The sequence below is a fragment of the Mycolicibacterium flavescens genome (assembly GCF_001722335.1).
Lineage (GTDB): Bacteria > Actinomycetota > Actinomycetes > Mycobacteriales > Mycobacteriaceae > Mycobacterium > Mycobacterium flavescens.
Genome location: NZ_MIHA01000006.1, coordinates 169,740 through 280,014 on the forward strand (window position 1 = coordinate 169,740; position 110,275 = coordinate 280,014).

The 110,275-nt window shown below is 68.4% G+C and carries 124 protein-coding genes and 4 pseudogenes (2 of these 128 only partly in view); 68 read left to right on the plus strand and 60 right to left on the minus strand.

Translation table 11 applies throughout. The features are described from left to right. Together BHQ18_RS10325 and BHQ18_RS10330 are read left to right on the plus strand one after the other, a co-directional pair. Positions 1-131: the end of a xanthine dehydrogenase family protein molybdopterin-binding subunit gene (locus BHQ18_RS10325; protein ID WP_069413499.1), read on the plus strand. It extends 2,023 nt beyond the left edge of the window; 131 of the gene's 2,154 nt are visible here — the last part of the coding sequence; its start codon lies beyond the left edge, outside the window; it ends in the stop codon at positions 129-131. Positions 132-176: 45 nt separating this feature from the next. Beyond that, positions 177-920: an SIMPL domain-containing protein gene (locus BHQ18_RS10330; protein WP_084293995.1), complete on the plus strand. Its 744-nt coding sequence runs from the start codon at positions 177-179 to the stop codon at positions 918-920. Positions 921-2,142: 1,222 nt separating this feature from the next. On the opposite strand, the gene BHQ18_RS10335 is transcribed toward BHQ18_RS10330, so the two are convergent. From BHQ18_RS10335 to BHQ18_RS10340, 3 genes are all read right to left on the minus strand, one after another. Then, positions 2,143-2,538, minus strand: coding sequence for a type II toxin-antitoxin system VapC family toxin (locus BHQ18_RS10335; protein ID WP_069413501.1), 396 nt, complete (start codon positions 2,536-2,538; stop codon positions 2,143-2,145). A gap of 26 nt (positions 2,539-2,564) precedes the next feature. Further along, positions 2,565-2,804 carry a type II toxin-antitoxin system Phd/YefM family antitoxin gene (locus BHQ18_RS29075; protein ID WP_084293996.1) on the minus strand — a complete coding sequence of 80 codons (240 nt, stop codon included), beginning with the start codon at positions 2,802-2,804 and terminating at the stop codon, positions 2,565-2,567. A 288-nt stretch (positions 2,805-3,092) separates the two neighbouring features. Further along, a complete protein-coding gene (locus BHQ18_RS10340; RefSeq protein WP_069413502.1) occupies positions 3,093-3,341 on the minus strand; it encodes a DUF3297 family protein in 249 nt (82 codons plus the stop codon). A 179-nt stretch (positions 3,342-3,520) separates the two neighbouring features. On the opposite strand from BHQ18_RS10340, the gene BHQ18_RS10345 reads away from it, so the two are divergent. Next, on the plus strand, positions 3,521-4,072 hold the full coding sequence (locus BHQ18_RS10345; RefSeq protein ID WP_069413503.1) for a YaeQ family protein: 552 nt from the start codon (positions 3,521-3,523) through the stop codon (positions 4,070-4,072). A 27-nt stretch (positions 4,073-4,099) separates the two neighbouring features. On the opposite strand, the gene BHQ18_RS10350 is transcribed toward BHQ18_RS10345, so the two are convergent. From BHQ18_RS10350 to BHQ18_RS10370, 6 genes are all read right to left on the minus strand, one after another. Then, positions 4,100-4,702 (minus strand): LGFP repeat-containing protein, encoded by a 603-nt coding sequence (locus BHQ18_RS10350; RefSeq protein ID WP_069413504.1) that lies wholly within the window; start codon positions 4,700-4,702, stop codon positions 4,100-4,102. Positions 4,703-4,832: 130 nt separating this feature from the next. Continuing rightward, the gene (locus BHQ18_RS29525; RefSeq protein ID WP_109789248.1) at positions 4,833-4,988 is read right to left on the minus strand and encodes a hypothetical protein; all 156 of its coding nucleotides are present in this window, start codon (positions 4,986-4,988) and stop codon (positions 4,833-4,835) included. Positions 4,989-5,026: 38 nt separating this feature from the next. Next, a complete protein-coding gene (locus tag BHQ18_RS10355) occupies positions 5,027-5,305 on the minus strand; it encodes a cytochrome C oxidase subunit IV family protein (protein ID WP_069413505.1) in 279 nt (92 codons plus the stop codon). Positions 5,306-5,309: 4 nt separating this feature from the next. Further along, complete coding sequence (locus tag BHQ18_RS10360) at positions 5,310-5,912, minus strand: cytochrome c oxidase subunit 3 (RefSeq protein WP_069413506.1); 603 nt, start codon at positions 5,910-5,912, stop codon at positions 5,310-5,312. After that, entirely contained in the window at positions 5,909-6,700 is a 792-nt protein-coding gene (locus BHQ18_RS10365; protein WP_069413507.1) for a hypothetical protein, read from the minus strand. The genes BHQ18_RS10360 and BHQ18_RS10365 overlap by 4 nt, the downstream gene beginning before the upstream one ends. Then, on the minus strand, positions 6,697-7,434 hold the full coding sequence (locus BHQ18_RS10370; protein ID WP_069413508.1) for a hypothetical protein: 738 nt from the start codon (positions 7,432-7,434) through the stop codon (positions 6,697-6,699). Before BHQ18_RS10370 ends, BHQ18_RS10365 begins: the two co-directional genes overlap by 4 nt. Positions 7,435-7,614: 180 nt before the next feature. Between BHQ18_RS10370 and BHQ18_RS10375 the strand changes: the two genes are divergently transcribed. The 4 genes and pseudogenes from BHQ18_RS10375 to BHQ18_RS30920 all read left to right on the plus strand — a co-directional run bounded on the left by BHQ18_RS10375 (position 7,615) and on the right by BHQ18_RS30920 (position 12,620). Further along, complete coding sequence (locus BHQ18_RS10375; protein WP_069413509.1) at positions 7,615-8,235, plus strand: TetR/AcrR family transcriptional regulator; 621 nt, start codon at positions 7,615-7,617, stop codon at positions 8,233-8,235. A gap of 79 nt (positions 8,236-8,314) precedes the next feature. Then, on the plus strand, positions 8,315-10,003 hold the full coding sequence (locus BHQ18_RS10380) for a GMC family oxidoreductase (RefSeq protein ID WP_084293997.1): 1,689 nt from the start codon (positions 8,315-8,317) through the stop codon (positions 10,001-10,003). Positions 10,004-10,502: 499 nt separating this feature from the next. After that, positions 10,503-11,522, plus strand: a pseudogene (locus tag BHQ18_RS30915) (acyltransferase family protein); the annotation flags it as partial. A 159-nt stretch (positions 11,523-11,681) separates the two neighbouring features. Next, positions 11,682-12,620: an SGNH hydrolase domain-containing protein gene (locus BHQ18_RS30920; RefSeq protein ID WP_411550516.1), complete on the plus strand. Its 939-nt coding sequence runs from the start codon at positions 11,682-11,684 to the stop codon at positions 12,618-12,620. 47 nt (positions 12,621-12,667) lie between these two features. On the opposite strand, the gene BHQ18_RS10390 is transcribed toward BHQ18_RS30920, so the two are convergent. Beyond that, complete coding sequence (locus tag BHQ18_RS10390; RefSeq protein WP_234794139.1) at positions 12,668-13,549, minus strand: permease; 882 nt, start codon at positions 13,547-13,549, stop codon at positions 12,668-12,670. A 343-nt stretch (positions 13,550-13,892) separates the two neighbouring features. On the opposite strand from BHQ18_RS10390, the gene BHQ18_RS10395 reads away from it, so the two are divergent. Both BHQ18_RS10395 and BHQ18_RS10400 read left to right on the plus strand, forming a co-directional pair. Further along, on the plus strand, positions 13,893-14,645 hold the full coding sequence (locus BHQ18_RS10395) for a cysteine hydrolase family protein (protein ID WP_069413511.1): 753 nt from the start codon (positions 13,893-13,895) through the stop codon (positions 14,643-14,645). Further along, on the plus strand, positions 14,645-15,304 hold the full coding sequence (locus BHQ18_RS10400; RefSeq protein ID WP_069413638.1) for an AmiS/UreI family transporter: 660 nt from the start codon (positions 14,645-14,647) through the stop codon (positions 15,302-15,304). The genes BHQ18_RS10395 and BHQ18_RS10400 overlap by 1 nt, the downstream gene beginning before the upstream one ends. 3 nt (positions 15,305-15,307) lie before the next feature. Here BHQ18_RS10400 and BHQ18_RS10405 read toward each other — a convergent pair whose 3' ends face one another. After that, a complete protein-coding gene (locus BHQ18_RS10405) occupies positions 15,308-15,799 on the minus strand; it encodes an SRPBCC family protein (RefSeq protein ID WP_069413512.1) in 492 nt (163 codons plus the stop codon). A gap of 186 nt (positions 15,800-15,985) precedes the next feature. Here BHQ18_RS10405 and BHQ18_RS10410 point away from each other — a divergent pair, with 186 nt between their 5' ends. Both BHQ18_RS10410 and BHQ18_RS10415 read left to right on the plus strand, forming a co-directional pair. Then, on the plus strand, positions 15,986-16,900 hold the full coding sequence (locus tag BHQ18_RS10410; RefSeq protein ID WP_069413513.1) for an MBL fold metallo-hydrolase: 915 nt from the start codon (positions 15,986-15,988) through the stop codon (positions 16,898-16,900). Positions 16,901-16,953: 53 nt separating this feature from the next. Further along, complete coding sequence (locus BHQ18_RS10415; RefSeq protein WP_234794140.1) at positions 16,954-17,598, plus strand: FKBP-type peptidyl-prolyl cis-trans isomerase; 645 nt, start codon at positions 16,954-16,956, stop codon at positions 17,596-17,598. 11 nt (positions 17,599-17,609) lie between these two features. Here the strand turns inward: BHQ18_RS10415 and BHQ18_RS10420 are convergent, their stop codons facing one another. After that, positions 17,610-17,888: a hypothetical protein gene (locus BHQ18_RS10420; RefSeq protein WP_069413514.1), complete on the minus strand. Its 279-nt coding sequence runs from the start codon at positions 17,886-17,888 to the stop codon at positions 17,610-17,612. Between the two features lie 221 nt (positions 17,889-18,109). On the opposite strand from BHQ18_RS10420, the gene BHQ18_RS10425 reads away from it, so the two are divergent. Together BHQ18_RS10425 and BHQ18_RS10430 are read left to right on the plus strand one after the other, a co-directional pair. Continuing rightward, on the plus strand, positions 18,110-18,484 hold the full coding sequence (locus BHQ18_RS10425; protein WP_069413515.1) for a TA system antitoxin ParD family protein: 375 nt from the start codon (positions 18,110-18,112) through the stop codon (positions 18,482-18,484). After that, positions 18,484-19,063: pseudogene (locus BHQ18_RS10430) on the plus strand (zeta toxin family protein). Before BHQ18_RS10425 ends, BHQ18_RS10430 begins: the two are co-directional and overlap by 1 nt. A gap of 6 nt (positions 19,064-19,069) precedes the next feature. Here the strand turns inward: BHQ18_RS10430 and BHQ18_RS10435 are convergent. Further along, positions 19,070-20,668, minus strand: a complete 1,599-nt coding sequence (locus BHQ18_RS10435) for a threonine/serine exporter family protein (protein ID WP_069413516.1) — start codon at positions 20,666-20,668, stop codon at positions 19,070-19,072. A 54-nt stretch (positions 20,669-20,722) separates the two neighbouring features. Next, positions 20,723-21,559 (minus strand): helix-turn-helix transcriptional regulator, encoded by an 837-nt coding sequence (locus tag BHQ18_RS10440; protein ID WP_069413517.1) that lies wholly within the window; start codon positions 21,557-21,559, stop codon positions 20,723-20,725. Between the two features lie 52 nt (positions 21,560-21,611). Here BHQ18_RS10440 and BHQ18_RS10445 point away from each other — a divergent pair, with 52 nt between their 5' ends. Continuing rightward, positions 21,612-23,309, plus strand: coding sequence for an AMP-binding protein (locus BHQ18_RS10445; RefSeq protein WP_069413518.1), 1,698 nt, complete (start codon positions 21,612-21,614; stop codon positions 23,307-23,309). A 32-nt stretch (positions 23,310-23,341) separates the two neighbouring features. Here the strand turns inward: BHQ18_RS10445 and BHQ18_RS10450 are convergent, their stop codons facing one another. After that, positions 23,342-23,650 carry a hypothetical protein gene (locus BHQ18_RS10450; protein WP_069413519.1) on the minus strand — a complete coding sequence of 103 codons (309 nt, stop codon included), beginning with the start codon at positions 23,648-23,650 and terminating at the stop codon, positions 23,342-23,344. 59 nt (positions 23,651-23,709) lie between these two features. Here BHQ18_RS10450 and BHQ18_RS30735 point away from each other — a divergent pair, with 59 nt between their 5' ends. Continuing rightward, on the plus strand, positions 23,710-23,844 hold the full coding sequence (locus BHQ18_RS30735) for a hypothetical protein (protein ID WP_264010142.1): 135 nt from the start codon (positions 23,710-23,712) through the stop codon (positions 23,842-23,844). On the opposite strand, the gene BHQ18_RS10455 is transcribed toward BHQ18_RS30735, so the two are convergent. Then, on the minus strand, positions 23,845-24,759 hold the full coding sequence (locus BHQ18_RS10455) for a ribonuclease Z (protein WP_069413520.1): 915 nt from the start codon (positions 24,757-24,759) through the stop codon (positions 23,845-23,847). It lies immediately after the preceding gene. A 24-nt stretch (positions 24,760-24,783) separates the two neighbouring features. Continuing rightward, positions 24,784-25,215: a DUF4383 domain-containing protein gene (locus BHQ18_RS10460; RefSeq protein ID WP_069413521.1), complete on the minus strand. Its 432-nt coding sequence runs from the start codon at positions 25,213-25,215 to the stop codon at positions 24,784-24,786. A gap of 94 nt (positions 25,216-25,309) precedes the next feature. Between BHQ18_RS10460 and BHQ18_RS10465 the strand changes: the two genes are divergently transcribed. After that, positions 25,310-25,975 (plus strand): MOSC domain-containing protein, encoded by a 666-nt coding sequence (locus BHQ18_RS10465; RefSeq protein WP_069413522.1) that lies wholly within the window; start codon positions 25,310-25,312, stop codon positions 25,973-25,975. Positions 25,976-25,984: 9 nt separating this feature from the next. Here BHQ18_RS10465 and BHQ18_RS10470 read toward each other — a convergent pair whose 3' ends face one another. Then, the gene (locus tag BHQ18_RS10470; RefSeq protein WP_234794141.1) at positions 25,985-26,233 is read right to left on the minus strand and encodes a hypothetical protein; all 249 of its coding nucleotides are present in this window, start codon (positions 26,231-26,233) and stop codon (positions 25,985-25,987) included. Between the two features lie 301 nt (positions 26,234-26,534). On the opposite strand from BHQ18_RS10470, the gene BHQ18_RS10475 reads away from it, so the two are divergent. From BHQ18_RS10475 to BHQ18_RS10485, 3 genes are read left to right on the plus strand one after another with little or no spacing between them, the layout of a single operon-like run. Further along, a complete protein-coding gene (locus BHQ18_RS10475) occupies positions 26,535-27,494 on the plus strand; it encodes an esterase family protein (protein WP_069413523.1) in 960 nt (319 codons plus the stop codon). A 58-nt stretch (positions 27,495-27,552) separates the two neighbouring features. Continuing rightward, positions 27,553-29,106 carry a class I adenylate-forming enzyme family protein gene (locus BHQ18_RS10480; RefSeq protein WP_084293998.1) on the plus strand — a complete coding sequence of 518 codons (1,554 nt, stop codon included), beginning with the start codon at positions 27,553-27,555 and terminating at the stop codon, positions 29,104-29,106. A gap of 4 nt (positions 29,107-29,110) precedes the next feature. Continuing rightward, positions 29,111-30,070: a haloalkane dehalogenase gene (locus tag BHQ18_RS10485; RefSeq protein WP_069413642.1), complete on the plus strand. Its 960-nt coding sequence runs from the start codon at positions 29,111-29,113 to the stop codon at positions 30,068-30,070. Here BHQ18_RS10485 and BHQ18_RS10490 read toward each other — a convergent pair whose 3' ends face one another. After that, positions 30,071-31,204, minus strand: a complete 1,134-nt coding sequence (locus tag BHQ18_RS10490) for an acyl-CoA dehydrogenase family protein (protein ID WP_069413641.1) — start codon at positions 31,202-31,204, stop codon at positions 30,071-30,073. A gap of 92 nt (positions 31,205-31,296) precedes the next feature. Between BHQ18_RS10490 and BHQ18_RS10495 the strand changes: the two genes are divergently transcribed. Then, on the plus strand, positions 31,297-31,728 hold the full coding sequence (locus tag BHQ18_RS10495) for an MOSC domain-containing protein (RefSeq protein WP_069413525.1): 432 nt from the start codon (positions 31,297-31,299) through the stop codon (positions 31,726-31,728). An 87-nt stretch (positions 31,729-31,815) separates the two neighbouring features. Here BHQ18_RS10495 and ripD read toward each other — a convergent pair whose 3' ends face one another. After that, positions 31,816-32,358, minus strand: a complete 543-nt coding sequence (gene ripD / locus BHQ18_RS10500) for an NlpC/P60 family peptidoglycan-binding protein RipD (protein WP_069413526.1) — start codon at positions 32,356-32,358, stop codon at positions 31,816-31,818. Between the two features lie 321 nt (positions 32,359-32,679). Here ripD and lhgO point away from each other — a divergent pair, with 321 nt between their 5' ends. From lhgO to BHQ18_RS10515, 4 genes are read left to right on the plus strand one after another with little or no spacing between them, the layout of a single operon-like run. Further along, on the plus strand, positions 32,680-33,888 hold the full coding sequence (gene lhgO / locus BHQ18_RS10505) for an L-2-hydroxyglutarate dehydrogenase (protein ID WP_069413527.1): 1,209 nt from the start codon (positions 32,680-32,682) through the stop codon (positions 33,886-33,888). Positions 33,889-33,895: 7 nt separating this feature from the next. Further along, positions 33,896-34,030 carry a hypothetical protein gene (locus BHQ18_RS30740; protein WP_264010143.1) on the plus strand — a complete coding sequence of 45 codons (135 nt, stop codon included), beginning with the start codon at positions 33,896-33,898 and terminating at the stop codon, positions 34,028-34,030. Positions 34,031-34,042: 12 nt separating this feature from the next. Then, the gene (locus tag BHQ18_RS10510) at positions 34,043-34,831 is read left to right on the plus strand and encodes an SDR family oxidoreductase (protein ID WP_069413528.1); all 789 of its coding nucleotides are present in this window, start codon (positions 34,043-34,045) and stop codon (positions 34,829-34,831) included. A gap of 9 nt (positions 34,832-34,840) precedes the next feature. After that, complete coding sequence (locus tag BHQ18_RS10515) at positions 34,841-35,683, plus strand: fumarylacetoacetate hydrolase family protein (RefSeq protein WP_069413529.1); 843 nt, start codon at positions 34,841-34,843, stop codon at positions 35,681-35,683. Positions 35,684-35,686: 3 nt separating this feature from the next. Here the strand turns inward: BHQ18_RS10515 and BHQ18_RS10520 are convergent, their stop codons facing one another. Then, positions 35,687-36,343 carry a class I SAM-dependent methyltransferase gene (locus BHQ18_RS10520; protein ID WP_069413530.1) on the minus strand — a complete coding sequence of 219 codons (657 nt, stop codon included), beginning with the start codon at positions 36,341-36,343 and terminating at the stop codon, positions 35,687-35,689. Positions 36,344-36,416: 73 nt separating this feature from the next. On the opposite strand from BHQ18_RS10520, the gene BHQ18_RS10525 reads away from it, so the two are divergent. Both BHQ18_RS10525 and aceA read left to right on the plus strand, forming a co-directional pair. Beyond that, positions 36,417-37,262 (plus strand): helix-turn-helix transcriptional regulator, encoded by an 846-nt coding sequence (locus tag BHQ18_RS10525; RefSeq protein ID WP_069413531.1) that lies wholly within the window; start codon positions 36,417-36,419, stop codon positions 37,260-37,262. Positions 37,263-37,303: 41 nt separating this feature from the next. Next, complete coding sequence (gene aceA, locus BHQ18_RS10530) at positions 37,304-39,604, plus strand: isocitrate lyase ICL2 (RefSeq protein WP_069413532.1); 2,301 nt, start codon at positions 37,304-37,306, stop codon at positions 39,602-39,604. A 19-nt stretch (positions 39,605-39,623) separates the two neighbouring features. Here the strand turns inward: aceA and BHQ18_RS10535 are convergent, their stop codons facing one another. From BHQ18_RS10535 to BHQ18_RS10550, 4 genes are all read right to left on the minus strand, one after another. Next, on the minus strand, positions 39,624-40,055 hold the full coding sequence (locus tag BHQ18_RS10535; protein WP_069413533.1) for a type II toxin-antitoxin system Rv0910 family toxin: 432 nt from the start codon (positions 40,053-40,055) through the stop codon (positions 39,624-39,626). A gap of 18 nt (positions 40,056-40,073) precedes the next feature. After that, entirely contained in the window at positions 40,074-41,381 is a 1,308-nt protein-coding gene (locus BHQ18_RS10540) for a sensor histidine kinase (RefSeq protein WP_084294015.1), read from the minus strand. Between the two features lie 62 nt (positions 41,382-41,443). Then, a complete protein-coding gene (locus tag BHQ18_RS10545) occupies positions 41,444-42,115 on the minus strand; it encodes an Rv0518 family GDSL lipase (RefSeq protein ID WP_234794142.1) in 672 nt (223 codons plus the stop codon). 14 nt (positions 42,116-42,129) lie between these two features. Further along, positions 42,130-43,347, minus strand: coding sequence for an acyltransferase family protein (locus BHQ18_RS10550; RefSeq protein ID WP_069413535.1), 1,218 nt, complete (start codon positions 43,345-43,347; stop codon positions 42,130-42,132). 267 nt (positions 43,348-43,614) lie between these two features. Here BHQ18_RS10550 and BHQ18_RS10555 point away from each other — a divergent pair, with 267 nt between their 5' ends. Genes BHQ18_RS10555 through BHQ18_RS10570 form a run of 4 tightly spaced genes read left to right on the plus strand, consistent with a single transcriptional unit; the run spans position 43,615 to position 47,842 of the window. Then, positions 43,615-44,079: a Fur family transcriptional regulator gene (locus BHQ18_RS10555; protein WP_069413536.1), complete on the plus strand. Its 465-nt coding sequence runs from the start codon at positions 43,615-43,617 to the stop codon at positions 44,077-44,079. Between the two features lie 33 nt (positions 44,080-44,112). Next, positions 44,113-46,356: a catalase/peroxidase HPI gene (gene katG / locus BHQ18_RS10560; protein ID WP_069413537.1), complete on the plus strand. Its 2,244-nt coding sequence runs from the start codon at positions 44,113-44,115 to the stop codon at positions 46,354-46,356. Positions 46,357-46,370: 14 nt separating this feature from the next. Then, positions 46,371-47,153, plus strand: coding sequence for a glutamine amidotransferase (locus tag BHQ18_RS10565; RefSeq protein WP_069413538.1), 783 nt, complete (start codon positions 46,371-46,373; stop codon positions 47,151-47,153). Positions 47,154-47,182: 29 nt separating this feature from the next. Beyond that, on the plus strand, positions 47,183-47,842 hold the full coding sequence (locus tag BHQ18_RS10570) for an alpha/beta hydrolase (protein ID WP_069413539.1): 660 nt from the start codon (positions 47,183-47,185) through the stop codon (positions 47,840-47,842). 1 nt (position 47,843) lies between these two features. Here the strand turns inward: BHQ18_RS10570 and BHQ18_RS10575 are convergent, their stop codons facing one another. Continuing rightward, positions 47,844-48,218: a hypothetical protein gene (locus tag BHQ18_RS10575; RefSeq protein ID WP_069413540.1), complete on the minus strand. Its 375-nt coding sequence runs from the start codon at positions 48,216-48,218 to the stop codon at positions 47,844-47,846. A gap of 81 nt (positions 48,219-48,299) precedes the next feature. Here BHQ18_RS10575 and BHQ18_RS10580 point away from each other — a divergent pair, with 81 nt between their 5' ends. After that, positions 48,300-48,962 carry an MBL fold metallo-hydrolase gene (locus BHQ18_RS10580; protein ID WP_069413541.1) on the plus strand — a complete coding sequence of 221 codons (663 nt, stop codon included), beginning with the start codon at positions 48,300-48,302 and terminating at the stop codon, positions 48,960-48,962. A gap of 80 nt (positions 48,963-49,042) precedes the next feature. Here the strand turns inward: BHQ18_RS10580 and BHQ18_RS10585 are convergent, their stop codons facing one another. Both BHQ18_RS10585 and BHQ18_RS10590 read right to left on the minus strand, forming a co-directional pair. Further along, a complete protein-coding gene (locus tag BHQ18_RS10585; protein ID WP_069413644.1) occupies positions 49,043-49,780 on the minus strand; it encodes a DUF899 domain-containing protein in 738 nt (245 codons plus the stop codon). 5 nt (positions 49,781-49,785) lie between these two features. Continuing rightward, entirely contained in the window at positions 49,786-50,562 is a 777-nt protein-coding gene (locus BHQ18_RS10590; protein WP_069413645.1) for an ArsR/SmtB family transcription factor, read from the minus strand. A gap of 192 nt (positions 50,563-50,754) precedes the next feature. On the opposite strand from BHQ18_RS10590, the gene BHQ18_RS10595 reads away from it, so the two are divergent. The 3 genes from BHQ18_RS10595 to yaaA all read left to right on the plus strand — a co-directional run bounded on the left by BHQ18_RS10595 (position 50,755) and on the right by yaaA (position 53,504). Next, complete coding sequence (locus tag BHQ18_RS10595; protein WP_069413542.1) at positions 50,755-51,891, plus strand: alkaline phosphatase family protein; 1,137 nt, start codon at positions 50,755-50,757, stop codon at positions 51,889-51,891. A 253-nt stretch (positions 51,892-52,144) separates the two neighbouring features. Next, positions 52,145-52,726 carry an NlpC/P60 family protein gene (locus tag BHQ18_RS10600; protein WP_069413543.1) on the plus strand — a complete coding sequence of 194 codons (582 nt, stop codon included), beginning with the start codon at positions 52,145-52,147 and terminating at the stop codon, positions 52,724-52,726. Between the two features lie 31 nt (positions 52,727-52,757). Continuing rightward, positions 52,758-53,504 carry a peroxide stress protein YaaA gene (yaaA, locus tag BHQ18_RS10605; protein WP_069413544.1) on the plus strand — a complete coding sequence of 249 codons (747 nt, stop codon included), beginning with the start codon at positions 52,758-52,760 and terminating at the stop codon, positions 53,502-53,504. Between the two features lie 36 nt (positions 53,505-53,540). On the opposite strand, the gene BHQ18_RS10610 is transcribed toward yaaA, so the two are convergent. After that, entirely contained in the window at positions 53,541-54,029 is a 489-nt protein-coding gene (locus tag BHQ18_RS10610; protein WP_069413545.1) for a hypothetical protein, read from the minus strand. Between the two features lie 115 nt (positions 54,030-54,144). Between BHQ18_RS10610 and BHQ18_RS10615 the strand changes: the two genes are divergently transcribed. Further along, complete coding sequence (locus BHQ18_RS10615) at positions 54,145-55,008, plus strand: oxygenase MpaB family protein (protein ID WP_069413546.1); 864 nt, start codon at positions 54,145-54,147, stop codon at positions 55,006-55,008. Here the strand turns inward: BHQ18_RS10615 and BHQ18_RS10620 are convergent. Next, entirely contained in the window at positions 55,005-56,636 is a 1,632-nt protein-coding gene (locus BHQ18_RS10620) for a fatty acid--CoA ligase (RefSeq protein ID WP_069413547.1), read from the minus strand. The two genes, BHQ18_RS10615 and BHQ18_RS10620, sit on opposite strands and share 4 nt — an antisense overlap. A gap of 107 nt (positions 56,637-56,743) precedes the next feature. Here BHQ18_RS10620 and BHQ18_RS10625 point away from each other — a divergent pair, with 107 nt between their 5' ends. The 3 genes from BHQ18_RS10625 to BHQ18_RS10635 all read left to right on the plus strand — a co-directional run bounded on the left by BHQ18_RS10625 (position 56,744) and on the right by BHQ18_RS10635 (position 58,992). Beyond that, positions 56,744-57,106, plus strand: a complete 363-nt coding sequence (locus BHQ18_RS10625) for a hypothetical protein (protein ID WP_069413646.1) — start codon at positions 56,744-56,746, stop codon at positions 57,104-57,106. 68 nt (positions 57,107-57,174) lie between these two features. Continuing rightward, positions 57,175-58,023, plus strand: a complete 849-nt coding sequence (locus BHQ18_RS10630; RefSeq protein WP_069413548.1) for a hypothetical protein — start codon at positions 57,175-57,177, stop codon at positions 58,021-58,023. Between the two features lie 39 nt (positions 58,024-58,062). Next, positions 58,063-58,992 carry an alpha/beta fold hydrolase gene (locus BHQ18_RS10635; RefSeq protein WP_069413549.1) on the plus strand — a complete coding sequence of 310 codons (930 nt, stop codon included), beginning with the start codon at positions 58,063-58,065 and terminating at the stop codon, positions 58,990-58,992. Here the strand turns inward: BHQ18_RS10635 and BHQ18_RS10640 are convergent. The 3 genes from BHQ18_RS10640 to BHQ18_RS10650 all read right to left on the minus strand — a co-directional run bounded on the left by BHQ18_RS10640 (position 58,989) and on the right by BHQ18_RS10650 (position 61,787). Further along, positions 58,989-60,170 (minus strand): enhanced intracellular survival protein Eis, encoded by a 1,182-nt coding sequence (locus BHQ18_RS10640; RefSeq protein ID WP_234794143.1) that lies wholly within the window; start codon positions 60,168-60,170, stop codon positions 58,989-58,991. The two genes, BHQ18_RS10635 and BHQ18_RS10640, sit on opposite strands and share 4 nt — an antisense overlap. 66 nt (positions 60,171-60,236) lie before the next feature. After that, the gene (locus BHQ18_RS10645) at positions 60,237-60,464 is read right to left on the minus strand and encodes a hypothetical protein (protein WP_069413550.1); all 228 of its coding nucleotides are present in this window, start codon (positions 60,462-60,464) and stop codon (positions 60,237-60,239) included. 63 nt (positions 60,465-60,527) lie between these two features. Further along, on the minus strand, positions 60,528-61,787 hold the full coding sequence (locus BHQ18_RS10650; protein WP_069413551.1) for a competence/damage-inducible protein A: 1,260 nt from the start codon (positions 61,785-61,787) through the stop codon (positions 60,528-60,530). Between the two features lie 58 nt (positions 61,788-61,845). Between BHQ18_RS10650 and BHQ18_RS10655 the strand changes: the two genes are divergently transcribed. After that, positions 61,846-62,232 (plus strand): PaaI family thioesterase, encoded by a 387-nt coding sequence (locus BHQ18_RS10655; RefSeq protein WP_069413552.1) that lies wholly within the window; start codon positions 61,846-61,848, stop codon positions 62,230-62,232. Between the two features lie 114 nt (positions 62,233-62,346). Here BHQ18_RS10655 and BHQ18_RS10660 read toward each other — a convergent pair whose 3' ends face one another. Further along, complete coding sequence (locus BHQ18_RS10660; protein WP_069413553.1) at positions 62,347-63,081, minus strand: glucose 1-dehydrogenase; 735 nt, start codon at positions 63,079-63,081, stop codon at positions 62,347-62,349. A gap of 79 nt (positions 63,082-63,160) precedes the next feature. On the opposite strand from BHQ18_RS10660, the gene BHQ18_RS10665 reads away from it, so the two are divergent. The 3 genes from BHQ18_RS10665 to BHQ18_RS10675 all read left to right on the plus strand — a co-directional run bounded on the left by BHQ18_RS10665 (position 63,161) and on the right by BHQ18_RS10675 (position 66,287). Further along, the gene (locus BHQ18_RS10665) at positions 63,161-64,240 is read left to right on the plus strand and encodes an NAD(P)H-dependent amine dehydrogenase family protein (RefSeq protein ID WP_069413554.1); all 1,080 of its coding nucleotides are present in this window, start codon (positions 63,161-63,163) and stop codon (positions 64,238-64,240) included. An 8-nt stretch (positions 64,241-64,248) separates the two neighbouring features. Beyond that, positions 64,249-65,007, plus strand: coding sequence for an HAD family hydrolase (locus BHQ18_RS10670; RefSeq protein WP_069413555.1), 759 nt, complete (start codon positions 64,249-64,251; stop codon positions 65,005-65,007). A gap of 146 nt (positions 65,008-65,153) precedes the next feature. Further along, a complete protein-coding gene (locus tag BHQ18_RS10675; RefSeq protein WP_069413556.1) occupies positions 65,154-66,287 on the plus strand; it encodes a nitronate monooxygenase in 1,134 nt (377 codons plus the stop codon). Positions 66,288-66,355: 68 nt separating this feature from the next. Here the strand turns inward: BHQ18_RS10675 and BHQ18_RS10680 are convergent, their stop codons facing one another. Beyond that, positions 66,356-66,907 (minus strand): TetR/AcrR family transcriptional regulator, encoded by a 552-nt coding sequence (locus tag BHQ18_RS10680; protein WP_069413557.1) that lies wholly within the window; start codon positions 66,905-66,907, stop codon positions 66,356-66,358. 128 nt (positions 66,908-67,035) lie between these two features. Between BHQ18_RS10680 and BHQ18_RS10685 the strand changes: the two genes are divergently transcribed. Continuing rightward, positions 67,036-67,443, plus strand: a complete 408-nt coding sequence (locus tag BHQ18_RS10685) for a hypothetical protein (protein WP_234794144.1) — start codon at positions 67,036-67,038, stop codon at positions 67,441-67,443. 48 nt (positions 67,444-67,491) lie between these two features. Here BHQ18_RS10685 and BHQ18_RS10690 read toward each other — a convergent pair whose 3' ends face one another. Beyond that, positions 67,492-68,049, minus strand: a complete 558-nt coding sequence (locus BHQ18_RS10690; protein WP_234794145.1) for a hypothetical protein — start codon at positions 68,047-68,049, stop codon at positions 67,492-67,494. Between the two features lie 280 nt (positions 68,050-68,329). On the opposite strand from BHQ18_RS10690, the gene BHQ18_RS10695 reads away from it, so the two are divergent. Continuing rightward, the gene (locus BHQ18_RS10695) at positions 68,330-69,574 is read left to right on the plus strand and encodes a cytochrome P450 (protein ID WP_069413559.1); all 1,245 of its coding nucleotides are present in this window, start codon (positions 68,330-68,332) and stop codon (positions 69,572-69,574) included. Here BHQ18_RS10695 and BHQ18_RS10700 read toward each other — a convergent pair. Beyond that, complete coding sequence (locus BHQ18_RS10700) at positions 69,561-69,851, minus strand: hypothetical protein (RefSeq protein WP_069413560.1); 291 nt, start codon at positions 69,849-69,851, stop codon at positions 69,561-69,563. The genes BHQ18_RS10695 and BHQ18_RS10700 overlap by 14 nt on opposite strands. A 103-nt stretch (positions 69,852-69,954) precedes the next feature. Between BHQ18_RS10700 and BHQ18_RS10705 the strand changes: the two genes are divergently transcribed. The 6 genes from BHQ18_RS10705 (at position 69,955) to BHQ18_RS10730 (ending at position 73,721) form a co-directional block, all read left to right on the plus strand. Further along, on the plus strand, positions 69,955-70,734 hold the full coding sequence (locus BHQ18_RS10705) for a helix-turn-helix domain-containing protein (RefSeq protein WP_069413561.1): 780 nt from the start codon (positions 69,955-69,957) through the stop codon (positions 70,732-70,734). Positions 70,735-70,813: 79 nt separating this feature from the next. Then, positions 70,814-71,446 carry a peroxidase-related enzyme gene (locus BHQ18_RS10710; protein WP_069413562.1) on the plus strand — a complete coding sequence of 211 codons (633 nt, stop codon included), beginning with the start codon at positions 70,814-70,816 and terminating at the stop codon, positions 71,444-71,446. 42 nt (positions 71,447-71,488) lie between these two features. After that, on the plus strand, positions 71,489-71,908 hold the full coding sequence (locus BHQ18_RS10715) for a lipoprotein LpqH (protein ID WP_069413563.1): 420 nt from the start codon (positions 71,489-71,491) through the stop codon (positions 71,906-71,908). Then, complete coding sequence (locus tag BHQ18_RS10720; protein ID WP_084294003.1) at positions 71,905-72,279, plus strand: nuclear transport factor 2 family protein; 375 nt, start codon at positions 71,905-71,907, stop codon at positions 72,277-72,279. Before BHQ18_RS10715 ends, BHQ18_RS10720 begins: the two co-directional genes overlap by 4 nt. A gap of 57 nt (positions 72,280-72,336) precedes the next feature. Further along, positions 72,337-73,059 (plus strand): FadR/GntR family transcriptional regulator, encoded by a 723-nt coding sequence (locus BHQ18_RS10725; RefSeq protein WP_069413564.1) that lies wholly within the window; start codon positions 72,337-72,339, stop codon positions 73,057-73,059. Then, entirely contained in the window at positions 73,056-73,721 is a 666-nt protein-coding gene (locus BHQ18_RS10730; RefSeq protein WP_069413565.1) for a sterol desaturase family protein, read from the plus strand. The genes BHQ18_RS10725 and BHQ18_RS10730 overlap by 4 nt, the downstream gene beginning before the upstream one ends. An 11-nt stretch (positions 73,722-73,732) precedes the next feature. On the opposite strand, the gene BHQ18_RS10735 is transcribed toward BHQ18_RS10730, so the two are convergent. The 3 genes from BHQ18_RS10735 to BHQ18_RS10745 form a co-directional block, all read right to left on the minus strand. Further along, complete coding sequence (locus BHQ18_RS10735; protein ID WP_069413566.1) at positions 73,733-74,455, minus strand: L,D-transpeptidase; 723 nt, start codon at positions 74,453-74,455, stop codon at positions 73,733-73,735. A 122-nt stretch (positions 74,456-74,577) separates the two neighbouring features. Further along, a complete protein-coding gene (locus tag BHQ18_RS10740) occupies positions 74,578-75,171 on the minus strand; it encodes a Pr6Pr family membrane protein (RefSeq protein ID WP_165614549.1) in 594 nt (197 codons plus the stop codon). 20 nt (positions 75,172-75,191) lie between these two features. Further along, positions 75,192-76,544: a DUF7159 family protein gene (locus BHQ18_RS10745; protein WP_084294004.1), complete on the minus strand. Its 1,353-nt coding sequence runs from the start codon at positions 76,542-76,544 to the stop codon at positions 75,192-75,194. 333 nt (positions 76,545-76,877) lie between these two features. Between BHQ18_RS10745 and BHQ18_RS10750 the strand changes: the two genes are divergently transcribed. Next, on the plus strand, positions 76,878-77,105 hold the full coding sequence (locus BHQ18_RS10750; protein WP_069413568.1) for a hypothetical protein: 228 nt from the start codon (positions 76,878-76,880) through the stop codon (positions 77,103-77,105). Positions 77,106-77,107: 2 nt separating this feature from the next. Here BHQ18_RS10750 and BHQ18_RS10755 read toward each other — a convergent pair whose 3' ends face one another. After that, positions 77,108-78,058 carry a threonine ammonia-lyase gene (locus tag BHQ18_RS10755; protein WP_069413569.1) on the minus strand — a complete coding sequence of 317 codons (951 nt, stop codon included), beginning with the start codon at positions 78,056-78,058 and terminating at the stop codon, positions 77,108-77,110. A 148-nt stretch (positions 78,059-78,206) separates the two neighbouring features. Here BHQ18_RS10755 and speB point away from each other — a divergent pair, with 148 nt between their 5' ends. Genes speB through BHQ18_RS10770 form a run of 3 tightly spaced genes read left to right on the plus strand, consistent with a single transcriptional unit; the run spans position 78,207 to position 80,149 of the window. Continuing rightward, on the plus strand, positions 78,207-79,256 hold the full coding sequence (gene speB, locus BHQ18_RS10760) for an agmatinase (protein ID WP_234794146.1): 1,050 nt from the start codon (positions 78,207-78,209) through the stop codon (positions 79,254-79,256). Positions 79,257-79,260: 4 nt separating this feature from the next. Further along, complete coding sequence (locus BHQ18_RS10765) at positions 79,261-79,638, plus strand: thiol-disulfide oxidoreductase DCC family protein (RefSeq protein ID WP_069413571.1); 378 nt, start codon at positions 79,261-79,263, stop codon at positions 79,636-79,638. Positions 79,639-79,645: 7 nt separating this feature from the next. Continuing rightward, complete coding sequence (locus tag BHQ18_RS10770) at positions 79,646-80,149, plus strand: GNAT family N-acetyltransferase (RefSeq protein ID WP_109789250.1); 504 nt, start codon at positions 79,646-79,648, stop codon at positions 80,147-80,149. Here BHQ18_RS10770 and BHQ18_RS10775 read toward each other — a convergent pair. Beyond that, on the minus strand, positions 80,146-80,652 hold the full coding sequence (locus tag BHQ18_RS10775; protein WP_084294005.1) for a lipoprotein LppJ family protein: 507 nt from the start codon (positions 80,650-80,652) through the stop codon (positions 80,146-80,148). The genes BHQ18_RS10770 and BHQ18_RS10775 overlap by 4 nt on opposite strands. A 256-nt stretch (positions 80,653-80,908) precedes the next feature. Here BHQ18_RS10775 and BHQ18_RS10780 point away from each other — a divergent pair, with 256 nt between their 5' ends. Both BHQ18_RS10780 and BHQ18_RS10785 read left to right on the plus strand, forming a co-directional pair. Next, positions 80,909-82,744: an MFS transporter gene (locus tag BHQ18_RS10780; protein WP_069413572.1), complete on the plus strand. Its 1,836-nt coding sequence runs from the start codon at positions 80,909-80,911 to the stop codon at positions 82,742-82,744. Beyond that, the gene (locus tag BHQ18_RS10785) at positions 82,741-82,980 is read left to right on the plus strand and encodes a DUF1660 family phage protein (RefSeq protein ID WP_069413573.1); all 240 of its coding nucleotides are present in this window, start codon (positions 82,741-82,743) and stop codon (positions 82,978-82,980) included. Before BHQ18_RS10780 ends, BHQ18_RS10785 begins: the two co-directional genes overlap by 4 nt. Here BHQ18_RS10785 and BHQ18_RS10790 read toward each other — a convergent pair. Next, positions 82,977-83,864, minus strand: coding sequence for a cyclopropane mycolic acid synthase family methyltransferase (locus BHQ18_RS10790; RefSeq protein ID WP_069413574.1), 888 nt, complete (start codon positions 83,862-83,864; stop codon positions 82,977-82,979). The two genes, BHQ18_RS10785 and BHQ18_RS10790, sit on opposite strands and share 4 nt — an antisense overlap. A 175-nt stretch (positions 83,865-84,039) precedes the next feature. On the opposite strand from BHQ18_RS10790, the gene BHQ18_RS30745 reads away from it, so the two are divergent. Next, positions 84,040-84,165: a hypothetical protein gene (locus BHQ18_RS30745; protein ID WP_264010148.1), complete on the plus strand. Its 126-nt coding sequence runs from the start codon at positions 84,040-84,042 to the stop codon at positions 84,163-84,165. A gap of 2 nt (positions 84,166-84,167) precedes the next feature. Here BHQ18_RS30745 and BHQ18_RS10795 read toward each other — a convergent pair whose 3' ends face one another. Continuing rightward, a complete protein-coding gene (locus tag BHQ18_RS10795) occupies positions 84,168-85,049 on the minus strand; it encodes a TIGR03854 family LLM class F420-dependent oxidoreductase (protein WP_069413575.1) in 882 nt (293 codons plus the stop codon). A 69-nt stretch (positions 85,050-85,118) separates the two neighbouring features. On the opposite strand from BHQ18_RS10795, the gene BHQ18_RS10800 reads away from it, so the two are divergent. The 3 genes from BHQ18_RS10800 to BHQ18_RS10810 all read left to right on the plus strand — a co-directional run bounded on the left by BHQ18_RS10800 (position 85,119) and on the right by BHQ18_RS10810 (position 88,131). Next, complete coding sequence (locus BHQ18_RS10800; RefSeq protein WP_069413653.1) at positions 85,119-85,586, plus strand: SRPBCC family protein; 468 nt, start codon at positions 85,119-85,121, stop codon at positions 85,584-85,586. Positions 85,587-85,686: 100 nt separating this feature from the next. After that, positions 85,687-86,994: a cytochrome P450 gene (locus BHQ18_RS10805; RefSeq protein WP_069413576.1), complete on the plus strand. Its 1,308-nt coding sequence runs from the start codon at positions 85,687-85,689 to the stop codon at positions 86,992-86,994. A 39-nt stretch (positions 86,995-87,033) separates the two neighbouring features. Then, positions 87,034-88,131, plus strand: coding sequence for an Rv2629 family ribosome hibernation factor (locus BHQ18_RS10810; protein WP_069413577.1), 1,098 nt, complete (start codon positions 87,034-87,036; stop codon positions 88,129-88,131). 22 nt (positions 88,132-88,153) lie between these two features. On the opposite strand, the gene BHQ18_RS10815 is transcribed toward BHQ18_RS10810, so the two are convergent. The 5 genes from BHQ18_RS10815 to BHQ18_RS10835 all read right to left on the minus strand — a co-directional run bounded on the left by BHQ18_RS10815 (position 88,154) and on the right by BHQ18_RS10835 (position 93,413). Beyond that, positions 88,154-88,849: an HAD family hydrolase gene (locus BHQ18_RS10815; RefSeq protein WP_069413578.1), complete on the minus strand. Its 696-nt coding sequence runs from the start codon at positions 88,847-88,849 to the stop codon at positions 88,154-88,156. After that, positions 88,846-89,310: a hypothetical protein gene (locus tag BHQ18_RS10820; protein ID WP_069413579.1), complete on the minus strand. Its 465-nt coding sequence runs from the start codon at positions 89,308-89,310 to the stop codon at positions 88,846-88,848. Before BHQ18_RS10820 ends, BHQ18_RS10815 begins: the two co-directional genes overlap by 4 nt. Before the next feature lie 94 nt (positions 89,311-89,404). Then, positions 89,405-90,649, minus strand: a complete 1,245-nt coding sequence (locus BHQ18_RS10825; RefSeq protein WP_109789251.1) for an acyl-CoA dehydrogenase family protein — start codon at positions 90,647-90,649, stop codon at positions 89,405-89,407. Next, complete coding sequence (locus BHQ18_RS10830) at positions 90,646-91,962, minus strand: glutamine synthetase family protein (RefSeq protein ID WP_069413655.1); 1,317 nt, start codon at positions 91,960-91,962, stop codon at positions 90,646-90,648. The genes BHQ18_RS10825 and BHQ18_RS10830 overlap by 4 nt, the downstream gene beginning before the upstream one ends. Before the next feature lie 8 nt (positions 91,963-91,970). Then, entirely contained in the window at positions 91,971-93,413 is a 1,443-nt protein-coding gene (locus BHQ18_RS10835) for an APC family permease (protein ID WP_069413580.1), read from the minus strand. 159 nt (positions 93,414-93,572) lie between these two features. Here BHQ18_RS10835 and BHQ18_RS10840 point away from each other — a divergent pair, with 159 nt between their 5' ends. Together BHQ18_RS10840 and BHQ18_RS10845 are read left to right on the plus strand one after the other, a co-directional pair. Continuing rightward, positions 93,573-94,319 (plus strand): MetQ/NlpA family ABC transporter substrate-binding protein, encoded by a 747-nt coding sequence (locus tag BHQ18_RS10840; RefSeq protein WP_069413581.1) that lies wholly within the window; start codon positions 93,573-93,575, stop codon positions 94,317-94,319. 66 nt (positions 94,320-94,385) lie between these two features. Then, positions 94,386-95,009, plus strand: a complete 624-nt coding sequence (locus BHQ18_RS10845; RefSeq protein ID WP_069413582.1) for a winged helix-turn-helix domain-containing protein — start codon at positions 94,386-94,388, stop codon at positions 95,007-95,009. On the opposite strand, the gene BHQ18_RS29080 is transcribed toward BHQ18_RS10845, so the two are convergent. The 3 genes from BHQ18_RS29080 to BHQ18_RS10855 form a co-directional block, all read right to left on the minus strand. Beyond that, on the minus strand, positions 94,919-95,314 hold the full coding sequence (locus BHQ18_RS29080; protein WP_084294007.1) for a hypothetical protein: 396 nt from the start codon (positions 95,312-95,314) through the stop codon (positions 94,919-94,921). The two genes, BHQ18_RS10845 and BHQ18_RS29080, sit on opposite strands and share 91 nt — an antisense overlap. Before the next feature lie 113 nt (positions 95,315-95,427). Continuing rightward, entirely contained in the window at positions 95,428-96,540 is a 1,113-nt protein-coding gene (locus tag BHQ18_RS10850) for a glycosyltransferase (RefSeq protein WP_069413583.1), read from the minus strand. A gap of 78 nt (positions 96,541-96,618) precedes the next feature. Continuing rightward, complete coding sequence (locus BHQ18_RS10855; RefSeq protein WP_069413584.1) at positions 96,619-97,530, minus strand: dienelactone hydrolase family protein; 912 nt, start codon at positions 97,528-97,530, stop codon at positions 96,619-96,621. Positions 97,531-97,548: 18 nt separating this feature from the next. On the opposite strand from BHQ18_RS10855, the gene BHQ18_RS10860 reads away from it, so the two are divergent. The 4 genes and pseudogenes from BHQ18_RS10860 to BHQ18_RS10875 form a co-directional block, all read left to right on the plus strand. Then, complete coding sequence (locus tag BHQ18_RS10860) at positions 97,549-98,472, plus strand: SDR family oxidoreductase (protein ID WP_069413585.1); 924 nt, start codon at positions 97,549-97,551, stop codon at positions 98,470-98,472. Positions 98,473-98,560: 88 nt separating this feature from the next. Beyond that, a complete protein-coding gene (locus BHQ18_RS10865) occupies positions 98,561-100,351 on the plus strand; it encodes an N-acyl-D-amino-acid deacylase family protein (protein ID WP_069413586.1) in 1,791 nt (596 codons plus the stop codon). Further along, positions 100,341-100,784, plus strand: a complete 444-nt coding sequence (locus BHQ18_RS10870) for a nuclear transport factor 2 family protein (protein WP_069413587.1) — start codon at positions 100,341-100,343, stop codon at positions 100,782-100,784. The genes BHQ18_RS10865 and BHQ18_RS10870 overlap by 11 nt, the downstream gene beginning before the upstream one ends. Before the next feature lie 167 nt (positions 100,785-100,951). After that, positions 100,952-102,517 (plus strand): annotated as a pseudogene (locus tag BHQ18_RS10875) (HNH endonuclease signature motif containing protein); the annotation flags it as partial. Between the two features lie 691 nt (positions 102,518-103,208). Here the strand turns inward: BHQ18_RS10875 and BHQ18_RS10880 are convergent. From BHQ18_RS10880 to bfr, 3 genes and pseudogenes are all read right to left on the minus strand, one after another. After that, positions 103,209-103,691, minus strand: coding sequence for a carboxymuconolactone decarboxylase family protein (locus tag BHQ18_RS10880; protein ID WP_069413588.1), 483 nt, complete (start codon positions 103,689-103,691; stop codon positions 103,209-103,211). Between the two features lie 53 nt (positions 103,692-103,744). Continuing rightward, positions 103,745-105,808: pseudogene (locus tag BHQ18_RS10885) on the minus strand (MDR family MFS transporter); the annotation flags it as partial. Between the two features lie 163 nt (positions 105,809-105,971). Beyond that, positions 105,972-106,457 carry a bacterioferritin gene (bfr, locus tag BHQ18_RS10890; RefSeq protein WP_069413590.1) on the minus strand — a complete coding sequence of 162 codons (486 nt, stop codon included), beginning with the start codon at positions 106,455-106,457 and terminating at the stop codon, positions 105,972-105,974. A 242-nt stretch (positions 106,458-106,699) separates the two neighbouring features. Between bfr and BHQ18_RS10895 the strand changes: the two genes are divergently transcribed. Then, positions 106,700-107,329 (plus strand): fatty-acid--CoA ligase, encoded by a 630-nt coding sequence (locus BHQ18_RS10895; protein ID WP_069413591.1) that lies wholly within the window; start codon positions 106,700-106,702, stop codon positions 107,327-107,329. Positions 107,330-107,334: 5 nt separating this feature from the next. After that, on the plus strand, positions 107,335-107,532 hold the full coding sequence (locus BHQ18_RS10900; RefSeq protein WP_069413592.1) for a (2Fe-2S)-binding protein: 198 nt from the start codon (positions 107,335-107,337) through the stop codon (positions 107,530-107,532). A 9-nt stretch (positions 107,533-107,541) separates the two neighbouring features. On the opposite strand, the gene BHQ18_RS10905 is transcribed toward BHQ18_RS10900, so the two are convergent. The 5 genes in view from BHQ18_RS10905 to scnC are tightly spaced (at most 26 nt apart) and all read right to left on the minus strand, a layout consistent with a single transcriptional unit that may run on beyond the window. Then, positions 107,542-108,303, minus strand: a complete 762-nt coding sequence (locus tag BHQ18_RS10905; protein WP_069413593.1) for an enoyl-CoA hydratase/isomerase family protein — start codon at positions 108,301-108,303, stop codon at positions 107,542-107,544. Between the two features lie 16 nt (positions 108,304-108,319). Beyond that, a complete protein-coding gene (locus tag BHQ18_RS10910) occupies positions 108,320-108,763 on the minus strand; it encodes a TIGR03618 family F420-dependent PPOX class oxidoreductase (protein WP_069413594.1) in 444 nt (147 codons plus the stop codon). After that, the gene (locus tag BHQ18_RS10915; protein WP_069413595.1) at positions 108,763-109,494 is read right to left on the minus strand and encodes an EthD domain-containing protein; all 732 of its coding nucleotides are present in this window, start codon (positions 109,492-109,494) and stop codon (positions 108,763-108,765) included. Before BHQ18_RS10915 ends, BHQ18_RS10910 begins: the two co-directional genes overlap by 1 nt. Positions 109,495-109,520: 26 nt before the next feature. After that, positions 109,521-109,889: a thiocyanate hydrolase gene (locus BHQ18_RS10920; RefSeq protein WP_069413596.1), complete on the minus strand. Its 369-nt coding sequence runs from the start codon at positions 109,887-109,889 to the stop codon at positions 109,521-109,523. Continuing rightward, a protein-coding gene (gene scnC / locus BHQ18_RS10925) for a thiocyanate hydrolase subunit gamma (RefSeq protein ID WP_069413597.1) crosses the window boundary here: on the minus strand, positions 109,886-110,275 show its 3' portion. The gene runs 327 nt beyond the window's last position; the window shows 390 of its 717 coding nt (coding positions 328-717); its start codon lies off the right edge, out of view; its stop codon occupies positions 109,886-109,888. The genes BHQ18_RS10920 and scnC overlap by 4 nt, the downstream gene beginning before the upstream one ends.

Here is a 110,275-nt window from a genome sequence, read left to right on the forward strand (position 1 = left end):
ACCCGATCGGGGTCAAGGGCATCGGCGAGCTCGTCGTCGTCGGGGTACCCGCTGCAGTGGCCAATGCGGTCTTCAACGCGACCGGGCGGCGGGTGACCGATCTGCCGATCACGCTGGACAAGTTGATGTGACGTTGTTGCGGACGATCCTGCCGGTGTCGCCGCTACGCTGAGCAAATGCCCACTGAGATCACGGTACGCGGGTCGTTCGCGGTGTCAGAGCCGCCTGAGCGAGGTGCCGTCCACGCGTCGATCAGTTACGAAGGTCCGTCGATGGAACCGGTGTACGCGCGCGTGGCACAGGACTTGGATGTCGTGCGGACATCGGTGGCAGAGCTGAAGGACAGGCACGAGCCTGCTGTCACCTGGTGGTCGGCGCAGCAGCTGCGGACCTGGGCGGACCGGCCCTGGAACAAGGACGGCAAACAGCTGCCGTTGGTGCATCATGCGGCCGTCGACTTCGAAGTCAAGTTTTGCGATTTCGAAGCTCTGTCGACATGGGTCGGTGAGCATGTCACCAATCTCGACGGATTTCACGTGAGGGCCATCAGATGGTCGCTGACGGAGAAGCGCCGTCTCGAGTTGATCCGCCGGGTGCGCGAACAAGCGGTGCATGACGCCGTCGAGCGCGCTCAACAGTATGCCGGGGCACTCGGTCTCGGCGAGGTCGAGTCCGTCGGGATTGCTGACGCCGGGATGCTGGAGGCTCACCTGCGGCCCGATGGAGCCCCCGGGCGGGCTTCCATGGTGGCGGGAATCGAGGCGGCGCCTGCGGGCGCACCCGAGGTCCGGCTTGTGCCCGAAGACATAGAGGTCGCCGCTGCGGTGGATGCACGATTTATCGCTGACGGGCAGGGATCAACCTCTGGCCATAACGTTGAATCTGAGCCGGACGCAGTAGAGTTTCGTGATGATGGGTGAATTCCTCGCGGAACGTCTGCTGCTGGCGACACGTGGGCGATCAGGGGTGAAGTCATCGAGGTCTTCCGTTGACACAGTCGGGTGACGGCAGGCGAGCTGTCCTCATCGCGACGGCCAGATGTGGCGCTGCTTGGGGTCGTGAATGACTGAGTGCCGAAAGTGCGCAGCCGGTGAGTGCAGCCACACGGCGCAATGTCCGATGATGGTCCGTTGGTACGACGACCCGTGGGACGGCACGTTCTGGCTGCGCTGCGAGTGCACTGACTCGATCGACGCCGGAGCGCGCCCTGTCACGATCAGCCGGGTGGCGGACAACCCGTAGCTCGCCGAACGTCCGGCTGGCAGCGCAGTGCTGTGCAAAGTGTCGAGATCGTCTCCGCTGGAAAGGCTTTAAATCGTCACTGTGACGTAATGCAACTTGCCGGTGCGATTTCCCGGGGAGCCAATCGAGAGGCGCGTATGCCACTAACGGGTTACTTACCCGCGGATAGGGCGTGCAAGTAACCCCTTAAGGACGCTCAGGGAGGTCAAGCCGCCTGCGGCCGAAGGGTTTTCGAGACCTGCGACACGCTGTCGAAACGTCACAGTGACGTTTTGATGCGCGCTAGCAGGTTTGAGAAGGGGCAGGATTGCAGGCGTCGACGCGGAGTCGACGTCGATTGGAACTTCGAGTTCGGTCGGCAGTCGATGCCGACGGGGGCCTTAACGGGTTGATTGCACCCGTATAGCGCGTGCAATCAACCCGTTAGTGGCCATGTCGCACACACGTGGGCGGTTCGACGAGTGTCCCGGACCGCACGCCCGGTCGATCGCCCTGGTCGCCGAATTGCCGATAAGCCACATTATGTCAAGTAATCCACTGCAGTACGAGCGAGATCTATTGTCCCCCTGTCGGTTGTTGCAGCAGTGTTCCGCGTCGTTGTTCGTCTTCGTCGCGCGGCGGTAACGCCCGTCAGCTCCCAATGCATCGGGTCGCGGATAGGCGATCGCTGCCGCCGTGCTGGTTGGCGTGCTGACCCTGGGTGGGCTGATTTTGGCGATCGCCAGTAGTGTCGCGTGAGCCTCCGCGATACTCGTCGGCCGTCAGTCGGGCTCGCCCACGCTGCGGGAAGTCCAGCAACTCCAGTCCTCAAAGTCCCCCACCTGCACTGCCGCCCAACGACTTTCAGTAACCTGATTGTAGGACGATCGGCGGTGTGCGAAGTCTTAGACGGCACGCCGATCAGTGATCCGGGTGCGTGACCCCACGCAGGTCCAGCTGGGGCAATCCAGCGAAGTCGCCGGGATTGCACGTGTATAACGGCACACCGTGCGCGACGGCAGTGGCCGCAATGAGCGCGTCGTAGGCTCGTGCAGCTGGTTTGCGGCCCGACGTACGCAGCGCGGCGGCGATGCCTCCAAACGCCCGCGCACTTTCGGCGTCGAACGGAAGGACTTCGAAATCCGCCTCCGCCTGCTGCAGGTGTTGCTGACGTGCGCTGCGTTCGGCGTCAGCTTGGGCGACGTGCGGCCCCACGGACAGCTCAGCGAGAGTTATCGCACTTATTACAGACTCGTTTGGTAACTCGTCGGGATCCGTCAGCCGGCCGAGCAGAATCACCGTCGACGTGTCGAGCATGCCTCTCGACCGGTGAGCCGATTCCTTCACAGTGACGGATCTACCACGCTGTCCACGTCCGAACGCAACTTCTCCACGTCCACAGGTGGCAGGTTCCGGCGTCGGCGAATCAGTTCAGTAGGACTCACGCTTGGCCGCGGTAACGGGCTCAGCTCGGCTACCGGCGCACCATCGCGCGTCACGATGATGCGCTCACCGCGCTCCACTCTGCGCAGCACTTCCCCGCCTTGGTTGCGCAGGTCGCGAACAGTGACCACCTCAGTCATACGCACAGCGTATCACCGGTGAGACATGTCTGCACGCCCGATGCCGTACCGTCCGCGAACCCCGGCGAGCCCAGCACCGTCCTTCGGCGCGTTGCCGGGCAGGCCGCACTCCCTTAAGGGATACGACGTAATCGAAGATGGCGGGATACCTGTGCTGTAGTCATCTCCGCTGACAATCGTGCGTTGATCGATTACCTGCTCAAGTCTCGCGTGACTCCCGCGGATACGTTATGAGCCGCTGGGTCTTCGCGGACCAACTCGTTGTAACTGTGGCGTCCGCCATCCAACTCAGCGGAAATAAGGTTCGATCGTGCCGCTGACCTTGACGACCATGGGATTTCCGCGGCGATCCTTCGCGGTGGGGACTTCAACACGCGCCCAACCTTCGGCCACGTTGTATTCGTGCACATTGGTCTTTTCGGCGCCATTGACGCGAACACCCACGTCACGGCGAAGCACCTCTTCGTTGTAGAAGGGACTGCGCGGATCGATGGAGAGGTGATTCGGTGGAACGTCGGTGTTCTGATCCTCGGACATGATCGCCTTCGTTGGGTGCTCGAATTATTCTCGACGAATCTACGCGACCCTGCCGTAGCGGGTTGCGATGCCGTCAACCGGGCCGCTCCCCTGTCACTTTTGACGAATTCGGCGTCGAGCGCGGCGGCCTGACCGCGGCCTGACTACTCGGGGAACACCGCCTGGGTGGACACTATGGCGTGGCCCTTTCTGCAACAGTGTTCAAGGTCGAACTCGGCGTCTCCGACGTCGATCACGGTTACTACGCCGATCACACGCTGACCGTGGCCCGTCATCCCAGTGAAACCGATGAGCGGATGGTGGTGCGGCTGTTGGCGTTTGGGCTGCGTGCGCACCGGCTCAGCGACGTCGACGGTGAGCTGACGTTCGGGGCAGGCCTGTCCACCCCCGGCGTACCGGATTTGCGGCTCGCCGACTACACGGGCCGGATCCTGGAGTGGATCAACGTGGGCCAGCCCGATGAACGCGTCTTGGGCAAGGCCGCCAGTCAGGCCGACCAGGTGCTGCTGTTCCCTTTCGCCGCCGGCGTGGCCACCTGGTGGCGCACCGTGGGACCTAAAGTGGCGGGGCTGTCGAACCTGTCGGTGGTGCAGGTACCGCACGCGCTGGTGCAGCAACTGGCCCAGACGGTCGATCGTCGGGTCTCGGCGCAGGTGATGGTGATGGAAGGTCAGGTGACGATGACCGTCGGCGGTGTCGACGTCACCTTCACGCCCAAGCCCTTGGCCTGAACGCCTGCCCGCCGCTGGCGGATCCGCCTAGAGCCCGGACGGCACGACCTTGCCGTTGACCGTGACCTCAACCTCACCCGTCTTCGGGTCGAACGTGATTTTGCCGTGCTCGAAGGTCGTCACAAGCAGATCGCCGACGGGTTCCTCATCGCTGGTCGGTACGCCCAGCGGGCCCGGCGAACCATTCTTGCCCGCGATGTCGGGAACGCCGGCCTCGTCGCGTTCGATGTTCCAGGCCTCGCGAATCCTGCCCCAGGTGATGTACGCCGGTGTTCCGGGCTGGTCATTCTTGGCGACGATCACGCCGCCCTGGAACTGTTGGAACACCACCCCGCTGTCCCGGGTCCCGGCATTGAAGTCGCCGGTCAGCGGTTTGCCGAGCGCCTGCTTCTGCTTTTCGGTCGCCGTCGAGTACTTCGCCGCGATCGGACCGGTGAGCGTCACCTCGACGTCGCGCTCCCCGATCAGCTTCACCTCGGCGGGTGGCGCCTCCACCTCTGAGGTGGCAATCAAATCAACCTGCGGCGGCATCGACGCGTCGATGCTCCCGCCACTGCTACACCCCACAGTTAACAGCGCAAAGGTGGCCAGGCCGACGATCGCCGAGGAACGGTAGGTGCTCGAAGTCATGGACTTCCTTCTATCACGTCTTGACCCGCGGCAGAACCTCGCCGGTCCGGACTTAGTCGACGACGAACCTACGGGACACCGGTACCCGCCCAATTCAGGCTGACCCGCACCTGATCGCGTCGCCAGAGCGTCACCCCTGCTCGTCGTCCTTGTCGTCGTCGCGGTGTGCGGCCTCGATCACCTCGGGCGACACCGGCTTCTGCAACCAGGCGCGCATCCGCAGCAGGCCGCCGGCGATGGCCCCGATGGCGAACACCGCAACGATGATCCACAGCGCGGTCGACATGCACCCATTCTCCCCCTCGCCGCGGTGTTGGCGCGGCGCTATCCGGCCGCGAAATAGAACCCCAGCAGCAAACCGAAGAGCACGACCAGCCACCCGTTGGTCGTCAGCTTCAGCCATCGCGGCGCGTGCCGGACCTCCATGAAGTGCCAGATCACCAGCTGCGTCTTGACCGCCGCGATGACCAGCACCACCACGGTGATCGCCGCGCTGACCTGATGTGCCTCGCCACCGTCGCGGGCGGTCAACCACGACGCAATCGTCACCGCGGTCAGCACCGCCCACACGAGTGTCAGCGGGTGACGGAGATAGGCGGTCACGACATCACCTCATCAGGTAGAGCAGCGCGAACAAGACGATCCACAACAGGTCGACCATGTGCCAATAGGTAGCCCCCGTCTCCACCAACGAAATTCGCGGCCGAGAGCTGCGCACGTTGCGAACCAGGAAGTAGAGAATCGCCAGCCCGAGGAACACATGGCACAGGTGCATGCCGGTCATCACGAAGTAGAACATGAAGAACAGGTTCGTGCCGGGGGTCAAGCCGGCCATGACTTCGGGGATGTACTCGAAGGCCTTGAGCACCGGAAAGACCGCTCCGCAGGCCAGCGCAAGACCCAGCAGCCGCGAGGCGTCGCCCATCTTGCCGGAGCGAGCCGCCGTGGTTCCCAGCGCCACGAACAATGAACTGGTCAGCAAGACAACGGTATTGACCGCGCCGATGTCGGTGTTCAGCTTCGTCTGACTGTCCAGGAACAGCTCTTGGTTCTCGCCGCGGTAGTACATGTAGACCACGAAGTAGAACGCGAAGATGAGCAGGTCTCCGATGACGAAGAACCACATGCTCGACTCGCCGGGCAGATGTCCGCCACCGGTCGGCTTCCGCGACGTGTCGAGGGCACCCACGTTCTCGGAGACCGACGTCATGCGTTCGCCTCGGTCCGCGCCGCGTTCACCAGGTGGAAGTTGTCGAGTTCCTCTTCAGGCTGATTCTTGATCGCGCGGTAGATGCACACGTACACGATGAACTGCCATGGCACGTACAACAGCATCGCGAACCAGAACGTCATCAGCCCGTTCCACGCAAACGGGCCCGACTTGGCGATCCAGACCGGCGCAGCCATCAGTTCGGTCACGTACTGCCAAACCGTGTAGTACCCGAGCCATTTCGGCAGGATGTTGTTCTTGTCCAGGATGATCGCCAGGCCGAACGCCATCCACATGATGCAGAAGCAGCCCAGCGAGCCGATGAACGCCAGATAGCCGAAGTCGTAGAGCATCGCCAGGATTTCCGGGTCGTAACCGGTGCGGAAGGCACCCAGCCCGAAACAGAACATCGCGAAGACCATCCCGACGATCGCGCCAGTCGTCGCGCCCGCCATCAAGCTGTAACGCAGCACCGGACTGACCGACATCCGTCGGATCTGGTTGAGATAACACGCATTCGACACTGGCGCCATACCGAACGCCAAAGTCAGGATCACACATGCCACCAACAGGTTCTGCGACTGCATGAAGTCGGTGATCTCGGCCTGGGAAGCGCCCGGCGATCGCGGCGGCATCATCCAACTCAGCGGCACGAACGCCAACCCGAACAAACTGAAGAACACCGGGACCGTCCAGAACGCGATCCACTGGTCGAGCTTCTTGTTATCACGCCAGCGTCGTCGCGGAGCCTGTCCGGGACCGGTCACGTCGGCTACGGCCTTGGTCATACCAAGGCCTCCTGCATCGTGTCCTCCTGCTCCCGGCCCTGGCGGTTGACCACACCCACCAAAACGACGAACATCACCGCGACATAGCAGGCGAATACACTGAGCCGCAACGTGAATGACAATGCGCCGTCCCAAGCCAGCGGGCCGGTCTTGTTCAAGAACGAGAAAGCACTCGGAACCAGAAGGGCCGCCGTCACGATGTTGAAGTGCGCGACCCAGCGCGGAAAGACCGGATCGGGGCGGGCGTCCAGGTAGATGCTGATCGCGAGGCAGGCATTGGCCACGATGATCGTCCCCACTGGCGCGATGAAGAAGAACCACGCCATGTCGTTGAGCAGGCTGATCAGCTGCGGATCTCGCTCCGGCCGGAAAGCCGCCATCGCCCAGCAATAGTCGGCCAGGATGAACGCCGTCAGCCCGATGCCGACGCACAGCATGTAGGCATAGGTGAAGACGTTGCTCGACGTGCCGATCCGCGACATCTGCACCGCCGTGACCGCGAACAACGGCACCAGCGAGCACGCGATCAAGTTGCACAGAATGGCGACGCCGATGATTCCGGTGACGTTGTTGGCGAAGAACACCGCGACTTCCTCGGGCGTCATCGTCGGCGACAGCGGCGGCGAGAACGGCGGGAACAGGAAGTAGGCGAGCACGAACAGCGCGGCCGCCGGCGGCACCGTCCACAACATGATGCGCTGACCCGTGGTGTTGCTCGCTCGCGTTGTCGTCATCTGGTCTGCCTGTCCGATCTGCTGACGTCTGAAGCCGCCCCTAGATGTAGCACGCTCACTGACAGATGACAACGAAATTGACCGAGCATGTCCGAAATTATGCGTTTGAGCTGGATCTATGCGCTGGAGAAACGGCTCGTCAATACCTGATTTGGCGACAAGCGTCAGTGAATCGGCCGGATGCGGCACAATGGCCGTGTGTCAGAGGCGGCTACTCGGCGCGACGTGCAGCGCGAACACACCCGTGCTCGACTGCTCGACGCCGCGATCGTGGAGTTCCGACGTTCCGGCTCCCAGATGGCCGACATCAACGCCATCGTCAAGGCCGCCGGAGTTGCGCGCAGCACCTTTTACTTCCACTTCCCCACCAGAGAGCACGTCCTGCTCGAGCTTATCCGTCGCGACGAGGTGCAACTCGCCAACGAATTCGGTCGGTTCCTCGACACCCGTCACGACCTGCCGGCCGTGCTGACGAAGATCGTCGAGCTGGTTCTGGACCTCGAGAGTCGTTGGGGCTCAGCGTTGTTTCATGACGTCATCAGCCTGTACTTCTCGCCGACCCGGCCCGAACGCGAACAGTGGGCGAACCATCCGATCTTCGTGCTGCTGGCCGCCGAGATCGAGCGCTCCCGGATTCGCGGCGAACTCTACGACGACGTCGACGCCTACCACAGCGCCGCGTTCTTCCTGCTCGGCGTCTATGCCCTCCTGACCACAGCCGGTGAATCCAATGGTGAGCGCGACGTGGCGCTGAAGAAGTTCGTCACCAGCACGCTGCGGAGCCTGCAGCCGGTTGGGTGATCGTGGCGCCGGCCGCGCCGTCGCGCACACTGGGACAACGCATCCGACGGCAGGAGGAACGGTGGTGGAAACGAGCCCGATGACCGACTACGACGCCGAATTCGACTACATCGTCGTGGGGGCAGGCAGCGCGGGCTGTCTGCTCGCCAATCGGCTCAGCGCCAACCCCGACCTTCGGGTGCTGCTGATCGAGGCGGGCGGAAAGGACAACTGGTTCTGGATCAAGGTGCCGGTGGGTTACCTGTTCACCATCGCCAACCCGCGCACCGACTGGTGCTTCACGACCGAGCCCGATCCCGGTCTGGCCGGGCGCAGCATCATCTACGCGCGTGGCCGTGTGATCGGCGGCTGTTCGTCGATCAACGCCATGATCCACATGCGCGGTCAAGCCAGCGATTACGAGCTGTGGGCGCGAGCCACCGGTGACGAGCGATGGCTCTGGGGCGGCCCGGGCAGCCCCGGCGAAACTCTGGCGATCTACAAGGAGCTCGAGGACTACTTCGGCGGGGCCGACGAATGGCACGGCGACCGTGGTGAGATCCGGGTCGAGCGACCGCGGGTGCGCTGGAAGATCCTCGACGCCTGGCAGGACGCGGCCGCCGAATTGGGCATCGAGCCGAAAGAAGAGTTCAACCGGGGCGACAACTCCGGCAGCGCCTACTTCCACGTCAACCAGAAACGCGGCCGACGCTGGTCGATGGCGGATGCGTTCCTGCACCCGATATCGCAGCGCCCCAATCTCACCGTCTACACCCACACTCAGGCCTTGAAGTTGTTGATGGACGATCAGGTCCGCGCCGATCAGCGTCGCGGCGCCTGGACCACCGCCCAGCACCGCGCCACCGGCCTGCGGGTGCTCAAAGACGGCCGGACCGTCGACATTCGAGCCCGCCGGGAAGTGATCCTGAGCGCCGGAGCCATCGGCTCACCGCATCTGATGCAGGTCTCGGGTCTGGGGCCGGCCGGGCTGCTCACCCGGCATCACGTGCCGGTGGTCGTCGACCTGCCGGGAGTGGGTGAGAACCTCCAGGACCACCTGCAGATCCGATCGGTCTACCGCGTGCAGGGCGCGCGCACCGTCAACACGCTCTACCGGAACTGGATCACCCGGGCGGGCATGGGAATTCAGTACCTAATGCTGCGGTCAGGTCCTCTGACCATGCCGCCGTCCACGCTGGGAGCATTCACCAAGAGCGACCCGGCGCTGCCCAGCCCGGATCTGGAGTGGCACGTGCAGCCGTTGTCCCTGCCGAAATTCGGCGAACCGCTGCACCCCTATCCGGCGATCACTCCCTCGGTCTGCAATCTGCGACCCACCTCGCGTGGTCACGTCCGAATGGCCGATGCGGATCCGCTCACCCACCCGAAGATCTCCTGCAACTACCTGTCCACCGACGTCGATCGCGACATCGCCGTGCGCGGCCTCCGCATGACCCGCCAGATCATGGCCGCGCCGGCCCTGGCCCGTTACCGCCCTGAAGAGTTGCTTCCCGGACCGCAACTGGTCAGCGACGAGGAGCTGATGCAAGCCGCCAGTGAGCTGGGTACGACCATCTTCCACCCGGTGGGCACCTGTGCGATGGGCGCCTTCGACGCACGCGGTCTACCGCGGTCGCCCACCACGGTCCTCGACACCGACTGCCGCGTGTACGGCGTCGCCGGCCTACGCGTGGTGGACGCCTCCGCGATGCCCACCATCACGTCCGGGAACACGAATGCGCCGGTCATGCTGATCGCCGAGCGCGCCGCGCGGGCGATCGTGGATTGACCCGAGCGTCCGGGCCTCGACGGCCGGCCAGATGCGCTCGCGACCGTCCCGGCGACGCCGTGCGTCCATGAACTCGAACTCGCGTGTCCGCTTTCCCGGTGGGCCTGACCAGCAAATTTGTTTACCTGACAATAATGTCGAGTGCAAAGGGATGCGCGCCCCCGACGACCCGGGCTATGTTCGACGGGCGTATGCACGGGAGGGCATCCATGGTGGGGGTTCGGACGTTGGTCGCAACGTCAGCAATCGGGGTCGCAGTAACTGCAAGTCGTGACCGTCGGCGTTTTCGCCATCACCGGTACGGTCACCGCCCGCCGGTTCCCTTAACCACATCAGATAGAAGGATCTCGGGCAGCAGCGTCCGTTGCGTGCGCTGAGAACCGCCGGATCGCAAGCGACCGATCAAGAGGTCGGCGCCGCCGGCCGCGCGCCTGGTGCGCCGGTCACTTCGCCCGGTCAACGCAACCCGGAAAAGCAGTTCCGCCCCGACATCGAGGGCTTGCGCGCCGTAGCGGTACTGGCTGTCGTCCTCTTCCATGCGGACGTCCCCGGCCTCGGCGGCGGATTCGTCGGCGTCGACGTCTTCTTCGTCATCTCGGGTTTCCTGATCACCGGACTGCTCTGGCGCGAGGCCAGCGCCACCGGCACCGTCAGCTTGCGCAGCTTCTTCGGTGCGCGGGCCCGGCGGTTGCTGCCCGCTTCGGCTGCGGTCGGCGTCGTCACCATGATCGCGTCCGCGTTGTTGCTGCCACCGTTGCAAGTTCGCTCGGTCACGATGGACGGCATCACCAGCGCGCTGTACGTCAGCAACTACTGGTTCATCAGCTCCGGCGTGAAGTACTTCGGCCACCAGAGCCTGCTGTCACCGTCGCCGTTCCAGCACTACTGGTCTCTGGGTGTGGAGGAGCAGTTCTACCTCGTCTGGCCGCTGTTGATCATCGGCACGGCGTGGCTCATCCGCCGTGTGCGCCGGCAGACCACGCGAACCGGGGCCACGTCGTCGGTGCGCCCGTATCTGCTCATCCTCACGCTCGTCGTCGTCGTGTCATTCGCGCTGTCGCTGGTGCTCACCTACCTGATTCCGCCCATCGCCTTCTTTTCCTTGCCGACCCGCGCATGGCAGTTGGCCGCCGGCGGACTGATCGCTCTGACGGTCGGCTACTGGCGGCGGCTTCCGACCCGCTCGGCTGTGCCGCTGGGCTGGGTCGGGCTGGCGCTGATCCTGCTGGCCTGCACCCAGCTGAACGGAACGACGAGCTATCCGGGCATCGCGGCGCTGTTGCCCACACTCGGCGTGGTGCTGGTGATCGGTGCCGGCTGCGCCGGACCTTCTCACGGCTGCGGCCGTATTCTCGCCTCCTCCCCGATGGGGGCTATCGGGAGGGTCTCGTACTCGTGGTACCTGTGGCACTGGCCCGTGCTGGTGCTCACGCCGGCCTTCCTGGGGCACCAGGTGGGACTGCCGACCAAGCTCGTCGCGGTCCTCGTGTCACTCGGGCTGGCCGTGCTCACCTTGCGTTTCATCGAGAACCCGCTCCGATTTGCCGACCGGGTGCGCCGCTCTCCCCTGGTCAGTCTGGGACTCGGCGCCACCGCCACCGCGGTCGCGGTCTGCGTCGGCCTGCTGCTGTTGCTGTGGACACCGAACCCGGTCGGCAACGGTCCGGCGGCTGAACCGATGACCATCACCGCTGAACCCGTCGCTCCGGGCTCCCCCGCGGAGGCGTACGACGCGGCCGTACGAGACGTATTCGCGCAGGTCCAGGCCCAGGTCGCCGCGTCGGCGTACTCCGAGGCGGTCCCGTCGAACCTCGATCCGCCGTTGACCGACCAGGCGTCCCAGCAGTTCGGGATACTGACCAACGGCTGCCTGCGGGTGCTGCCGTTCGACTCCAGCCATCCCGAGTGCGCCGCGGGCGATGTCACGTCGGAGACGACGGTGGCTCTGATCGGCGACTCACGCGCCGCGATGTTCAACCCCGCATTCCAGAAGATCGCCGAACAGCGGCAGTGGCGGCTGTTGATGATGGCCAAGGCCGGCTGCCCGATAACCGACCTGCGGGTGAATCAGTACTTCAACACGTTGGCTGAAGAATTCCAGCGCTGTGCGGAATGGCGCACCGAGATCATGGCCCGGTTACGCGCCGAGCGCCCACAGCTGGTCGTGATCAGTTCGTCGCGGGCCTACGACGCCAACGGCGCCCACACGATGGTGCCGGGACTCAAGATGTACGACAACGCGTGGATCGGCAGCTTGACCGAGCTTGTGCAACAACTTCGCGACACCGGGGCCAAGGTGTTGGTGCTCGGTCCCACCCCCGATCCGCCGGCGCCGATTCCGCTCTGTCTGTCGGCGCATCTCGACGACGCGGCAGCGTGTGCGGATGTGCGGGACGCGAAGCACGCTGCCGGTATCACAGCGGAGACGGCCGCGACCGAGGCCGGAGGTGGACGATACGCCGACATCACCGAACTGCTCTGCACCGCGAACCGCTGCCCACCCATCGTCGGCAACACCATGGTGTATTTCGACGCGGGACACCTGACGCGTGAATACTCACAGCTTCTGGCGCCCGCCCTGGGCGCGTTGGCGGATCGCGCGCTCGCTGAGCGCTGAGCGCGCCGACACCGGTGCGCCCACCGACACCTAACCCAGCCCCACCCTCAGAGCACGCTCAGCATCGCCGCGCCCACCAAGCCCGCTCCCACGATCATCACAGCGGTCGCCCATGTCGTTCGCCATCCGAAGCTGCGCACCACCATCGCGATTCCCGGCAGGCTGACCGCGGGCAACGTGATCAACAGGGCGCCCAGAACACCCGACGAGACACCGAGCAACGCGAGACCCTGCAGGATCGGGATCTCACCGGCGGTCGGTATCACCATCAGCGTGCCGACTACCGCCGCCACCACGACCAGCAGCACACTGCGGTTGTCCGGGTCGATCACCGTGAGTAGCCAGCCCCGCGCGGCGCCGATCACCAACACCACCACGAGATACTCGGGGACCAACACCACGCACAGCCGCAACAGTGACCTGCCGAACCGCTGCACCGGGTGCTCGCGCGGCACGGTGCTTGTCGGGTAGTCGACACTCGGCGCTCGATCGCTGTCCTTCTTCGTGAGCAGAGCCACCAGTGCCGCTCCCCCGACCACCGCACCGATCCCCACGACCGCCCGCGTGACGGTCCACTGCCACGGCGCGACCAGGGCGAGGAAGACCAACACCGCCGGGTTGAGTAGCGGGTTGCCGAGCCAATAAGCTACTGCGGCAGCACGATTGACACCAGATCGGTGCAACGTCACCGCGACCGGAGCCGAGCAGCAGGCGCACATCATCGACGGTGTGCTGGCGAGTCCGCCGGTTGCCGCACTTGCGAACGGCCCGCGCCGGTTCATCAACCGCGCGACCGCATCCCGTGGCACGAGGGCCTGCACGCAGGCGCTGATCAGCAGAGCCACCATCAGTGCCGGCCAGATCGCCCCGACATAGGACTGGAAGAACGTCGCCGCGGCATGCCAACTCGGCGCGTCGCCGGCCTGCACGCCACGACAGCGAGGATGTCCGAACCGGGCCACTGATGCGTGCGGGCGGCATCGAATGCCTTGCCCACATACGGCACCCACTTCGCCCATGTCAGGCCGGCGGTGCCGACCACCAGCGTGATCACGACTCCGACCGCCGTCGGCCATTTCAACTCGGTCGACGTCCGGTCGCCAGTCACCATGCCACCATTGTGTACGGCGCCTCTGGCCATCCCTTCTGGGGGCGGCGGCGGTGACATTCGCACAGATTTTAAGTGTCTGCACCGCAGCGCTGCGGTGGCACGCTTCGCCTGTGCGTGTTTCGTGCATGTAACGAAGCCACCCCGACGAGAGAGCCAATCCAGTGACCGCAACCATTGACACGTCCAGGGCCACGCCCCTGGACCCCGTCGAACTCGACCCTGCCGCCGCGGGATTCGCTCCCACCAATGCCGGTTCCATTCCGCCGCTGGCCAAACACTGGCAGCAACTCGATTTCCGCGAGATCCTCAGCCGCCCAGCCGCGTTCCTGTCGGTCAGTCAATCGAACTCGCTGTACAAGCCGGGCGGCGTTCAGTACGGCGAGGGGCACGCGCTGCGCGGCAGCCTCGAGGCGACGGTCAAGTCCGTCACTGCCGCTCGCCGGGCGTCGAACTTCGTCTCGTTCAACTGGATCGGCTTCTCGATCTTCCGGGACAGCTACCCGCAGACCGATTTCGACCGCGTTCAGTACCGCAGCTGGACCGGTCACGTCGACGCGACGCCGGAGCAGATCGCCTGGGACGACGCCCTGGTCGACGAACTGCGCGAACTCGCCGAGCCGGGCGACAACGAACTGTACGAAAAAGCTCTGCAGACGGCGTTTGTCGGCACCGATCTGCCTGGGGCCCTGAGCCGGCAGAAGGTCGAAGTCGTGGTGATCACCGGAATTCACCTCGACTGGTGCATCGAGGGGAACGCGCGCGCCGCCCGCGACCACGGTCTGCTCCCGATCATCATCGGTGATGCGACCGGAGCGGCCCACCCCGACCAGGAGCCCGAAGCGTTCCGCCGCATCAACGAGTTCTTTGCTCCGGTGATCACATCCGACCAGTTCGTCGAGTGGGTGACCAGCTGATGGGCAACGTCGGTCTGCTACTCGTCGGCGTCGTCCTGTTCGTCAACGGTCTGGTTTCGATCGGGGTCGTCGCACCGCGAAGTGCCGCGCCGCTGAACCTCTTCGTCGGCGGCGCGCAGGTCGTCCTGCCGACCCTGATCCTGGTGCAGGCCAACGGCGATGCCGGTGTCGTCAACGGTGCTTGGCCGAGCCTGCTGTTCGGTTTCACCTACCTGTGGTTCGGGCTGATACAGATCTTCGACCTCGAGCCGCAGGGATTCGGTTGGTACAGCGCGTTCGTCGCCGTGATCGCGGCCTACCACGCCGTCAAGAGCGTGCAGCCCGACCCCGTATTCGCGGTCATCTGGGCCACCTGGGCCATCATGTGGACTCTGTTCTTCGTGTTGCTCGGCCTCGGCCTGACCCACGTCCGGTCCTTCGACCTCGGCCGGTTCACCGGATGGGTGCTGATCCTGCTCGGCATTCCGACATGCACGCTGCCGGCGATCCTCCTGCTGAACGACGCATGGACGGTGGCGCCGGCAGCCGGTGCCGCCGCTTTGGCCGCACTCGTCGCGGGCATCGGCGTCGCCGCCGTGCTGGCGGGGCGGCGGTCGCGCTCGGCAGAACCCAACCGGGCCCCGGTTGCGACCGTCGCGAAGCAGCCGCAACCGGCTTGAGGTTCAGCGCGGGACGCCCGCCCGGTCTTCGACCAGTCGAGCCAGGTGGTCGAGCGAGTTGTCCAGGTGGTCGGGGGCGAACGGCGGGAAGGAGATCTCCTGGCGGACGGTCGCGGGCACCGCTGACCAGTCGTAGGTCAGGGTGACTCGCGTCGTGTCCTCCCCGATCGGCTCGAGGTCATAACGCCAGAACCAGCCACCGAACTCGAGTTCGCCGTCGTCCTCGCCCTGTCCCGGTAGCCAGGCGATCGCGTGCGGAGGTTCAAAGACCTCCACGCGGTTGGCGACCTCGTAGTGCATCCCGCCGAAGTTGCTGTGATACATCGCCATTCGGAACACCTGCCCGACCCCGGTCAGTCGTTGGCCGCTGAGCGGTTCGCGCACCCACCCGGTGCCGTCGATGTCCTGATGCGTGCTCGGGTCGGCCAGCACATCGAATACGGTGTCGGGCCGCGCGTTGATGGTGCGGACGGTACGCAGTGTTTCGTCGGTCATGCCGGTACCGACTGACCGCAACGCCGAAACTCATCGGCGACCGTGTGCGGACCCGCTTCCTCGGTGATTGAGCGTCAACGTACGCGCTCCGCTGCGGGCGGGATAAATCCCGCCGCCGAGGGGCGTTCCACCGCACAGGCAGGTTATCGCCTGTCTTCGGGTACGGCGCTCACAAGGAGAAGTCACATGAGCTTGGACAGCATTCCCCGCCTGGGCACGGCGGGCGTCGACGAGTTGGTCCCTTCGCGCTACGCGGTGCAGATCGGCGACATCGAGGTGCTGGTGATCAGCGACGGCGTCTTGCCGATCACCGCCCGTACGATGGCCACCAACGCCGACCCCACGGAGTTCGGGCACTGGCTCGACGACAGGTTCCTGCCCAAGGACGTATTGGACTGGCCGCTGAACGTGGTCGTGGTGCGCAGCGGAGACCGGACCATTCTCGTCGATGCCGGTCTGGGAGTGGAGTTTCCGGACTTCCCGCGCGCCGGTAACACCGTCCATCGGCTCGAGGCTGCCGGTATCGACCCCGGTGCGGTGACCGACGTTGTGCTCACCCACCTGCACATGGATCACGTCGGTGGACTGCTCACCCAGGGTTTGAAAGAGCGGCTACGCCCGGACCTTCGGGTGCACGTGGCGACCGCGGAGGCCGAGTTCTGGCACTCCCCCGACTTCACCTACACCGACATGCCGGGGCCGGTGCCGGACGCGCTGCGCGCCATCGCCTCGCGCTTCCTGTCCGAATACCACGGTCAGCTACAGACTTTCGAGTCGGAGTACGAGCTGGCGCCCGGCGTGCTGATCAGCCGCACCGGCGGCCACACCCCCGGCCACAGCATCGTCCGGTTGGAGTCACGCGGCGACGCGCTGACCTTCGCCGGCGACGCCGTGTTCGCGCCAGGTTTCGACAACCCGGAGTGGCACAACGGGTTCGAACACGACCCCGTGGAGTCCGCGCGCGTGCGGATCGCGCTGCTTCGCGAACTCGCCGCCACCGGTGAAGCCCTGGTCGCCACGCATCTGCCGTTCCCGTCGGTGTGCCGGGTCGCCACCGACGGCGACGTCTTCCGGTGCGTGCCCACCCCCTGGGACTACTGAGCGCCGGCGGGCACCGTATCCAGCGTCGACGGCGGCGAGGTACGGTTGCGGCCGTGATTTCCCCTCGCGCAACCTACTCCGCCGCCCTCGTCGCGTGTGCCGCTTCGCTGGCTCTGACGCTCACCGGATGCGGTTCCGACTCCGACACCGCCTCGGCCAGCACCTCGACGACCACCACCGTCGACCCCGCCGACGTGTTCCTGCCGTCGCCCGAGCAGCAGATGCCCGACCCCAACAGCAGTTGCCCCTCGTCGACCCCGGCGAGCACGGACTCGCCGGAGTGGACGCTGCCGGGTGCTACCGGCAGCATCGCCGTCACCGGCGCGGCCGGCACCGCGGCCCCGCGCGTCGATGTGCAGACCCCGTTCAGCGTCACCGAAACGCAGGTGCAGACGCTGCAGGAGGGTGACGGTCCCGTCGTCGCGCCGGACGCGACGGTCTTCGTCTGCTACATGGGTGTCAACGGCCGCGACGGGTCGGTCTTCGACAGCAGCTACGAGACCGGTATGCCGGTCGACTTCCCGCTCGACGGCGTCGTTCCGGGCTTCCAGAAGGCCATCGCCGGGCAGAAGGTCGGGTCGACGGTCGCGGTCGCGATGGTGCCCGCCGACGGCTACCCCGAGGGGCAACCCGCGGCGGGAATCCAGCCCGGCGACACCCTCATCTTCGCGATCAAGATCCTCGAAGCCTCACGCTGAGCCGCGGCGGCTCAGCCGCCGTTGGTCACCGGGTTCGACGTCAGCGGGATGAAACCGCCGTTGACCCACACACCCCAGCGGCCACCCCAGCCCGAATGCCACACCACCGGCTGCCCGATCCAGACCTCGGCCGGCTTGGGCGGCGCCCACGCGGGCACCGGCTCCCCCAGCGCCGGCGGCGGGGGCGGCGGCGGATCCGCGAGTGCGGGCACGGCGCCGAGGCCGAGCAGTGCAGCGCCCAGCCCGCCCGCAACCGCGCCGGTGGACAGGATGGTCTTGATCGAGGTCATCAGCGCACTCCCGCGTCGAAGGTGACGAATACTTAGTGACTATAACCACCTGACCGGACCGCAAACCGGGGGCCGCGACTTCTGCGCCAGGGTCGCGAATGCGGCCGAACAACAGCCCTGGCGTCGATTTCGGCGACGTCCGAGCCGCCGACCCGCAACCGGCCCGCGTCGTGTAGCATTCTGCTACGACTGTTTCACAATGCTACGGCGAGGTGGTTGCGATGTCCGAAGACCGGGTGACCCGGTTCGCCGCCGACCTGATCGACAGCGCCGCCGCCGAGGGGGCAAGGCAGAGCCGCTCGGCCAAACAGCAACTCGACCACTGGGCCCGCGTCGGCCGTGCCGTGTCGAGCCAGCAGTCCGCGGCGCGCCGCAAGGTGGAGTCGGCGCTGGCCGGTGACACTCCCCTGCGTGACCTGACCGCCGAAGAGGCCGTGGTCTTCAACGCCGAGATCGCCGCCGCGATCGAGGAGAGCCTGGCGAGCACCGACTACGGCGCCGCGCTGGCCGCCCGCGGAGTCACCACCGTCGCCATCGACGAGAACGGCGACATCGTGCAGTACCGGCCTGACGGCACCGCGTCCGTCCTGCGGTAGTGAGGCGCCTCGACCTGGTCGTCGGCCCCAACGGCGCGGGCAAGTCGACGTTCATCGAGTTGACCCTCGCGCCGCTGCTCACCGGGAGCTTCTTCGTCAACGCCGACGAGATCGCCAAGCGCCGGTGGCCGGACGACCCGGCCGGCCACGCCTACGAGGCCGCCCGCATCGCCGCCGACACCCGAGCCGAGCTGATCGAACGCGGCGTCCTTCATCGCCGAGACCGTGTTCTCACACCCGTCCAAACTCGAGCTCGTCGACGCCGCACAGGCCGCCGGGTACACGGTGATCGTCCACGGGTTGCTGATCCCCGAACCCCTCGCGGTGCTGCGCGTGCGACACCGGGTGGCCGCCGGCGGTCACCACGTCCCCGAGTCGAAGATTCGGGAACGCTACGGGCGGTTGTGGCGTCTGGTCGCCGCGGCCGCGCTGGACGCCGACGCGGCGACGTTCTACGACAACAGCGCCATCACCGGCCCGCGGATCGTCGCTCAGATCGTCGGCGGCTTCGTCGTCGGCGCGCCGACCTGGCCGGCGTGGGCACCGCCCGATCTGGTCCGGCGTTGGCCCGCCGACTGAACCCGTTCAGGCGTCGTCGCGTGGCCGCTCGGCCGCCTCGTCGGGCTCACTGGCCGGTACGTCGACGTGGTCGGGCTCGTCCTCGCCCGGCGCCACCGGTTCGAGCGCGACGCTGTGCGCGCGCTGGCCGGCGCGGGGCGCGGGCAGGTCGTCGGCGGGCCGCAACCGCACGACGCGCCCGACCGCGCGCCGAAGCCCGGGTGGGCCCTCCTTGCGCAGGATCTCGCCGACCCGCCCGGCCCGGTACCGCAGCGGAGACCCCAGGAACTCGCCGAGCACCACCCCGCTGCCCAGCGCGAGCCCGACCGCCGCGGCCGCCAGCATCTGACGCAGGCCGTTGTTGAAGTCGCCGTCGACCGCGAACGAGAAGACCGCGCGGAACACCGCGAGGCCGGGCAGCATCGGCATGATGCCCGCGGTCGCGGTAACCAGCGCCGGAGCCTGCCGCCGGATCGAGATGAGCGTGGCGACGAGGCCGACGCCCACGGCCGCCGCGCCGCTGGCCACCACCTGGCTCAGTCCGGCGTTGCCCAGCGCGATCAGCACCAGTTCGGCGAGCCCGGCGACCACCCCGGCGGTCAGGATCGCGCGTAGCGGCGCGTAGCTGGTCACGGTCAGGCACGCCCCCGCCAGGGCAGCACCGATCACCGCCAGCGAGATGTCCAGCACCCCGGTCGGGGCGACGAACGACTCGGTCGCGTCGACATGCAACGAGATTGCGATACCGGCGCTTTCGGCCACCTGCAGGCCCGCGACGATGCCGACGACGATGCCGGAGGTCATCAGCACCGCCTCACTCAGCCGGGCGACCGAGGTGAGCATGTATCCCGTCACCGCGTCCTGCATCGCGCCGACGAGGGTGAGACCGGACAGCAGCATCACGATGCCGGTGGCCACCAGCGCGGTCGGTCCCTGCCCGGCGAATAGGTAGGCCGCGACGGCGACCAGCGTGGCGATCAGCGCGCCGGCCACGTTCTGGAAGAAGAACGGGGTGCCGATCCGGTTGAGCCGCCGGCCCACCTGGTCGATCACCGCCGAGGTCGCCGCGGCCAGGATGCAGGTCAGCCAGCCGCCGCCGAGCAGCATCGCGATGCCCAGCGCGAAGCCCGCCCACCCCACGGTCGCCAGCCAACGCGGATACGGGTGCGGCCGCTCGGTCAGCTCGTCCATGGCCTCGTGGGCCTCGTCGACGGTGACGCCGCCGGCGGTGATCCGCTGCACCAGCCGGTCGAGTTCGCCGAGCCGGGTGTAGTCGGTCGAGCGGTTGTGCACGGCGCGCACGATGGTCACCGGCGGGCTGTCCGCCGTCGGCAGCGCCGAGACGATCACGGTGGTGACGAAGATGTCGACGACGCAGTCGGTCAGCCGGTAGGCCTGCGCCACGTCCTGTGCGGTGGCGACGACGTCCGCGGTGCCCGACCCCGACGACAGCATCACCTCGGCGAGGCGGATGGTCAGGTCGAGGACCTTGCGGGTGTGCAGGTCCCCCATCCCGCCAGTGGTCCGTCGACGCTGACCGGCGAGCGGGGCGGGGTCGCGACGCCCGCGCAGCGCTCGCAGCCCGCGGCGCGCGCGGGCAGGGCCGGTAAAGGGTTCAGCTGGCATCGAGGTGCAGGATACTGGCGTTTCACGGCCGGGCCGCGCGCCACGTGCGCGACGCTACGGGATGAGCCCGCGGCGCCGCGCCCTGGAGACGGCCTCGTACCGCGTGTGGGTGCCCAGTTTGGTTGCGGCGCTGCGCAGGTAGCTTTTCACCGTCTCGGGTTTCAGGGAAAGCCGTTCGGCCGCTTCGGTGTTCGTGCACCCCAGCGCGACCTGGGCGAGCACGTCGAGTTCGCGCGGGGTCAACGTCGGCGCTTCGGCATGTTCGCCGTCGCTGCACAGTCGGTCGGCGAGCCGGTGCAACTTGGCGCGCAGCTCGCTGTCGGCCGCCGCGGCCATCCGACGCAGTTCGGCGTGCACTTCGCGGACCGATTCGGTGCCCGCCGTCGTCGCCAGCCGCGCTTCGCGCAACCGGACCCGCCGGTCCACCTCGTCGCGGATCCGCAGTTCCTCGCCGAGCCTTCGTGCCGACGACACCAGCAGGTCGGCGGCCTGGCCGGACACCGGTGCCCCGGACCGGTATGCGCCGTAGAGCACCGCGCGGGCCATGCCGTCGACGAGCACCGGCACCGCGAGCACCGACTTGATGCCCTCCGAGAGCACCGGGGTGTCGTAGTCGTGGGTGATCGTGGAGGCGCTGCGATAGTCCGACACCGCCAGCGGACGGCCGGCGACCATGCTGGCCCCGCCCAGCCCCGAGTGGGGCCGCACCACCAGGCCGCGCAGCAGCCCGGTCCGGGTGCCGACGAACTCGGTGAGCATCAGCGCGTCACCGTCGACCACACCGCCGAACAGCACGGGCGGACCGCCGAGCACCGCCAGCTGCCGCAATTCGCACCGCAAGGCGTCCGAGTCGCGTGGCCGCAGCGGCGCCGCGAGTGCCGGCACGGTCATCACCCTCTTTCGGGGGTAGCGGTGAGCAACTGTGACCCAGATCCTATCGGTCATGAGCAACACCGACCGATACCGCGAGGCGCGTGACCACCTGGTCGCTGTGATCAGCGACTACGACAAGGCTGTGCAGACCTTCGCGTGGCCGCAACTGCAGGGCTCGTTCAACTGGGCGACGGACTGGTTCGACGTGGTCGCCCGCGCGGACGGACCGAACGAGCGCACCGCGCTGTGGATCGTCGAGCAGGACGGCAGTGAACAGAAGATCAGCTTCGCCGAGATGGCGGACCGGTCCGACCGGGTGGCGACCTGGCTTTCCGAACTCGGCGTCGGCAAAGGCGACCGCGTCATCCTGATGCTCGGCAACCAGGTCGAACTGTGGGAGGCGATGCTGGCCATCGCGAAACTCGGCGCGGTGATCATGCCGACCACCGCGGCGCTCGGACCCGCCGATGTGGCCGACCGCATCGAGCGCGGCGGAGCCCGCGCGGTGATCGCCAACGCCGCCGACACCGTGAAGTTCGACGCTGTCGGCGGCGACATCCTGCGCATCGCGGTAGGCGAGGAGGTGCCGGGCTGGCACCGCTACGCCGACGCGTCGGCGACCGTGGCCGCCGGACCGTTCGCCGCATGCACCGATGTCGGCGATCCGATGCTGATCTACTTCACCTCCGGGACCACCAGCAAGCCCAAGCTCGTCGAGCACTCCCAGGTGTCGTATGCCGTCGGGCACATGTCGACGATGGCGTGGATCGGGGTGCGGCCCGGCGACGTGCACCTGGCGATCAGTTCCCCCGGCTGGGCCAAGCACGCGTGGAGTTGTTTCTTCGCGCCGTGGATCGCCGAGGCCACGATCTTCGTCTACAACTACACCCGCTTCGACGCGGCCGCGCTGCTCGATCAACTCCGCCGCGCCGGCGTGTCGACTTTCTGCGCCCCGCCGACGGTGTGGCGCATGCTGATTCAGGCCGACCTAGGTCCGCGACCGGCCGGGCTGCGCGAGGTGCTGGGCGCCGGTGAACCCCTGAACCCGGAGGTCATCAACGCGGTCGAGCGGGCGTGGGGGCTGACCATCCGGGACGGGTTCGGGCAGACCGAGACCACGCTGCAGATCGGCAACACCCCGGGCCAGCCGGTGAAACCGGGATCGATGGGCCGTCCGATGCCTGCAGTGCCGGTCGTGCTGGTGGATCCGCTGACCGGTGAGCTCGCCGACGAGGGCGAGATCTGCCTCGACCTGTCGAAGGGACCGTTGAACCTGATGACCGGCTACCTCGGCGACCCGAAACGCAACGCCGCTGTCATGTCGGGTGGCTACTACCACACCGGCGACGTTGCGAGCCGGGACGAGGACGGCTACATCACCTACATCGGCCGCACCGACGACGTGTTCAAGTGCTCGGACTACAAGGTGTCGCCGTTCGAACTCGAATCCGTGCTCATCGAGCATCCGGCCGTCGTCGAGGCCGCCGTCGTCCCGCAACCCGATGACACCCGGCTGGCGGTCCCCAAGGCGTACGTCGCCCTGGCCGACGGCTGGCCCGCCGACGCGGACACGGCGCGGGCGATCATGGAGTACGCGCGTGACCATCTGGCCCCGTACCTGAAGGTGCGCCGCGTCGAGTTCCACGAGCTGCCGAAGACGATCTCGGGCAAGATCCGGCGCGTCGAGCTGCGTCACCGCGAAGAGCAGGCGCACCGGTCGGGGGCCGACCTCGACGCCGAGTACCGCTACGAGGACCTGGTGACCTGACGCATGGTGGGACGCGTCGGCGCCGGGCGCCGTCACCCCCCGGCGCGGTGCCCCGGTGCGGGCACGTCGGCCTCCCAGCGCCGACGGCGTTGCTCGTCGGTCTGCTCCCACCACGGCGGCGTGCCGCGCTCCCCCAGCGCCACTTTGGCCTTCTGCACGCCCGCGCGCGCCGTTGGTTCCTCGGCAGTGCCCTTGGTGCGACGCACCTCCCGGCGCCAGGCCATCAGGATGCGGGTCAACTCGGCGCGACGCTGTTCGGGGATGGCCGGATCGGTCGCTCGCCAACGACGGCCGTCGACGACGATGTAGCGGCCGTCCTCGGTGCGCTGGGGGTCCGCCATCTCCGCGATGCTACGGGGGCCCGCGTTTTGCCCCTCGGGTCCCGGGTAATGCACATGCCATGAGCTCACCCGAACCCCCAGAACACATCGACGACACCGACGACACCGCCGCCCCAGTCCCACCCGCCGCGCCCGCGTACTCGACTCCGCCGCCCGGGGGCGTTCCCTCAGCCGACGACGACATCCGCTCCTGATCAGCGGCCGGGCGGCACCGGTATCCGGCTGAGGTCCTCGGCGACGACGATGTCGCCGTCGAACTGTTCGGCCGCTTCGGCCCGGTGCCGGCGGGCATCGGGATAGCGCTGCGAGAAGTGCGTCAGCACGAGGCGGCGCACATTGCACTGAGCGGCCACCTCACCGGCCTGCCGGGCGGTCAAATGCCCGTACTGCGAGGCTAATTCGGCGTCGTCGGTGAGGAAGGTCGCCTCGATGACCAGCAGGTCGACGTCGGCGGCCAAATCGTAGACCGCGTCGCACATCCGGGTGTCCATCACGAACGCGAACTTCTGTCCTGGCCGCACCACGGTCACCTCCTCCAGGTGAACCCGGCGGTGCCCGACCTCGACGGTTCCGGACCGCTGCAACTGGCCCACGGTCGGTCCGGTGATCCCGTGTTCGGCCAGCAGATCAGGCACGAAACGCCGGCGGTCCGGTTCCACCAACCGGTACCCGACCGCGTCGACCGGGTGGTCGAGCCGGCGTGCATGCAGGGCGCCGAAGTCTCCCTCGGCGACAGGGCCGTCGGAGGACACCGGGACTTCGCGAAGATCGGCCCGCTCGTAGAAGATGCTGGCATGGCGCAGACGCGCGAAGTAATCGAGACCCGAAGCCGGAAAATGCGCGTGCACAGGATGTTTCACGTCATCGAGGGAGAGCCGTTGAACGACGCCGGGAACACCGAGACAGTGATCGCCGTGAAAGTGCGTCAGGCACAAGCGGGTTATCCGGCTCGCCGCGACACCGGCCAACATCATCTGCCGCTGGGTGCCCTCTCCCGGATCGAACAGGAAGCCCTCACCGTCCCACAGCAGCAGGTAGCCGTTGTGGTTTCGATGTCGGGTCGGCACCTGGCTGGCGGTTCCGAGCACGACGAGTTCCCGGTTCGACACCTCTCGACAGTAGGGCGTGAGCCGTCATCCCCTCCGCAGATCGGCCAGCGAGTTGCGCAGCCCGCCGTCGAGGCGGATCTGAATCACCGCCACCGCCACCATGATCGCCGAAGTCACCAGGTGCACCACGGCGTCGGTGATGTTGTTCGGGAACGTGAACACGTAGGCCACCTGGTTGGAGAAGAACGCCCAGATCCCCGGCAGCGCCCCGGCCACGGCCGCGGCGAGCAGATACAGCACCGACCACGACTTGCGGAACGCGAAGACCAGCCCCGGACCGAACAACGCGGCACCCGCGACGGCATGCCAACCGTTGTAGTCCATGCCCAACACCTGTGCGGTCGGCGCGTCCGGACCCACCGCGAAACTCGGTTCGATGGTGAACCCGACCACCGCCTGGACGAGGTGGACGACACAGATGACCAGCAGACCGACCTGGGCGAAACTCCACTTCACGGGCGCACCTCCGGGGCTCTCCCCGCGAATACTACGTTCCGTAGTAGCGCTTTGTGAAGAGGCCGGTCGCCCCGTGTGCCGCTAACCTGTGCGAGTGGCGAAAGTGGTGTCGGTGAACGTGGCCCAGGTGCGGATCAATCCCGATGCGCCGAAGCGGTCCACCGGTATTGACAAGGTTCCCGTCGACGGTGGCGTCTCGGTGCGCTCCCCCGGCGCGATGCGCGGCGGGCACGGCAGCGGGCTGGTCGGCGACACCATCGGCAACCGCAAACTGCACGGCGGCGACGACCAGGCGGTCTACGTGTACGCGCGAGAAGACCTCGACGAGTGGGAAACTCGCGTCGACCGGCCGCTGCGCAACGGGATGTTCGGCGAGAACCTCACCACGAGCGGAATCGACGTGACCCACGCGCTGATCGGTGAGCGGTGGCGGATCGGCGTCGACGGACCCCTGCTGGAAGTCTCCGCGCCCCGCACTCCGTGCCGGACGTTCTCAGCGTTCCTGCAGATCGGCGGGTGGATCAAGACATTCACGGCCGCCGGAAACCCCGGTGCCTACCTGCGGGTCATCTCACCGGGAGACGTGCACGCCGGCGACGGGATCACCGTCGAGCATCGTCCCGACCACGAGGTGACGATCGGGCTGGTGTTCCGCGCGCGAATGACCGACCCGTCGCTGCTTCCTGAGCTGCAGGCCGCCGACGCGCTGTCAGCAGAGCTCAAAGCCTATGTGGCGAAGAAGCTTTCGAAGAGCGCGTGACTGCCGAGGTCAGTGCGGCTCGCCCGTCGTGTTCGTGTACGGCGGTGTGGTGAACGGCGGCACGGCGACCGAGGTTTCGGGCGCCGACGGGGCGGTGGTCTTCGTCGAGGTCTCACCGGTCGAGATTTCGGGTGCCGCGACGACCGCGGGCGCTGGCTGAGCGACGGATTGCTCGAGCACGGCGGTCAGCCCACCCATCGCCAGCAGCGCTCCCGCACCGGCCATGGCCAGCAGCAACTTGATTCGTTTCGTGTTCACGGGCACCTACTCCCTGGGGGCTGTCAGCAAACGCACGCAGTGTCGGCCGTGCGCCGTTATCGGTGAAACCGGCACTGCCGTATACGGTTCCGACAACCGCACGGTGATATCGAACATTCCCGTCGCTGCCGTTTTTCTCAACCGAATTTCACCGAGGTGCCACACCAGGGCAGCCGACGCTCAGGTAACGCTGCGGTGTCAACTGTCGACAAACGGGTAAACCGTCGCGGCAGGTGTGAAGCAGCAGCACCACAACAGGCAGCCGCGAGCGGTGCGCCCTTCACAACAGGAAGTCCACGACATGACGTTCATACAGAGTTTGGCGCGTCGACTGGCGGTCGCCGCGCTGGCGACCTTGCTGATCCCGGGCCTGGTCGCGGTGGCGGGAGGATCCGCCACCGCCGCGGCGTACTCGCGGCCCGGCCTACCGGTCGAGACGCTGATGGTGCCCTCGGCCGCCATGGGACGCGAGATCCCCGTCCGATTCCAGGGCGGTGGCCCGCACGCGGTGTACCTGCTCGACGGGCTGCGCGCCCGCGACGACAACAGCGGCTGGGACATCGAGACCGCGGCGTTCGAGAACTACTACGAGTCCGGTCTGTCGGTGGTCATGCCCGTCGGTGGCATGTCCAGCTTCTACACCAACTGGCAGCGCCCCGCGGTCGGCAACGGAACCACCTACAACTACCAGTGGGAGACGTTCCTGACCTCTGAGCTGCCCGCCTACCTGTCGGCGAACAAGGGCATCTCCCCGAGCGGCAACGCGGTCGTCGGGCTGTCGATGTCGGGAAGTTCGGCGCTGATCCTGGCCGCCTACCACCCGGGTCAGTTCCGCTACGCCGCCTCGCTGTCGGGCTTCTTGAACCTGTCCGAGGGCATCTGGCCGACGCTGGTCGGGTTCGCGATGCGCGACGCGGGCGGATTCGACGCCACCGCGATGTGGGGACCCGGCGGCAGCGCCGCCTGGCAGCGCAACGACCCGACGCTGCAGGCCGGCCGGCTGGCGGCCAACGGCACCCGCATCTGGGTGTACACCGGCAACGGCAGGCCCGGTGACCTCGGTGGCGGCGGCGATATCCCCGGCCAGCTGCTGGAGAACATCACCCAGGACAGCAACCGGGCGTTCCAGCGGGCGTACCTGGCCGACGGCGGCAGCAACGGCACGTTCAACTTCCCGCAGACCGGCACCCACGGGTGGGGCTACTGGGGTTCACAGCTGAACGCGATGAAGGGCGACATCCAGCGCACGCTGGGCGCCTGACACGCCGCTGGGCGACCGTCTGTGCGGTCGCCCAGCAGGCGTTGGGCACAATCACTGCGTGACCCCACGACCGACGGTTCCCGCGCTCCTCGCCCGTGCGGTCGAGCGGTCCGGTGACCACACCTACCTGATCAGCCCGACCGATCGACTCACCTACCGACAGGCGCAGCAGCGGTCGGCCGCGGCCGCGCGGTGGCTGCTGGCCGAGGGCGTCGGCAAGGGCACGCGGGTCGGCCTGTTCTTCCCCAACGGCGTCGACTGGGTGGTCTGGTGGCTGGCGGTGGCGCGCATCGGCGCGCTGGCCGTCCCGCTGAGCACGCTCTACACGCCGGCCGAGATCGCGAAGGTCGCCCGCCTGGCCGATGTCGCGGTGCTCATCGCCCCGGAGCGCGTGCTGAAATTCGACGTTGCCGAGCGCTTCGAGGCCGCCTGGCCCGAACTGCGCGCCCAGCGGTCGACTCGACTGGCGTTGCCATCGGCGCCGTACCTGCGGCGCATCGTGTTCACTTCCGGGGCTGACGTCCCTGCCTGGGCGGTCCCTTGGCACGACGCGGCCGACACGGTGCCCGACGATGTGCTGGCCGCGGTCGAGGCCGAGGTGTCACCGGCCGATCTCGCGGTGGTCATCCACACCTCCGGATCGACCGCCGACCCCAAGGGCGTCATGCACACCCACGGGACGCTCGTCCGGCAGACCTCGACGTGGCCGGCCGCGATCCGGGCGGTCACGAAAAGCGAAGGGGCCGCGCGGATCCTGTGTGCGATGCCGTTCTTCTGGGTCGGCGGGTTGCTCGCGGTGACCGGCGCTCTGCACGAACCGGTGACCGTGCTGACCCTGCCGCGGCTGGAACCGGGCGCCGCGCTGGACCTGATCGAGCGTGAGCGCGCGACGGGCGTCGTCGGGTGGCCGGCGTTCACTCAGCGCATGCGAGAGCATCCGAGTTTCGCCGACCGCGATCTCGACAGCGCACCGCTGCTGCGTGACGGCCCGCTCGACATCGCGATGGTCGATGTGCCCGACGGGTTCCCGGTGCACCGCACGATGTCGGAGACCGCGGGTGGTTTCGCCCACACCGACATGTGCATCGTCGACGACGACGGCAACCCCGTGCCCGACGGCACGGTCGGGGAACTGCTCATCCGCGGCATCGGCGTGATGGCCGGATACAACAAACGCGAACGGTGGGAGACGTTCGACGAAAACGGTTGGTACCACACCGGTGACCGCGTCTACCGGGTCGCAGGCGATTCGCGGCTGTTCTACGTGGGCCGGACCACGGATCTGATCAAGGCGGCCGGGGCCAACGTCTCGCCGCTGGAGGTCGAGGCGGTCATCGAGGGATTCGCCGACGTGGCACAGTGCCTCGTGCTCGGCATCGACGATGCCGCGCGCGGCGAAGAGGTGTGCGCGGTCGTCGTACCCGCCGGCGCCGATGTCGACGTCGACGCGCTGACCGCGCGCACCCGCGAGCAGCTGTCGGCCTACAAGGTGCCCACCAGGTGGGTGGTCACCACCAGCGACCGGATCCCCACCCTGCCCAGCGGTAAGTTCGACCGGAAAACGTTGCGCACCATGGTCGTCGACGGTGTACTCACGACCGTCGACAGGTGAGACGTTGCCTGTCCTGCGCACGCCTGGCGACCGCTTCGTTGCGCTGCCGGATTTTCCATTCGACCCCCACTACGTCGACGCCGAAACCCGCGGGATCGATCCGCTGCGCATGCACTACGTCGATGCCGGGCCGCCGGATGCGCCCGTCGTGGTGCTTCTGCACGGCCAGCCGACCTGGTCCTACTCGTATCGGCACGTCATCGCGGTGCTCGTCGACGCGGGTCTGCGGGTCATCGCCCCGGACCACATCGGCTACGGCCGCTCGGACAAGCTCACCGACCCGACCGACTACACGTTCAAACGACATATCGACTGGCTGCACAGCGCAATTCGTCGACTCGACCTACAGCACATCACGCTCGTCGTGCAGGACTGGGGCGGGCCCATCGGGTTGAGCGCGCTGGCCCGCGACCCGGGCCGGTACGCCGGTGTCGTCGCGACCAACACCATCCTGCACACCTGCGACCCCGCGTTGGCGGGCAGGCTCGAATGGCCGCACCACGCGACCGGTGACGGGCAGGTGGTGCACCAGGAGACGCTGCTGGACTACGTGGCGTTCTACCAGCGGGCGCCGGAGTTGGTGCCGAGCCTGTTCCTCGACGCGGTGGCGGGCCCGCTCAGCCCGGACGTGCTCGCCGCGTACGACGCGCCGTTCCCGGACCGCCGGTTCACCGCGGGCCTACGTCAGATGATCGCGCTGATCCCGTTGACGCGCAACGATGTCGGGGCGGCGATCGGCCGCTCGACGATGGCAGCGCTGGCTGATTTCCGCCGACCGTTTCTGACCGCCTACTCCGACGGCGATCCCGCAACGCGCGGCTGGGACAGGGTGTTCGCCGACCACGTGCCCGGAGCCGAGGGTCAGCCGCACACGACGGTGACCGGGGCCGGTCACTTCATCCAGGAGCAGCGCGGCGCCGAACTCGGCCGCATCGTCGCCGAATTCGTCGCCCGGAACGGGTGATCAGAGCCCGAACTGGTCGTCGATCACGCCCAGCCAGACCTGAGCCGAATCGATGGCCACCTTCTCGCTGATGAACGCGTGCTGGGTGCCGGTGTACAGGTCGCGGAACGCGCGCTCGAGTCGGGAGCCCTCGCGGATGGAACTGGTACCTGCGGCCAGGTGCGCCCACTCGGCGCACTGACGCGAGACGTCGGTGGCGTAGACGGCCGCGACCCGCATGTCCGCGCGCAGCGTCGGGGTGAGGTCCTCCCCCGCCGCGACGGCAGCTTCGGCGGTGGCGAACGCGTCGTGCACCAGCAGACGCGCCGCCCGCCAGGCCGCGACGTGGTGGGCCAGTCCCTTCTGGAAGGTCGGTCGACTGGCCAGCGACGCCATATCGCTCATCCGGAACTTGGTCGCGGCCAGTTCCTGCACGTCGTCGAGCATGCTCTTGGCCACCCCGAGCGCCCACGACGCGTGTCCGGCGGCGGTCACCGGCATCATGCCCATCCGCCCCGCCGGCGACGACCCGCGCAGGGGTTCGCGGGTGAACAGCGCGAAGGTCCGTTCGACGGGAACGAACACGTCGTCGACGCTGTAGTCGTAGGAGCCGGTTCCCTTGAGCCCCTGCACATGCCAGCCGTCGTTGAAACTCACTTCGGCGCGGGGCAGGATCGCGATCTGCATGTCGGGGATCCCCTCGCTGACCCACCGCATCTCGGTACCGTCCATCGGCAGGAAGCCCGCGGCGATGTACTGCGAATGCCCGGTGCCGGAACCGAAACTCCACGCGCCGGTCAGCCGGTAGCCACCGGGCACCGCGAGGCCCTGACCGTTCGGGAAGAACTGCCCGCCCATCGTCACGCGGTTGCCATGGGCGGTGAAGACCTCGGCGAAGCCGGCGTCGGGCAGGTAGGTGGCGGCGGCGAACGACGACGGGAAGTTGGCGATACCGACCCAGCCGAATGAGCCGTCCTGCCAGGCCATCTCGATCCAGGTCTCGATCATCTCGGCGAACGACGGTTCTGCGCCGCCCGCCGGCTGCGGGTTGAATGCCGACATCAGCCCGGTATCCCACATCGCGGTCACGATCGCGGGGCTGAGCGTGCGCAGCCGTTCCGATTCGGCGGCTTCGGCCGAAACGAGGTCCCGCATGCTGCGGGCCCGGTTGACGGTTGCTTCGGCGATTGTCGAGGTCACCCGTCCTCTCTATCAGCGATCGGCGCGGCCCACCTACACTTTCGGCCGTGCACGTCGTCGCGCTCAACGTCGCTCCCGGCAGCCGATTGCCGATGCGCTCGGTCGAGGAGGTCCTCGCCGAAGCGGGTACCGGGCTCGTCGGCGACCGATACCACGGCACCAAGCACCGGCACGTCACTGTCCAGTCGCGGGAACTGCTCGACCGGGCCGCCGCCGACCTCGGCCGTCCCTTCGACCAGTCTGCGACCCGGCGCAACGTCACGGTCGACGCGGGTGAGATCCCGACCCGCCCCGGCACCCGGTTGCGGGTCGGCGAGGTGCTACTGGAGGTGGTCCGAGTGTCGGCGTCGTGCCGCCTGCTCGACGACTGGATCGGGCCCGGCGCCGCCGCGGCGCTTCGGGGGCGCGGCGGGTCGGCCTGTCGACTGCTCAGTTCCGGCACCATTCGGGTGGGCGACAGCGTCGAGGTGCTCGCCTAGTTCTTTGCGCTGAGCGTCGGGTTTTTGGTGCGAAATCGGCCGAAACTGGTGAAAACTTCGACGCTCGGCGGGTGGAGGGCCGCGGGGTTACTTGATGATGCGAACCAGGTACGGCGCCATGTTGTTGGTCCGCACCGGCGAGACCGTTACCGCGGGATCAGTGGCCTCGAGCATCTGACCGTTGCCGATGAACAGCGCGACGCTCTGGTTTCCGTCGGGGCCGTAGAAGATCAGGTCCCCGGGCAGTGCCTCGGACGGAAGCACCTTCTGACCGACGGTGTACTGGGCGCCCGACGACCGCGGCAGCTTCACACCGATACCGGCGAACGAGTAGACCATCAGCCCGGAGGCGTCGAAACCGACAGTGCTCACGGCCGGGTTCAGGCCGACGATGTGGCCTTCGCTGTCGAGGCCGGCGACGTTCTCGGCGGTACCGCTGCCCATCGTCGGCCCGTTCGCGTCACCCCCGCCGTAAGAGAACGGCACACCGCGCTGCGCCAGCCCGCGGGCAATGACGAGGTCGACCGCCTGCTGGTTGACCGCTGACCGTGCGGTAGGTGCGGCGGTTGCCACCCCAGGGACCGTCACCATCATGGCGACACCGATCACCAAGGCGAATATGCGTCTCATGACTCGTTGCTCTTTCTCGACTGCGCACAGGGCTAGGCGCTGTATTCATGTGTACCGTCAAATTCGCTGACTTCGCCAATTCGCCCATGGCTCAGAGCCAATGAGATGCCGTACCGTAACCGAACGGTGACTCGGCGCGCCGGTTGGTCGCTCGCCGACCGCTGTTGAACGGATCCGACCATCCCGAGGTCTACGATTGAGCTCAGGTCGTGAATCCATGGTGTTGACACAGCTGCATCCCACGCTGGGGGCCCCCGACGTCCCCGGCTCCCCCGTGTATCTGTCTGGACACGCCGACGACGTCGCCGCGCGAGGGGGCCGATGAACCCCCGTCTGGCCATCGTCGGAGGCGGCATCATCGGCGCCGCGGTCGCCCGCGAGACCCTGCGACGCTCCCCCGAAACCGAGGTGACGCTGTTCGAGAAGGAAGACCGTCTCGCGTCCCACCAGACCGGACGCAACAGCGGCGTCGTGCACGCCGGTCTGTACTACCAGCCCGGGTCGCAGAAGGCCGTGCTGTGTCGTCGCGGCGTCGCTCTGCTCGAACGGTACTGCGCCGAACGCGACATCCGCCGGATCGCCTGCGGCAAGGTGCTGGTCGCGCTCAACGACGCCGAACGGCTCCGCCTTGCCGACATCGAAGAGAAGGCGCTGGCCAACGGCGTGCCGGGGGTGCGCATCATCGGCCCGCAGGAACTGGCCGAGATCGAACCGAATGTGCGCGGCATCGCGGCACTGCACTCGCCGTCGACGTCGATCGTCGACTTCGCCGCGGTAACCCATGCCTTGGCCGCCGATGCGGCCGCGGCCGGCGCGAAGATCTGCCTCGGCCACGAGGTCGTCGGGCTGCACGCCACCGGCACTGAGGTGATTGTCAGCACCCGCACCGCGGCCGGCGAACAGGAGGCGGCCTTCGACCGGGTCATCGCCTGCGGGGGTCTGCAGAGCGACCGGTTGGCCGAAATGGCCGGCGACGGACCGGATCCGGTGATCATGCCGTTCCGCGGCGAGTACTACGCACTCAAACCGCGCCGCCGCGATCTCGTCAACGGTCTGGTGTACCCGGTCCCGGACCCGCGCTACCCCTTCCTCGGCGTGCATGTCACCCCGCGGGTCGACGGCGAGGTGCTGATCGGGCCCAACGCCGTTCTCGCGCTCGCCCGCGAGGGCTACTCGTGGCGCGAGTTCTCGCTGCCCGATCTCGCGGAAGTCGCCAGGACACCGGCATTCTGGCGGTTCGCGCGGAAGCACTGGCGCACCGGTATCCGGGAGATGTACGGCTCGCTGTCCAAGCGTCGGTTCGTGGCGGCCGCCCGTGCCTACGTCCCGGATCTCGACGTCGACGACGTCGTGCCGGGCAATGCGGGCATCCGCGCGCAGGCCCTCGACACCGACGGCGGCCTGGTCGACGACTTCCGGATCAGCGTCCGCGACCGCGTGGTGGTGCTGCGCAACGCGCCATCGCCGGCAGCGACGTCGGCGCTCGCCATCGCCGAGCATGTCGTCGAAACCATCTCAACGGCAAGGTGATCGAACTGTGACTCCACCTCTGGCCGCGGTGCTCAACGCGTTCCGGGACAGTGGTTTTCGCGCCGCCCGCGACGTGTGGGCCACGTTGGTGCCGCTGCTCGAACACCATCTCGCCACCCTGCCCGCCCCCGCCAGCCGATAAAGGAGCACGACAATGGATCTCGGAATCGCCGGACGAACCGCCCTGGTGCTCGGTGCCAGCGGCGGCCTTGGCGGCGCGATCGCGGTGCGACTCGCCGGCGAGGGTGCCAACGTCGCGGTCGCCGGCCGATCCGCTGACCGCGTGGCCGCCACCGCGGCGCGCGTACAGGACGCCGGCGCCAAGGCGCTACCGCTGGTGTGGGACCTGGCCGAGCTGGATCGCATCGACCCCAACGTCAGCGAGGTCGAACGCGCCCTCGGCCCGGTCGACATCCTCGTCAACAACACCGGCGGCCCACCGCCGACCCCCGCGTCCGGACAGGACACCGACACCTGGCGCCGCAGCTTCGAACAGATGGTGCTGTCGGTGATCGCGCTGACCGACCGCGTGCTTCCCGGTATGCGGCAGCGGGGTTGGGGCCGCATCCTGACCTCCACGTCCTCGGGTGCGCACACACCGATCCCCAACCTCGGGCTGTCGAACACACTGCGCGCCAGCCTGCATGCGTGGTCGAAGACGGTGTCCGACGAAGTCGGCCGCGACGGGGTGACCGCGAACGTCATCGTCCCCGGCCGGATCGAAACCGGCCGGACCCGCTCCCTCGACAGCAAGCGCGCCGAACGCGAAGGCCGCACCGCCGACGACGTGATGGCCGAGAGCGCCGCGACTATGGCGCTCGGCCGCTACGGCCGACCCGAGGAGTACGCCGACGCCGCGGTGTTCCTGTGCAGCGAAAGAGCTTCTTACATCACCGGTTCTGTCGTGCGGGTCGACGGCGGTCTGATCCGCGGCGTCCACTGAGGGAGGCGTATGCGTTTACGTACCGTCCAATTGCCCGACGGCCCCGCGGCCTGCGTCGCGCTTGCCGACGGCCGCTATGCGCGGGTGGATCGGATGCTCACCGACGGGCCGCGAGACCTGTTGGCGCTGTTGGAGTCCGAGCGTCTCGGCGAGCTGGCGTCGGCGGTCGACGCTGCGGTGCCCGACGAGGACTGCGTCGGTGCGGCGACGGTGCTCGCGCCGTGGACCCGGCCGCGCAAGATCCTCGGTATCGGGCTGAACTACGGCGCGCACGCCGGCGATCTCGGCGAGCAGGCCCCCCGTACCTCACCGGCGTCGTTCCTCAAGGGCGACCACACCATCGTCGGTCCCGGGCAGCCGATCGTGGTGCCGCCCGGAATCGGGAAGGTCACCGCCGAAGCCGAACTCGGACTGGTCATCGGCCGCCCGTGCTACCGGGTCGGCGTGGACGACGCACTGGACTACGTCGCCGGCGTGGTGCCGGTCCTCGACCAGACCGCCGAATCGGTGCTGATGGAAAACCCGCGCTACCTGACGCGGGTCAAGAACTACCCGACGTTCTTCTCGTTCGGCCCCGAGCTCATCACCCTCGACGAAGTGCTCGCGCACGGCCCACTGCAAGACCTGCAGGTCGCCACCATCCACAACGGCGCACTGCACCGCAAGGACACCGTCGCGGGTATGACGTTCTCCCCCGCCGAACTGCTCAGCTTCCACAGCCAGGTGATGCCGTTCCACCCCGGCGACATCCTGTCGACGGGAACACCTGGCGCCGTAGCTATTTCGCCTGGAGATGTGGTGCGCTGCGAGCTCGGCGGCGGCCTGGCCGTGCTGGAGAACCCGGTGCGTTGACGCTCACTCCGGGCGGATGGCCCGGAAGAACGCGACGGGTCCGACCAGGCGGATCCTGCGGGTGCCGACCTGCCGGCACTCGAAGCCCGCTTCGCTTAACCGTCGCGGGATGGCGTCGCCGAGGTTGCCCGCGGCGTGGGCACTGCGCCGGATCCGCCGTGCGAGTACGCCCCCGTCGTCGCCGACCTCGCCGCCGATGTCCACCAGATGCAGGCTGCCACCCGGGCGCAACACCCGGAAGAACTCCTGAGCCGCCGCGGGTTTGACGTTCTCATCGAGGTGATGCCACATCATCGACGACAACACCCGGTCGAACTCACCGTCGCCGTAGGGAAGTTCCTGCGCGTAGGCCCGGTCGAAGGTGAGCCCGGACAAGCTGCGCGCCTTGCGTTCGGCGCGGGCCAGCGCGCGCGGGTCCGGATCGCACCCGACCCCGCGGATGCCGTGCTCGGCGCGCCGCGCGCCGACGATGAGATTGCCGGTGCCGCAACCGACCTCGAGAACCGACAGGCCGGGTCGCAGCCCGGCCTGGTCGATCAGTGTCCGGTAGGCCCGGTTGAAGCCGAATACGCGGGTCAGCAGGTCGTAGCCCGGCAGGAACAGGTCGTGGCCCGCGGCAGGCAGATAGACGTGGTGCGTAGCAGGATGATATTTGGTCATACCGCCATGGTGAAGCGCTGTAAGAAAACATTGTTGGGTGATCGTCGGAGAAACTGGGACTATCTTCGGGTACATGGCGTTGGCATCCCGGTTGGTGCGGCACCGTGACGGCGTGCCGATCTACGGTTACCCGAGCGGGCCGGGCACCCCGCCGGTAGCGGTGGTGCGCGCGGCGCACGACGAGGTACGCGACCGGGGCCGCCACATCCACGACTTCCCGGCGCTGTGGTTCGTCCCCGGCGCGGCGACGGTGTTCGTGGCGGCCGCCGGTGAGGTGCTCGACCCCGGTCGCGTCGACCGATCCGACGGCATCGGTGTGTACTTCGACCCGGCCGCGCTGGCCTCCGACGGCGCGCGGCCGACGTGGCGCGAGCATCCGCTGCTGTTTCCGTTCGTGCACGGCGAAGCCGGCGGGATGCTCGAGTTGCGGCTGCCCGGCGAACGCCTCCAGCCCTGGCAGACGGCGATCGCCTCGATCGAAGCCGAACTGACCGAGCGTCGCGACGGCTACCGGCAGGCGGCGCTGGCCCACCTGACCCTGCTGCTCATCGACCTGGCCCGGGTGGCCGACGACGTGGTCGGCGACCTGCGGCATTCCGGTGAGCCGTTGCTCGCCGAGGTGTTCGCGGTGATCGACCGCCGGTTGGACCAACCGCTGTCGCTGCGCGACGTGGCCGCCGACGTCGGCATCACCCCCGGGCATCTCACCACGATCGTGCGCCGTCGCACGGGCCGCACCGTGCAGGACTGGATCACCGAGCGCCGGATGACCGAGAGCCGACGCCTGCTCGCCGAGACCGATCTGCCGATCGCCGAAGTCGCGCGCCGCGTCGGCATCGCCGACCCGGGGTACTTCAGCCGGCTGTTCCGGCGCGTCCACGGCACCGCTCCCCGCACCTGGCGCACACGGCCCTGCTGATAACGCCGTTCTCGGCGAATACCGGGTCGTACTGTGGATCCATGGCCATCATCGAAACGGACGCCGCACCACAAACCCCGTTCGAGCGGGAGGTCGACGCCACCCAGCAGTACTTCGACAGCGAGCGGTTCAACGGCATCATCCGGCTGTACTCGGCCCGCCAGGTCGTCGAGCAGCGCGGCACGATCCCGTCGGATTACAGCGTCGCGCGCGAGGCGGCCACCGCCTTCTACGGGCGGTTGCGTGAACTGTTCGCCCAGAAGAAGAGCATCACCACATTCGGGCCGTACTCGCCCGGGCAGGCCGTGACGATGAAGCGGATGGGCATCGAGGGGATCTACCTCGGCGGCTGGGCGACCTCGGCCAAGGGGTCCACGACCGAGGACCCCGGCCCCGACCTGGCCAGCTACCCGCTCAGCCAAGTGCCCGAAGAGGCCGCCGGCCTGGTCCGCGCCCTGCTCACCGCCGACCGTAACCAGCAGTACCTGCGGCTGCAGATGTCGGAGAAGCAGCGCGCGGCCACCCCCGCCGTCGACTTCCGTCCGTTCATCATCGCCGACGCCGACACCGGGCACGGCGGAGACCCGCACGTGCGCAACCTCATTCGCCGCTTCGTCGAGGCCGGCGTGCCCGGTTACCACATCGAGGACCAGCGTCCGGGCACCAAGAAATGCGGCCACCAGGGCGGCAAGGTGCTGGTTCCGTCCGACGAGCAGATCAAACGGCTCAACACCGCCCGCTTCCAGCTCGACATCATGCGGGTGCCGGGCATCATCGTCGCGCGCACTGACGCCGAGGCCGCCAACCTGATCGACAGCCGCGCCGACGAACGTGACCAGCCGTTCCTGCTCGGGGTGACCAACCTGCGGATCCCGTCGTACAAGTCCTGCTACCTGGCGATGATGCGGCGCTTCTTCGAAGCCGGGGTGCGTGAGCTCAACGGCCACCTGCTCTACGCGCTGCCCGAGGGCGAGTACGCCACCGCTGACGCCTGGCTGGACCATCACGGCATCGGCGACGCGGTAACGCGGGCCGCCGCCGAATATCAGGACCGTCCCGACCAGGCGATCGACGAGATCTTCGACGGCGTGGAATCGAAGTTCGTCGACGCCTGGCAGGTCGACGCCGGGCTGATGACCTACGGCGAGGCGGTGGCCGAACTGCTCGAGTTCCGCGAGAGCGAGGGCGAACAACTCGACATGAGCGTCGCCGACTGGCGCGAGTTCGCGCAGCGGGCCCCGCTGTACACCGCGCGCGAGAAGGCCCGCGAGATCGGGGCCGCGGTCGGGTGGGACTGCGAACTGGCCAAGACCCCCGAGGGTTATTACCAGGTGCGCGGTGGGATCCCGTACGCCATCGCCAAGTCGCTGGCCGCCGCGCCGTTCGCCGACATCCTGTGGATGGAGACCAAGACCGCCGACCTCGCCGACGCCCGCGAGTTCGCCGAGGCCATCCACGCCGAGTTCCCCGACCAGATGCTGGCCTACAACCTGTCGCCGTCGTTCAACTGGGACACCACCGGCATGAGCGACGACGAGATGCGGGCCTTCCCAACCGAACTCGGCAAGCTGGGCTTCGTGTTCAACTTCATCACCTACGGCGGGCACCAGGTCGACGGTGTCGCCTCCGAGGAGTTCGCCTCGGCGCTGCAGCAGGACGGCATGCTCGCGTTGGCGCGGCTGCAGCGCAAGATGCGGCTCGTCGAATCGCCCTACCGCACACCGCAGACCCTGGTCGGCGGACCGCGCAGCGACGCCGCGCTGGCCGCGTCCTCGGGTCGCTTGGCGACCACCAAGGCGATGGGTAAGGGCTCGACGCAGCATCAGCATCTGGTGCAGACCGAGGTGCCCAAGAAACTGCTCGAGGAATGGCTGGCGCTGTGGGGCGAGCACTACCAGCTCGACGAGAGGCTGCGGGTGCAGCTGTTCCCCACCCGCCCCGGCAGCGATGTGCTGGAACTCGGGATCTACGGCGAGCGCGGCGAGGGTGAGGACGAGAAGCTGGCCAACGTCATCGTCGACCCGATCAAGGACCGGCACGGCCGCAGCATCCTGACCGTGCGCGACCAGAACACGTTCGCCGAGAAGCTGCGGCAGAAGCGGCTGATGAGCGTTGTCCACCTTTGGTTGATCCACCGGTTCAAGGCCGAGATCGTCTACTACGTCACGCCGACGGAGGACAACATCTACCAGACCGAGAAGATGAAATCGCATGGCATCTTCAGCGACGTCTACCAGGAGGTCGGCGAGATCATCGTGGCCGACGTCAACCAGTCCCGCATCGACGAGCTGCTGGCCTCCGACCGCGAGGCGCTCGGCCGCTTGATCCGCAAGGAGGACTGAGGCTTACGGCGTCCCGGGCCTACCCGTAGAGCTCTTCGAACCTGCGGATCGATCGGTCGATGTCGCCCTTGACCGCACGGGCCGCGGCCGAACCGATCGGGCCGAACAGCGGCGGGCCGCCGAGGTTGAGGATCAAGGTGAATGCGCTACCCGTCTGCGTGGGCGCCACCTTCATCGTCAACCCGTATTTGGTGCCGCCGACACCGGAGCCGGTCACCTCGATCAGTTTGGGCGGGTCGAACTGCTTGATGGTCCAGGTGACCCGGTTGCGCAGTCCCTTGGCGCCGGCTACCCCGACGATCCGGGTGCCGACCGTCAACTCGTCGGGCACCTCACCCCGCCACCCCTCGTGCATCACCATCCAGTCGCCGAGCGAGTTGAGGTCCGAGACATGTGCCCACGCATCGTCCGGGCTCAGCGCCAGTTCGCGTGCCAGCTCGAGTTTCGCCATGGCCGGATGGTAGCCACCTCAGCTCGGCGCGGGCAGTCGCAACACCAGCCGCGCGCCGCCGAGCGGGCTCGCCTCGATCGTGGCGGTGCCGCCGTGCAGTTCGGCCTGCTGGGCCACCAGGGCCAGCCCCAGCCCGGAACCGGACCGCGCGGCGGTCGAACCGCGGGAGAACCGCTCGAAGACCGCGGCCCGTTCCTCTTCGGGGATGCCGCTGCCGTTGTCGTCGACGGTGATCGTCACGCCGGCACCGGAACTCTCTGTCCCGAGCCGGATTTCGGTGGCGCCGCCGTGCTTGATCGCGTTGGTGATCGCGTTGTCGACGACCAGGCGCAGGCCTGCCGGGAGCCCGACGGTGAGCACGGTGGTCGACGACCCCAGTGACACCCGCAGCCCGGGGTGGTTGCGCATCGCGTCGTGAGCGGCGCGGTCGAGCAGATCGGTGATGTCGACGGGAACGAAGTCGTCGACGGTGGTCAGTTCGCCCTGCGCGAGCCGCTCCAGCGCGGTCAGCGTCGCCTCGATGCGGCTCTGCGTACGCATGACGTCGGCGATGACCTCCTGGCGTTGGTCGTCGCGCATCTGCAGCGTGGAGAGCACCTCGAGGTTGGTGCGCATCGCGGTCAGCGGAGTGCGCAGTTCGTGCGACGCCACCGCGGCGAAGTCGCGGGCCGACTCGAGCGCTGCGCGGGTGCGCTGCTGTTCGTCGCCGATGCGGGCGAGCATCCCCTCGACCGCTTCGGCGATCTCGACGGCCTCCTGCACGCCGCGCACCTGCACCTCTTCGGGCTTGGACTGGGCGTTGATCGCGCGGGCCTGCTGCGCCAGCACCCGGAACGGGTTGATCATGATCGACCACATCACCGATCCGACGATGACGGTGCCGACGATGACGCCCGCGCAGATCAGCAGCACCCGCCGGTGCAGCTCGTCGATGCGGCGCTGGGTCTCGGCCAGCGGTGCGCCGATCGCGATCGACGTGTCGCCGGCGTTGAAGGTGCGGACCCGGTACTGGACGCCGTCGATGGTGGTGTCGGTGTAGCCGACGTCGAACTGCGGCAGCACGATGTCGCGCGGGATGGAGACGGTGATGCCGTCCACCCGCGCGGTGCGCACCAGGCCGCCGTCGGGCACCGGCTGCTCCACCGGATCCTGCTGGGCGGTGCGCAGCAGCGTGCTGATGTCGCCGAGGCTGCTGACCGAGTCCAGTCGCCGGTCCAACTGGCTGTACTGGTCGTTGGTGACGCCGAACCACACCCAGGCGCCGAGGATGAGCACCAGCGCCACCACCGACAGGGCCGCCACGATCACGATGACCCGCAGCGACATCACCGGGGTCAGCAGGCGGTACAGGCGTGCGCCGAGAGTCACGATCGAAACGATAGAACCGATCAGATGCGACGCGGCAATTGCGCGCCGATCAGCGGGGCGATCTTTTCCGCCATGTAGGTGTGGCCGGCGTCGGTGGGGTGCACGCCGTCGGAGCCGATCAACTCCGGTTTGCCGACGAACCAGCCGAGCGCGATCGGGTCGATGAACGTCGCGCCCGCCAGCCGGGCCTGGTAGCGCAGGGTGTCGCGGATCCGCACGACGGTGCCGGGCACGTCGGCGGTCGGCCAGGGCGGGCCGATCACCAGGAAGTCGGCCGACGGGGCGAGCCGCCGCGCCAGCTGAAACGTGCCGTACACCAGGATCGTGAACTGCGTGGGGTCGACGTGCTGGTCATTGCGCGATCCGAAGAACACGACCAGCCGGTCGTCGGGCTTGACCGTGCGCGCGGTCAGGTCTTCGAACAGGCTGCCGCCGTTGCCCCGGACGCCGTAGCCCGCGCCGCCCTCGGCGCCGACGTCCGCGCTGGTGGCGATGCCCTGGGCGGCGAGCATCCGCCAGGCCTGTGCGGGCCAGCCGCTGGCGCCGAGCCCGCCCAGCTCCCCGCCGGTCGTATACGAGTCACCGATCACCGCGATCCGGTTCACCGTGTACTGCAGGGCCACGACGTCCCGGTGCTGCACCGGCGTCCGCTGCGCACCGGCCAGCACCGTCACCACCGCGAAGGCCAGCACCGCGGTCAGACAGATCAGCCGGCGCGCGCCGAAACCACGTGTGCGCGTTCGTCCTTCGCGTCGTGCAGGGTGGTCAGTGTGCCCTTCGCCGGTGTCGAACCGCTGCTGGCGCTCATCATGCTGCGCATCCATATCCGGGCGGGCTCCTCGACGAAGTGGTACAGCACGACCGCGCCGAGCAGCGCGACGCCAAGCAACGCAACCATTATGAGCTTGCCGCCCAGGTCGGGTGTCAGGCTCAACTCGAATTGCTCGACCATCCAGTCCCAGCTGGTGTGCACCAACTCGTGGACCATGTAGAGGCTGAACGAGATGTGGCCCAGATAGACCACCGGTCGCAGTGACAGCAGCCACGGCAGGCTTCCGGTGCCGATCGCCAGGGTCAGCAGCAGCGGGACGAACAGGATGTCGACCAACCCGGCGCTGTCGAGCACCTTGGGCATCGGATGCGCATCGAGCCAGTACAGGATCGCCACGATGGCCGCGCCGATGAGCAGCGCTGCGACGCCGGCGGTGCGCCTTGCCCGGTCGCCGGGTTGCAGTTTGCGGACCGCGGCGCACACCAGCGCACCGGCGGTGAACTGCATGACGATGCGCGGCAGCCAACTCCACGGCGTATAGAACAACCCGGTCGCCAACAGCAGCATGATCGGCGGCAGCGTCGCGACGAACGCCAGCACGATCAGCCCGCGGGCCCGGGTGGAGCGCGCGATCCGGAAGATCACCAGCACCAGCGCGCCGAACAACAGGTACGCCAACCACTCGGCGCTGATCGACCAGGCCGGCCCGTTCCAGCTGGACCCGTCGAAGTACGGCACGACCCACAACTGGACCATGAACAGCTGGCGCAGATAGTTCATCGCGGTCAGCGACTCCGCGCCCTCCGACGGGACGTGCCCGACGTGCAGGGTGAAGATGATCCACAGCGCGGCGAGGTGCATCGTCACCAGGTAGACCGGCCACACCCGGGCCAGCCGCAGCCACAGGAAGCGCAGCGTCGCCCGCCACTCGAACGACGAGCCCATCCGGTCGAGGTAGTTCCACGTCAGCACGAATCCGCTGAGCATGAAGAACAGGTCGACGCCCTGCGCGCCGCAATTGAGCACCGGGGCCAGCGCCGACCGGAAGCCCGGCGCCGCCTGCTCGAGAAGCGGACGGAAGTGAAACAGCACCACCCAAACCGCGGCGACGATGCGCAAGCCGGACAGGGCTTTGATTTCTCCGGTGCGCACAACACTCTCTTCGCGAACTTGCGTGACGGTTTCGTTCCGAACATGCCGACGGCCCCGGTCCACTCCCCGACCGCCGGGCCCAGCAGGTTCCGAAGAGTACCAGCGGGACATCGGATCCGGCATGTCCCACACCGCTGTGAATCCGCTGTGTTTCAGCGAAAAACCTTGTCAGCCCGCGATTCCGGCGATGCTCATCTCCAGACCGTGGTGCGGACACGCCCGCGAGACAGTCTTGACTGATTCCAGAAAACAGAGCATATTGTCAGCGTGCCCTTGCCACCTGACTACGCGGAGCAGCTACGCGCTGCCGATCTCCGCGTCACGCGTCCGCGGCTCGCGGTGCTCGAGGCGGTCTACGGTAATCCGCACGCCGAAACCGAGACCATCGTGGGTGCCGTCCGGGTCAACCTGCCCGACGTGTCCCGCCAGGCCGTCTACGACGTGCTCGCCGCGCTCACCAGCGCCGGGCTGGTGCGCCGCATCCAGCCCTCGGGGTCGCTCGCGCGGTACGAATCGCGCGTCGGCGACAACCACCACCACGTCGTGTGCCGCTCCTGCGGAGTCATCGCCGACGTCGACTGCGCGTTCGGCGAGGCGCCGTGCCTGACGCCATCGGACACCGACGGCGCGCTCGACGGGTTCGTCCTCGACGAGGCCGAGGTCATCTACTGGGGCCTGTGCCCGGACTGCGTCGCGCAACCCGACACCGAAGTTTCCCGATCACACCCGTGATCACAGCCCAAACAACCCACCGGAAGGAACGCTGTGTCATCTGATACATCCGATGCTCGCCCCCCGCACGCCGACTCCAAGACAGCGAGTAAAAGCGAGAGCGAGAACCCGGCGATCGACTCGCCGGAGCCGAAGGCGCACGCTCCACTGACCAACCGTGACTGGTGGCCGGAGCAGGTCGACGTGTCGGTCCTGCACAGGCAGAACGAGAAGGGCAATCCGCTCGGGCCGGACTTCAACTACGCCGAAGAGTTCAAGAAGCTGGACGTCGAGGCGTTCAAGCGCGACGTCATCGAGCTCATCCGCACCTCGCAGGACTGGTGGCCGGCCGACTACGGCAACTACGCCGGCCTGTTCGTCCGGATGAGCTGGCACGCCGCAGGCACCTACCGCATCTTCGACGGACGTGGCGGCGCCGGCCAGGGTTCTCAACGTTTCGCCCCGCTGAACAGCTGGCCCGACAACGCCAACCTGGACAAGGCCCGGCGACTGCTGTGGCCGATCAAGCAGAAGTACGGCAACAAGATCTCCTGGGCCGACCTGATCGCCTACGCCGGCAACGCCGCACTCGAGCAGTCCGGCTTCGAGACGGCCGGCTTCGCGTTCGGTCGCGAGGACATCTGGGAGCCCGAGGAGATGCTGTGGGGCCAGGAGGACACCTGGCTGGGCACCGACAAGCGCTACAACGGGACCAACGACAGCGAGCGCAAGCTGGCTGAGCCGTTCGGCGCCACCACCATGGGTCTGATCTACGTCAACCCCGAGGGCCCCGAAGGAAAGCCGGATCCGTTGGCCGCGGCCCACGACATCCGCGAGACGTTCGGCCGCATGGCGATGAACGACGAGGAGACCGCCGCTCTGATCGTCGGTGGCCACACCCTGGGCAAGACCCACGGCGCCGCGGACGTGAACGTCGGGCCCGAGCCCGAAGGTGCCCCGATCGAGGAACAGGGCCTGGGGTGGAAGTGCCCGTTCGGTTCCGGCAACGGCAACGACACCGTCACCAGCGGTCTCGAGGTCATCTGGACCGGCACGAACTCGCAGTGGAGCAACGCGTTCCTGCAGAACCTCTACGGCTACGAGTACGAGCTGACCAAGAGCCCGGCCGGCGCCTGGCAGTTCGAGGCCAAGGACGCCGAGGCGATCATCCCCGATCCGTTCGGCGGGCCGCCGCGCAAGCCGACGATGCTCGTCACCGACATCTCGATGCGGGAGGACCCGATCTACGGCAAGATCACCCGCCGCTGGCTCGATCACCCCGAGGAGCTCAACGAGGCCTTCGCCAAGGCCTGGTACAAGCTGATGCACCGCGACATGGGGCCGATCAGCCGCTACCTCGGTCCGTGGATCGCCGAGCCGCAGCTGTGGCAGGACCCGGTCCCGGCGGTCGATCACGCGTTGATCGACGAGCAGGACATCGCGCAGCTCAAGAGCAAGCTGCTCGATTCCGGCCTGACCGTGCAGCAGCTGATCAAGACGGCGTGGGCGTCGGCGGGCAGCTACCGCGGCACCGACAAGCGCGGCGGCGCCAACGGCGCCCGGGTGCGGCTGGAGCCGCAGCGGAGCTGGGAGGCCAACGAGCCGGCCGAACTGGCGAAGGTGCTGCCCGTGCTCGAGCGCGTTCAGCAGGAGTTCAACGCCTCGGCCACCGGAGGCAAGAAGGTGTCGCTGGCCGACATCATCGTGCTCGGTGGCTCGGCGGCCGTCGAGAAGGCCGCTCGTGACGCGGGTTACGAGATCGACGTGCACTTCGCGCCGGGCCGCACCGACGCCTCTCAGGAGCAGACGGATGTGGAGTCGTTCGCGGTGCTCGAACCGCGGGTCGACGGCTTCCGCAACTTCTTCCGCCCCGGCGAGAAGAACCCGCTGGAGCAGCAGCTGGTGGAGCGGGCCTACATGCTCGACCTGACGGCTCCGGAGCTGACCGCTCTGCTTGGCGGTCTGCGGGTGCTCAACGTCAACCACGGCGGCGTCAAGCACGGCGTGTTCACCGACCGGCCGGGCGTGTTGAGCAACGACTTCTTCGTCAACCTGCTCGACATGCGCACGCAGTGGAAGCCGTCGGAGAACCAGGAGAACGTCTACGAGGGCCGCGACCGGGTCACCGGTGAAACCCGGTGGACGGCCACCGCCAACGACCTGGTGTTCGGCTCGAACTCGGTGCTGCGCGGCATCGCCGAGGTCTACGCGCAGGACGACAGCAAGGACAAGTTCGTCGAGGACTTCGTCGCTGCCTGGGTCAAGGTGATGAACAACGACCGGTTCGATCTGGACTGATCGCAAGCAACGAAATGCGGCACCCCGCGGGCTCATCGGGCTCGCGGGGTGTCGCGCGTTCTGCGCCGTTTCTGTTGCTGTCCATCCGTGGTGAGGACGAGGCCGCCGACGACGAGTACCGGGCGATGATGCGGTTCGCCGGCGTCGACACCGCGGGTATGCACCGCATCCGGTTGACGCACGAACCGTTGGGCCGCATCGATCTGGCGGACTACTCGGGGGTCATCCTCGGCGGTGGTCCGTACAACGTCAGCGACCTCGCCGACGCCAAGTCGCAGACGCAGCGGCGTGCCGAGGCCGAGCTGCTCGACCTGCTGGCGCGGATCGTCGACGAGGATTTCCCGTTCCTCGGATGCTGTTACGGCGTCGGCACGCTGGGCAGCGTGATCGGCGCCCGGATCGACCGCACCTACCCCGAACCGGTGGGCGGGGTCAGCGTCACCGTCACCGCCGAGGGCCGCGACGACGACCTGTTCGCCGATGTCCCGGATGTTTTCGACGCATACGGCGGGCACAAGGAGGGGGCTTCGTCGCTGCCCGCCGAGGCGGTGCGGCTCGCGTCGTCACCCGACTGTCCGGTGCAGGCGTTCCGGGTCGGGCGCAACGTGTACGCCACCCAGTTCCACCCCGAACTCGACCTCGACGGGCTGATCACCCGCATCAACGTCTACAAGAATCACGGCTACTTTCCGCCGGAATCCGCCGAGTCGCTGAAAACTGCTGCGCGGCAATGGGATGTGCGGTATCCGCCAAAGATCCTGAAACGGTTCGCCGACAAGTACGCCCGCCGTGGTTGACCGGGCCGCGGGCGGGGCACCTTAGAGTCGTGGACACCGTCGAGTACTCCCCCGGCCGCGCCGCCGACATCTACGGCGACATCTCCCAGTCGACCGTGATGATGTGGCACGGCGCGCAGACCGACTCGCGGGCGGCGATGCGCCCGCTGGCCGAACGGGTGCACCGGCACGGAGCGACGGTGGTCCTCGCCGACTGGGACTCACACGCCGACGACGGCGGTCGCGCCGACCTGGTGGCGTCGGCCCGGTTCGCCGCCGAACGCTGCGATGGCCGTCCGCTGGTGCTGGTGGGCTGGTCGATGGGCGGACTGGCCGCGGCCGGCCTGACGTTCCAGGCGGCGCAGATCGGCGTCGACGTCGCCCACACCGTCTGCCTCGCAGGCGCCTTCATGGTGCGCGACCCGATCTCCGCGGGGCCGCTGCCGTCGTCTCTGAGCGGGACGCCGACACCGTTCACGTTGCTGCACGGCGCCGACGACGACGTGATTCCCGCCGACGCCAGCGGGGATTTCGCCGCGGTGCTCACCCGCAACTCGTGGCCGGTCGACTGCGTGGTGTTGGCCGCCGACCACGGGTCGATCGCCGGGGCGACGTACGACCCGGGCGCCGACCGCTATTCGCCGGCGGTAGATGCGGCCACCCTGGAGGTCGCCGACGACGTCGCCGCCCGCATCGCCGCCGTTTTGTAGGTCACTCCAAGGTGTCGACGCGGTGCGCCCAGCGCAGATGGCCGCCGCCCATGTCGGCGCAGAAGAACGCGACGCCGTCGGAACCCTGGGCCGACAGGTCCCGCTCGGGGCAGTCCATCGCGACGTTGTAGACACCGACCAGCGGCCCGGCCGCCGTCCAGACACCGGTCTTGTTGCACACGTACGTCTCCCCGCCCGCGCCGAGTCCGTAGTTGAAGTACTTGCCCGGTGAGCACGGTGCTCCGCCGACGACGTTGCGTGCCACGTTCGGGACGCAGTCGGCGCTGTAGCAGACCGCGGCGGCGTTGGGCGCGAACATGATCGACGCGACGAGCATCGCGGCCGCCGTCGTCGCTGCCGTCTGCAGAGGTGTCATCGGACCATCGTGACACCCCGCGGCGTCGATTGCCGGCGAATCGCTTGACCTCAACAATGGTTGAGGATGCAGAGTCGACGCATGACGACATCAACGACACAGAAGCTGCTCCAATTGCGTGACGATCTGTGGCAGACGCGGTTGGACACCCCGTTTCCCGGTCTGACGACCCACGCCTACCTGTGGCGCGGCCCGCGCGGCAACGTGCTGTTCTACAGTCCGGCGACCGAAGCCGACTTCGACGCCATCGAGGCGCTCGGCGGCATCAGCGCGCAGTACCTGTCGCACCTGGACGAAGCCGGCCCCAACCTGTCCCGGATTGCCGAGCGGTTCGGGTCCCGGCTGCACGCCCCCGCCGCCGAAGCCGAGGCGATCACCCGTCACGCCGCGATCGACGTCGCGCTCGGCTACGAGCGATATGTCGACGACAACGGTGTCGAGGTGCTGCCCACCCCGGGTCATTCCGATGGCAGCACAAGCTATCTCGTCACCGGCGCCGCCGACGAGCGGTATCTGTTCACCGGCGACACCATGTTCCTGACCCGGGAGGGGACCTGGTCGACGTTCCTGCCGCCCGGGCGCGGTAGTGCCGCCGAGTTGCGCAATTCCGTTGCGCTGCTGGGCACGGTGTCGCCGGACCTGGTGATCTCCAGCGCGTTCGGCGGGGACACCGCGTGGGCCGTCGTCGACGACGACCGGTGGGCGCGGTGCGTTGCGCAAGCCCTGTCGACCGTGCCGGCGTGACCAGTGGGCTCGCGATTTCTGCGGGAAGGTCGCCGATCGTCGAGAATCGCGACCCTCGCGCAGATCTCGGCGCCTCGAGGTTACGGGTGGGGCGGGCGTTGGTCGTCGGGGTCGTCCGGGTCGGGGTCGCCGAACCAGCGCCACGGCCGGTGCTCGGCATACGAGTCGTTCCACGTCCACCATTCGTACGGTGGGTCCTGCGGGTACCCCGGGGGCGAGTCCTCCCAGTTCTCCTGCCGGCCGAGCGCGGTGATGTCGAGGAGATTCCACGTGTTGACGAAGGTCTCGTCGCCGCGGCCGTTGACGAAATACGTGCGGTAGATCCGGTTCTCGTCGTCGCGGATGAAGGCGTTGGTGCCGTGCCAGTCCCGGACTCCGAAGTCGGCGTCGAAACCGTCGGTGATCGTGTACCAGGGGTGCCGCCAGCCCATCTTCGCCTTCATGCGCTCGAGGTCAGCCTGTGACGCCCGAGACACGTAGACGAACGTGGTGTCGCGGGCGTTGAGGTGCGCCAGGTTCGGGACGTGGTCGGCCATCAGCGAGCATCCCGGACAACCGTGTGCGGGCCAGTCGCCGGTGCCTTCTTCGATGAACGCCCGGTAGATGATCAGTTGGCGCCGGCCATCGAACAGGTCGAGCAGGTTGACCCTGCCGTCGGGACCGTCGAACTCGTAGTCTCTGTGCACCGCCAGCCACGGCATCCGGCGGCGCTGCGCGGCGAGTGCGTCGCGGGCGCGCATGACCTCTTTCTCTTTGATCAGCATCTCCTGCCACGCGTCCATCCACTCCTGCTCAGAGACGACGGGTGGTGTGCGCATCGCGGTCATGCCGCCTCCAGCTCACTCTTGAGGTTGGCCAGCTTCCAAGGCCATCCGCCCGAAATAAGGCCTCGCACAGTACTTTCCGCCGGAAAGTCGTCGTGGGTTACGGTCAGCTTCACCTGGTCCTCCTCGACGGGTTCGATCTCGAAGGTGACCTTGGAGCGGCGCTCGCCGGCGGCCTTGGCGATGGTCTCCTCGTCGAGACCGAGCTGGACCAGTTCGGGCACGAACGTGTGGAACGTGAAGGCGAGGCGCCGGTACGGATCCGATTCGAGGATCACCTGTTCGGGGTGTTCGATCTCGAGGCCGCTGCGGTCGGCCCACACGTAGGTGGAACCTTTCTGCCAGTCCGACACGACGGCGTGGCCCATATAGCGGTTCGAGAAGGCCGGGTCGGTGATGGCCTGCCACAGGCGTTCCGGCGTGGTGCGGATGTAGGTGGTGTAGACGAACTCGGGGCTGCTGTCCATCGGTGGGCTCTCCAATGCGGTCTTGAGGTCCGCGAGCGTCTGCACGCGCGCGCGGTCGTACTGATTGATCCAGCGGTCGGCGATCGCGTTGATCGGCTCGGCGTTGAGGTAGTGCAATTTCTCGCGCCCCCGCCACACGGTGGCGATGAGATTGGCCTCCTCGAGCACGGCCAGGTGCTTGCTGACCGATTGGCGGGCCATCGACAGCCGTGAGCACAGGTCGCGCAGCGTCTGACCGTTGCGTTCGTTGAGGCTGTCGAGCAGCAGGCGCCGGTTGGGGTCGGCCAGCGCCTTGAAGACCGCGTCCATCTCCACCATCTCTTCATGCAGCTGATTGGCTGCATGATCGACAATAGGCAGCTATCTGGCTGCCTGTCAATGGTCGGCTGCGCGAGGCAGGCGGCTATCGCGATCCATCGAACTTCGCGAGGACAGCTCGTGTGTGCACGTCGTTGCCGCATCAATCAGTTGGCGGCGTGGTGCTGTGGCAGGCTCGGCATCGTGGACCTGCCCGCCCCCGATCCAGACCTCGCGCACCTCGCCGACGTGGTGCCGTCGGTGCTGGCGGCGATGGGTGCCGACGGCTTCGAACCCCGCATCGCGCTGCGCGGCGACATCGCCGGGGCCTGCGTGCTGCTGATCGACGGGCTCGGCGCCGAACTGCTCGACACCTATGCCGCCGACGCCCCGGTGCTGGCCGGGCTGCGCGGGCAGACCCTGCAGGTCGGGTTCCCCTCGACGACCGCGGCGGGTCTCGCCGCGATCGGCACCGGCTGCCGGTCCGGTGAGCACGGGTTCGTCGGCTACTCCTTCCGGATGGCCGACGCCGGGGTGGTCAACGCGCTGCGGTGGCGTCCGCACCCGTGGGGCGAGGATCTGCGCGGCACCGTCGTTCCCGAGGACGTCCAACCGATGCCGACGACGTTCGAGCGTGCGGCCGCCGCCGGCGTCGCGGTCAGCGTGATCTCCGGCGCCGAGTTCGCCGGTTCCGGTCTGACCAGGGCCGTCCTGCGCGGCGGGCGCTACGTCGGTGTCCACGCCCTGGGCGATCTGGCGGCCGGTGCGCGGGACACCCTGTCGGACAAGGGATTCTGCTACGGCTACCACAGTGAGCTCGACATGATGGGGCACCTGCACGGACCCGGGTCGCCGCAGTGGCGGATGCAGCTGCGCCAGATCGACCGCCTCGTCGAATCGGTGGTCGAGGCGCTGCCGTCGGGCGGACTGCTCGCGGTGGTCGCCGACCACGGCATGGTCGCCGTGCAGCCACAGGACAGCGTCGACATCGACACCACGCCGAGCCTGCGCGAGGGCGTGCGGGAAATCGGCGGCGAACCGCGCGCCCGACACCTCTATATAGAGGACGGCGCCGAGGCCGACGTGCTCGCCGCCTGGCGCGCCGAACTCGGCGAACTCGCCTGGGTGCTGCCACGTGACGAGGCGGTGCAGGCCGGGTGGTTCGGTGAGCGGGTCAGCGACGCCGTGCTGCCCCGGATCGGCGACGTGATCGCCGCCGCGCGGGGGTCCGCGGCCATGGTCCGACGGTCGGTCGAACCGCTCGAATCTTCGCTGATCGGGCACCACGGCTCCCTGACCTTCGCTGAACAAGCGGTTCCGTTGCTGCTGGCGTACGGCTGAGTGCCGCCCGCGTCTTCGACGATCCCGCTCGTAATCGTCCGTCTTTCAGATGATTTCGTGCTCCACCACTGCGCACCACCGGCAATTCGATTGCCGTGACGACCTTTTCGAGTTTGGTATTCGGTGTTGCTGCCTTCCTCCGAAACGCGAGACTGTGCAGGTATTTTCGTGAAATGCGCAATAGAACGCGCAGGCTGTGGCCGCTGTCACAGATTTTGGAGGCGTCAAAGCGACTCTGTTAACGTCCCGCCGCATGTTTGCTATCGCCACACTTTTGACGCTTGTCAACCAGGTGTCGGGCACCCCGTACGTGTCCGGCGGGGACTCCCCCGCGGGTACGGACTGCTCCGGCCTGGTGTCATGGGTGACTAATGCAGCGACCGGCCGCCCCGTCTACGGCGACCGCTTCAACACCGGAAACATCGAAAGCGAACTGCTCGAGCGCGGCTTCCAGTACGGCACCCAGCCCGGCGCCCTCGTGGTCGGCTGGAACAGCGGCCACACCGCCGCCACGCTGCCCGACGGCACGCCGGTCTCCGCCGGCGAAGGCGGCGGCGTCAAAATCGGCGGTGGCGGCGCCTACCAGGACCAGTTCACCAAGCACATGTTCCTGCCGATGCCCCCCGAGCAGCCGATGCACCCGGGCGCTCCGGTCGTCATGATGGCCGGGCACGAGGCCCCGCCGCCCCCGCCGCCGCCGGCGGACCCCTTCGCACCGCCACCTCCGCCGCCCGCCGACCCGTTCGCGCCACCTCCGCCGCCACCGCCGGGCGCACCGCTGCCGCCCCCGCTGGCCGACCCGTTCGCGCCGCCGCCACCCATGCCGCCCGTCTGAGCAGAACCAGCGCCGGGATAGCCTCTGCGGCGTGATCGTGCTCCTTCCGCCGTCGGAGACCAAGCGCGCCGGCGGCGACGGACCGCCGCTGAGCCTGAAGTCGCTCAGCTCGCCCGAACTCGGCCCCCTGCGCCGTGAGCTGGTCGACGAGTTGGTCGAGCTGGCCCGGAACCCGGCCGCGTGCCGGAGCGCGCTCGGGCTGTCGGCCAAGCAGGACGCCGAGATCGAACGCAACGCGCAGCTGCTCAGCGCGCCGACCCTGCCGGCGATTCACCGCTACACCGGCGTGCTCTATGACGCGCTGGACGTGGCCTCGCTGCGCGGGGCGGCCGCCGAACGTGCCCGCGCCCGGCTGGCTGTCGGATCGGCGCTGTTCGGGCTGCTGCGCGCCGACGATCCGGTACCGGCGTACCGGCTCTCGGCGACGTCGAAGCTGCCGGGCCGGCCCACGCTGGCCAACCGGTGGCGCCCCGTGCTGGAACCGGTGCTGGAGCGGCTGGCAGCCGCCGAACTGGTCGTCGACCTGCGCTCGGGTTCCTACGCGGCGCTCGGCCGGGTACCCGAGGCGGTCCGCGCCGATGTCATCGCCGAGGACTCCGACGGCCGGCGCAAGGTGGTGACCCACTTCAACAAGGCGCACAAGGGCCGGCTCGCGCGCGCCCTGGCGAGCACGCGGTCCGAACCCACCGACGCGGCCGCGGTGGCCGCGGTCGCCCGCCGGGCCGGGATGCGGGTGGAACGCGACGGCGACGAGCTGACCATCGTCGTTGAAGCCTGAAGTCGTTGAAGCCTGAAGTCGTGCCGGCCTGATCAGCTAGATCGATGCGATGAAGTCGCTGGTGTAGAACTCGGCCGGGTTCTGCGAGAACGCGTCGGGCCGGGTGATGAACACCCACACGCCGGTCGCGCCGGGTTCGATCCCGTCACGCAACGTGACCCGGCCGTTTCCTGCCGGGTCGATGAAGATCGGCGCCGCGGTGACGCCGGGATCACCGCCGTGGCAGGTCGCCGACGCCGGGCGCGGCGCCTGAATGACCCGCACGTCGTAGTGGATGTTCGGGATCGCCGTGTTCATCTCCACATCGACGCTGACCTCCGATCCGGTCGAATGCACGACCGCGGTGGCCCTGGCGTAGCCGGTCGGCCCGTTGAAGTCGGTCTCGCTGAAATCGCATCGCCGCAGCGTCTGGGTGAACGGCACGAAGGTGCCGCCGCCCTGCGCCGTCGCCGTCACCGCGGGCACGAGGGGTGCCAGCACCGCGACCGCCGCGGCCAGGCTCATCAACCGTGTCTGTCGGCGCATGCGTTCGCGTTCCCTTCGTCGATAGCGTTGTCGCTACCGTAATCCACCCGCGGCGCTCCCCGAAGCACTTCACCGAGGTGCCGGGCATCGCGAGGGCCGCGCGTACCGTGAAGGCATGAGCGTGTTGCCCGATCTGGCGGACGTCCGCAAGGGCCTGGGCCGCAGCCTGTTCGGCATGGTTGCCGGCCCCGAGGGCCCCGCGAACCGCGCCCGTATCCACGACACCCCGGGGCCCAGGTGGTTCGGCGAGGACCGGCCGATCCGGCGGGTGCACGCCGACGCGTCGATGTTCGTCGGCGGCCTGCGTGCGCTGTTGCTGCAGTCGCTGCACCCGCTGGCGATGGCCGGTGTCGCCGAGCACTCCGACTACCGCGGCGACCCGTGGGGCCGGCTGCAGCGCACCAGCACCTTCCTCGCGGTGACCACGTTCGGTCCGGCAGCCGACGCCCAGCGCGCGGTCGACAAGGTCCGCGGGATTCATCAGCGGGTGCGCGGGGTGGCGGCCGACGGCCGGGCCTACCACGCGTCCGACCCGCATCTGCTGGAGTGGGTGCACATCGCCGAGGTCGACAGTTTCCTACTGGCGCACCAGCTCTACGGTGAGGCGCCGCTGAACCAGGACGGCCGCGACGGGTACGTCGCCGATACCGCGCGGGTCGCCGAGGCGCTTGGCGTCGTCGACCCGCCGCGCAGCGAGAAGGAACTGGCCGAGCGGCTCGACCGGTACCGCCCGGAACTGCGCGGCACTGCCGCCGCCCGCGACGCCGCGCGATTCCTTCTGTTGACGCCGCCGCTGCCGCTACCGGCACGCGCGCCGTACGCGGTGCTGGCCGCGACGTCGGTGGCGATGCTGCCGCCGTGGGCGCGGACGCCATTGCTGCTGCCCTACTTCCCGCCGGTGGAGGCGACGCTGATCCGGCTGTCGGGCCGCGTGCTGGTCGGCGGGATCAGGTGGGCGCTGACAGCGGCCCGGACCTAGTCACGGCACTCGACGACGCGGAACTCCCCGTCGGCGTAGCGGGCGCGCAGCAGCTTCTTGTCGAACTTGCCGACGCTGGTCTTGGGCACCTCGTCGATGAAGGTCCAGCGCTCCGGCAACCAGAAGCGGGCAACCCTGTCGCTGAGGTGCTTTCGCAGCTCCGCGGCGCTGACCTCGGTGTCGGCGGCGGTCACCACCGCGGCCAGCGGACGTTCCTGCCAGCGGTCGTCGGGCACCGCGACGACCGCCGCCTCGAACACCGCCGGGTGCTCCATCAGCGTCAGCTCCAGCTCCACCGAGGAGATCCACTCCCCGCCGGACTTGATGACGTCCTTGGCGCGGTCGGTCAGCGTGATGAACCCCTGCGGATCGATTCTGCCGACATCACCGGTGCGCAACCACCCCGAGTCGAACTTCTCGGCGTCGGCGTTCTGATAGTAGGAGCCCGTGATCCACGGACCGCGGATCTCGATCTCGCCCACCGCTTTTCCGTCGTTGGGCAGCACAGCGCCGTCGTCGTCGACGATCCGGATCTCCACCCCGCACAGCACCCGGCCCGCGGCCGCGCGCAGCGCCCAGTGCTCGTCGCCGGTGGCCTCCGGCGGCGGGGCGGCCAGCGCCGCCAGCGGGGACGTCTCGGTCATCCCCCATCCCTGCTTGATGACCACGCCGTAGCGCTCCTGATACTCCTTCATCATGCCCAGCGGGACGGCCGAACCGCCGCAGCACACCGTCCGCAACGACGAGATGTCCCGACCGGGGTTGTCGTGCAGGTGTTTCAGCACGTCGTTCCAGATGGTCGGCACCGCACCGGCCACCGTCGGGCGGTGGCGTTCGATCATCTCGACCAACGGGGCCGCCTGCAGGAAGCGGTCGGGCAGCAGCAGATCCGCGCCCGCCATCACCGCGGCGTACGGCTGACCCCACGCGTTGGCGTGGAACCTCGGCACCACCGGCAGCACCCGGTCGCCGTCGACCAGCCCGATGTTGTTGGCCGAGCACACCGCCATCGAATGCAGGAACGTCGACCGGTGGCTGTAGACGACCCCCTTCGGGTTGCCCGTGGTGCCACTCGTGTAACACATTGCCGCAGCGTTTTTCTCGTCCAGATCGGGCCAGTCGTAGGTGAGCGGCTGCCCCGCGAGCAGCTCGTCGTAACGCAGGACGGTCTTGCCCGCGCTGCGCAGCGGTTCCACGTCACCGTCGCCGACCGCGACCACCGTGTGGACGGTGTCCAGCTTCGGCAGGATCGGAGCGAACAACGGAACCAGTGAGACATCCACCAGCACAACCGAATCCTCGGCCTGGTTCGCGATGAACGCGATCTGGTCCCCGGCGAGCCGGATGTTGAGGGTGTGCAGCACCGCGCCCATACACGGTGCGGCGAAATAGGTCTCGAGGTGCTCCTGGTTGTTCCACATGAATGTGGCGACCCGCTGCCCCGCGGTCACCCCGAGCCCGCGTAGGCCGTGCGCCAGCTGCGCCACCCGGGTACCCAGTTCGCCGTAGCTGATCTCCCGGTAGCCGTCCGCTGTCGCGGTGATGGCCTTGCGGTGCGAGTACCAACCCGTGCCGTGCCGCAGGATCGCGGTCACCGTCAGTGGGAAGTCCTGCATCGTGCTGTCCACCGCTGCCTCCTCGCTCCGGACGGGTTAGCGCCATGATCGCCCAACACAAGGGCTTTCGGTGGCTTTCGGTGGGAAACCGGATCACCGCGCCGATAGCATCCACCGTCATGACCCAGTCGAGCTGTCCCGCGCCGCTCCCGCGGCGGTCGGTCTCCGGCGTGGATCTGGCGGTGTCGATCACCGCACTCGTATTGACCGTGGCGATGATCGCGACGGCCGCGGTGCTCGGATTCTTCTCGTTGGCGTTCCTCGACCACTGCCCGCCGGAATCCTGCAGCGAGGAGGGCGCCGTCGACGCGGTGTTCAACGCGGTGCTGATCGCCGCCGCGATCGGGGCGGCGGGACTGGTCGTCACGATCGTGCAGTTGGCGCGGCGGCGCCGCGGCTGGCCGTTCGCCGCATCGACGTTCGGGCTCTGCCTGGTGACATTCGTGCTCGGTGGTGTCGCGCTGAACATGGCCGTTACCTGAAACCGGCCGCCCGGCGTGGTAACTGGCTTACCGTTTGCAGAACTGGTGTCAAACGATGGGAGCGCCGCGTGCTGCGGGACATCCGGGAACTGACCGATTCACCCGAGGAGTACGCCGAGGAACTGCGCAGGCGGTGGGGCGGGCTGCTGAGCTACCGCTACATCGGCCGCAGTTACGCCTCGATGGACGTCGTCGAGGAGGACAACACCGTGGTGGTGCGCCGCGACATGCGCAACGCCTCCGGTGGCCTGCTGTTCGCGGTGCTGGGCATCGCGGCGCCGGAGAGCGGGCACATGTCCGACCTCGAGGCCGTGCCCAACCCGGTCATCCACTCCTGTCAGATCCTCGACGCGGGCGTCGGCGTGCAGCGCTTCGAGGTGATCTCCGAGGAACTGCGGGTGGGCCGGCAGATGGGCTACAGCCGGGCCAAGATCGTCGACGCCGACAACCCGGACCGGGCGCTCGCCCTGATCGAAGGCCAGGGCGTCAGCATCGGCACCCCGCCCGAGGGCCTCGAGCGGATGGAGGCCAACCCGCTCGAAGTCGTCGACTCCCCCGACCTGCCGCCGCTGTGGCAGGTGTTCGGCGGGTACCGCAGGCCCGACGGCCGCTGGGGGCTGCCGGAGCTGTCGGTCGAGGTGGCCTCCCCGGACGCCGCGCTGCACATCGGCCCGCAGTTCGTCATCCTCGAGACCGCCGCGGTCGATGCCGCCGCGGCCGCCGCGGGCACCGACCGCCTGCAAGGCGTGTCGTGCCACGTGATGTTCATGGCCCGCGGCAAGGCCGGGCCGTTCCGCGTCGACACCGAACCGGTCACCGGCGCCGACGGCACCGTCGCGGTGCGGGTGATGATGCGCGACGAGGGTGTCGACGACCGGGTCATCACCGCCGCCTCGTACGTGTTCCAGACCCGATAGCGCGAATTTGCCGCGAGGTCGCATGCGACACTTCCGAACATGGTCGAAATCGCCCGCCCCAAGCTCGAGGGCAACGTCGCCGTCGGTGCCGACCGGCGCATCGGGTTCGCCGAGTTCGGTGACCCGCAGGGCCGCGCCGTGTTCTGGCTGCACGGCACCCCGGGGGCGCGACGGCAGATCCCGATGGAGGCGCGGCTCTACGCCGAGAAGGCCAACATCCGCCTGATCGGGCTCGACCGACCCGGAATCGGGTCGTCCACCGCGCACCGCTACGAGCGCGTCGTCGCGTTCGCCGACGACCTGCGCACCATCGCCGACACCCTCGGCATCGACCGGATGGTCGTCGTCGGCCTGTCCGGCGGCGGGCCGTACACGCTGGGCTGCGCGGCCGCGATGCCCGACCGCGTGGTGGCTGCCGGCGTGATCGGCGGTGTCGCGCCCACAGTCGGGCCCGACGCGATCGACGGCGGGCTGATGGGCAACCTCGGCACCCGCGTCGCGCCGCTGCTGCAGATGGCCGGCGTCCCGGTCGGCCTGCTGGCCTCGGCGCTGATCCGGTTCATCAAGCCGGTCGCCTCCCCGGTCGCCGACCTCTACGGCCGGGTGTCACCCGAGGGCGACCGGCGGTTGCTGGCCCGCCCCGAGATCAAGGCGATGTTCCTCGACGACCTGCTCAACGGCAGCCGCAAGCAGCTCGCCGCGCCGTTCTCCGACATCGTGGTGTTCGCGCGCGACTGGGGCTTCACCCTGGACGAGATCACCGTGCCGGTGCGCTGGTGGCACGGCGACGCCGACCACATCGTCCCGTTCCGGCACGGTGAGCACGTGGTCTCCCGGCTGGCCGACGCGCAGCTGTACCCGATGCCGGGCGAGAGCCACCTCGCCGGACTCGGCCGCGCCGAGGAGATCCTGCAGACGATGATGAAGGTCTGGGACGAGTACGACGAACCGGGCGAGCAGCGCGTCTAGAAACCGAACCCCAACACGGCAGGCACGTCGCTGGCGAACGCGTCGCCCAGGCTCGCCAGCAGGTCAGAGTCCTTGCAGCGCAATCGGTTCGCCGCGGCGAACGCCGGCGCGCGGTGGCCACCGAGGAACAGGCTGCCCAGCACGTCGAGATCCAGCTCGACGTCGGCGGGTGCGTCGGTCGCGGTGCACTGTGCGCGGCCGTCGCGGATCTGCAGCGCGAACCGCCCGCCGGAGCCGCGGAACCCGTCGGTCACCGCCAGCACGGTCGAGACGTCGGCGCGGTAGTTGCGGGCCTGCAGCGCGGCCGGGATGTCGACGATGCGCAGCCACAGGTCGTCCTGGTGGTGGGTCAGCCGTGCGGACCGCGCGTCGGTGAGCAGGTAGGGCAACGGATCGGCGGGGTGCGTCGCGAACCGCACGGTCTGCATCAGGTCGAGCCCGCACAGCGCCCGGCAGAGCGCGACGTGCGCGTCGTCGGTGACCGCGATCAGTTCGGCCACCCGCACGAACATCGGGTCGTCGCCGAAGACCCGGTACAGCGCGTAGCCGTCGGGGTGCAGCAGCGTGAACCACGCGCTGCCGCCGCGGCGGTGCTCGCCGCGGTCGGCGAGCATCTCGTCCCACAGTGGTGCCGGCCGCTGCAACCCGCCCGGGGTCGCCGTCCGCCACCGCTCGTAGATCGCGGCGAGCGCGTCGCGGTGTTCGGCGGCGGCGACGATGCGCACGCCGCCGGGATCGGGGGCGTCGTCCCGGAACCGCGCGGTGCGACGGTCGACGGTCAGTTCCTGCTCGATGGTCGCGGCGCCGTAGCCGAACCGGCCGTAGATGCCGCCCTCGCTGGCGGTCAGCCCGGCGATCGGATAGCTGCGCTCGATGCGGTCGTGCAACTCGGCGAACATCGCCCGCAACAGCCCCCGTCTGCGGTGCGTCGGGGCCACCGCGACGAGAGTCACGCCGGCCATCGGCAACACCGCCCCGCCCGGCACCGTCACCGTCAGATCGAGGTAGTGCGCCATGCCGACGACGTCGTCGCCGTCGCAGGCCAGCACCGACCCGTCGGCCGGGATCAGGCTGCGCCACGCCCGAAACGTCTCCGGGGCGTTGTGCACCCCGAAGCAGGTGGCGTCGAGCCGCGCGATCGCCGGCCAGTCGGCGTCGTCGGCCGACCGGATCCTCACCGAACTGTCAGTGCGCACCACGGATCTCGACGCTGCCACACGGGCGCGCGTCGCCGCATCCGAATTTCAGCTGCTGCGGTTCAGCCAGCCCGAGACCGTGGCCAGGTCGCGCGAGTACGCCATCAGCACGTCGTCGTGGTAGAGAGCCCCGCCGCTGATCGCGTCGGTGCCGCGCCAGATCACGTGGACCCGCACCGGGCTGCGCGTGTAGTAGTCGGTGCGGTCGGCGTCACGGCGATGCCATCCGGCCGCCACGGCGCGTTCGGATACTTCCTCGCGCACGTTTGCCGCCATCGGTGTACCTCCCTGTAGTCCCCGGACACGTTAGCGGATCGGCGGCCGGAGGCGCGTCGACGGTCAGCCCAGCACGCGACGGAGCAGGTGCATCGCGACGGTCGTCGACCGCTCACGCACATCGGCGCGGGCCCCGGGCAGCTTCATGGTCCGGGTCAGCGACGGCCCCTCCGCCAGCTTGACGCTGAAACACACTGTACCGACCGGCTTTTCGTCGGTACCGCCGCCGGGTCCGGCGATGCCGGTGATGGCTACCGCGGTGTCGACGCCGAACCTGGCCAGCGCGCCCGCGGCCATCGCCTCGGCGACGGCTTCGGACACCGCGCCGTGGGCGTCGATCAGGGCGGGATCCACGCCGAGTACCTCGGCCTTGGCCTCGTTGGCGTACGCGACGGCGCCCCCGGCGACGTAGGCCGAGGACCCCGGCAGGTCGGTGAGCCGGGCGGCCAGCAGGCCACCGGTGCACGATTCGGCGGTCGCAATCCGTCGGCCGGCCAGCAGTCGAGCGACCTGATCGTCGACCCGGGAACCGTCCTCGGAGAACAGCGCATCGCCGTGGTGTTTGCGCAGCAGCGCGACCAGCGCGGTGTAGGTGTCGGCGGCATCGGGTTCATAGCGAGTGACGATCTCGAGTTCGCCGCGCCGCAGACAGGTGGTGATCTCGAGGCGGTCGAAGCCGTCGACGGTGCGTTCGGCTTCGCGCAGCGTGTCCGCGAGGCCGGACTCGGGCAGCCCGAACATCCGCACCGTCTCCTGGCGGTAGATGGTGCGGCCGGCGATCGCCTCCTGCACCGCCGGGGTCTGCAGCGCCACCGGCCACATCGGCTGCAGTTCGCGCGGCGGGCCGGGCAGCACGACGATGGTCGGTTTACCGGGCACCACCACACCCGGGGCGGTGCCGACCGGCGCGAGGATGTGCGCCCCCTCGGGCACCAGGGCCTGCTTGCGGTTCGACGCCAGGATCGCCTCGGGGTCGACGTTGGGGAAACGTGCCATCAGACGGGTGACGATGTCGGCGATCGTGGCCTCGAGTTGCTTGTCCAGCACCAACTCTCGGCCGGCGAACCGGGCCACCGTCTCGACGGTCATGTCGTCGGCGGTGGGGCCGAGGCCGCCGCTGGTGACGATCAGGTCCACGCCCTCGGCGGCCAGGAACCGCAGTTGCGCCTCGATGTCGCCCGGTCGGTCGCCGCACAGGGTGATGTGCGCCAGGTCGACGCCGAGTTCGAGGAGACGGTCGGCAACCCAGGGTCCGTTGAGGTCCTGCACCCGGCCGGTGAGAACTTCGGTGCCGGTGACCACGATGCCCGCGCGTACGCTCACACCTCACGACATTACGGGCCGCCGAAGCCGCACTGCTCAACCGGTAATGTCGTTACCCATGACCGCGCCGAAGTCGCTTCGCGAGTTGTTCGACCAACTCGGGCTGACCGAGGTGCCGTCCGCCGACGGGACCGTGACCATGCAGATGCCGGTCGACGAGCGCACGACGAACACCGCGGGCGGCCTGCAGGGCGGTCTGATCGCCACGATGGCCGACGTCACCGCGGGTCAACTCGCCGCGAGGGCCACCCCGTTCGGGCACGCGATCGCGACCACCGACCTGTTCATCCGCTACCTGCGACCGATCAAGATCGGGCCGGCGCGGGCGGTGGCGCGGATTCTGCGGACCGGTAAGCGCTCGGTCGTCGTGCAGGTCGACATCTACCGCGGCAACGACGACGAGGTCGGCGCGACCGCGACGGTGAACTTCGCCGCCGTCGACTGACCCCTACCGCGTCTTTTGCCTACCGCGCCTTTTGCCTACCGCCGAGTGTGGGCTCGTGACACGCTGCGGGCGCGAAAGACGTGCGGGGTAACCCACGTTCGCGCCGGAGCCCTTCTACTTGTGGGGGACGTCGTTGGTCAGGCCGCCGTCCATCACGTACTCCGCGCCGGTCGAGTAGCGCGACTCGTCGCTGGCGAGAAACACGATGAACGTCGCGACCTCTTCGGGCTGACCCGGCCGGCCGAGCGGGATCCGCAGCATGTTGTCCGGGAAATGCTTGGTCATCGGCGTGCGGATGAACCCCGGATGCACCGAGTTGACCCGGATGTTGTGCGGGCCGAGTTCCAGTGCCGCCGACTTGGTCAGCCCGCGCACCGCCCACTTGGACGCCACGTACGGGTGCACCATCACCGCGCCGCGCAGTCCCTCGATCGAGGAGATGTTGATGATCGACCCGCCGCCGGCGGCCTTCATCGCCTCGACCGAATGCTGCATGCCCAGGAAGGTGCCGGTGAGGTTGACGTCGATGACCTTCTGCCACTTCGCCATGTCGAACTGCCCGATCAGGCCCAGCGCGACGGTGCCCGCGTTGTTGACGAGCACGTTGAGTTTGCCGAACTCGTTCACGGCGGTGGCCACGGCGGCCTCCCACTGGTCGGCCTGCGTGACGTCGAGGTGCACGTAGCGCGCCGCGTCGCCGAGTTCGTCGGCCAGCGCCTTGCCCTTGTCGTCGAGGATGTCGCCGATCACGACCTTGGCGCCCTCGGCGACCAGTGCCCTGGCGTCGGCGGCGCCCATCCCCTGTGCTCCGCCGCTGATGAGCGCAACTTTATCGTCCACACGTCCCATGGGGCGTCAGGCTACCGCACCGCCGTCAGGCAACTAGAACCTGTTCCAATTTCCCTGTGCAGCACGCATACTGCTGGCCATGGCTATTCGTGTGGCGCTCATCGGCACCGGCAACTGCGGCAGCCTCGCGCTGCGGCAACTGGTCACCGACGCGCGGTTCGACCTGATCGGCGTGTGGGTCTCGACGCCGGCGAAAGTCGGTAGGGACGCCGGTGAACTCGCGGGTCTCGACGTCACCACCGGCGTCAGGGCCGTCGACGACCTCGATGCGATCATCGACGCCCGCCCGGACTGTGTCGTGTACTGCGCGATGGGTGACACCCGGCTGCCCGACGCGATGGCCGACGTACGCAAGATCCTGGCCGCGGGCATCGACGTCGTCGGCTCCGGTCTCGGCGTGCTGCAGTACCCGTGGAAGGTGATCCCCGACAAGTACATCGCACGTATCGAAGACGCTGCGCGAGAAGGCGATTCGACGGTATTCATGACCGGCGTCGACCCCGGATTCGCGACCGACCTGCTGCCGTTCGCGCTGGCCGGGACCTGTCAGCGCATCGAGCAGATCCGCACGATGGAGATCGCCGACTACGCCACCTACGACGGCGCCACCGTGATGTTCGAGGTGATGGGTTTCGGCAACGAGATCGGCGACCTGCCGATGCTGTACCAACCGGGCGTGCTGAGCATCGCGTGGGGCACCGCGATCCGCCAACTCGCGGCCGGCCTCGGCATCGAGGTCGACGAGATCCGCGACGCGGTCGAACAGGAACCCGCGCCCGAGGATTTCGACGTCGCGGTCGGCACGATCAAGAAGGGCACGGTGGCCGCGGTCCGCTTCCAGATCGAGGGCATCGTCGACGGCCGGCCCGCGATCGTCGTCGAACACGTCACGCGGTTGCGTCCGGACCTGCGGCCCGACTGGGCGCAACCCGCTCAGCCCGGCGGTTCGTACCGGGTCGAGATCACCGGGGAACCGTCGTACACGCTGGACATCTGCCCGACCAGCCGCAACGGCGACCACAACTATGCGGCGATCCTGGCGGCGGCCGGGCGGATCGTCAACGCGATCCCGGACGTGGTGGCCGCGGCGCCGGGTATCCGCACCACCCTGGACATGCCGTTGGTGACCGGCAAGGGCGTGTACTCGCCTCTAAGCTGAGGTTCGTCATGAACGTGCCCCCGGACCCGATCGCCGAGATCGCCGCGAGCCCGGAGGGGCCGCACATCGGGGCGTTCTTCGATCTCGACGGCACGCTCGTCGACGGTTTCACCGCCACCGCACACGCGGCCGATCGCATCCGCCGCCGACAGGCGCGCATCGGTGAGGTGCTCGGCGTGGTGGAGGCCTCGCTGCGGTATCGGTTGGGCCGGATGCAGTTCGAGCGGTTGCTGACCCGGGCCGCCGGGTATCTGCGCGGCGAATCGTTGGCCGAACTCGACGTGCTCGGCGAGCGGCTCTTCGCCGAACGGGTCTCCGCGCGGGTGTTCCCCGTCATGCACGAGATCGTCCAGGCCCACCAGCAGCGCGGTCACACGGTGGTGCTCAGCAGTTCGGCGCTGACCATCCACGCCGAGCCCGTCGCCCGCTTCACCGGGATCACGCACGTGCTGTGCAACCACTTCGAGACCGACGACGCCGGACTGCTGACCGGCCGTATCGCCAAACCCGTCATCTGGGGCCGCAACAAGTCCACGGCGGTGCAGGGCTTCTGTGAGGCCAATGACATTGCGCTGCAACGCAGTTACTTCTACGCCGACGGCGACGAGGACGCGGTCCTGATGGCGCTCGTCGGCAATCCGCGGCCGGTGAACCCGCGTCCCGGCCTTGCGGCGATGGCCGAGGAGAACGGCTGGCCGGTACTGCGCGTCGAAGGCTCGGGCAACCGCAAGCGGGTGTCGCTGCGCCGGTTCATCGGATACGACTGAGGGCGCGCCGAGCGTCGGGTTTTTGGTGTGTTTTCGGCTGAATCGCGCAATAAATCCGACGCTCGGCGGCCCGACTCGTCACCGTCCGCATCGTTACGTACTAAACTAGAACACGTTCCAATTTGAGCGCCCATCAAGGAGCCCGCATGCGCACCCCGATCTGTGACGACCTCGGCATCGAGTACCCGATCTTCGCGTTCACCCACTGCCGCGACGTCGTCGTCGCCGTGAGCAAGGCCGGCGGTTTCGGCGTGCTCGGGGCCGTCGGCTACACGCCCGAGCAGCTCGAGATCGAGCTCAAGTGGATCGACGAGAACATCGGCGACCACCCGTACGGCGTCGACATCGTCATCCCGAACAAGTACGAGGGCATGGACGCCGCCGACATGGACCCCGAGGTACTGAAGAAGACGCTGAACGACCTGGTGCCGCAGGAGCACATCGACTTCGCCAAGAAGGTGCTCGCCGACCACGGTGTGCCGGTCGAGCACAGCGACGACGACGCACTGCAGCTGCTCGGCTGGACCGAGGCGACCGCCACCCCGCAGGTCGAGGTCGCGCTGCAGCATCCCAAGTGCACGCTGATCGCCAACGCGCTGGGCACCCCGCCTGCCGACATGATCAAGCACATCCACGACGAGGGCCGCAAGGTCGCCGCACTGTGCGGATCGCCGTCGCAGGCGCGCAAGCACGCCGACGCCGGCGTCGACATCATCATCGCCCAGGGCGGCGAGGCCGGCGGACACTGCGGTGAGATCGGTTCGATCGTGCTGTGGCCGCAGGTCGTCAAGGAGGTCGCACCGGTACCGGTACTGGCCGCCGGCGGCATCGGCAGCGGCGAGCAGATCGCTGCCGCGCTCGCGCTCGGAACGCAGGGCGCGTGGACCGGATCGCAGTGGGTGATGGTCGAGGAGTCGGAGAACACCCCGGTCCAGCACGCCGCCTACGTCAAGGCCACGAGCAAGGACACCGTGCGCAGCCGGTCGTTCACCGGCAAGCCCGCCCGCATGCTGCGCAACGACTGGACCGAGGCCTGGGAGGACCCCAACAACCCCAAGCCGCTGGGAATGCCGTTGCAGTACATGGTTTCCGGGATGGCCGTGGCCGCCACGCACAAGTACCCCAACGAGTCCGTCGACGTGGCGTTCAACCCGATCGGTCAGGTCGTCGGACAGTTCAACAAGGTGGAGAAGACCGCCACCGTCATCGAGCGCTGGGTGCAGGAGTACCTCGAGGCGACCGGCAGGCTCGACGAGATCAACGCCGCCGCCAGCGTCTGAGCGCTGATCGGCGGCTCGTGGCTCGGCCAGTTCTTCATTCAACTGGCCGAGGCGAGGGAGCGCGATAGTCAGTCGGCGAGCAGCCGCCGGGTCGCGTGCTCGACCACCTCGGCCCGGCTGCGTCCCTGATGCCCCGCGGCGACGAAGTGGTTGCCGATGGCCAGCGTGAACGCCAGCAGCGCGCGGGCCTCCACCTCGTCGGGGTCCTCGACGAAGGTGCCGATCAGGCTGCGCAGGTAGGCCATCCGGCGGTTGTCGACGCGGCGCAACCGGCGGGCCACCGAACGGTCGCGCCGCGCCCAGTCGCGGACCGCGAGATCCACCGGCAGCAACGCCTTGGAGAACGTGAGCATGCCGGCCTTGCGCACCTTGGCCCTGGCGTCGCCGCCCTCGGACTCCACCTGCTCGAGGACGTCGTCGGTGCAACGCTGTTCCCACGACTCCAGCAGCGCGTCGAGAAACGCCTCACGACTGGCGAAATGCCAGTAGAACCCGCCGCGGGTGACTCCGAGCGACTTGGCCAGCAAATCGACCCGCACCGCGTCGGGGCCACCCGCGGCGAGTGCGGCCAGCCCGGCGTCGATCCATCCGGTCCGCGGTGTGCGGGTCTGGGCGACCATTGTCCTCCTCGGTGGAAAGCCTTGACGGCGCGCAAAACTCAAGCATACAGTTATGTATGTTTGGACAACATGATTCAGTCACTCGCGAGCGGGTGCGGCAGATAGAGCCGCCTCCTGACCTGGCGGCGGTGAGCACGCTCGGGCGTGTCGACTATGCCGACGCCTTCGAGGTGGACATCGCCCAGCCACGCGACCGAAGAGCCGAAGAATGGCTGCGGGCGATGCTGGAGGGCGCACCGCTGAGCACCCGGGCGCGGCTGCTCATGTCGTGGTCGACGCTCGGACTCAAGCTGCGGCTGCCCGGAGCGGACCGTTCGATCCTCGGATGGGAGATCCGGGTCAGCGACGACGATTTCGTGCTGCTCGGCGCGCACTCGCGGCTGGGAATGCCCGGGGAGTTGCTGCTGCGTCGCGGCGACGGCGGGTTGCTGTTCGCCACGCTGGTACGTCACGACAACGCGATGGTCCGCCGGATGTGGGCGGCCGTCGAGGCGGCACACGTGACGACGGTGCGCGCGCTGCTCGCCGGTCTGTGATTCGGGTGTCGTCGGTGGCGGTGAGCGCCACCAACTACGCCGAAATCGCTATGGGGCGGGCGGGGCCGGGGCGGGAGCCGGCGGCGGAAGCCACGGCAGCGCGGGGGCCGGCGGCGGAGGCGGTGGTGCAGCTGCCGGATCGACCGGGGCGACCGGGACGTTCGGGCCGGGATTCTGATCCGGGTACGGCGTGTTCATCCCGCGCTGCGCGAGCCCCATGATCAACGCCTCTTTACCGCTGATCTCCTGGTTCTGCACGGCGTGCCAGAGATCCTTGAGGTAACTGACGTTCGGGTTCTCGGTCGACTTGACGCTCGGATCCAGCGTCGTGTTCGGCGGCAGCGCCTCCGGGCTGGCCAGGTGCGATACGCCCTCGGGCGGAGTGGGCAGCGTGGCGTCGGCGGGCGCGGCGGCAGGAGCCGGAGCAGGCGCGGCAGGCGCGGCAGGCGGCGGAGGACGCAGGAACGCCAGCGGGTCAGGCGCGGGAGCCGGGGCCGCGGCGGCCTCGATCGGGGCGGGCGGCGGCGGTGCGGGGACCGGGACGACGGGATCGGCCAGCGCCGATGGCATGCCGGCCATCAGTGTCGCGGCGAGACCCACGCTCACCACCGATAGCTTCCGCGCGTCGATCACGATCCTCAACGCTGTCCCCTTTCTGACGAGCGGCCACCCGGTGCTGCCGGTGCGGCGTTACTGATGTCTCGAACAGTCTCGCAAAATTGTTACACCCGTGCTCGGTGTGACGAAGCGGTCAATAGGAAACCGCCGGTCGAACACGTTCCACTTCGGTTTCGCGGTGACTTTCCCGAACCCGGCACAACCCCGGTCAGCTGTGGTGTAGCAATGCGGTGAGGGCACTAGACCACGTCATCAAAGGGGTGCATCGATGCCGACTCCCAATCTTCCGCCCGGATTCGACTTCACCGATCCCGACATCTACGCCGAACGGCTTCCGGTCGAAGAACTCGCCGAGATGCGCCGGGTCGCGCCGATCTGGTGGAACGCGCAACCGGAGGGTGTCGGCGGCTTCGACGACGGCGGATTCTGGGTGGTCACCCGGCACAAGGACGTCAAAGAGATCTCGCGGCGCAGCGACGTGTTCTCCAGCCTCAAGAAGACCGCGCTGCCCCGCTACAAGGACGGCACCGTCGGCGAGCAGATCGAGCGGGGCAAGTACGTCCTGCTCAACCAGGACGCGCCGCACCACACCCATCTACGCAAGATCATCTCGCGGGCGTTCACCCCGCGCGCGGTGGAACTGCTGCGCGACGAACTGAACCAGCGCGCGCAGGAGATCGCCAAGGCCGCGGCCGCGGAGGGATCCGGCGACTTCGTCGAGCAGGTCTCCGCCGAGCTCCCGCTGCAGGCGATCGCCGGTTTGATGGGTGTCCCCCAGGGAGACCGGATGAAGTTGTTCCACTGGTCGAACCAGATGGTCGGCGACATGGATCCGGAGTTCGCCGGCAACGACGCGATCACCGCCTCGGTCGAGTTGATCACCTACGGCATGCAACTGGCCGCCGAGCGCGCGCAGGCGCCGGGCGAGGATCTGGTCACCAAGCTCGTGCAGGCCGACGTCGAGGGGCACAAGCTCTCCGACGACGAGTTCGGCTTCTTCGTGATCCTGCTGGCGGTGGCCGGCAACGAGACCACCCGCAACTCGATCACCCAGGGAATGATGGCGTTCGCCGACCACCCCGACCAGTGGGAACTGTTCAAGAAGGAGCGGCCGGTGACGGCCGCCGACGAGATCGTCCGGTGGGCCACGCCGGTCACGTCGTTCCAACGCACCGCGCTCGAAGACACCGAACTGTCGGGGGTGAAGATCAAAGAGGGCGAACGGGTGGTGATGTTCTACCGGTCCGCCAACTTCGACGAAGACGTCTTCGAGGACCCGTACACGTTCAACATTCTGCGCGACCCCAATCCGCACGTCGGCTTCGGCGGCACCGGGGCGCACTACTGCATCGGCGCGAACCTGGCCCGGATGACCATCGACCTGATGTTCAACGCGATCGCCGACCACATGCCCGACCTGCGGCCGCTGGCCGAACCCGAGCGGTTGCGCTCAGGCTGGCTCAACGGCATCAAGCACTGGCAGGTCGACTACCTCGGTACTAGTAGTCGATGATCGAGCGCCAATAGTCCTCGGGGATCTCGCCGTTCGACCGCAACACGATCGCCAGCCCGGTCGCCATCGCGACACCGAGCAGCCCGAGCCACAGCGCGGACAGAGCGATGAGCACCCACAGCGCAGCGGTCACCGCCGGCCACGGCGACAGCACTGCCAGCACCGGCGCGAAGAAGAAGCCGGCGCCGATGAACCAGGCGGACCCGGCCCGGTCGGAGATCAGCACGAAACGCAGCCAGCGCGGAATCGCGGTGTCCGCGGGTAGAACCGTTCCCATCGCTCCTCCTCGGTCGACACCTCCACGCTCCCCCGCGCAGGTAAGCGGCGCAATTACCCGACAGGTAGTGGTTCGACGGCGCCGGCTGCGCAAAACTGGCCCCATGACCGTCACCGCCGACGTACAGCAGCCCGCGTTCGGTGCACTGATGAAGCAGTGGCGACGCCGTCGCCGGCTCAGCCAGCTGGACCTGGCCGTCGCAGCCGACGTCTCCGCGCGGCACCTGAGCTTCATCGAAACCGGCCGGTCGGCGCCCAGTCGGGCGATGGTGCTGCGACTCGCCACTGTGCTCGAGATGCCGCCGCGCGAACAGAACCGGTTGCTGTTGGCCGCCGGGCTGGCACCCGAGTACGCCGAACGCTCACTCGACGATCCGGACATGTCAGCCGTCCGCGACGGCATCGACCGGGTTCTGCACGCCTACAACCCGTTTCCCTGCGTCGTGGTCGATCGGCACTGGCGGATCGTGCGGGCCAACGACGGCGCGGGCGTACTGATGGACGGTGTGGCCGCCGAGCTGCTGGCCGAGCCCAACGCGCTGCGGATCGCGCTGCACCCGGCCGGTCTGGCGCCGCGAATCCGCAACCTCGGCCAGTGGCGGCATCACCTGATCGACCGGCTCCGCCGCGAGGTGAGCGTCAGCGATTCGGTGGAGCTGTCCGCACTGCTGGACGAAATCGACTCCTACCCAGGCGAATCCGAGAGTACACCCGACCTCGGGGGCGTCGCGGTTCCGCTCGAGCTCTTCACCCCCGACGGCCGCCTGCTGCGCTTTTTGTCGATGGTGACCACGTTCGGCACCGCGCGTGACCTGACCGCTGCGGAGCTGTCCATCGAGGCGTTCCTGCCCGCCGATGCGGCGACGGCGGCGGCGTTGGGCTGAACCCGGTGGACCGCAAGACTTTTGCTCTGCCGTTCGCTTAATGCTTGTCTGCGCGCGGCGCACACAGCATCGTCGCCTCATGACAAGCACAATTGACGCCCCGTCGGACACCAGCGCGAGCCCGATCTCGCGGCTGCGGGTGCCCGAACTCGACGAGCTGCGCAGCCCCGCGGTACGCGGCTTCTTCGCCAAACAGCAGCGCGACGAAGGCCTGACCTCGAACTGGTTCCGCGCATTGTCGCTCAACGAAGGCGATCTCGAACGGCTCAACGGCTACCTGCTGCCGCTGCTGGGCGCCGACGGTCGCGGCGGGCTCACCGACCGCGAGCGCGAGGTCATCGCCACCGTGGTGTCCGGGGAGAACCGGTGCGCCTACTGCCACACCAACCACGCCAACAAGCTCGGCAAGGTGGCCGGCGACTGGTCGTTCGGACAGCGCGTCGCCATCGATCACCACCAGGTCGCCGAACTGACCGACCGTGAGCGGGCGCTGGCCGATATCGCCGTTCTGGTCAACAACCACCCGCAGCAGATCCGGGACGCCGACATCGACCGGCTGCGCGCCCTGGGCTTCGACGACCACCAGATCCTCGAGGGCATCTCGATCGCCGCGTTCATCGGTGCGACGAACCGCATCGGCATCGCGTTGTCGGTGCCGCCCAACCCGGAGTACACCGGGATCCCGGCCACTTCGGGCCGGCAGTCCGGCTGAAGCAGCTGTGCGCGGTGCGCAACCGCAATAGAGTTTGGCGCCATGAACACTCGACTCGTTGCGGCGGCGGCCGTCCTGCTGGTCGTCGGAGCCGCGGGCTGCTCGTCGAAACCCGCGGCACTGGGCGGCACCACCGCGAAGGTGACGATCAACGGTGAGAGCACCGGCGGCCCGCATCCGGTGCGATGCTCGCAGAGCGGCTGGCTGTGGACAATCGAGACGCCCGACGACGAGAAGGGTTTCGTCGCCGACCTCGACACCGGCGACGCGGTGACCGTGCAGGCGGTCACGTTCTCCGACTTCGGCGGGTTCACCGGCAACTTCTGGCGCGACAACATCGGTGAGGCCGAGGTGACCGGCGCCGGCGGCAAGTTCGTCATCTCCGGATCGGCGGACGGCTCGTTCGTCGACAATCCGAGCAACGCGGTGACCGCGACGTTCCGGATCGAGGCCAACTGTTGACGGTCCAGGCGTTCCGCCGCGCGGTCGAGGCCGGTGACCTCGACACCCTGATGGCGCAGTTCCGCGACGATGTCGTCTTCCACAGTCCCGTGGTGTTCACCCCGTACCGGGGGCGCGACGCGCTGCGGCCCATCCTGGCGGCGGTGATGGAGGTCTTCGAGGATTTCCGGTACGTGCGTGAGATCGGTGCACCCGACTCGCCCGATCATGCGCTGGTGTTCCAGGCCCGGGTCGGCGACAAGGACCTCGAGGGCTGCGACTTCCTCCGGGTCGACGAGTCCGGAGCGATCAGCGAACTCACTGTGATGGTGCGCCCGATGTCGGCGACGCTGACGCTGGCCGACCGGATGAAGGCCCGACTCGCCGGCTGATAAGGCCACTGGTAAGACCACTTGACCTCTGGCCGTCCGGCTGGCAGGGTGAGCTGCATGGCGCTGCAACCCGTGAACCGACGCTCGGTGCCCGAGGACGTGTTCGACCAGATCATGTCCGAAGTCCTCAGCGGCGCGATGCAGCCCGGCGAAGCGCTGCCCAGCGAGCGCCGGCTGGCCGAGGTGCTCGGCGTGTCGCGGCCCGCCGTCCGGGAGGCGCTCAAGCGACTGACCGCCGCGGGCCTGGTCGAGGTGCGGCAGGGTGACGCGACGACGGTGCGCGACTTCCGCCGCCACGCCGGCCTCGATCTGCTGCCGCAATTGCTGTTCCGCTCCGGCGAACTCGACACCTCGGTGGTGCGCTCGATCCTGGAGACCCGCCTGCACAACGGCCCGAAGGTCGCCGAACTCGCCGCCGAGCGCGGAACCCCCGAGTTGGCACCAGTACTGCACGAGGCGGTGCGGGCCCTGACCGACGAGGACGATCCCGTCGAAAAGCAGCGCCACGCGCTGACGTTCTGGGATCACGTCGTCGACGGTGCCGATTCGATCGCCTTCCGGCTGATGTACAACACCCTGCGCGCGACCTACGAACCCGCCCTCGCCGCGCTGGCGGTGGTGATGGCCGACGAGGTGGGCAGGCCGCAGGCCTACCGCGTGCTGGCCGACGCGATCACCGCCGGTGATCCGACGGCGGCCCGCCGCGCCGCCGAAGACCTTCTCCAACCCGCCACCGCAACCCTGCTCGACGCCCTGCAGAGTCTGGAGGACGACCGATGATCACCGAACCCGCTGCCCGAAAAATGTTCTCGCTCGGCGATGCCGGCCGCGAATTCCTGCGCCACCCCTCCCCCTGGCTGATCGGCGCGACACTGGTCGCCGCGCTGACGGCCCGGATTGTCGTGGGCGACTGGCAGATCACCGACGCGATCGTGCCGGTGGCGATGCTCGCGCTGTTCCCGTTCTTCGAGTGGCTCATCCACGTCTTCGTGCTGCACTGGCGGCCGAAACGGTTGGGCGCGGTCACCATCGATCCGCTGCTCGCCCGCGAACACCGGGCGCATCACCGAGATCCGCGCAGCGTCCCGCTGATCTTCATCCCGTGGAAGTCGTTGGTGACCTGGGTGCTGCCGCTGACGGTGGTGGTCGGCCTGTTCGCGTTCCCGCGGCTGGGGATGGGCCTGACGTATCTGGTGTGCATCGGCACGCTGGGCCTGCTCTACGAGTGGACCCACTACCTGATCCACAGCGACTACAAGCCGAAAACCCGTGTCTACCGGGCGATCTGGCGCAACCACCGCCATCATCACTTCAAGAACGAGCACTACTGGTTCACCGTGACCAGCAGCGGCACCGCCGACCGAGTGCTCGGCACCTACCCGGATCCGGGGACAGTGCAGAACTCACCGACCGCGAAAAACCTGCACGCCCAAGCGGTGTGAGACGCGGTCGGTCAGGACTGGACGATGACCGGGTCGCCGACGCCGACCGTGTTGTAGTACCAGTCGGCGTTGTCGGGGCTGAGGTTGATGCAGCCGTGACTGACGTTGGCGTAGCCCTGCGAACCCGTCGACCACGGCGCGCCGTGCACGTAGACCCCGCCCCAGGTGATGCGCACGGCGTCGTACACCGTGAGCTTGTAGCCCTCCGGATCGTCGAGCGGGATGCCGATGGTGCGCGAGTCCATGATCACCACGTCCTCTTTCTCGAGGACCCGGAACGTGCCGGTCGGCGTCGGGAACTTGGCCTTACCCATCGACGCGGGCATCTCGCGCGCGACCTCGCCGTCGATGCTCACGGTGAACGTGTGCGCGTCGATGTCGGCGACGCTGACCACCGACGCTCCGGTCTGGAAGCTGGCCTTGGTGTTGCCCGCCGTCACGCTGATGGTCGAGTGCGCGGGCCAGAACGTCGTCGGATTCCATTGCAGTTCACGGTCACTGAGCCAGGTCATGGTGCCCTGCGGGAGTACCGGCGCGGAGATCTTCACGCTCTGCTCGACAGCGGCGCGATCGCGGACCGGGTGATCGAACGTCACCGTGACCGGATGCGCCACCCCCACCGTCTGCCCGGCGGGATCGATGTTGGCTCCGTCGGCCGGCGATGAGATCCCGGCCGCGCTGGTTGCGGCGGACCCCGCGAGAGCCAGCATCGCGACGCTCACCGTCGCGAGCATGTGTCGAAGCTTCAGCACACTTCCATCCTAGGTCGTCAGGCGGGGTTACCCCCGTATCCGCAAGTCGCGCGCCCTACGGCTGTCGTCTTGGATGGTTTATCGAACGCGCTGCTCAGTTCGTTTCACACCGCGTCGATGCGGGCCGGGGTGGCGAGCCGGTTGACGGCCAGCAACAAGTAGCCGACGCCGAGCACCGCGGCTCCGAGCACACCGATGTTGACCGCGACGGTGCCCACGCCGACCAGGTCGGGGTCCAGGAAGTAGTACGGCGCGCGTCGGCCGAGACGGTTGAGCACGACCAGCGCCACCACCGCGTACGCCGCGGGGTACACCAGCCACGCCAGCGGCTGCCACCACTGCACCCGGCCCCCTCCGCGGCCCACCAGCAGCCAGTCGGACAGAGCCAGCACCGGCACGACGACGTGCAGCAGGATGTTGGCGACGGTGTAGCCCATGCTGTACTCGGTCAGCAGCAGGTTCCAGATCGCTCCTGCGAGAAGCACATACAGCACCACCGCGCCGCGTAATCCGACCCGGGCGTCGGCCCGCGGTGAGAGCAGGGTCCACAGGTAGTAGCCGGCCGCCAGCAGGTTCGCCTGGTAAGTGAACGTGATCAACCGCCAGGCAACGCCCGACCGCGAGGACACCTCCACGACGGCCAGCGCCAGCACGACCGCGGCGACGATCGCGATCCGCACCACCAGCCGCAAGGTCACCGACCCTGCGCCCGGTGCGGTCACGGCGGTGGCATCAGCGGCGGAGCGTCCGGTGGCGGTGCTTCAGGTGCCGGTGGTGGCGGTGGTGCTTCGGGGGGCGGTGGCGGCGGGACGGCCTCGGGTGGCGCGGGGGGAGGCGGCGGCGGTGCCAGCGCCGGGTCCGGCGGCGCCAGCGCCGGGTCGACGGCGGGGGGCGGGTTGTCGCCCACGTCGGAGAGCCGGTCGCGGATCCGCTGCAGGAACCCGCGTCGCTCGGGTACCGGTGTCGGCTCGGCGGGGACAAGGCCCGGCGCCATCGACTCCGGCGGCAGGGTGGGCGCGCCGGGGAACGCGGCGACCGGCGGTTCGGGGGCGAGGACCTGCGGCGCAGGCACCTCCTCGATCGCGGCGGGTGGCTCGGCGGGCAGCTCGGCCGGCGGCGGCGCCACCACGGGCGGCGGAGGAGCCGGCAGCGCCGCGGGCGCGGGCGAGACGGCTGGGCGCGGCGCGGCGGCGGGCACGTCGGGTGAGGACTTGGCGGCAGGGCTCGGCGCGAAGTCACGCTCACCGGAACCCAGTTGCATGCTCAGCGCCGCCGACACCGAGACCACGAAGGTCACCGTGCCCGCGGCCAGCAGCGCGAGAGGTCCGGTCATGGTCGCCGCACGTGCCCCGACCTTGGGCCGCGAATCGACGCGCCGGTCCTCCCGGTAGTCGAGAGCCGTCTCACTGCTGTGCGCGGCGGCCAGCGCGGCGCCCCGGGCCAACGCCAACTCCGCCTCGGCGGGCGCGAACACCGGCACCGCCAGCACATCCTCCAGTCGCGGCATCAGCGCGTCCAGGCCTGCGCCGGAACCGACCAGCACCAGCGCCTCCGGCCGCCAGTCCGCTTTGGCGAACACGGTGCGCAGCCAACGGACGAGCGCCTCCTCGTCGGCGATGGAGTGATTCACCGCGGTCTGCACGGCGCCTTCGCCGGTGTGCACGACGAGCGCGATCACGGTGTGCGATTCGACCACGCAGACGGCGGTGACGTCGTTGCCGATCACCTCGGCGACCCCCCACGCCAGCGCTTCGGAAGCCTCCGGGAGACGCACCGGCACCACGTTGTCGAACCCGCACTGGTTCAACGACCTGAGCAGCAGCGTGGCCTCGAGGTTCGCGTCGTCGCTCCACGTCACGCCGATCGAACGCAACCGGCGGCCGCTCTCGGTGGCCAGCGCCTCGCAGCGCAGCACCGCCGCGGCCGCCTCGTCGGAGGTCTGGCGCGGAGTCGAGCGTCGAGGCGGATAGATGGTGTCGCGGTCGACAGTGTCGCCGTCGGCGTCGGGCCCTTCGACGAGGACCAGGCCGACGGCTGACGGAGTCACCGACAAGCCGAGTACGGCGTCCACTCACACCCCTTCTGGACGTCCATTCACCGGGGTGACCGTAACAGGAGTATCGGCGTACAGCTTGCCGGGTACCGGGTGGTCGTGCGCTTCACCGCCGTCAATTGGCGGCGCCAAATGTGCTGTGTAACAAGAACCTCCTGCACGGCAGCATCGCGGTCTTTGCCGCGCTGATGTGGCCGTCGGTGGGGGCGTCCGCCGGCCGAGCGTCGTGCGATGTGGCCAACTCGTAACCGCACCGCGACGCATTTCGCTGTCGGAGGCCGCGACCATGGAACCGGACCGCCCGCGCGGGCGTCTGAAGCGACAACGGTGTCGTGACGGAGGAGGCCGACGATGTCAGTTGCGGTAGACCTCGACCTGCCGGCGGTGGACGCGCGCAGCCTCGGCACGGTGACGGTGCGGTACCTCGGCCTCGCGCGCTCGCACGCGGACTGCTCCTGCGGCTGGACCGGCAAACTTCGACTGCTCAAGGCCGCCGCCGAACAGGACGCCTGGATGCACTCGATCCACGAACGCTGCCAGGTGGCCGTACCGCTGGTGCGTCCCGCCGTCGCGCGTTGACGCTATCCGGCCAGAATCTCCTGCAGCAGGCTCGGTTGCACGTTCCCACCGGACAGCACGACCACAGTCCGGCCCGGCGGCAGATCGACCGACCGGTACGCGGCCAGGGCGACCGCACCGCTGGGCTCGCTGACCAGATGAGCTCGGTAGGCGAATTCCGCTACCGCCGAACGGATTTGATCCTCGGTCACGGTGACCACATCATCGAGCACGCGCTGCAGGTGAGCGAAGGTCAGCTCGGACGGTTGTGAGCGCAGGCCGTCGGCGATGGTGCGATTGCGGTCCTCGATGGGCCAGTCCACCCGCTGCCCGGTGCGGAACGCCTGCGCGGTGTCGCCGGCGAGTTCGGGCTCGACGCCGATGACCCGCGCCGACGGGCACAGCGCCTTGATCGCGGTGCCGATCCCGGAGGACAGTCCGCCGCCGCTGACCGGCACCAGCACCGTCTCGACGCTGGGCAGGTCCTCGGCGATCTCGAGCCCGATGGTGCCCTGCCCGGCGATGATGTCGGGGTGGTCGAACGGCGGGATCAGCACGCCGCCGGTCTCCTCGAGGACCTCGGCGGCGACCCGTTCGCGCTGCCCGGCGCCGCACAGCACCACCCGCGCACCGTGGGCGCGGGTGGCCTCCACCTTGACCGCCGGTGTCTCCTCCGGCATCACGATGTGGGCCGGAACCCCGTAGATCGCCGCCGCGTAAGCGACCGCCTGCGCATGGTTGCCGCTCGAGTAGGCCACCACTCCCCTGGTCCGCACCGACTCGTCGAGGCGGCCGATCGCGTTGAACGCGCCGCGCACCTTGAACGCGCCGACCGACTGGAGGTTCTCCGGTTTGACCCACAGCGGCCGGTCGTCGTCACCGGCCCACGGCGCCGGGATCAGCGGCGTACGCAGCACGAACGCGCGGATCCGGGCGGCGGCCTGTTCGATGTCCCCGATCGTCACCAGCTCCATCGGTTCAGTCTGGCCCAGCGCGCGACGCAGAGCCCAACCGGGAGTGCGGTCGGCCTCGCCGACGACAGGCCCGGCTCGTCGGGTGATCCGCGAAACTCGGTGTCGCGCATGGCCTGAAATGTGCTCGGCAAGGGATTACGGTCATCGCATGGGTCATGACCACGGCCATCGCCGCGAACTGCCACCGGGAATGGCCGAACAACTGGAACTGGCGTATGCGGGCGTGGCCTCGTTCGGGCACCGTCCGTTCCTCACCGAGCCCGAGCAGCTCGAGTCGTGGCGGCCCGACGTCGCGATCGTCGGCGCCCCGTTCGACATCGCCACGACCAACCGTCCCGGCGCGCGTTTCGGTCCGCGCGCGATCAGGGCGACGGCCTACGAGCCGGGCACCTATCACATGGATCTCGGTCTGGAGATCTTCGACTGGCTCGAGGTGGTCGACTTCGGCGACGCCTACTGTCCGCACGGCCAGACCGAGATCTCACACGCCAACATCCGCGAGCGCGTCCATACCGTGGCCTCGCGCGGCATCGTGCCGGTGGTGCTGGGCGGCGACCATTCCATCACCTGGCCGGCCGCGACCGCCGTCGCCGACGTGCACGGCTACGGCAACGTCGGCATCGTGCACTTCGACGCGCACGCCGACACCGCCGACGAGATCGAGGGCAACCTGGCCAGTCACGGCACCCCGATGCGGCGGCTGATCGAATCCGGTGCGGTGCCGGGGGCCAATTTCGTCCAGGTCGGGCTGCGCGGGTACTGGCCGCCGCAGGACACCTTCGAGTGGATGCTCGAACAACGCATGACCTGGCACACGATGCAGGAGATCTGGGAGCGCGGCTTCAAGGACGTGATGCGGGACGCGGTCGCCGAGGCGCTCGCCAAGGCCGACAAGCTGTATGTGTCCGTCGACATCGACGTGCTCGACCCGGCGCACGCGCCGGGCACCGGAACACCCGAACCGGGCGGTATCACCACCGCGGACCTGCTGCGCATGGTGCGCCAACTGTGTCGTGACCACGATGTCGTCGGGGTCGACGTCGTGGAGGTCGCACCGGCCTACGACCATGCCGAGTTGACCGTGAACGCCGCGCACCGGGTGGTGTTCGAGGCGCTGAGCGGTATGGCGGCGCGCCGCCGCGACGCCGCCGGTGCGGAGCCGGGCCCGCCCGCCCGGCCGGCGACGGGTGCAGACTGAACCCATGGCCGGAACCCTCTACTTCGACGGCAACTGCGGGATGTGCACCCGCGCGGTGTACTTCATCGCCAACCTCGACCGCACCGGGCAACTGAAGACCGCGCCGTTGCAGAGCCACGGTGTCGCCGAGCGGCTCGGCGTTCCGGCGTCGCGGCTCCTCGACGCGGCGCGCTGGCTGGACACCGACGGCAGTGTCTACGAGAGCGCCGAAGCGATGAACGCCGCGGTCGCGACGGCGCTCGGGACCCGGTGGCCGCTGCGCCTGTACCGGCTGCCGGGGGTCCGTGCGATACAGGACGCGGTCTACCGCTACGTCGCCGGACACCGCTACCGCTTCCCCGGTACGACGCCGTACTGCGAAACGCATCCGGTGTCCTGCTGAGCGGCCGGTGAAAACTGTCGTCGAACTGCGCCCGACGCAGCCGGTCGACCTCGACGCGATCGGCCTGATCTACCGGCACTACGTCGAAAACTCCGTCGCCACATTCGAACTCGTCGCACCCGATCGCGGCGAATGGGAGCATCGGCTGCAGGCGGTGCGCGCCGCCGGTTTGCCGTTCCTCACCGCCACGGTGGACGGCGAGGTTGCCGGTTACGGGTACTGCGCTCCGTGGAAGACCCGGCCGGCCTACCGGCACACCGTCGAGGACTCGGTGTATGTGGCCCCGCATGCGCGTGGTCGCGGCATCGGGGGCAGGCTGCTCGACGAACTGCTGATCTGTTGCGCGCAGGCCGGAATCCGTCAGGTGATCGCGGTGATCGTCGACGACGGAGCGGACTCGGCTGCGCTGCACCGCAAGCGCGGGTTCTCGGAAGCGGGCCGGCTACGCGCGGTCGGGTTCAAACACGACCGGTGGCTCGACACCGTGCTGCTGCAGCGCAGCCTGGGCTAGAAGTCCACCTCGGTCCATGCCGGGTCGTCGCGCCGGTGATCTCCGCCGACACGGCACTCCCCGTACAGTTTCGCGGTCGCGAATCCGGTTGTGGCGTCCGGGCGGTCGAGCAGTGCGATGACCCCGTCGTCGCTGAGCTTCGAGTCGTCCGCGCCCGGCACCCAGCCGTCGGCGACCAACCGGTCCACCACCGTGTCGAGCCGTCGATCATCTTCGGGCACAGCGAAAGTCAGGTGCATCGTGACCTGGTACGGCGGGCCGTCGGACGAATCGCACGGCATGAACGCATACCCTCCGCCGACGTCGCGCAGCTCCCCGGCGGCCACGATCCGGCGGGCCGCCGACATCACCTGGGCCACTGCCTCGTCCTCCCGCATCGTCTCGCCGGGGCGCGGGCCCCCGCCGGTCAGTGCGACCAGCGCCGCCCCCAGCAGCAGGCACATCGTCAGCGCGGCCCACAGCAGTGCGCGCGCGGGCCGCGAACGCAGCCGGTCAGCGGCCACGTCCGGCGATCCCGTCGACCAGAGCCCGGGTCCGCATGCCCTCGATCACGCCGACACTGTACTTCGACCCGCCCTCGTGCCAACGGGTCAATCGACGACGAGCGACCCCGTCTCCCCCGCGTCGGTGGTCGACACGATCGCCGGTGTCGACGCTGCGCGCCGCTGAGCCGATCTCGGCTGCGTGAACCGCCGCCGGGTGGGTACTCCCTAGCCGATTGGGCCACGGTCATTGCGCTAACGGTCGAGGAGGCTGCCGATGAGTTCAGGGGTGCAAACCGGCACGATCACCACGCAGGTCCCGAGTCGATTGGATCGGTTGCCGTGGTCGCGATTCCACTGGCGCGTGGTCCTCGGGCTCGGCGGCGTGTGGATCCTCGACGGCCTCGAGGTCACCATGGTCGGCAACGTCGCCTCCCGGTTGACCGAGAGCGGCAGCGGGATCGAGCTGACCGCAGGCGAAATCGGCATCGCCGCCGCGGTCTACATCGCCGGCGCCTGCCTGGGCGCACTGTTCTTCGGACAACTCACCGACCGGCTCGGCCGCAAGAAGCTGTTCCTGCTCACCCTCGCGGTCTACCTCGCCGCCACCGTCGCAACGGCTTTCGCGTTCGCGCCGTGGTACTTCTACATAGCACGGTTCTTCACCGGCGCGGGTATCGGCGGCGAATACGCCGCAATCAACTCCGCCATCGACGAGCTGATCCCGGCGCGGGTGCGCGGCCGCGTCGACCTCATCATCAACGGGTCGTACTGGCTGGGCGCGGCCGGCGGTGCCGTCGGCGCACTGGTGCTGTTGAACACCGCGATCTTCCCCGCCGACATCGGCTGGCGCATCGCGTTCGGTATCGGCGCCGTGTTCGGCCTCGTGATTCTCGTCGTGCGGCGCAACGTCCCGGAAAGTCCGCGGTGGTTGTTCATCCACGGTCGCGAGGACGAAGCCGAGCGCATCGTCGCCGAGATCGAGCGCGAGGTCGAACGCGAGACCGGGCAGAAGCTCGAGGAACCCGAGGGCGCGCTGACCGTGCGTCAGCGCAAGGCGATCCCGTTCCGCGAGATCGCCCACGTGGCGTTCACGAAGTATCCCCGCCGGGCCGTGCTCGGCCTCGCGCTGTTCATCGGGCAGGCGTTCCTCTACAACGCCTTCACGTTCAACCTGGGCACGCTGCTGAGCGGCTTCTTCGATGTTGCCTCGGGCACGGTCCCGATCTTCTACGCGCTGTGGGCGCTGAGCAACTTCGCGGGCCCGATCCTGCTCGGCCGGTTCTTCGACACAATCGGCCGAAAACCGATGATCTCGTTCGCTTATCTGGGTTCGGCGGCCGTGGCGGTGGCGCTGACTGTGCTGTTCGTGAGCCAGACGGGCGGCGTGTGGGTCTTCATGACCGTGCTCGGTGTGTGCTTCTTCCTCGCCTCATCCGGAGCCAGCGCCGCCTATCTCACTGTCAGCGAGATCTTCCCCATGGAGACGCGGGCTCTGGCGATCGCGTTCTTCTACGCGGTCGGCACCGCCATCGGCGGTATCACCGGACCGCTGCTGTTCGGCCAACTCATCGAATCCGGCGATCGCGGGCTCGTCGCGGTCAGCTTCCTGATCGGGGCGGTGGTGATGGCCGTCGGCGGCGTCGTCGAGCTGATGTTCGGTGTGAAGGCCGAAGGCCAGAAACTCGAAGACCTGGCGATGCCGCTGACGACCGCGGACGACGACGAGCAGAAGTCCGAAACGCCTTCGGAGCGTGACGAGCAACGCGCGGCCCGCCAGGCGCGCATCGCCGAGCGGACCGAACGTGAGCGGGCAGCCAGCCGGGCGCGGCGCTACCGCCCCGGCCCGGCGGCGGGTTGGTACGGGGCATGGCGCGAGCCGCCGCCGCCCGGCGCGCCCGAATCGGCGCTCGACCACGAGATCGAAACCATCGCGCGCGCGGTGAGCGAACACGAACCGATGTCCGTGCGCGAACTGCACAGGGCGGTCGGCGCGCGGTACTGGGGGCCGGGCGAGTTCCGCAAGGCGATGCGGGTGGCGTTGGCGGAGAACCGAATCGCCCGTCATCCCCGGGGCAAGGTCGGTACACCGCCGGGAACATCGCAGCAATGACCTTGAGCTGCAGCATATTCGGGCACAACCCGACATTTCGCGCTGACGGCCGCATCATGCGGTGGAGATGCGAGCGGTGCGGCGAGGCGCAGGGCGCCAAGGAGTACGCCAGCGCCGACGACGCGCGCAGATTCGCCAAAGCGTTCAACAAACGCGACGCCGACGATCTCGGCAAGCGCGCGCCGCTGCTCGGCTTGCTGCCGCTGCGACTGTGGCGGGCCCTGCGCCGGCGTTAACTCTTCGTCAGGGTGAACTGGCAGATGTCGGTGTAGCCCTCGCGGAACAGGTCGGCGCAGCCGGTCAGGTACTTCATGTACCGGTCGTACACCTCTTCGGACTGGATCGCGATCGCCTCGTCCTTGTGGGCCTCGAGCGCCGTGCTCCAGTAATCCAGTGTGCGGGCGTAGTGCAACCGCAGCGGCTGGACCAGGCCCACCTTGAAGCCCGCCTGGGTCGCGTGCTTCTTCACGACGACGGGCTGAGGGAGATCCCCGCCGGGAAAGATCTCGTCCAAGATGAATTTGAAGAACCGGATCTTGGTCATGGTCAGCGGCAGGCCGCGGGCCGCGAACTCCTCATCGTCGGGCTTGACGATGGTATGCAGCATCATCACGCCGTCGTCGGGCAGCGCATCGTGTGCCATCTTGAAGAACTCGGTGTAGCGGTCCCGACCGAAGTGCTCGAACGCGCCGATCGACACGATGCGATCGACCGGTTCGTGGAACTGCTCCCAACCCTGCAGCAGAACCCGCTTACTGCGGGGGCTGTCGATGCCGTCGAGCACCTTCTGCACGTGGTTCTGCTGATTCTTGCTCAGCGTCAGGCCGATCACGTTGACGTCGTACTTCTCCACGGCCCGCTTGACCGTGGCGCCCCAGCCGCAGCCGATATCGAGCAGCGTCATGCCGGGCTCGAGACCGAGCTTGCCCAGCGACAGGTCGATCTTGGCGATCTGGGCTTCCTCGAGCGTCATCTCGTCCCGCTCGAAGTAGGCGCAGCTGTAAGTCTGCGTGGGATCGAGGAAGAGCCGATAGAACTCGTCGGACAGGTCGTAGTGCGACTGCACGTCCTCGAAGTGCGGCTCGAGGTCGGGCGTCGAATTGGTGGTCTGTTCTGGCACGGTGGCAGCCTCTGGCGTCAAGTGTGTTGGTTCGAAGCTCCGCACGGTTGGAAGCCTCCCCCGTCGATGGGCAGTTTACGCACAGCAGCTGATAGTCGACCCCATTGACCTGTTCAGCGCTTTGACGGGCGCTGAAGGCGGACCGGTTTCGCCGCGGACGCGCCGGGTAGGCGCCATGAGCACATCACCCGACGACGGGATCGACCCCGACGCCGATCCGGAGATGACGCAGAACACGGCGATCAAGCAGTACGACCAGGCCGAGGGGGACGACGAGGAGGCCGAGACCGGGCAGCGCTGACGTCAGGTTTGGCGGGGCGACACCTCGGCGACGAAGCGCTCGACGAACCGGTCCATGGGTGCCGGGCCCGCCGAGCGCAGCACGAACTTCGTCAACCCGGCGTCGATGTACGCGTCGAGCTGTCGGTGCAGTTGAGGCCAGCCGGCCGCGATCAGCTCGGTCGGGTCGACATCGGGCCTGCGCTGCCGCACCGCAGCCAGCAGCTGCGGCGACGGCTCCCCGTCGGCGACGGCCAGGTTGATCCCGAAGTGGTCGGGCTCCACCTCCCGGCCCGCCTCGTCGGCGGCCCGTTGGATCGCCTCACGAGCTCGGCGGGCCTCGTCGGGGGTGACGAAGCTGCCCAGCCAGCCGTCGGCCAGGCGCCCGATGCGCCGCAACGCCGCCGGCGCCGACCCGCCCAACCAGATGTCGAGCGGCTTGCGCGGACGTGGGGACACCGCCGCGTCGTGCACGGTGTAGTGGTTCCCGCGAAACGAGACGACGTCGCGCTCCAGAACCGCCCGCAGCAGTTGCAGGGCCTCGTCGAAGACGGCGGCGCGGGCACCGTCGGGCACCACGAAGACCTCGCGCTCACCGGCCAGCGCCGGACGCAGACCGAACACCGGCAGCACCCGGCCGGGCGCCAGCGCGGCCAGCGACGCGAGTTGTTTGGCCACCAGCACCGGATGGCGGCCCGGCAGCACCGCGACCGAGGTGCCGACCTTCAGCGTGGCGGTGCGGGCCAGCGCAAACGTCATCCCGATGAACGGTTCGACGGCCTCGGAGTAGACGAGTTCGGAGAACCACAGCGAGTCCACCGACCGGGCCTCCAGATGGTCGACGATCCCGGCGAGCTGTGTGGGTGCGGTGTCGCCGGCGAGCCCGATCCCGAAACGGATTTTCACTTCGGTTGATGCTACTGCGCCCGCCCGGGTGCAACAGTGGACCGAAACCTCGAAGAGAACGGAGAGATGGTGGACGGAGCGGTGTCCGTGACGATGGCTGCGCCGGCGCAGCGGATCTGGGATCTGATCGCCGACGTGCGCAACACCGGCAAGTACTCCCCTGAGGTGATGGAGGCCGAATGGCTGGGCGGGGCGACCGGACCGGCGCTGGGCGCCCGGTTCCGCGGTCACGTCAAACGCAACGAGATCGGCCCGGTGTACTGGACGACGTGCGAGGTGACCGCGTGTGAACCCGGCCGCGAGTTCGGCTTCGCGGTCCTGCTCGGCGACAAACCGGTCAACAACTGGCATTACCGGCTGACCCCGACCGCCGACGGCGGCACCGAGGTCACCGAGTCCTTCCGGCTCAACGACTCACTGCTGATGAAGGTGTTCGCGGTGCTCGGCGGTCAGCTCCGTCGACGGCGCAACCTCCGCGACATGCGCAAGACGCTGGAACGCATCAAAGCCGTCGTGGAGTCGCCCGAGGCCGGCTGACCGGCGTATTGCACTGCGCGGCGGGGGGTTTACGGCGCATCGGCAGGCGTCGTGACCAATCGGTGCCTGTGCGGACCGGCGTCGGCCTACCCTCGGCAGGATGAGCACGGCCGCGCACACGTCTTCGCAACATCTGGTCCGGGTCAACGGCGCGCCGCCCCCGGACGTGCCCCTCGCCGACGTCGACCTCAGTTCCTGGAAGTTCTGGTTGCGTCCCGACGACTACCGCGACGGTGCCTTCGCCACCCTGCGCCGTGAAGCCCCGGTGTCGTTTCACGAGCCACCCGAGTACCCGGGCGTCGACGTGGGGCCCGGGCACTGGGCGATCACCCGGTTCGAGGACGTCTGGTATGCCAGCCGGCATCCGCACATCTTCAGCTCGAGCCCGAGCATCACGATCAACGACTCCAACCCCGACCTGGCGGAGTACTTCGGTTCGATGATCGTGATGGACGACCCGCGGCACCTGCGCCTGCGCAACATCGTCAGCCGGGCCTTCACCCCGCGGGTCGTCGCGCGCACCGAGGAGTCGGTCCGCCACCGGGCCCGTCGCCTCGTGCAGACGATGATCGCCGAACATCCCGACGGCACCGGCGAATTGGTCAACGAACTGGCCGGCCCGCTGCCTCTGCAGGTGATCTGCGACATGATGGGCATCCCCGAAGGCGACCACGCGCAGATCTTCCACTGGACCAACGTGATCCTCGGTTTCGGCGACAAGGACATCGCGCAGGACTACGAGGAACTGGTCAAGGTCGCGATGGACATCGGCGCGTACGCCACCGCGCTCGCCGAGGACCGCCGGGCGCGCCCGCAGGAGGACCTCACGACGGCGCTGGTGCAGGCCGAGGTCGACGGTGAGCGGTTGACGTCGGCGGAGATCGCGTCGTTCTTCATCCTGCTCGTCGTCGCGGGCAACGAGACCACCCGCAACGCGATCAGCCATGGCGTGCTGGCCCTGACCCGCTACCCCGACGAGCGGGCGCGGTGGTGGGCCGACTACGAGGCGCTGGCCCCGACCGCCGTCGAGGAGATCGTGCGGTGGGCCTCGCCGGTGATCTACATGCGCCGCAGACTCACCCAGGACTGCGAGCTGAGCGGGGTGAAGATGAAGGCCGGCGACAAGGCCACGCTGTGGTACTCGTCGGCGAACCGCGACGAGGACAAATTCGCCGACCCGTGGACCTTCGACGTCGGCCGCAGCCCGAACCCGCACGCCGGGTACGGCGGGGGCGGCGCGCACTTCTGCCTGGGCGCCAACCTGGCCCGCCGCGAGATCAGCGTCGTCTTCGAGGAGTTGCACCGGCAGATCCCCGACATCGCCGCCACCGAGGAGCCGGCGCGGCTGCTGTCGTTGTTCATCCACGGGATCAAGCGGCTGCCGGTGTCCTGGACACCGCCGCGGTAGGCATGTGTCGGTGGCCCGTCGGCGGGTAACCCAACGGCCATGCAATCGGAACACTTTCGCACACTGCTGACCTCGACCGGCCCGTTCGCCTCGGTGTACTTCGACGACTCCCACAACACCGAGGACGCGTCCGCCCAGTTGGAGCTGAAGTGGCGGGCGCTGCGCGAACAGCTCGAGCAGCAGGGCGCCGATCCGGCGGTGACCGAGAGCGTCGAACAGGCCGTCGTCGACAGCAGGCCACCGGTGGGCCGCAGCGGCCGGGCCGTTGTCGCCGGCCCGGAGGGTGTCCTGGTCAACGAGCACCTGATCCGGCCGGCCGGCCCCACCGTGCGGGTCTCGGAACTGCCCTATCTGGTGCCGCTGGTCGAGCACGGTCTCGACCGGCCGGCCTACGCGGTGGTGATCGTCGACCACGAGGGCGGCGATCTCACGCTGTACCGCGAGGGCACCGCGGTCAGGGACACCGTCGACGGCGACGCCTACCCGGTCCACAAGGCCGCGGGTGCGGACACGCCGGGCTACGGGGATCCGCAGCGCACCGCGGAGGGCGCGCGCGAACAGAACATCCGGGCCGTGGCGAACCAACTGACCACGCTGGTCGACGACGCCTCCCCGGAGGTGGTGTTCGTCGTCGGCGAGGTGCAGTCGCGAAGCGACCTCACCGCGCAGCTCCCCGATCGGGTCGCCGATCTGGTGGTCGACGTCGCCGTCGGCGCGCGGCGCAGCGGCTTCGACGACGCCGACCTCAAGCACGCCATCGACCAGGAATTCCAGCGGCGCCGGGTGGCCGCCATCGACGAGGCGGCGCAACGCTTCACGGCCGAACTCGGCCGCGGCGAGGGGTTGGCCACCGAGGGCATCGACGGCGTCACGGCGGCGCTGCGCGCCGGTGCGGTCGAGACGCTGATCATCGGCGACGTGGGGGATGCCACGGTGGTGGCCGGCGACGATCTGTCGACCATCGCGCCGAACGAGAACGTGCTCTCCGAACTCGGGACCGCGCCGACCCGGACGTTGCGCGTCGACGAGGCCCTGCCGATGGCCGCGATCGCGACCGGGGCCGCGCTCATCCGCACCGACGAGCGCATCGATCCCGCCGACGGCGTGGCCGCGATCCTGCGCTACGCGCTGCCCTGACCCGGGTCCGCCCCGGTCGCGGTCAGCGGGCGCCGACGATGTTGGCCAGCGCCGCGATCGGGGTGTCGTCGAGGTGCTGGCACAGTTCCAGCGGGTTCTCGAAAACCCGTTGGGCGCCGGCGGTTTCCAGCTCGTCGCGGGACACTCCCCCGCTGAGCACACCGAGGCTGTCGACGCCTGCGCGCGCGCAGGCCTCCATGTCCCAGACCGAGTCACCGACGAACACGGCGTGCGCGGCGACCACGTTCGCCCGTTCCAGAGCGACGTTGACGATGTCGGGTTTCGGTTTGGCGGTGTCGACGTCCTCAGACGACGTGATCGCCGAGACCAGGTGGTCGCTGTCGAGCACGTCGCGCAGCAGGGCCAGTTCGTCTTCGGGAGCCGAAGTGGCCAGCACCACCTGCACGCCGAGTTTGTGCACCGCCTCCAGCAGGCCGCGCGCTCCGGGCAGGCACTTCAGGTGCGGCGCCAACTCCTTGTAGTACCGCGAGTGCAGATCCTTGGCCTGTTCACGGGTCGCGTCGTCGGAGTCCGGTGTCAACGTCTTGACCAGGGTGGTGCCGTCCATGCCGATCAGCCGGTGGATCCGCCACGCCTCGACGCCGCAGCCGGCCTCCTCGAAGGCCTGGTACCAGGCGTGCACGTGCAGATAGTTGGAATCGACCAGCGTGCCGTCGATGTCGAACAGCACTGCCGAGGTCGGGGCCGGAGCGCTCACGGCCGCCGATGCTCCACCGGGGCGTCCGTGGTCTTGGTGGCATCTTTTGCCCTGGTGCCGTCACGGGGGTCGGCGGCCGAGTCGCGAACGGCGTCCGTCTTACGGCCGTGGTCGTTGACGCGGGGGTCGAGCGCGTCGGCGCGGGCCCGCTGCTCGTCGAGTTCGTCGCGCTTGGAGTTCACCGCGTCGCGGTGGGTGCGGGCGCGGTCCTGTAACCGGGCCGCTTCGGCGGCCTTGGCCTCGGCTTCGGCCTGTGCGGCGCGGGCGCGCGCCTCGGTCTCCTGGGCGACGGTCTCGCGCTTCTCGACGTGCTGGGCCTTCTGGTCGACTTCGGCGCGGAGCCGCTCGGCTTCCAGTCGACGACGCTCGTTGCGCGCGCGCCGGGCCAGGAAGACGATCAGAGCGACGGCCAGCAGGGCGGCGATCGCGACCACGATCCATACGACGACGTTGTTATCCATGTCGGCTCCTTCGATCGGTCGAAGCCGGCTCATTGACGAACCCGCTAATTCGTCGGGATGCCCCCGCGGACGGCGGGTTAAACGAGGACGTCGCTCAGAAGTAGCCGTTGGCCGGCGGCCAGACGCCGTTGACGGCGTAGTTCCCCGCCACGTACGCCTTGTACGCGAGCGGGCTGTGGCTGGCGATCGTGCGCACGTTGCGCCAGTGCCGGTCGAGGTTGAGGGCGCGTGCGGTAGCCGATGCTCCCCCGGTGTCGAACAACCGCTCGGCCGCCGTGAGCGCCAGCCGTTCGCTGACCAACTGCGCCCGCGCGACCGCGACAGCTGCAGCGGCCAATGCCTCCGGACTCTCGTGACTGCCCGTGTCGAGCAGCGCGTCGATGTCGTCGGCGGCGCTGAGCACGATGGCCTCGGCGGCGGCTGCCTCGGCGGTGATGTCGCCGACCGCCTGCAGGACGAACGGGTCGGCCGATGCGGAGTCGGCGAGCGAATGCGCGGCCGGTCGCGCCCTGGTTCGTACATAGGCGACCGCGTCGTCGGCGACGGCACGAGCGATCCCCGCTGTCACGGCGGCCAGATACAACTGCAGGAACGCGGTGCCGTGACCCAAGTGCTTTCCGTCGGACACCGTGGTCACTTCGTCCGGGTGCACCACCACGTCGGTGAAGCGGGTGCCGCCGCTGGCCGTGGCGCGCTGACCGAATCCGTCCCAGTCGTCGTAGAGTTCGACGCCCGCGCGGTCGGCCGGAATGACCGCCTGCAGGTCCCTGCCGTCCGCGTCGATCGCTGACACCGCGATGAGGTCGGCGAACTGCGTTCCGGTGGAGTAGAACTTGTAACCGTTGAGGCGCAGCGTGCCGTCGCTGTCGGCGAGTACCCGGGTCTGCGCGCTCGACGGCGTCTTTCCGTGGCCGTCGGTGATCGCGTTGCCGAACACCAGCCCGTCGCGGATCGGCGGGAACCAGCGCCTGCGTTCGGTCTCGGTGGCGCGGTTGCTCAGCAGTCGCTCGGCGAAACCGAAGTGCGGCCGAAGTGCTTGGGCCACATTGGAACTGCCGCGTGCGATCTCGATGACGGCGGAAAGCACCTGGCGGGCGGTGGCCCCGGGGCCGCCGTAGCGGGCCGGAACCCGCAGCCCCAGCAGGCCCGCGCCGCGTAGCCGGGCCACCGCGTCGACCTGCAGGACCCGGTCGCGTTCGGCGGTGGCGTCGACCTGCCGGAGTTCGGTGACGATCTGTGGGAGCCGGGCCAACCGGTCGGCGGCCGAGCCTCCCGCCGGACTGTCCGGAAACGGTGCCCGCGGGGCCACCACGACGTCGGGCGCCGACAGGGTCGTCATGACCGCACCAGATAACGTTGCCGTTCCCAGTCGCTGACGTGGCCGACGTATTGCTGCCACTCGCTGCGGGCGATCGCGGCGAAGTCGTGCACCGAGTCTTCGCCGAGGATTTCGGCGATCGTGTCGTCCCGGGTGGCCAGTTCGATCGCGACGCCGAGCGACTCCGGAAGCGCCGTGCCGCTGCCGTAGAGATTGCCGTCGCCCCGTTCGGGCGGACGGCTGCGGCCCTCGATTCCCGCGATCACGGCGGCCAGCGCCGAGGCGACCAACCAGTACGGGTTCGAATCCGACGCGCCACTGCGCAGTTCGATCCGCGTCGCGGTCGGATCGGCCTCGATCAGCGAACGCACTGCCGCGCTGCGGTTGTCGCGGCTCCAGGTGACGGTGGCGGGCGCGAACGAGTCGGGGACGAACCGCCGGTAGGCGTTGACCGAGTGCGCACCGAACAAGGTGATCGACGGCAGGTGTTCGAGCAGACCGGCGATGGCGTGCAGGGCCAATTCGTTCTCTGCCCCGCGGTCGGCGGCGAACGCCGGCGCACCGTCCTGCCACAGCGAAATGTGGAGATGCGCTGAGCTTCCCGAGTACTCGGTGAACGGCTTGGCCATGAAGGTCGCCAGCTTGCCGTGATTGCGGGCCACTTCCCTGGTGGCGTACTTGAGCCGCGCTGCGTCGTCGGCGGCCTCCAGCGCGTCGGTGTAGACGAGGTTGGTCTCCACCTGGCCGGGACCGTACTCGGTTTGAACTCCCTCCAGATGCGTGAAGGCGCTGAGGGTTTCGTAGAGGTCAGTGATCAGCGGGTCGAGTGCGTTCGCGTTCTGGAGTGAGTAGGCGTGGATGTCGTTCTGAAACGGTGAACCGTCGGGATCGAGAAGGTAGAACTCCAGTTCCACTCCGACTTTGGCGGTGTAGCCGTGCGACGCGAGCCGAGCCAACACTCGTTTGAGCACCGCTCGGGGATCCAGCAGCGAGGGGCGGCGATCGTGGGTGACGATGTCGGCGATCACATGCCCGGCCCGCGGACGCCACGGCACCGTGCGGAACGTGCTCAGATCCGGGACCGCGTAGACGTCGGGGTACCCGCCGTCCCAGTTGGTCAGCCGGAGTCCGTCGACGACGGTGCCGTCGGTGTTCCAGCCGAGCGAGGCCTCACAGAACGCGAAGCCGGAGCCCCGGGCGCGGTCGAGGAACTGGGTGGCCGGGATGCGTTTGCCCTGAGCGTGTCCGAACGCATCGCTCCAGGCGACCTCCACCTCTTCAAGGTTCGTCAGACGCTCCAGCAGCCCCGGGTCCGGTGTCTGGGCTGGCACGATCGTGCGGGTCACGCGGGTGCCCCCTCGCCGGCCCGGCCGCCGAGCCGCGCGCCGACGACGGCACCGCCGGTGAACGCGCCGACCAACAGCGCCAGGATGATCCACGCCAGCACACTCGAACCGCCCACCAGGTCGCTGAGGTTGGTGAGAATGAGCACCAGCGAGGCGGCCAGCCCGAGCAACCCCAGCGCCGGGGCGATCCGCACCCGCCACAGCGAATGGCCGCGCCGGTCGGAGGCGAAGAACACCAGCACGGCGACTGACGTCGCGATCAACAACACCACGAACCCGACCGTCGTGGTCCCGGCGAACCAGGTGTAGAACTGGGCGGCCGGGTCCAGCCCGACCAGCGCCGCGAGCGCGATGCTGACCGCGACCACACCGGAGATCCACAGCGACGCCCGATGCGGTGAGCCGTGCCGCGGGTGCGGATAGCTCAGCGACGCGGGCAGCACATCGCGCTGCGCCAGCGCGAACACGTAGCGCGCGGCGACGTTGTGGAAGGCCAGGATGCAGGCGAACAAGCTGGTGAAGTACAGGACCGTGATGATGTCGGTGCCGACGATGCCCAGATAGCGCTGGGTGGTGTCGGCCAGGAACGTGCCGCCGGCTTCGGTCGCCCGGGTGACGGCCTGCTCGTCACCCCAGCCGGAGACCAGCGCCCAGCTGGTGACCGCGTAGAACACGCCGATCAGCAGCAGCGCCGCGTAGGTGGCGCGCGGGATGGTGCGTTCGGGCGTGCGGGCCTCGTCGCGGAAGATCGCCGTCGCCTCGAAACCGACGTAGCTGATCATCGCGAACAACAGCCCGATACCCAGGGAGCCGGAAACGATCGTGTCCGGGTTGACGATTCCGGTGGACAGCCCGTGGTCACCTCCGCGCAGCACGATCCCCAGGTCGAGCACGACCACGATCGCGATCTCGGCAGTCAGCAGCACGCCGAGCACACGGCTGGACAACTCGATGTTGCGGTATCCCAGGTATGTCGTCACCACGAACGCGGCGGCGGCGATCAACCACCACGGCAGCGTCGGACCCCCGAACAGCTCCACCACGCTCGCGCCGGCGGGCCCGAGCAGCCCGTAGACACCGGCCTCCATCGCGACGTAGCTCAGCAGCGCGACGAACGCGACGCCGATGCCGACCGGGGCCCCCAATGCCGTTCGGACGTAGGAGAAGAACGCCCCGGCCTCCTCGACGTACGGTGTGAGCGCGGTGAAACCGACCGCGAAGAACAACAGCACGACGGTGGCCGCGACGAAGGTGGCGGGAAACCCGGCCCCGTTACCGGCCGCCAGGCCCAGGGGGACGACACCGCCGACAACGCCCAGCGGTGCGGCGGCAGCGACCACCATGAACACGATCGCGGGTACGCCGAGGTTTCCGCGCAGCTTGCGTGCGGCTGCGGGCGGATCGGCCAATGCGTCTGGCGTTGCGAGTGTTTCGGACAACGGGAACCGTCCTTCGGTAAGAGGTAGACGCACGATAGAGACGGGGGTGCCGCACGAGCCATATCTGGAGTCAGCGTGAGTTGTAGGCCGTCACATTCGGACACATTCACCGCGTGCGGGCGGGTTGCGCGTGGTCTCGGTGTGGGTAGTCTTCCCGCGATGGGTAACTCGGTGCGCGCCGTGGCGACCAAAGGCAAGCGTCCCCTTCGGGTCGGTGCCACCCCGGTGCCGCATGCCGAGATCCTTGATTTTGTCCGGGATCCTTTGGCGGACTGTGGTATCGACCTGCAGATCGAGATTTTCGAGAGCTTCGATGAGCCGAACGAGCTGCTGGTCGCCGGTCGGCTGCAGGCCAACTTCTTCCAGTACCGGCCGTTTCTGGACAATTTCAACCGGCTCACCGGCAACGCGTTGGTGCCGGTGGTGCCGGTGCACACCGAGCCGTTCGGTCTGTACTCCATGACGGTGACGGCCGTCGAGGCGATTCCGCGCTACGCCGAAATTGCGTTGCCGTCGGATCCGGTGAACGTCGACCGCTCGTTGAGGATGCTCACCGAGTTGGGTCTGATCACCCGCGACCCCGTCGGGTTCGCGACCGTATACAACGTCCGCGAGAACCCTCGGGCGCTGTTGTTCAAGCAGCTCAGCAGTTGGACGCTGGCCGAGGTGCGCGCCGATTTCGATGTTGTGTTCCTGTTCGGCAACCAGGCGATGGAGTGGGGTGTCGACATCGGCAGTGCCCTGCACTGCGATCAGGGGAACTCCGCATACGCCGAGTACCTGGTGGCGCGGCCGGACAACTGCGACAGTTACCCGGTTCGTGCGCTGGCCGACGCGCTCAACCGCGAGCAGACGCGGGACTTCATCCTCACCACGTATGCCGGGCAGGTGCTGCCGGCGTTCTGACCGATATTGGGTTCACGGCGAATCAAACCCTGTGCGCGGCGACGTCGTTGACGAGACAGTGGCGTCGTGTACCAGTCCGCGTCGGGGCGGCCCGGCCCCATCGGCCCGGTCGAGGTGGTGCTGGTCATCGAGGTTCCCGCGGATTCGCCGTTGTTGGTCTACCGCACAGCAGAACTCGTCGACGAGTACGGCCGTCGGATCGCGTCGTCGATCCCGGGCCTGCGCGTGCACCAGGCGGTCACCACCCAACCGGGCCAGCGACGGCAGTCGCGGCCGGTGGGCGGGCTGGTCATCGACGCGTGCGACCGTGAGGTACGCGTCGACGGCCGACGACTGCGGTTGACCTACCGCGAGTTCGAATTGCTCCGCCGGCTGGCGGTCGTCCCCTACCAACCGGTGTCCCGCGCGGACCTGGTGGCCGAAGTGTGGCGCGACCGCCCGCCGCCTGACACGTCGCGCACCGTCGACACCCATGTGCGGCGGCTACGGGCGAAGCTGGGCCGGTTCGCCGGGGTGCTCACCACGATCCGCGGATTCGGCTACCGGTTCGATCCCGGTGCCGACGTCCACGTGCGCGACCCGGCGGATACCCGCGTCGATCACAAGGTGGCGGTGATCGGACCCGTCGGCTCGCAGAACGGCTCGGGCGGGTTGCCCTTGACGGCGCACCCGCGGCCGGTGGCGACGTAGGTGGCGCCCGGTTGGTGCGGTGAGTAGAACACCTGAGCGGTCAGCGGTCCGTTGTTCTGCTTGCAGCGTCCCGGTCCCGGATTGCCCTGCAGTTGTACGCACGCGACGGACATGTACGGCGTGGCGCGGTCGCAGGCGGCCGGTGTCATCGTCGCGGTGACCATGTCGATGTTGCCGACGCGCACGATCTGCGGTGCCGACAACTCGTAGTCGCACGGTGAGGTGTCGGGTTGAGCCGTCGCCGTGGCCGGCAGCACCGCCATTCCGGCGACGGCGAGGGCGGCGACCATGGACAACCTGAGCATCCCCGAATGGTAGAGGACCGCACCCCCGAATTTCGGCGACCGTGCGCGTTTGCCTCCCGACACGCCGCGAAATCGACAGCATCTGCGCACGCTCGACCCCCGCCGACCGTGCGTCAAAGCGGTGCGCCGCTCAACGCGTGCAGCATCCCGGCCGCCGCGCCCGGCCAGGTGAACTGCTCGGCGCGGCAGCGGGCGTCGCGGCGGCGCAGCGTCTCGGGTCGACGGATGATCTCGGCGACCGCGCGCGCCATCGCCGCGGCGTCGTTGTCGGTGGTCGCGCCGCTGTCGGCGGTGAGGATCTCGGCCAGCGCCGACGTGCGGGACACCACCGCCGGAGTTCCGCACGCCAGCGCTTCGAGCGCCGCCAGCCCGAACGTCTCGTGCGGCCCGGGCGCCAGCGCGACGTCGGCGCTCGCGAGCATCGCCGCCACGGTGTCCCGGCAACCGATGTAACCGGTGAAGTCCACCGGCAGTCCGACCGCCCGACGCTGCAGGCGCCCGCGCATCGGACCCTCCCCCACGACGACGAGTCGGGCGTCGACCCCCGCGTCCCGCAGCGCCGCGACGCTGTCGATGCTGCGGTGCGCGTGCTTCTCCACCGAGAGACGCCCGCAGTGCACCAGCAGTGTCTGGTCCGGACCGGCCCACCGGCGACGGACCGATGCCGAGCGCCGGCTGGGATGGAACTGTTCGAGGTCCACCCCCAGCGGCACGGTGTGCACGTTGGTGGCGTCGATCCGGTCGAACTCCTCGCGCGCGAACGCGGTCGTACACACCACCGCGTCGTAGTCGGCGGCGGTGCGCGAGTTCGCGGCGTCGGCTAGCGCCCGCGCTGCGCGTGGTGGAAGTGCCTGGCCGACAAGCCGATCCAGGCGTTCGTGCGAGATCATCACCGTCGCGACCCCGTGCCGCCGGCCCCACCGGCCCAACGAACGCAACGTCAGCCGGTCGGACACCTCGATGGCATCCGGCGCGAGTTGTCCCAACAGTGCGGTGACCGGCCCCGGCAGCACCGCGCGGTAGCCGCCGGTGAGCGGGATCAGGTTGGCGGGCAGTGAGATCCGAGTGACACCCGACGGTAGCTCCCGCCATTCGGGCCGCCGGCCGGGCACCACGAGGTAAACCTCGTGGCCACGGGCGTGGTACTCGGCGCCCAGTCGGTCGACCGCCGTGCGCAGACCGCCGGAACGAGGCCCGTAGAAATTCGCCACCTGCACCACCCGCATGCGGTGAATGTGTCCGCGGCGGATGTGCGTTCGCCGACCGTGCGTTGGCCGGGCGACGAACAGCCGGTGAACGGGCGCTCAGGCGACGTGGCGCGCGAGCCAGTCCTGGACGCGCCGCCACGCGTCGGCCGCCGCCGCGGCGTTGTAGCGTTCACCGGTGTCGTTGAAGAACGCGTGGTTGGCGTCGGGTTCGGTGACGAGTTCGAACGTCATGCCCGCCTTCTCCAGCGCCGCACGCGCGACGGGTTCGGTCGCGTTCACCCGCTGGTCCTGTGCGGCGTAGATACCCAGCACCGCAACATCTTTCGACCCAGAGAAATCGGGATCCTCCGGCGTCGGCCCATAGAACGGCACCGCCGCGGCCAGCCGTGGCTCGCCCGCGGCCAGCAGCCGCCACACGAACCCGCCGCCCATGCAGAACCCGACCGCGGCGACCCTGCGGTCGGGCACCCGCCGCTGCAGTTCGTCGATTCCGGACCTCAGGTCGGCCAGCGCCTCCTCGGGCGGGATCGCGCCGAGCGCGGCCGTCGCCTCGGCCGGGTCGCCGAACCGTGCGGTGCCACCCTGGGCCGAGAGCAGGTCGATTGCCAGCGCCGAGTACCCGATGCCGGCGAACCGGCCGGCCACCGAGCGGATGTAGTCGTTGAGCCCCTTGTTCTCGTGGATGACCAGGACGGCGCCGCGGGCGTCCGGCGCTTCGGCCCACGCGCCCTGCAGCTCGCCGCGCGGACCAGCCCATGTCACCGGCGCCGTGGGCAGTGCCGTGTCGGACCCGGGCGGCGGCGCGCCGGCCGTCACGGCCCCGCTCGAGGTCGCCGGCGACTCGGCCGTCGGCTCCTTGTTCTGACTGCACGCGCTGAACAGGGCGGTCGCGGCGGCGGTCCCGACGCCGAGCAGGGCGAGCCGACGCAGCGCCTCGCGGCGGGACAGCAGACCGTCGACGTGATCGGTGGCGATTTCTTCGGCGATATAGCGCTGGAGCGGGGTCACCTCCGCGAGTATGCCCCTATGGCTGCGGCGACGGGACCCGATGCGCTACGCGGTCGGATCGCCGTCGTCGCGGGGGCGACCCGAGGGGCTGGACGCGGCATCGCCGCGGCGCTCGGCGAAGCCGGCGCGACGGTGATCTGCACCGGGCGCAGTAGCGCACGCGGCAACGAACACTCCGACTACGACCGTCCCGAAACCATCGAGAAGACAGCCGAACTCGTGACGGCGCTGGGCGGCGCCGGTGTGCCGGTGCAGGTCGATCACCTCGACGTCGAGCAGGTCCGCACACTCGCTGCGCGTATCGGCGAGGACTTCGGCGCCATCGACGTGCTGGTCAACGATGTGTGGGGCGCCGAGTTGCTCAAAGGGCCGCCGCCGACGTGGAACCGGCCGATATGGGAGCACGATCTGACAGCCGGACTGCGGATTCTGCGACTGGGCCTGGACACTCACCTGATCACGTCACATTTCCTGCTGCCGCTGATGGTCGGGAAACCGGGTGGGCTTCTGGTCGAGGTGACCGACGGCACCGCGGAGTACAACGCCGAGCACTACCGGTTGTCGGTGTTCTACGACCTGGTGAAGACCGCGGTCAACCGGTTGGCCTTCAGTCACGGTCACGAGCTGGCCCCCTTCGGCGCCGCCGCCGTCGCCGTGACGCCCGGTTGGCTGCGCTCGGAGATGATGCTGGACCACTACCGCGTCACCGAGAACACCTGGCGTGCGGCGCTGATCGCGAACCGGCCGGACGGTCCGACCGCGCCACCCGGGTTCGCTGACTCGGAGACGCCCCGTTACGTCGGACGCGGTGTCGCCGCTCTCGCCGCCGACCACAGCCGCGGCCGGTGGAACCAGCGCTCGGTGAGCTCGGCCGAGCTGGCGCGAGAATACGGCTTCACCGACGTTGACGGGCGTCAACCGGACGGCTGGGCGTCGGGATGACCGCAGGTCAACGCGCGAAGTAGACAACTCTCAAAATCTGTTCACCGATTTCGTTGACACCGCATTGCGCGGACGGTTCTATGACGGGGTGACCTACGACACGATCATCCGCAACGGCCGTTGGTTCGACGGGACCGGCGCTCCGTCGGCGGTGCGCACGCTGGGAATCCGCGACGGTCAGGTGGTCACCATCAGCGCCGACGACCTCGACGCGACCGGTTGCCCGCACGTCATCGACGCGACCGGCAAGTGGGTGCTGCCCGGGATGCTCGACATCCACACCCACTACGACATCGAAGTGCTCAACGGCCCGGCGCTGACCGAATCCCTACGCCACGGGGTGACCACGGTGATGCTGGGCTCGTGCTCACTGTCGACGATCCACGTCGACGCCGCCGACGCCGGCGACATCTTCGGCCGGGTGGAGGCGATCCCGCGCGAACACGTCATCGACGCCGTCACCGAGCACAAGACCTGGACCACCTGCGAGGAGTACATCGCGGCGCTCGAGGACCGGCCGCTGGGCCCGAACATCGCGTCGTTCATCGGCCACTCGGACATGCGTGCGGCGGTCATGGGGCTCGACCGGGCGACGCGCAAGGACGTGCGACCGACCGACCGCGAACAGGCGCAGATGGAGCGCTGGCTGACCGAGGCGCTGCGGGCGGGGTTCGTCGGGATGTCTTCGCAGCAACTGCTTTTCGACAAGCTCGACGGTGAGGTCTGCCGGTCCCGCACCCTGCCGTCGACCTACGCCAAGCCGCGCGAGCTGCGCCGGCTCAAGTCGCTGCTGCGCCGCGCGGGCCGAATCCTGCAGTCCGGGCCCGACATTCAGAACCCGCTGAACCTCGGCTCGCAGCTGGTGCAATCGCTGGGCATCATCCGCAATCCGCTCAAGACCAGCCTGCTCTCCGCTGCCGACGTCAAGTCCAACCCCTACAGCATCCATGCGCTGGGGCCGGCCGCGCGGCTGGTCAACCGGCTGGGTGGCAACTTTCGCTGGCAGCACCTACCGGTGCCGTTCGAGGTGTACGCCGACGGAATCGATCTCGTGGTGTTCGAGGAGTTCGGTGCCGGTGCCGCGGCGCTGCATCTGCGCGACGAGGTCGAGCGCAACGAGTTGATGCGCGACGAGGACTACCGCCGCCGGTTCCGCAAGGAGTACGAGAGCAAGCTCGGGATTCGGGTGTGGCAGCGCGACTTTTTCGACGCCGAGATCGTGGCCTGCCCCGACGAGTCGGTGATCGGCAAGTCGTTCGGCGCGGTCGGCGTGGAGCGCGGCGGGCTTCACCCCGTGGACGCGTTCCTCGACCTGGTGCTGGAGCACGGCAGGGAGCTGCGGTGGCGCACCACGATCTCCAACCACCGACGGCGGGTGCTCAAGAAGCTGGCCGCCGACGCGGGTGTGCAGATGGGTTTCTCGGATGCCGGTGCGCACCTTCGCAACATGGCGTTCTACAACATGGGCCTGCGGTTGCTGCGCCACGTGCGCGACGCCGAGCAGGCCGGGACGCCGTTCATGTCGGTCGAGCACGCCGTGCACCGCCTCACCGGGGAACTCGCCGACTGGTACCGGCTGGACGCCGGGCACCTGCGCATCGGGGATCGCGCCGACGTCGTGATCATCGACCCCGCGCGCCTCGACGAGTCGCTGGACCGCTACGCCGAGGCGCCCGTCGAGCAGTACGGTGGCCTGTCCCGGATGGTCAACCGCAACGACGACACGGTCACCGCGGTGCTGGTCGCCGGCCGGACCGTCGTCGTCGACGGGCAACCGACCGGCGTCGTCGGCCGAGAGCGGACCGGACGCTTCCTGCGCGCCGCGCACAAGGCGCCCGCGCTCCCCCATCGGAAAGGTGAACTGGCCAGTGTCGGTTGAGGATACGGTGCTCGGCATGTGGGCCGCGCTGTCGGAGCGCGACTGGGAGGCGGTCAAGACCTACCTGGCCGACGACTGCATCTACCTCGACGTGCCCGTCGGGCCGGCCGCGGCCGCGCGCGGACCCGAGGACATCGTCAAGCGTCTCAAGATCGGCCTCGAACCGCTGGCGTCCTACGAGAACTTCACCGGCCTGATGGTCGACAACGGCGCCGATGTGATGTACGAGCACCGCGAGGAATGGCACTGGCCCAGCGGTGAATCCGCGGTGCTGAACTTCGTCAGCGTGCACCGGGTGGAGGACGGCAAGATCACGCTGTGGAAGGACTACTGGGACATGGGCGCGCTGGCCAACAACGCCCCGCCCACCTGGATGGAGGACTTCGCGAACGCCGACATGAGCTGGGTGTTCGACGCGACCGGGCTGGTCTGACGAAAGCTCGCTGTGGCCTGCATGTAGCCGCCTATCCACCTGAACAGAAGCGTCAACGCCGCCTTACCGCCGGGTAGCAGAGCTGGCCCGTTCGACAACCGGGTTTATCCCCAAGTGGGAATTGATCCCCAGCTGTGAGGTTTTGGCCCCTGCGCGTCGGTGGTCGAATGTATGTTCGAAGTATGTCGGGGACGGAGTCGCAGGACGCGCTGGCGGCGTTCCGCGCGGCCGTGGATGGGTTGGCGGCCTGCGATTTCGACCTGTCGACCGCCCCAGAACTGATCGCCGTCCTCGACGAACTGGAAACGGTGAAGTGCCGCCTGCCCGCGATCGGGCACCGCGCGTTGGCGCGGTTGCAGACCGAGACCACTCCGGCGGCGCTGGGCGCCAAATCGTGGCGAGAAGCCTTAAGTGTGCGGTGGCGGATCTCGACCAGTGAGGCCAACCGGCGCCTGACCGAAGCTGAGCTGCTGGCCCCGCGCCAAGCCTTCACCGGAGAGGTGTTGCCGCCGCGGTTGCCGGCCGTCGCGGCGGCTCAGGCGCATGGGTTGATCACCGCCGAGCATGTGGACATCATCCGCAAGGCGATGAACAAGGTGCCCGGCTTCGTTGACACCGCGACCCGTGAGCGTTTCGAGCTGGATCTGGTGCGCACCGCTGCCACCGCCGGGCCCAGCGAACTGCAGGAAGATGCGAGGCTGCGGTTGTTTCTGATGGATCAGGACGGCCCGGCCCCGGATGAGGCCGAACGGGCCCGCAAACGCGGCGTGACCAAGTCCAAACAGGGCGAGGACGGGATGGTCGAACTACGGGCCACCATGACCCCGGAGGCGTGGGCGGTTTGGGAGGTGTTGTTCGCCAAGTTCGCCGCCCCGGGCATGTGCAATCCCGCCGATGAGGAGCCGTGTGTGTCGGGCACGCCCTCGCAGGCGCAGATCGACAACGATCAGCGCAGCCTGTCCCAGCGCCAGCATGATGCGCTGCTGGTCGTGGGGCGGATCGCGTTGATGAGTGGGGATCTGGGCCAGCTCAACGGGTTGCCGGTCTCGGTGATCATCCGCACCACGCTGCAGGATCTGGAGTCGCGTGCCGGGGTGGGCACCACCGGTGGGGGCACCGTGGTGCCGATCGATGATGTGGTGCGCATGGCGGCTCACGCGCGTCACTATCTGGCGGTGTTCGACCGGGCCACCGGCTCAGCGTTGAACCTGTACCGCGCCAAGCGCGTCGCCAGCCGCGCGCAGCGGATCATGCTGATCGCCCGCGATGGCGGTTGCACCAAACCTGGCTGCACCGTCGGGGCTTATGGGTGCCAAGCTCATCACGTCATCGACGACTGGACCGACGGGGGTCAGACCAATGTCGATGAGCTCGGCCTGGCGTGTGGGCCCGATAACCGCAGCGTCAACAATGACGGCGGCTGGACCACGAGGATGAGCCAGCGCCACGATGTGGAATGGCTGCCCCCGCCACCACTGGACACCGGCCAGGCCCGCCTGAACTACCACCACCGCCCCGAACTGCTCCTACGCCCCGACGACGACGAGGAACCCTTCGACCCGGCCGCCGAAGCGGCCAAACGAAACCGCCACCTCCAAACCGACACCACCACACCCCCGACAGACGCCGCCGACGCGGACCCGGCCGAGCCCGCCGACGGGGATGACCGGGATGCCGAACTGCGTCCGTCGCCGACCGACCTTGCCGGCGAACCTGGCGACGATGCGGATCCGGTCGAGTCCGTCGACGACGGTATGCCGTTCGAGCCCACTGCGGCCGAACCGGCCGAGGCCGCTGACGCGGATCATCGGGATGCCGAATTGCGCCCGGCGCCGACCGACCTTGCCGAGGAACCCGGAGTGGCCGCGGAACCGGCCGAGTCCACCCACCAACCGGGCGGGGCCGCCGAACCGGGCGATCCCCAAAACGACCGCGAGCCCGACCCGAGCCCACCGCCGGCCGACCCCGCCAACGAACCGGCGGGGACCGCAGAACCGGTCGACCCCGTCGACGGGCACCATCGCGACGCCGAACCGACTGCCCCACCGCCGGACCCCGCCGACCAACCCGGCGGACCCTCACCACCCGGCGGCCACGCGGCCTGACCGCCGCTCACGCTGCACCTGGAGACGCAGAAGCGTCATCCAGACCTGGGGCCTGCGTCGACCCGCATTGGAGCCATACGGGCCCTAGACGACGCGCATCGCAGAATGCACGGCGCCGCGAGCTGCCGAACTTGTCCAGCTACGCCGTGCGTCATCGGGATGTATTGATGCGAACCAGATCCCACCTCGGCGGTGAAAGGGTCGGAGGCAGCCTCACCTGCATCCCGTCGCGCACGAAACTTCGCGCTCCAGCAGTTCGATGCGGCTCCGCGACGCCGTCGGCCTCGAGTTGGGCGATCGCCGAGGGTCGGTCACCGGGTCACAGCGTGATCTTGCAGCTCTGCCCGATGTCGAGCGTGCGAAGCATCCGACCCATCCCCAGCCACATCGCGCACGACAGCGCGAGATCGGTGAGCAATTCGTCGGAGAACTCCGCGCGGCAGCGCTGCCAGAAGTCTTCGTCGTCGCGCAGCCCGGTGTGGTCGCTGGCGAAGCGCTCGGCGAACTCGGCGGCGATGCGTTCCTGTGCGCTGTACCCCGGCCACGTGCGCCACTCGGCGGCGTGGTCGTAGAGGTCCTCGTCGACACCGGCGGCCAGGCCTTCGGAGTCGCGGGTGTTCTGGCACACCACGCATTCGTTGTCGAGCGCGATGACCATCCGGGCGAGTTCGCGCACCCGCATCGGCAGCCGGTTCTTGGAGTAGACGGCGTTGGTGAAACCCGCCATCGCCACCCCGATGTCGGGTGATTTGACCACCCAGGCCGCGGCGTCGTCGTCGGCGAAATCTCCGATTCGGCTCATAGCGGCATGCTACGCGCGCAGGCGCAAAAGTGGAACGCGTTCTAGTTTTCTGGTCAGCGGCCGGCGGCCACCGGACGGTCGTCGGTCCAGTCCCGCTGCACGAGCATGCGGTGCGCGATCCGTTCCAGCGCGGCCTCGACCTGGAGCTGGTCCGGGCGGCCCTCGAACGACGGCGAGGCGGACAGCTTCTCGATGATCCGCCCGACGATCGCGCTAGAAATCGCGTCGACCTGACGCACACCCTCCTGTGTCAGCCAGAGCCGCCCGTCGGTGCGCAGCGCGAGGTTGTCCCCCACAAGTTCGTCGAACGTCGGCTCGATGACTTCATAGGGCGCACGCAGCCTTTCGGCGATGTCGGTCAGCGTCGCCGACCCGAACACCTGGTTCTGCCGGTAGATCTGCAGCAGCCCCCACATCTGGCTGACGTCGAGTTCACAGCCGGGTTGGGCGGCCAGGCTGCGTAGCCGCAGATCCGGCGAGTCGCGGAACAGTCGCCCGACGGCCACTTCGAGGATCTTCTCGGGAGACTCCGTGCTCGGCATGCCGAAACCTTCGCCGAGGTCGCTGGCCGACACCGTCTCGAGTTCGCGCAGTCGAACCTCCTTGAGAAACAACGACACGACGAAACCGACCAGCGCGACCGGCGCGGCGAACAGGAAGACGCGCCCGAGCGAATCGGCGTAGGCGTCGACGATCGGAGCGGCGATCTCGGGCGACAGCGCGTGCAACGCCTGCGGCGACTCGGCGGCGCGCGGCGACGCCCCACTGGCGGCCAGGGCCGCGGGAATCCGGGCGGCCAGAAAGTTCGCGAACAGGCTGCCGAAAATAGCTGCGCCGAAAGAACTTCCGATGGTCCGGAAGAAGGTTACCCCGGAGGTCGCGACGCCGAGGTCGGCGAACTTCGACGTGTTCTGCACCACCAGGATCAGCACCTGCATGCACAACCCGATCCCGGCGCCGAGGACGAACAGGTACACCGACTGCAACCAGATCGGCGTCGCGGCGGTCATGCCGGCCAACAGCAGGAACGCCACCGTCATGATCGCGGTGCCCGCCACCGGGAACACCTTGTACCGACCGGTGCGCCCGACGATCTGCCCGCTGCCGATCGAGGTCAGCAGCATGCCCGCCACCATCGGCAGTGTGCGCAGCCCTGACGTCGTCGCCGAGACCCCGTTGACGAACTGCATGAATGTCGGCAGGAACGTCAGCGCCCCGAGCATTGCGAAGCCGACGATGAACCCGAGGATGCAGCACACCGTGAACACCGGGCTGGCGAACAGCCGGATCGGCAGAATCGGTTCGCGGGCGCGGGTTTCCACCCAGACGAAGATCGCCAGCGCCACCGTCGAACCGACGAACAGCCCGATGATGATCGGCGATGACCACGCGTAGGTGCTGCCGCCCCAGCTCGTCGCCAGGGTCAGCCCGGACGCCCCGAGCCCGACGAACAGGATCCCGGCGTAGTCGATGACCGGCTTCGAGGTCTTGCCCATGGCCGGGATGGCCACGGCTGCGACCGCGAGCACCACCAGCCCCACCGGCACGTTGATCCAGAACGCCCACCGCCAGCTGAGATGGTCGGTGAAAAACCCGCCGAGCAGCGGGCCGATGACCGTGGTGACCCCGAACACCGCCCCCAGCGCGCCCTGGTAGCGCCCGCGGTCGCGCAGCGGGATCACCTCGCCGATCACCGCCATCGCGGTGACCATCACCGCACCGCCGCCGATACCCTGCAGTGCGCGCGACGCGACGAGCACGGTCATCGAGCCGGCGATACCGCACAGCACCGATCCGCCCAGGAAGAACAGCACCGACACCTGGAAGACCGCCTTGCGGCCGAACATGTCGCCGAGCTTGCCCACCACCGCCGTCGCGATCGTCGACGCCAACAGATAGCTGGTGACCACCCAGGACTGGTGGCCGGCGCCACCGAGATCGGCCACCACCGTCGGCAGCGCGGTCGCGACGATCGTCTGGTCGAGCGCGGCCAGCAGCATGCCGAGCAGCACCGCAACAAAGATCAGGTTGCGGCGCTGCGGGCTGACCGTCGCGCCGCCCGGCTCCGGGTCGACGGCGGCGGCCGGCGTGGCCTGGCTCGTCATGGTGTCCTTCCGACGCGATTCTCTCCGCCAGCCGTATCGTTAGACAGGCTAGAAAAGTTACGCGTCCGGAGGGGATAGGCTGCGCGAGGGTGCACAAAACGCCGAAAAAGCCCGGCGCGTCGCGCGCAAACACGCACCCTCGCGGTACAGAAGTGCGCGGTACCGAAGTGAAGGGTTACAGCGACGTCGGGGGGCGCGACACGCACTGCGCCGCGTAGAGCTCGTCGCCGAGCTTGTCCATCAGCGCCAGCTGCGTCTCGAGGTAGTCGATGTGGTCTTCCTCGTTCGCCAGGATCTTCTCCAGCAGCGTGGCCGAGGTGGCGTCACCCTTCTCGCGGCACATCATGATGCCCGGCCGCAGACGCTGGACCACCTCGTGCTCGATTGCCAGGTCGGCCTCGAATTGCTCGCGCAGCGTTTGTCCGATCCGCAGCGAGAACAGCCGTTGATAGTTGGGCAAGCCGTCGAGCAGCAGAATGCGGTTGGTGATGTCCTCCGCATGATTCATTTCTTCGAACGACTCTTTGCGCGTATATTCGGCGAGTTCGGTGAAGCCCCAATTGGCCTGCATCTTGGAATGCAGGAAATACTGATTAATGGCTGTCAATTCACTCGTCAATTGCTCGTTGAGCAATTTGAGGACGTCCGGATCGCCTTGCATGGTCGCTCCTGAGCTTCTGAGGGCTGGTCAGAGATTGCTGTAGGTCGTGCACGTCTCAATCTAGTGCAGCGGGCACACGATTGGACCCGCGGCGAGCCTGTCTAACGGGCGTTTTCGGGCTGATTTCGGGTCGCGGGAGGACTGCTGAGGCCTGATCAGGACCGTACTCTGGACTGCCTAGGCTAAGTAAGGATAGACTGCGCTAACCTTCCGCCAGGGCACGCGACAGACAGGGATCAGCAATGAGTGAGTACGATTTGCACTCATTGATCCTGGCGTGTGATTTCCGCGTCGACGATGTCGACCGGATGTGGAAATGGCTCAAGAAACACCGCGACGAATTGGAGTCGATCGGCGCCCACCACGTCGTGCTCTACGAGTCGATCTGGGAGTCCAATCGCGTTCTGGTGACCATCGGTATTCGCCACCTCCAGTCCATTCGTGACGTGCTGCGGTCACCGGCGATCTTCGAATGGTTCGACATTGCCGGTGCCGACGACATCCCGCCGATCTTCGGCGGCGAGGTGGTCGAGAAGATCGACCTGTACGCGCCGTCGCCCGCCGACCGGGTGGGCCGCGTGGTGGTCGGCGTCATGTCGTCGGTGGAGGATGTCGCCACGCTGATGACCAAGGTGCACGACGGCCTGGACCGGTTCAAGCAGGGCGGCGTGCGCAAGATCTGGGTCTACCGCGCCCTCGACGACGGGCAGGAAGTGATGATTCTGCAGGAAATCGAGGACGAGGTCGCGGCCCGCAACTGGATCGACCACCCCGACGCGGCCGCCGAGTGGATGTCCAACGCGGGCCTGGGCGCCTACCCCACGCAGTTCGTCGGCCGCTTCGCCCATCTCATGAGCCTCGAGCAGGGGTAGAGCCGATGTTCGTCTGCCTGTGCCACGGAATCACCAGCCACGTCGTCAGCGAGTGCGTGGCCAACGGTGCGCGGACGTCCAAACAGATCGCCGAGGCCTGCGGGGCCGGCGGCGACTGCGGGCGGTGCCGACGCACGTTGCGCGCGATCATCGAGGCCCACTTCGAGGCCGACAACTCCGCGCACACCGCGGCGTCGCGCTGACCGCTTCCGTCAGGACCCGCCGATGAACTCGGCCACCGCGCTGGCATTGGCCGCCGCGCCCAGCAACTTCGCGAAGTGCTCGATCTCGCGGGCGGTGGCCGCGGCGATCCCCTCGCGGGTGGGCGCGGTGATCGTCTGCTTGACCGCGATCAGGCTCGCGATCGGGCGCGAAGCCAGGATCTGCGCGTGCCGGTGCGCCTCGGCCAGCAACTCGTCGGGCTCACAGACCCTCCACACCAGACCCATCCGATGCGCCTCCGCGGCGTCGACCCATTCGGAGGACATCAGCATCCAGGCGGCGTTCTGTCGGCCCATCAGCCGCGGCAGCAGGTACGACGAGGCGGCCTCGGGGGCGACGCCGAGGCTGGTGAACGGCGTCTTGAGCCGCGCGGTGGCCGACATGAACACCAGATCGGCGTAGCCGAGAATCGTTGCGCCGATACCGACTCCGACACCGTTGACCGCGCAGATCAGCGGTTTCGGGAAGTCGGTCAGCGCGTCGATCATCGTGGTGAAGTGGCTGCCCTGCTCGTTGAACGCGGGATCGGTGATCCGCCTTTGCATCTCGTTGAGATCGTTGCCCGCGCTGAACGCGCGGCCCGCGCCGGTGAGCACAACGACCGCGACCTCGGGGTCGGCGGCGGCCGCGTGCAGCGCGTTCGCGGTGGCCTCGTACATCGCCTCGTTGAACGCGTTGAGCACCTCGGGGCGGTGCAGGGTCACGGTGCGGACGCGCTCGGCGTCGGCGATCTGCAGGGTCGAATCGGCCACCGCAGCAGCCTATGCGTTAGCCGTTGCTGTAGACGCGGGTGGGTTCGACAAGGACGACGGTGCGGCGCTGCTCGGCCATCACCCGGTCGTACTCGGCCCAGTTGTCGTGCGTGCCACCGGCGGCGGTGAACACCTCGCGCAGCAGCAGCCGCAGCGCGTCGGCGTCGCCCAGCCACGGCTGCGGATCGTCCGGGCCGGCGAGTTCGGCGCGGCCCTCCACCGTCGCCCACTGCCACCCCTGCCGGAACGTGACCGCCAGCTGCGGTCGGGCCCGCAGATTGGCCAGCTTGACCTTGCCGTAGGTGACGAAGCCGAGCACCGGGGCGCCGGTGGCCGGATGCGCGAGCTTGCCGACGTTGACCAGCGACGCCTGGATCGTCGCGTCAGCCCGCAGCGTCGAAATCACGGCCAGCCCATTATCGCCCGCCGACAGCGCGACCGCGTCATCGAGTGTCGTCATCAAACTCCTTGCGCAGCAGGGTCGGTGAACGGGGTGCGGTACACGTACCGGCTCGTCGGCACGGTGTCGACGTCGCGGTTGGCGCCGAACGCGGCGGTGCTGGCCACCATACGGTCCATCCGGTCGCGCAGGTCGTCGTCGTCGGCGGCGCCGAAGAACGCGTGCAGATCCGACAGGGCGGCCAGCGGAAACTGCTCCTCGACTATCGCGTCGATCCGCGGCGCGTCGGCGGTCAGCGCGTGCACCACCGCGTTCTGGGTGTAGCCGAACGTCGACTGCGTCGCCAACGCCACCGGGGTGTGGTCGACGTGCCAGCGCGCCCGCCACGTCATCTCGTCGAGATCGGCAGGCCTGCGCAGCAGCGCGACGTTGGCGAACCCCTCGCTACGCGCGCCGGGTGCCGTCGCGGGCAGGGCCAACGGGACCGACTCGGTGACCAGGTAGGCGGCCACCCGGTCGGCGTCGCGGCGCAGTCGGGCGAGCGCGGCGCTCACCTGCTCGCCGTAGCACTGCTCGGTCCACAGGCTGACGAACCCGACGACCGGCGGGTCGAGTGTCGTCAGCGTCATCAGCGAGCCGTTCACCGCACTGTCGCGGACGTTGACCGACAGCCCCGGCAGCCCGAGCGCGAGCAGATCGGGTGCGACGTGCTCACGGATGCGTGCGCACCAGGCGTCGTCGCCCACGGCGTCGTCGCGGCCCCGGCGCAACGTGATGATGACCTTCTCCACGACGCGAACCTAGCCCGCGCCGCCGGTCAAGCTTCCAGCCGCTCGCGGACAGCGGCCAGCCGCGTGCTCAATTCGTGCTCGTCGATGATCCCGCGGGCCACCAACGAGTGCGCGAGAGACACCAATTGGCTCTCCGGATAGGGCAGTTCGGCGTAGCGGGTGGCCGACAGCGAGTCTTCCTCGTCGCGACGCTCCTTGAAGTCCGGGACACCGGCGGCGCAGGTCGCGCGGTCGAGCGCGTCGCACATGCCGTCCAGGCTCGTCTTCCACGGCGGCACCGGGTTCTGCACGCCGTACTTTGCGGCCATCCGCGACCACACCTGGTTGCGTTCGACGATCTCTCGCAGCGTTTCGACCGAGGTCTGCTCGACGCCGGGATCCTCTGTGCCGCTCATGCTTCCGAGGCCGGGTGTACGGCAGGGCGGGTGTCGACGATGGCGTTGGTCGTGACACCGGGTTTGGGCAGCGCGACGCCGATCAGGCAGTCGCGGGTGATGATCTCGACCAACTGGTCCTCGCTCCACCCGTCGGTGCCCTCGGGGCGCATCGGCATCACCATGAAGCGGTGCTTCTGGTTGGAATCCTGCACCCGGACGGTGATGTCGTCGGACAGGTAGAGGCCGAACTCGGCGAGCACCTGGCGCGGCCAGCGCACCATCCGCCGGCGGTAGTTCGGTGTGCGGTACCACTCCGGCGAGTTGCCGAGGATGGGTCGTGGGTAGCACGAGCACAGCGCGCACACGATCACGTTGTGCACCGTCGGGGTGTCCTCGAGGATCTC

Coding starts and splice junctions, on each gene's coding strand:
- BHQ18_RS10450 (WP_069413519.1), bottom strand. CDS start 23,650: ATGGCGGACCCCCAGCGCACCGAGGACGGCCGCTACATCGTCGTCGAC.
- ripD (WP_069413526.1), bottom strand. CDS start 32,358: ATGAGACGCATATTCGCCTTGGTGATCGGTGTCGCCATGATGGTGACG.
- BHQ18_RS10895 (WP_069413591.1), top strand. CDS start 106,700: ATGAGTGAGTACGATTTGCACTCATTGATCCTGGCGTGTGATTTCCGC.
- BHQ18_RS10900 (WP_069413592.1), top strand. CDS start 107,335: ATGTTCGTCTGCCTGTGCCACGGAATCACCAGCCACGTCGTCAGCGAG.
- BHQ18_RS10475 (WP_069413523.1), top strand. CDS start 26,535: ATGACGTTCATACAGAGTTTGGCGCGTCGACTGGCGGTCGCCGCGCTG.
- BHQ18_RS10425 (WP_069413515.1), top strand. CDS start 18,110: ATGTCCGAAGACCGGGTGACCCGGTTCGCCGCCGACCTGATCGACAGC.
- BHQ18_RS10860 (WP_069413585.1), top strand. CDS start 97,549: ATGGCTGCGGCGACGGGACCCGATGCGCTACGCGGTCGGATCGCCGTC.
- BHQ18_RS10710 (WP_069413562.1), top strand. CDS start 70,814: ATGACAAGCACAATTGACGCCCCGTCGGACACCAGCGCGAGCCCGATC.
- BHQ18_RS10535 (WP_069413533.1), bottom strand. CDS start 40,055: ATGGCGAAACTCGAGCTGGCACGCGAACTGGCGCTGAGCCCGGACGAT.
- BHQ18_RS10680 (WP_069413557.1), bottom strand. CDS start 66,907: ATGGTCGCCCAGACCCGCACACCGCGGACCGGATGGATCGACGCCGGG.
- aceA (WP_069413532.1), top strand. CDS start 37,304: ATGGCCATCATCGAAACGGACGCCGCACCACAAACCCCGTTCGAGCGG.
- BHQ18_RS10515 (WP_069413529.1), top strand. CDS start 34,841: ATGCGTTTACGTACCGTCCAATTGCCCGACGGCCCCGCGGCCTGCGTC.
- BHQ18_RS10755 (WP_069413569.1), bottom strand. CDS start 78,058: ATGGAGCTGGTGACGATCGGGGACATCGAACAGGCCGCCGCCCGGATC.
- BHQ18_RS10910 (WP_069413594.1), bottom strand. CDS start 108,763: ATGACGACACTCGATGACGCGGTCGCGCTGTCGGCGGGCGATAATGGG.
- BHQ18_RS10610 (WP_069413545.1), bottom strand. CDS start 54,029: ATGCGCCGACAGACACGGTTGATGAGCCTGGCCGCGGCGGTCGCGGTG.
- BHQ18_RS10340 (WP_069413502.1), bottom strand. CDS start 3,341: ATGTCCGAGGATCAGAACACCGACGTTCCACCGAATCACCTCTCCATC.
- BHQ18_RS10880 (WP_069413588.1), bottom strand. CDS start 103,691: ATGAGCCGAATCGGAGATTTCGCCGACGACGACGCCGCGGCCTGGGTG.
- BHQ18_RS10735 (WP_069413566.1), bottom strand. CDS start 74,455: ATGCTCGCGACGGTGAGCGTCGCGATGCTGGCTCTCGCGGGGTCCGCC.
- BHQ18_RS10840 (WP_069413581.1), top strand. CDS start 93,573: ATGGGTAACTCGGTGCGCGCCGTGGCGACCAAAGGCAAGCGTCCCCTT.
- bfr (WP_069413590.1), bottom strand. CDS start 106,457: ATGCAAGGCGATCCGGACGTCCTCAAATTGCTCAACGAGCAATTGACG.
- BHQ18_RS10750 (WP_069413568.1), top strand. CDS start 76,878: ATGTCAGTTGCGGTAGACCTCGACCTGCCGGCGGTGGACGCGCGCAGC.
- BHQ18_RS10705 (WP_069413561.1), top strand. CDS start 69,955: ATGACCGTCACCGCCGACGTACAGCAGCCCGCGTTCGGTGCACTGATG.
- BHQ18_RS29525 (WP_109789248.1), bottom strand. CDS start 4,988: ATGTCGACCGCGCTGTGGATCATCGTTGCGGTGTTCGCCATCGGGGCC.
- BHQ18_RS10445 (WP_069413518.1), top strand. CDS start 21,612: ATGAGCAACACCGACCGATACCGCGAGGCGCGTGACCACCTGGTCGCT.
- BHQ18_RS10335 (WP_069413501.1), bottom strand. CDS start 2,538: ATGCTCGACACGTCGACGGTGATTCTGCTCGGCCGGCTGACGGATCCC.
- BHQ18_RS10655 (WP_069413552.1), top strand. CDS start 61,846: ATGACCGCGCCGAAGTCGCTTCGCGAGTTGTTCGACCAACTCGGGCTG.
- BHQ18_RS10665 (WP_069413554.1), top strand. CDS start 63,161: ATGGCTATTCGTGTGGCGCTCATCGGCACCGGCAACTGCGGCAGCCTC.
- BHQ18_RS10370 (WP_069413508.1), bottom strand. CDS start 7,434: ATGACGACAACGCGAGCGAGCAACACCACGGGTCAGCGCATCATGTTG.
- BHQ18_RS10585 (WP_069413644.1), bottom strand. CDS start 49,780: ATGCGCACACCACCCGTCGTCTCTGAGCAGGAGTGGATGGACGCGTGG.
- BHQ18_RS10420 (WP_069413514.1), bottom strand. CDS start 17,888: ATGACCTCGATCAAGACCATCCTGTCCACCGGCGCGGTTGCGGGCGGG.
- BHQ18_RS10615 (WP_069413546.1), top strand. CDS start 54,145: ATGAGCGTGTTGCCCGATCTGGCGGACGTCCGCAAGGGCCTGGGCCGC.
- BHQ18_RS10850 (WP_069413583.1), bottom strand. CDS start 96,540: ATGCGGGTGGTGCAGGTGGCGAATTTCTACGGGCCTCGTTCCGGCGGT.
- BHQ18_RS10435 (WP_069413516.1), bottom strand. CDS start 20,668: ATGCCAGCTGAACCCTTTACCGGCCCTGCCCGCGCGCGCCGCGGGCTG.
- BHQ18_RS10590 (WP_069413645.1), bottom strand. CDS start 50,562: ATGGACGCGGTCTTCAAGGCGCTGGCCGACCCCAACCGGCGCCTGCTG.
- BHQ18_RS10540 (WP_084294015.1), bottom strand. CDS start 41,381: ATGTCGCTGCGGGTCATCGTGATCGTGGCGGCCCTGTCGGTGGTGGCG.
- BHQ18_RS10375 (WP_069413509.1), top strand. CDS start 7,615: ATGCGGCACAATGGCCGTGTGTCAGAGGCGGCTACTCGGCGCGACGTG.
- BHQ18_RS10660 (WP_069413553.1), bottom strand. CDS start 63,081: ATGGGACGTGTGGACGATAAAGTTGCGCTCATCAGCGGCGGAGCACAG.
- BHQ18_RS10700 (WP_069413560.1), bottom strand. CDS start 69,851: ATGGGAACGGTTCTACCCGCGGACACCGCGATTCCGCGCTGGCTGCGT.
- BHQ18_RS10785 (WP_069413573.1), top strand. CDS start 82,741: ATGACCTTGAGCTGCAGCATATTCGGGCACAACCCGACATTTCGCGCT.
- BHQ18_RS10365 (WP_069413507.1), bottom strand. CDS start 6,700: ATGACCAAGGCCGTAGCCGACGTGACCGGTCCCGGACAGGCTCCGCGA.
- BHQ18_RS10380 (WP_084293997.1), top strand. CDS start 8,315: ATGACCGACTACGACGCCGAATTCGACTACATCGTCGTGGGGGCAGGC.
- BHQ18_RS10405 (WP_069413512.1), bottom strand. CDS start 15,799: ATGACCGACGAAACACTGCGTACCGTCCGCACCATCAACGCGCGGCCC.
- BHQ18_RS10810 (WP_069413577.1), top strand. CDS start 87,034: ATGCAATCGGAACACTTTCGCACACTGCTGACCTCGACCGGCCCGTTC.
- speB (WP_234794146.1), top strand. CDS start 78,207: ATGGGTCATGACCACGGCCATCGCCGCGAACTGCCACCGGGAATGGCC.
- BHQ18_RS10765 (WP_069413571.1), top strand. CDS start 79,261: ATGGCCGGAACCCTCTACTTCGACGGCAACTGCGGGATGTGCACCCGC.
- BHQ18_RS10805 (WP_069413576.1), top strand. CDS start 85,687: ATGAGCACGGCCGCGCACACGTCTTCGCAACATCTGGTCCGGGTCAAC.
- BHQ18_RS10715 (WP_069413563.1), top strand. CDS start 71,489: ATGAACACTCGACTCGTTGCGGCGGCGGCCGTCCTGCTGGTCGTCGGA.
- BHQ18_RS10440 (WP_069413517.1), bottom strand. CDS start 21,559: ATGACCGTGCCGGCACTCGCGGCGCCGCTGCGGCCACGCGACTCGGAC.
- BHQ18_RS10635 (WP_069413549.1), top strand. CDS start 58,063: ATGGTCGAAATCGCCCGCCCCAAGCTCGAGGGCAACGTCGCCGTCGGT.
- BHQ18_RS10625 (WP_069413646.1), top strand. CDS start 56,744: ATGACCCAGTCGAGCTGTCCCGCGCCGCTCCCGCGGCGGTCGGTCTCC.
- BHQ18_RS10780 (WP_069413572.1), top strand. CDS start 80,909: ATGAGTTCAGGGGTGCAAACCGGCACGATCACCACGCAGGTCCCGAGT.
- BHQ18_RS29080 (WP_084294007.1), bottom strand. CDS start 95,314: ATGCTCAGGTTGTCCATGGTCGCCGCCCTCGCCGTCGCCGGAATGGCG.
- BHQ18_RS10820 (WP_069413579.1), bottom strand. CDS start 89,310: ATGGATAACAACGTCGTCGTATGGATCGTGGTCGCGATCGCCGCCCTG.
- BHQ18_RS29075 (WP_084293996.1), bottom strand. CDS start 2,804: ATGACTGAGGTGGTCACTGTTCGCGACCTGCGCAACCAAGGCGGGGAA.
- BHQ18_RS10350 (WP_069413504.1), bottom strand. CDS start 4,702: ATGACTTCGAGCACCTACCGTTCCTCGGCGATCGTCGGCCTGGCCACC.
- BHQ18_RS10920 (WP_069413596.1), bottom strand. CDS start 109,889: ATGAGCGGCACAGAGGATCCCGGCGTCGAGCAGACCTCGGTCGAAACG.
- BHQ18_RS10645 (WP_069413550.1), bottom strand. CDS start 60,464: ATGGCGGCAAACGTGCGCGAGGAAGTATCCGAACGCGCCGTGGCGGCC.
- BHQ18_RS10510 (WP_069413528.1), top strand. CDS start 34,043: ATGGATCTCGGAATCGCCGGACGAACCGCCCTGGTGCTCGGTGCCAGC.
- BHQ18_RS30735 (WP_264010142.1), top strand. CDS start 23,710: ATGAGCTCACCCGAACCCCCAGAACACATCGACGACACCGACGACACC.
- BHQ18_RS10400 (WP_069413638.1), top strand. CDS start 14,645: ATGGGCAACGTCGGTCTGCTACTCGTCGGCGTCGTCCTGTTCGTCAAC.
- BHQ18_RS10520 (WP_069413530.1), bottom strand. CDS start 36,343: ATGACCAAATATCATCCTGCTACGCACCACGTCTATCTGCCTGCCGCG.
- BHQ18_RS10670 (WP_069413555.1), top strand. CDS start 64,249: ATGAACGTGCCCCCGGACCCGATCGCCGAGATCGCCGCGAGCCCGGAG.
- BHQ18_RS10730 (WP_069413565.1), top strand. CDS start 73,056: ATGATCACCGAACCCGCTGCCCGAAAAATGTTCTCGCTCGGCGATGCC.
- BHQ18_RS10330 (WP_084293995.1), top strand. CDS start 177: ATGCCCACTGAGATCACGGTACGCGGGTCGTTCGCGGTGTCAGAGCCG.
- BHQ18_RS10490 (WP_069413641.1), bottom strand. CDS start 31,204: ATGCGGGACCTCGTTTCGGCCGAAGCCGCCGAATCGGAACGGCTGCGC.
- BHQ18_RS30745 (WP_264010148.1), top strand. CDS start 84,040: ATGAGCACATCACCCGACGACGGGATCGACCCCGACGCCGATCCGGAG.
- BHQ18_RS10410 (WP_069413513.1), top strand. CDS start 15,986: ATGAGCTTGGACAGCATTCCCCGCCTGGGCACGGCGGGCGTCGACGAG.
- BHQ18_RS10575 (WP_069413540.1), bottom strand. CDS start 48,218: ATGACACCTCTGCAGACGGCAGCGACGACGGCGGCCGCGATGCTCGTC.
- BHQ18_RS30920 (WP_411550516.1), top strand. CDS start 11,682: ATGACCATCACCGCTGAACCCGTCGCTCCGGGCTCCCCCGCGGAGGCG.
- BHQ18_RS10565 (WP_069413538.1), top strand. CDS start 46,371: ATGCGGCACCCCGCGGGCTCATCGGGCTCGCGGGGTGTCGCGCGTTCT.
- BHQ18_RS10600 (WP_069413543.1), top strand. CDS start 52,145: ATGTTTGCTATCGCCACACTTTTGACGCTTGTCAACCAGGTGTCGGGC.
- BHQ18_RS10580 (WP_069413541.1), top strand. CDS start 48,300: ATGACGACATCAACGACACAGAAGCTGCTCCAATTGCGTGACGATCTG.
- BHQ18_RS10725 (WP_069413564.1), top strand. CDS start 72,337: ATGGCGCTGCAACCCGTGAACCGACGCTCGGTGCCCGAGGACGTGTTC.
- BHQ18_RS10825 (WP_109789251.1), bottom strand. CDS start 90,649: ATGACGACCCTGTCGGCGCCCGACGTCGTGGTGGCCCCGCGGGCACCG.
- BHQ18_RS10525 (WP_069413531.1), top strand. CDS start 36,417: ATGGCGTTGGCATCCCGGTTGGTGCGGCACCGTGACGGCGTGCCGATC.
- BHQ18_RS10360 (WP_069413506.1), bottom strand. CDS start 5,912: ATGACGTCGGTCTCCGAGAACGTGGGTGCCCTCGACACGTCGCGGAAG.
- BHQ18_RS10695 (WP_069413559.1), top strand. CDS start 68,330: ATGCCGACTCCCAATCTTCCGCCCGGATTCGACTTCACCGATCCCGAC.
- BHQ18_RS10675 (WP_069413556.1), top strand. CDS start 65,154: ATGCGCACCCCGATCTGTGACGACCTCGGCATCGAGTACCCGATCTTC.
- lhgO (WP_069413527.1), top strand. CDS start 32,680: ATGAACCCCCGTCTGGCCATCGTCGGAGGCGGCATCATCGGCGCCGCG.